This window comes from Streptomyces sp. NPDC006435, assembly GCF_040612315.1.
Lineage (GTDB): Bacteria > Actinomycetota > Actinomycetes > Streptomycetales > Streptomycetaceae > Streptomyces.
This window is the reverse complement of the sequence record NZ_JBEXPY010000017.1, coordinates 57,672-149,953: the sequence shown is the minus strand read 5'-3', so window position 1 is coordinate 149,953 and position 92,282 is coordinate 57,672. Positions and strand designations below refer to the sequence as shown.

At 71.6% G+C, this 92,282-nt stretch carries 89 protein-coding genes, 5 tRNA genes, 1 pseudogene and 1 riboswitch (1 of these 96 only partly in view); of the genes and pseudogenes, 70 read left to right on the top strand and 25 right to left on the bottom strand.

Annotation, left to right across the window (positions count from 1 at the left end; translation table 11 throughout):
• The 4 genes from ABZZ04_RS18855 to ABZZ04_RS18840 form a co-directional block, all read right to left on the bottom strand.
• Nucleotides 1-305 (bottom strand): ATP/GTP-binding protein (locus tag ABZZ04_RS18855; protein ID WP_350985934.1); only part of this gene is annotated, 305 nt, incomplete at its 3' end.
• Complete coding sequence (locus ABZZ04_RS18850; RefSeq protein ID WP_148839506.1) at nucleotides 286-693, bottom strand: DUF742 domain-containing protein; 408 nt, start codon at nucleotides 691-693, stop codon at nucleotides 286-288. The genes ABZZ04_RS18850 and ABZZ04_RS18855, both read right to left, overlap by 20 nt.
• Before the next feature lie 131 nt (nucleotides 694-824).
• Entirely contained in the window at nucleotides 825-1,238 is a 414-nt protein-coding gene (locus ABZZ04_RS18845; RefSeq protein WP_006127850.1) for a roadblock/LC7 domain-containing protein, read from the bottom strand.
• 9 nt (nucleotides 1,239-1,247) lie between these two features.
• On the bottom strand, nucleotides 1,248-5,228 hold the full coding sequence (locus ABZZ04_RS18840; protein WP_356933311.1) for a nitrate- and nitrite sensing domain-containing protein: 3,981 nt from the start codon (nucleotides 5,226-5,228) through the stop codon (nucleotides 1,248-1,250).
• 580 nt (nucleotides 5,229-5,808) lie between these two features.
• Here ABZZ04_RS18840 and ABZZ04_RS18835 point away from each other — a divergent pair.
• From ABZZ04_RS18835 to ABZZ04_RS18795, 9 genes are all read left to right on the top strand, one after another.
• On the top strand, nucleotides 5,809-5,997 hold the full coding sequence (locus ABZZ04_RS18835) for a hypothetical protein (protein ID WP_356933310.1): 189 nt from the start codon (nucleotides 5,809-5,811) through the stop codon (nucleotides 5,995-5,997).
• Nucleotides 5,998-6,256: 259 nt separating this feature from the next.
• A complete protein-coding gene (locus tag ABZZ04_RS18830; protein WP_356933309.1) occupies nucleotides 6,257-7,033 on the top strand; it encodes a fumarylacetoacetate hydrolase family protein in 777 nt (258 codons plus the stop codon).
• Nucleotides 7,026-8,498 (top strand): glutamate--tRNA ligase, encoded by a 1,473-nt coding sequence (gene gltX / locus ABZZ04_RS18825; protein WP_356933308.1) that lies wholly within the window; start codon nucleotides 7,026-7,028, stop codon nucleotides 8,496-8,498. Before ABZZ04_RS18830 ends, gltX begins: the two co-directional genes overlap by 8 nt.
• 117 nt (nucleotides 8,499-8,615) lie before the next feature.
• On the top strand, nucleotides 8,616-9,335 hold the full coding sequence (locus tag ABZZ04_RS18820) for an HAD family hydrolase (protein WP_356933307.1): 720 nt from the start codon (nucleotides 8,616-8,618) through the stop codon (nucleotides 9,333-9,335).
• A gap of 87 nt (nucleotides 9,336-9,422) precedes the next feature.
• Nucleotides 9,423-9,494 (top strand) — tRNA-Gln (locus ABZZ04_RS18815).
• Between the two features lie 25 nt (nucleotides 9,495-9,519).
• Nucleotides 9,520-9,592 (top strand) — tRNA-Glu (locus tag ABZZ04_RS18810).
• 60 nt (nucleotides 9,593-9,652) lie between these two features.
• Nucleotides 9,653-9,725 (top strand) — tRNA-Glu (locus ABZZ04_RS18805).
• Between the two features lie 12 nt (nucleotides 9,726-9,737).
• A tRNA-Gln gene (locus ABZZ04_RS18800) sits at nucleotides 9,738-9,809 on the top strand.
• 25 nt (nucleotides 9,810-9,834) lie between these two features.
• Nucleotides 9,835-9,907, top strand: a tRNA-Glu gene (locus ABZZ04_RS18795).
• A 56-nt stretch (nucleotides 9,908-9,963) separates the two neighbouring features.
• Here the strand turns inward: ABZZ04_RS18795 and ABZZ04_RS18790 are convergent.
• A complete protein-coding gene (locus ABZZ04_RS18790; protein WP_356933306.1) occupies nucleotides 9,964-10,605 on the bottom strand; it encodes a MerR family transcriptional regulator in 642 nt (213 codons plus the stop codon).
• A 92-nt stretch (nucleotides 10,606-10,697) separates the two neighbouring features.
• Between ABZZ04_RS18790 and ABZZ04_RS18785 the strand changes: the two genes are divergently transcribed.
• Nucleotides 10,698-11,195 (top strand): DUF4188 domain-containing protein, encoded by a 498-nt coding sequence (locus tag ABZZ04_RS18785; protein WP_356933320.1) that lies wholly within the window; start codon nucleotides 10,698-10,700, stop codon nucleotides 11,193-11,195.
• Nucleotides 11,196-11,249: 54 nt separating this feature from the next.
• Here ABZZ04_RS18785 and ndgR read toward each other — a convergent pair whose 3' ends face one another.
• Nucleotides 11,250-11,966, bottom strand: coding sequence for an IclR family transcriptional regulator NdgR (ndgR, locus tag ABZZ04_RS18780; RefSeq protein WP_030928691.1), 717 nt, complete (start codon nucleotides 11,964-11,966; stop codon nucleotides 11,250-11,252).
• A gap of 175 nt (nucleotides 11,967-12,141) precedes the next feature.
• Here ndgR and leuC point away from each other — a divergent pair, with 175 nt between their 5' ends.
• From leuC to ABZZ04_RS18760, 4 genes are all read left to right on the top strand, one after another.
• Nucleotides 12,142-13,569 (top strand): 3-isopropylmalate dehydratase large subunit, encoded by a 1,428-nt coding sequence (gene leuC, locus ABZZ04_RS18775; protein WP_356933305.1) that lies wholly within the window; start codon nucleotides 12,142-12,144, stop codon nucleotides 13,567-13,569.
• A 2-nt stretch (nucleotides 13,570-13,571) separates the two neighbouring features.
• Nucleotides 13,572-14,165, top strand: coding sequence for a 3-isopropylmalate dehydratase small subunit (leuD, locus tag ABZZ04_RS18770; RefSeq protein ID WP_356933304.1), 594 nt, complete (start codon nucleotides 13,572-13,574; stop codon nucleotides 14,163-14,165).
• Between the two features lie 104 nt (nucleotides 14,166-14,269).
• The gene (locus tag ABZZ04_RS18765) at nucleotides 14,270-14,497 is read left to right on the top strand and encodes a hypothetical protein (protein ID WP_356933303.1); all 228 of its coding nucleotides are present in this window, start codon (nucleotides 14,270-14,272) and stop codon (nucleotides 14,495-14,497) included.
• Nucleotides 14,498-14,640: 143 nt separating this feature from the next.
• Nucleotides 14,641-15,309 (top strand): HU family DNA-binding protein, encoded by a 669-nt coding sequence (locus ABZZ04_RS18760; protein WP_356933302.1) that lies wholly within the window; start codon nucleotides 14,641-14,643, stop codon nucleotides 15,307-15,309.
• Nucleotides 15,310-15,403: 94 nt separating this feature from the next.
• Here ABZZ04_RS18760 and ABZZ04_RS18755 read toward each other — a convergent pair whose 3' ends face one another.
• Entirely contained in the window at nucleotides 15,404-15,607 is a 204-nt protein-coding gene (locus tag ABZZ04_RS18755) for a hypothetical protein (RefSeq protein ID WP_283854264.1), read from the bottom strand.
• A 101-nt stretch (nucleotides 15,608-15,708) separates the two neighbouring features.
• The gene (gene cofC, locus ABZZ04_RS18750; protein WP_356933319.1) at nucleotides 15,709-16,392 is read right to left on the bottom strand and encodes a 2-phospho-L-lactate guanylyltransferase; all 684 of its coding nucleotides are present in this window, start codon (nucleotides 16,390-16,392) and stop codon (nucleotides 15,709-15,711) included.
• A 167-nt stretch (nucleotides 16,393-16,559) separates the two neighbouring features.
• On the opposite strand from cofC, the gene ABZZ04_RS18745 reads away from it, so the two are divergent.
• The 3 genes from ABZZ04_RS18745 (at nucleotide 16,560) to ABZZ04_RS18735 (ending at nucleotide 19,627) form a co-directional block, all read left to right on the top strand.
• Nucleotides 16,560-17,312, top strand: coding sequence for a lysophospholipid acyltransferase family protein (locus ABZZ04_RS18745; RefSeq protein ID WP_356933301.1), 753 nt, complete (start codon nucleotides 16,560-16,562; stop codon nucleotides 17,310-17,312).
• Nucleotides 17,309-18,319, top strand: coding sequence for an NAD(P)H-dependent glycerol-3-phosphate dehydrogenase (locus ABZZ04_RS18740; protein ID WP_356933300.1), 1,011 nt, complete (start codon nucleotides 17,309-17,311; stop codon nucleotides 18,317-18,319). Before ABZZ04_RS18745 ends, ABZZ04_RS18740 begins: the two co-directional genes overlap by 4 nt.
• Before the next feature lie 150 nt (nucleotides 18,320-18,469).
• Nucleotides 18,470-19,627: a D-alanine--D-alanine ligase family protein gene (locus ABZZ04_RS18735; protein ID WP_356933299.1), complete on the top strand. Its 1,158-nt coding sequence runs from the start codon at nucleotides 18,470-18,472 to the stop codon at nucleotides 19,625-19,627.
• A 142-nt stretch (nucleotides 19,628-19,769) separates the two neighbouring features.
• Here ABZZ04_RS18735 and ABZZ04_RS18730 read toward each other — a convergent pair whose 3' ends face one another.
• Both ABZZ04_RS18730 and ABZZ04_RS18725 read right to left on the bottom strand, forming a co-directional pair.
• Entirely contained in the window at nucleotides 19,770-20,222 is a 453-nt protein-coding gene (locus tag ABZZ04_RS18730) for a DUF3515 domain-containing protein (protein ID WP_356933318.1), read from the bottom strand.
• 50 nt (nucleotides 20,223-20,272) lie between these two features.
• A complete protein-coding gene (locus tag ABZZ04_RS18725) occupies nucleotides 20,273-20,506 on the bottom strand; it encodes an Lrp/AsnC ligand binding domain-containing protein (protein WP_148839534.1) in 234 nt (77 codons plus the stop codon).
• A gap of 323 nt (nucleotides 20,507-20,829) precedes the next feature.
• Between ABZZ04_RS18725 and ABZZ04_RS18720 the strand changes: the two genes are divergently transcribed.
• Both ABZZ04_RS18720 and thiD read left to right on the top strand, forming a co-directional pair.
• Nucleotides 20,830-21,801 carry a thiamine-phosphate kinase gene (locus ABZZ04_RS18720; protein WP_356933298.1) on the top strand — a complete coding sequence of 324 codons (972 nt, stop codon included), beginning with the start codon at nucleotides 20,830-20,832 and terminating at the stop codon, nucleotides 21,799-21,801.
• A 10-nt stretch (nucleotides 21,802-21,811) separates the two neighbouring features.
• A complete protein-coding gene (thiD, locus tag ABZZ04_RS18715) occupies nucleotides 21,812-22,618 on the top strand; it encodes a bifunctional hydroxymethylpyrimidine kinase/phosphomethylpyrimidine kinase (protein ID WP_356933297.1) in 807 nt (268 codons plus the stop codon).
• Between the two features lie 151 nt (nucleotides 22,619-22,769).
• On the opposite strand, the gene rpmB is transcribed toward thiD, so the two are convergent.
• Nucleotides 22,770-22,955: a 50S ribosomal protein L28 gene (gene rpmB, locus ABZZ04_RS18710; protein WP_030928661.1), complete on the bottom strand. Its 186-nt coding sequence runs from the start codon at nucleotides 22,953-22,955 to the stop codon at nucleotides 22,770-22,772.
• 257 nt (nucleotides 22,956-23,212) lie between these two features.
• Between rpmB and ABZZ04_RS18705 the strand changes: the two genes are divergently transcribed.
• From ABZZ04_RS18705 to mutM, 9 genes are all read left to right on the top strand, one after another.
• The gene (locus ABZZ04_RS18705; protein ID WP_356933296.1) at nucleotides 23,213-24,835 is read left to right on the top strand and encodes a DAK2 domain-containing protein; all 1,623 of its coding nucleotides are present in this window, start codon (nucleotides 23,213-23,215) and stop codon (nucleotides 24,833-24,835) included.
• A gap of 51 nt (nucleotides 24,836-24,886) precedes the next feature.
• Nucleotides 24,887-27,100: an ATP-dependent DNA helicase RecG gene (gene recG, locus ABZZ04_RS18700; RefSeq protein WP_356933295.1), complete on the top strand. Its 2,214-nt coding sequence runs from the start codon at nucleotides 24,887-24,889 to the stop codon at nucleotides 27,098-27,100.
• A gap of 140 nt (nucleotides 27,101-27,240) precedes the next feature.
• Entirely contained in the window at nucleotides 27,241-27,825 is a 585-nt protein-coding gene (gene rsmD, locus ABZZ04_RS18695) for a 16S rRNA (guanine(966)-N(2))-methyltransferase RsmD (protein WP_148839542.1), read from the top strand.
• A 26-nt stretch (nucleotides 27,826-27,851) separates the two neighbouring features.
• A complete protein-coding gene (coaD, locus tag ABZZ04_RS18690; protein ID WP_356933317.1) occupies nucleotides 27,852-28,334 on the top strand; it encodes a pantetheine-phosphate adenylyltransferase in 483 nt (160 codons plus the stop codon).
• Between the two features lie 95 nt (nucleotides 28,335-28,429).
• Nucleotides 28,430-29,518: a cell division initiation protein gene (locus ABZZ04_RS18685; protein WP_356933294.1), complete on the top strand. Its 1,089-nt coding sequence runs from the start codon at nucleotides 28,430-28,432 to the stop codon at nucleotides 29,516-29,518.
• A gap of 184 nt (nucleotides 29,519-29,702) precedes the next feature.
• Nucleotides 29,703-30,365 carry a DUF177 domain-containing protein gene (locus tag ABZZ04_RS18680; RefSeq protein WP_356933293.1) on the top strand — a complete coding sequence of 221 codons (663 nt, stop codon included), beginning with the start codon at nucleotides 29,703-29,705 and terminating at the stop codon, nucleotides 30,363-30,365.
• A 2-nt stretch (nucleotides 30,366-30,367) separates the two neighbouring features.
• Complete coding sequence (gene rpmF / locus ABZZ04_RS18675) at nucleotides 30,368-30,541, top strand: 50S ribosomal protein L32 (protein ID WP_003965982.1); 174 nt, start codon at nucleotides 30,368-30,370, stop codon at nucleotides 30,539-30,541.
• 19 nt (nucleotides 30,542-30,560) lie between these two features.
• Entirely contained in the window at nucleotides 30,561-31,385 is an 825-nt protein-coding gene (gene rnc, locus ABZZ04_RS18670) for a ribonuclease III (protein WP_356933292.1), read from the top strand.
• Between the two features lie 154 nt (nucleotides 31,386-31,539).
• Nucleotides 31,540-32,397, top strand: coding sequence for a bifunctional DNA-formamidopyrimidine glycosylase/DNA-(apurinic or apyrimidinic site) lyase (mutM, locus tag ABZZ04_RS18665; RefSeq protein ID WP_356933291.1), 858 nt, complete (start codon nucleotides 31,540-31,542; stop codon nucleotides 32,395-32,397).
• A 6-nt stretch (nucleotides 32,398-32,403) separates the two neighbouring features.
• Here the strand turns inward: mutM and ABZZ04_RS18660 are convergent, their stop codons facing one another.
• Together ABZZ04_RS18660 and ABZZ04_RS18655 are read right to left on the bottom strand one after the other, a co-directional pair.
• On the bottom strand, nucleotides 32,404-32,799 hold the full coding sequence (locus ABZZ04_RS18660; RefSeq protein ID WP_356933290.1) for a helix-turn-helix domain-containing protein: 396 nt from the start codon (nucleotides 32,797-32,799) through the stop codon (nucleotides 32,404-32,406).
• 112 nt (nucleotides 32,800-32,911) lie between these two features.
• A complete protein-coding gene (locus ABZZ04_RS18655; protein WP_356933289.1) occupies nucleotides 32,912-33,832 on the bottom strand; it encodes a CAP domain-containing protein in 921 nt (306 codons plus the stop codon).
• Nucleotides 33,833-33,977: 145 nt separating this feature from the next.
• Between ABZZ04_RS18655 and ABZZ04_RS18650 the strand changes: the two genes are divergently transcribed.
• From ABZZ04_RS18650 to ABZZ04_RS18635, 4 genes are all read left to right on the top strand, one after another.
• Entirely contained in the window at nucleotides 33,978-34,259 is a 282-nt protein-coding gene (locus ABZZ04_RS18650; protein WP_356933288.1) for an acylphosphatase, read from the top strand.
• A gap of 440 nt (nucleotides 34,260-34,699) precedes the next feature.
• Nucleotides 34,700-34,912 (top strand): hypothetical protein, encoded by a 213-nt coding sequence (locus ABZZ04_RS18645; RefSeq protein ID WP_148839554.1) that lies wholly within the window; start codon nucleotides 34,700-34,702, stop codon nucleotides 34,910-34,912.
• Between the two features lie 358 nt (nucleotides 34,913-35,270).
• On the top strand, nucleotides 35,271-38,939 hold the full coding sequence (locus ABZZ04_RS18640; protein WP_356933287.1) for an AAA family ATPase: 3,669 nt from the start codon (nucleotides 35,271-35,273) through the stop codon (nucleotides 38,937-38,939).
• A 206-nt stretch (nucleotides 38,940-39,145) separates the two neighbouring features.
• Nucleotides 39,146-40,564: a sugar porter family MFS transporter gene (locus tag ABZZ04_RS18635; RefSeq protein WP_356933286.1), complete on the top strand. Its 1,419-nt coding sequence runs from the start codon at nucleotides 39,146-39,148 to the stop codon at nucleotides 40,562-40,564.
• 94 nt (nucleotides 40,565-40,658) lie between these two features.
• Here ABZZ04_RS18635 and ABZZ04_RS18630 read toward each other — a convergent pair whose 3' ends face one another.
• Nucleotides 40,659-41,624, bottom strand: a complete 966-nt coding sequence (locus ABZZ04_RS18630) for an LLM class flavin-dependent oxidoreductase (protein ID WP_356933285.1) — start codon at nucleotides 41,622-41,624, stop codon at nucleotides 40,659-40,661.
• A 58-nt stretch (nucleotides 41,625-41,682) separates the two neighbouring features.
• Nucleotides 41,683-43,077 carry a cytosine permease gene (locus tag ABZZ04_RS18625; protein WP_356933284.1) on the bottom strand — a complete coding sequence of 465 codons (1,395 nt, stop codon included), beginning with the start codon at nucleotides 43,075-43,077 and terminating at the stop codon, nucleotides 41,683-41,685.
• A 109-nt stretch (nucleotides 43,078-43,186) separates the two neighbouring features.
• Between ABZZ04_RS18625 and ftsY the strand changes: the two genes are divergently transcribed.
• Nucleotides 43,187-44,407, top strand: a complete 1,221-nt coding sequence (gene ftsY / locus ABZZ04_RS18620) for a signal recognition particle-docking protein FtsY (protein WP_356933283.1) — start codon at nucleotides 43,187-43,189, stop codon at nucleotides 44,405-44,407.
• Nucleotides 44,408-44,503: 96 nt separating this feature from the next.
• On the opposite strand, the gene ABZZ04_RS18615 is transcribed toward ftsY, so the two are convergent.
• Nucleotides 44,504-45,163 carry a bifunctional DNA primase/polymerase gene (locus ABZZ04_RS18615; protein WP_356933282.1) on the bottom strand — a complete coding sequence of 220 codons (660 nt, stop codon included), beginning with the start codon at nucleotides 45,161-45,163 and terminating at the stop codon, nucleotides 44,504-44,506.
• Between the two features lie 421 nt (nucleotides 45,164-45,584).
• Here ABZZ04_RS18615 and ABZZ04_RS18610 point away from each other — a divergent pair, with 421 nt between their 5' ends.
• The 6 genes from ABZZ04_RS18610 to ftsH all read left to right on the top strand — a co-directional run bounded on the left by ABZZ04_RS18610 (nucleotide 45,585) and on the right by ftsH (nucleotide 55,539).
• A complete protein-coding gene (locus tag ABZZ04_RS18610) occupies nucleotides 45,585-47,060 on the top strand; it encodes a hypothetical protein (protein WP_356933281.1) in 1,476 nt (491 codons plus the stop codon).
• Between the two features lie 381 nt (nucleotides 47,061-47,441).
• A complete protein-coding gene (locus ABZZ04_RS18605) occupies nucleotides 47,442-48,800 on the top strand; it encodes an ammonium transporter (protein WP_356933280.1) in 1,359 nt (452 codons plus the stop codon).
• Entirely contained in the window at nucleotides 48,797-49,135 is a 339-nt protein-coding gene (locus ABZZ04_RS18600; RefSeq protein WP_356933279.1) for a P-II family nitrogen regulator, read from the top strand. Before ABZZ04_RS18605 ends, ABZZ04_RS18600 begins: the two co-directional genes overlap by 4 nt.
• 29 nt (nucleotides 49,136-49,164) lie before the next feature.
• On the top strand, nucleotides 49,165-51,621 hold the full coding sequence (locus tag ABZZ04_RS18595) for a [protein-PII] uridylyltransferase (protein ID WP_356933278.1): 2,457 nt from the start codon (nucleotides 49,165-49,167) through the stop codon (nucleotides 51,619-51,621).
• A 148-nt stretch (nucleotides 51,622-51,769) separates the two neighbouring features.
• On the top strand, nucleotides 51,770-53,317 hold the full coding sequence (ffh, locus tag ABZZ04_RS18590) for a signal recognition particle protein (protein WP_351831135.1): 1,548 nt from the start codon (nucleotides 51,770-51,772) through the stop codon (nucleotides 53,315-53,317).
• Between the two features lie 305 nt (nucleotides 53,318-53,622).
• Nucleotides 53,623-55,539: an ATP-dependent zinc metalloprotease FtsH gene (ftsH, locus tag ABZZ04_RS18585; protein ID WP_356933277.1), complete on the top strand. Its 1,917-nt coding sequence runs from the start codon at nucleotides 53,623-53,625 to the stop codon at nucleotides 55,537-55,539.
• Between the two features lie 37 nt (nucleotides 55,540-55,576).
• On the opposite strand, the gene ABZZ04_RS18580 is transcribed toward ftsH, so the two are convergent.
• A complete protein-coding gene (locus tag ABZZ04_RS18580) occupies nucleotides 55,577-56,437 on the bottom strand; it encodes a methyltransferase domain-containing protein (RefSeq protein WP_356933276.1) in 861 nt (286 codons plus the stop codon).
• A 580-nt stretch (nucleotides 56,438-57,017) separates the two neighbouring features.
• On the opposite strand from ABZZ04_RS18580, the gene ABZZ04_RS18575 reads away from it, so the two are divergent.
• The 17 genes from ABZZ04_RS18575 to ABZZ04_RS18495 all read left to right on the top strand — a co-directional run bounded on the left by ABZZ04_RS18575 (nucleotide 57,018) and on the right by ABZZ04_RS18495 (nucleotide 69,875).
• Nucleotides 57,018-57,611 carry a hypothetical protein gene (locus tag ABZZ04_RS18575; RefSeq protein WP_030928573.1) on the top strand — a complete coding sequence of 198 codons (594 nt, stop codon included), beginning with the start codon at nucleotides 57,018-57,020 and terminating at the stop codon, nucleotides 57,609-57,611.
• A gap of 157 nt (nucleotides 57,612-57,768) precedes the next feature.
• Nucleotides 57,769-58,209 carry a 30S ribosomal protein S16 gene (gene rpsP, locus ABZZ04_RS18570; RefSeq protein WP_148839576.1) on the top strand — a complete coding sequence of 147 codons (441 nt, stop codon included), beginning with the start codon at nucleotides 57,769-57,771 and terminating at the stop codon, nucleotides 58,207-58,209.
• 2 nt (nucleotides 58,210-58,211) lie between these two features.
• Complete coding sequence (locus tag ABZZ04_RS18565; protein WP_005311361.1) at nucleotides 58,212-58,451, top strand: RNA-binding protein; 240 nt, start codon at nucleotides 58,212-58,214, stop codon at nucleotides 58,449-58,451.
• Between the two features lie 79 nt (nucleotides 58,452-58,530).
• Nucleotides 58,531-59,115 (top strand): ribosome maturation factor RimM, encoded by a 585-nt coding sequence (rimM, locus tag ABZZ04_RS18560; RefSeq protein WP_356933275.1) that lies wholly within the window; start codon nucleotides 58,531-58,533, stop codon nucleotides 59,113-59,115.
• Nucleotides 59,115-59,936 carry a tRNA (guanosine(37)-N1)-methyltransferase TrmD gene (gene trmD / locus ABZZ04_RS18555; protein WP_356933274.1) on the top strand — a complete coding sequence of 274 codons (822 nt, stop codon included), beginning with the start codon at nucleotides 59,115-59,117 and terminating at the stop codon, nucleotides 59,934-59,936. The genes rimM and trmD overlap by 1 nt, the downstream gene beginning before the upstream one ends.
• A 160-nt stretch (nucleotides 59,937-60,096) precedes the next feature.
• Nucleotides 60,097-60,447, top strand: a complete 351-nt coding sequence (gene rplS, locus ABZZ04_RS18550; protein ID WP_352276324.1) for a 50S ribosomal protein L19 — start codon at nucleotides 60,097-60,099, stop codon at nucleotides 60,445-60,447.
• A gap of 45 nt (nucleotides 60,448-60,492) precedes the next feature.
• On the top strand, nucleotides 60,493-61,263 hold the full coding sequence (lepB, locus tag ABZZ04_RS18545) for a signal peptidase I (RefSeq protein ID WP_356933273.1): 771 nt from the start codon (nucleotides 60,493-60,495) through the stop codon (nucleotides 61,261-61,263).
• Nucleotides 61,256-62,338, top strand: a complete 1,083-nt coding sequence (gene lepB / locus ABZZ04_RS18540) for a signal peptidase I (RefSeq protein WP_356933272.1) — start codon at nucleotides 61,256-61,258, stop codon at nucleotides 62,336-62,338. The genes lepB (ABZZ04_RS18545) and lepB (ABZZ04_RS18540) overlap by 8 nt, the downstream gene beginning before the upstream one ends.
• Nucleotides 62,238-63,131, top strand: coding sequence for a signal peptidase I (gene lepB / locus ABZZ04_RS18535; protein ID WP_356933316.1), 894 nt, complete (start codon nucleotides 62,238-62,240; stop codon nucleotides 63,129-63,131). Before lepB (ABZZ04_RS18540) ends, lepB (ABZZ04_RS18535) begins: the two co-directional genes overlap by 101 nt.
• A 51-nt stretch (nucleotides 63,132-63,182) precedes the next feature.
• Complete coding sequence (gene lepB / locus ABZZ04_RS18530; RefSeq protein ID WP_356933271.1) at nucleotides 63,183-63,923, top strand: signal peptidase I; 741 nt, start codon at nucleotides 63,183-63,185, stop codon at nucleotides 63,921-63,923.
• Nucleotides 63,913-64,401, top strand: a complete 489-nt coding sequence (locus ABZZ04_RS18525; RefSeq protein ID WP_356933270.1) for an NUDIX hydrolase — start codon at nucleotides 63,913-63,915, stop codon at nucleotides 64,399-64,401. The genes lepB (ABZZ04_RS18530) and ABZZ04_RS18525 overlap by 11 nt, the downstream gene beginning before the upstream one ends.
• 63 nt (nucleotides 64,402-64,464) lie before the next feature.
• The gene (locus ABZZ04_RS18520) at nucleotides 64,465-64,773 is read left to right on the top strand and encodes a DUF2469 domain-containing protein (RefSeq protein ID WP_003965949.1); all 309 of its coding nucleotides are present in this window, start codon (nucleotides 64,465-64,467) and stop codon (nucleotides 64,771-64,773) included.
• 104 nt (nucleotides 64,774-64,877) lie between these two features.
• Nucleotides 64,878-65,237 carry a YraN family protein gene (locus ABZZ04_RS18515; protein ID WP_356933269.1) on the top strand — a complete coding sequence of 120 codons (360 nt, stop codon included), beginning with the start codon at nucleotides 64,878-64,880 and terminating at the stop codon, nucleotides 65,235-65,237.
• Complete coding sequence (locus tag ABZZ04_RS18510; protein ID WP_356933268.1) at nucleotides 65,237-66,862, top strand: YifB family Mg chelatase-like AAA ATPase; 1,626 nt, start codon at nucleotides 65,237-65,239, stop codon at nucleotides 66,860-66,862. Before ABZZ04_RS18515 ends, ABZZ04_RS18510 begins: the two co-directional genes overlap by 1 nt.
• A gap of 32 nt (nucleotides 66,863-66,894) precedes the next feature.
• Nucleotides 66,895-68,112, top strand: coding sequence for a DNA-processing protein DprA (gene dprA / locus ABZZ04_RS18505; protein ID WP_356933315.1), 1,218 nt, complete (start codon nucleotides 66,895-66,897; stop codon nucleotides 68,110-68,112).
• 242 nt (nucleotides 68,113-68,354) lie between these two features.
• A complete protein-coding gene (gene whiG, locus ABZZ04_RS18500) occupies nucleotides 68,355-69,191 on the top strand; it encodes an RNA polymerase sigma factor WhiG (RefSeq protein ID WP_356933267.1) in 837 nt (278 codons plus the stop codon).
• A 117-nt stretch (nucleotides 69,192-69,308) separates the two neighbouring features.
• On the top strand, nucleotides 69,309-69,875 hold the full coding sequence (locus ABZZ04_RS18495; RefSeq protein ID WP_356933314.1) for a helix-turn-helix domain-containing protein: 567 nt from the start codon (nucleotides 69,309-69,311) through the stop codon (nucleotides 69,873-69,875).
• 83 nt (nucleotides 69,876-69,958) lie between these two features.
• Here the strand turns inward: ABZZ04_RS18495 and ABZZ04_RS18490 are convergent.
• Nucleotides 69,959-70,525: pseudogene (locus ABZZ04_RS18490) on the bottom strand (M23 family metallopeptidase); the annotation flags it as partial.
• A 448-nt stretch (nucleotides 70,526-70,973) separates the two neighbouring features.
• Between ABZZ04_RS18490 and rpsB the strand changes: the two are divergent.
• The 10 genes from rpsB to ABZZ04_RS18440 all read left to right on the top strand — a co-directional run bounded on the left by rpsB (nucleotide 70,974) and on the right by ABZZ04_RS18440 (nucleotide 81,592).
• The gene (gene rpsB, locus ABZZ04_RS18485; RefSeq protein WP_148839595.1) at nucleotides 70,974-71,864 is read left to right on the top strand and encodes a 30S ribosomal protein S2; all 891 of its coding nucleotides are present in this window, start codon (nucleotides 70,974-70,976) and stop codon (nucleotides 71,862-71,864) included.
• A 99-nt stretch (nucleotides 71,865-71,963) separates the two neighbouring features.
• A complete protein-coding gene (gene tsf, locus ABZZ04_RS18480) occupies nucleotides 71,964-72,800 on the top strand; it encodes a translation elongation factor Ts (RefSeq protein ID WP_148839597.1) in 837 nt (278 codons plus the stop codon).
• Between the two features lie 159 nt (nucleotides 72,801-72,959).
• Nucleotides 72,960-73,736: a UMP kinase gene (gene pyrH / locus ABZZ04_RS18475; protein WP_356933266.1), complete on the top strand. Its 777-nt coding sequence runs from the start codon at nucleotides 72,960-72,962 to the stop codon at nucleotides 73,734-73,736.
• A 177-nt stretch (nucleotides 73,737-73,913) separates the two neighbouring features.
• Nucleotides 73,914-74,471 carry a ribosome recycling factor gene (gene frr / locus ABZZ04_RS18470; RefSeq protein WP_356933265.1) on the top strand — a complete coding sequence of 186 codons (558 nt, stop codon included), beginning with the start codon at nucleotides 73,914-73,916 and terminating at the stop codon, nucleotides 74,469-74,471.
• Nucleotides 74,471-75,556: a phosphatidate cytidylyltransferase gene (locus ABZZ04_RS18465; protein WP_356933264.1), complete on the top strand. Its 1,086-nt coding sequence runs from the start codon at nucleotides 74,471-74,473 to the stop codon at nucleotides 75,554-75,556. Before frr ends, ABZZ04_RS18465 begins: the two co-directional genes overlap by 1 nt.
• 93 nt (nucleotides 75,557-75,649) lie before the next feature.
• On the top strand, nucleotides 75,650-76,756 hold the full coding sequence (gene rlmN, locus ABZZ04_RS18460) for a 23S rRNA (adenine(2503)-C(2))-methyltransferase RlmN (protein ID WP_148839604.1): 1,107 nt from the start codon (nucleotides 75,650-75,652) through the stop codon (nucleotides 76,754-76,756).
• 53 nt (nucleotides 76,757-76,809) lie between these two features.
• Nucleotides 76,810-76,926, top strand: a riboswitch (TPP riboswitch).
• A 73-nt stretch (nucleotides 76,927-76,999) separates the two neighbouring features.
• Nucleotides 77,000-78,103 carry a thiamine ABC transporter substrate-binding protein gene (locus ABZZ04_RS18455; RefSeq protein WP_356933263.1) on the top strand — a complete coding sequence of 368 codons (1,104 nt, stop codon included), beginning with the start codon at nucleotides 77,000-77,002 and terminating at the stop codon, nucleotides 78,101-78,103.
• A 149-nt stretch (nucleotides 78,104-78,252) separates the two neighbouring features.
• Nucleotides 78,253-79,866 (top strand): iron ABC transporter permease, encoded by a 1,614-nt coding sequence (locus ABZZ04_RS18450; RefSeq protein ID WP_356933262.1) that lies wholly within the window; start codon nucleotides 78,253-78,255, stop codon nucleotides 79,864-79,866.
• A 42-nt stretch (nucleotides 79,867-79,908) separates the two neighbouring features.
• Nucleotides 79,909-80,934 carry an ABC transporter ATP-binding protein gene (locus ABZZ04_RS18445; RefSeq protein WP_356933261.1) on the top strand — a complete coding sequence of 342 codons (1,026 nt, stop codon included), beginning with the start codon at nucleotides 79,909-79,911 and terminating at the stop codon, nucleotides 80,932-80,934.
• A gap of 202 nt (nucleotides 80,935-81,136) precedes the next feature.
• The gene (locus ABZZ04_RS18440) at nucleotides 81,137-81,592 is read left to right on the top strand and encodes an SRPBCC domain-containing protein (protein WP_356933260.1); all 456 of its coding nucleotides are present in this window, start codon (nucleotides 81,137-81,139) and stop codon (nucleotides 81,590-81,592) included.
• A 91-nt stretch (nucleotides 81,593-81,683) separates the two neighbouring features.
• Here the strand turns inward: ABZZ04_RS18440 and ABZZ04_RS18435 are convergent, their stop codons facing one another.
• The 4 genes from ABZZ04_RS18435 to ABZZ04_RS18420 form a co-directional block, all read right to left on the bottom strand.
• On the bottom strand, nucleotides 81,684-82,868 hold the full coding sequence (locus ABZZ04_RS18435; RefSeq protein ID WP_356933259.1) for a hypothetical protein: 1,185 nt from the start codon (nucleotides 82,866-82,868) through the stop codon (nucleotides 81,684-81,686).
• Nucleotides 82,850-83,587: an ATP-binding cassette domain-containing protein gene (locus tag ABZZ04_RS18430; protein WP_356933258.1), complete on the bottom strand. Its 738-nt coding sequence runs from the start codon at nucleotides 83,585-83,587 to the stop codon at nucleotides 82,850-82,852. Before ABZZ04_RS18430 ends, ABZZ04_RS18435 begins: the two co-directional genes overlap by 19 nt.
• A gap of 314 nt (nucleotides 83,588-83,901) precedes the next feature.
• Nucleotides 83,902-85,281, bottom strand: a complete 1,380-nt coding sequence (locus ABZZ04_RS18425) for an aspartate aminotransferase family protein (protein WP_356933257.1) — start codon at nucleotides 85,279-85,281, stop codon at nucleotides 83,902-83,904.
• A complete protein-coding gene (locus ABZZ04_RS18420) occupies nucleotides 85,266-85,772 on the bottom strand; it encodes an Lrp/AsnC family transcriptional regulator (protein ID WP_356933256.1) in 507 nt (168 codons plus the stop codon). Before ABZZ04_RS18420 ends, ABZZ04_RS18425 begins: the two co-directional genes overlap by 16 nt.
• 162 nt (nucleotides 85,773-85,934) lie before the next feature.
• Here ABZZ04_RS18420 and ABZZ04_RS18415 point away from each other — a divergent pair, with 162 nt between their 5' ends.
• The 4 genes from ABZZ04_RS18415 (at nucleotide 85,935) to ABZZ04_RS18400 (ending at nucleotide 89,995) form a co-directional block, all read left to right on the top strand.
• Nucleotides 85,935-87,374, top strand: coding sequence for a gamma-aminobutyraldehyde dehydrogenase (locus ABZZ04_RS18415; RefSeq protein WP_356933255.1), 1,440 nt, complete (start codon nucleotides 85,935-85,937; stop codon nucleotides 87,372-87,374).
• A 171-nt stretch (nucleotides 87,375-87,545) separates the two neighbouring features.
• Nucleotides 87,546-88,709, top strand: a complete 1,164-nt coding sequence (locus tag ABZZ04_RS18410; RefSeq protein WP_356933313.1) for a spermidine/putrescine ABC transporter substrate-binding protein — start codon at nucleotides 87,546-87,548, stop codon at nucleotides 88,707-88,709.
• An 86-nt stretch (nucleotides 88,710-88,795) separates the two neighbouring features.
• Nucleotides 88,796-89,383, top strand: coding sequence for an NUDIX domain-containing protein (locus ABZZ04_RS18405; protein ID WP_356933254.1), 588 nt, complete (start codon nucleotides 88,796-88,798; stop codon nucleotides 89,381-89,383).
• A 66-nt stretch (nucleotides 89,384-89,449) separates the two neighbouring features.
• Complete coding sequence (locus ABZZ04_RS18400) at nucleotides 89,450-89,995, top strand: hypothetical protein (RefSeq protein WP_356933253.1); 546 nt, start codon at nucleotides 89,450-89,452, stop codon at nucleotides 89,993-89,995.
• A gap of 1 nt (nucleotide 89,996) precedes the next feature.
• Here ABZZ04_RS18400 and ABZZ04_RS18395 read toward each other — a convergent pair whose 3' ends face one another.
• The 3 genes from ABZZ04_RS18395 to ABZZ04_RS18385 all read right to left on the bottom strand — a co-directional run.
• Nucleotides 89,997-91,190, bottom strand: coding sequence for a serine hydrolase domain-containing protein (locus ABZZ04_RS18395; protein ID WP_356933252.1), 1,194 nt, complete (start codon nucleotides 91,188-91,190; stop codon nucleotides 89,997-89,999).
• A gap of 104 nt (nucleotides 91,191-91,294) precedes the next feature.
• A complete protein-coding gene (locus ABZZ04_RS18390; protein WP_356933251.1) occupies nucleotides 91,295-91,993 on the bottom strand; it encodes a response regulator transcription factor in 699 nt (232 codons plus the stop codon).
• Nucleotides 91,994-92,050: 57 nt separating this feature from the next.
• On the bottom strand, nucleotides 92,051-92,282 hold the 3' portion of the coding sequence (locus ABZZ04_RS18385; RefSeq protein WP_356933250.1) for a histidine kinase. Its footprint extends 1,049 nt past the window's final position; 232 of the gene's 1,281 nt are visible here — the last part of the coding sequence; the start codon falls outside the window, past its right edge; it ends in the stop codon at nucleotides 92,051-92,053.

Here is a 92,282-nt window from a genome sequence, read left to right as displayed (position 1 = left end):
AGGTCGTCCCACATGAACCAGAAGCGGTCCTGTCCGGGCGTACCGAAGAGGTACAGGATCAGGTCCTGGTCCAGGGTGATGCGACCGAAGTCCATCGCGACGGTCGTCGTCGTCTTGCCACCGGTGTGCGTCAGGTCGTCGATGCCCGCCGAGGCGGACGTCATCACGGCCTCGGTGCGCAACGGATTGATCTCCGAGACGGCACCGACGAACGTGGTCTTGCCCACGCCGAAGCCCCCGGCCACCACGATCTTCGCCGAGGTGGTGGCACGGGCAGCACCGCCGCTAGAGCTTGCGAAGTCCACTGAGCACCCTTTCGAGCAGTGTCACGTCCGGCGCGCCGCCGGCCTCTCCGTTGCCCGGCTGGTGAATGGCCACCATGCCGGCTTCCGCCAGGTCCGCGACGAGGATCCGGGCCACCCCGAGCGGCATCGACAGCAGGGCCGAGACCTCTGCCACCGACTTGACCTCACGGCAGAGGTGGCAGATCCGCTGGTGCTCGGGAAGCAGTGTCCCCAGGTGCGCGGGGTCGGCCGTGGTGGATACCAGCGCCTCTATGGCGAGCTGGTAGCGCGGCCGGGTCCGGCCACCGGTCATGGCGTACGGGCGGACCAGTGGCTGGTCGCCTTCACCGTCGTACGACGCGTGGTTCAGCGCGCCGTACGGGTCGGGTGAGGCGGGTGGCGGGGTCATGAATCCTCCGGGCGTGACAGCAGTTCTTCCTTGCCGTCTGAAGGGGCCGGTGGGGGGCTCTAAGCGGCCGGACGGGCGAGGGATGAGGGCATGGGCTGGGTCGATCGAATCTGTCATCGGTCCACGGCCGCCTAATGGAGCAGGCTGCCCTGGAGCTCGGCGCGGAGGTCGGGGGTGAGGACGGTGCCCGCGCGGTCGACCAGCAGGGCCATCTCGTACCCGACCAGGCCGATGTCGGCGTCCGGGTGGGCGAGGACGGCCAGTGAGGAGCCGTCCGAGATGGACATGAGGAAGAGGAAGCCGCGCTCCATCTCCACCACGGTCTGACTGACGGCGCCGCCCTCGAAGATGCGGGAGGCGCCCGCGGTCAGCGAGGTCAGGCCGGAGGCGACGGCCGCCAGCTGGTCGGCGCGGTCGCGGGGGAATCCTTCGGACATGGCCAGCAGGAGTCCGTCGGCGGAGACCACCACCGTGTGGGACACCCCGGGGGTGTTGTCCACGAAGTTGGTGATCAGCCAGTTCAGATTCTGCGCGGCCTGACTCATCGGGCTCAACTAACGCTCCTGCTGGTGAGTGGGGCCGAGTGGGAAACTGCCGGTCGACTGGTTGTTGTTGTTGGCCTGTCGACCCTGCTGGATGCCCCGGCGGAGATTGGTCAACCGCCCGCGCACGTCGTCGGGCGCGCGTGAGACCTGGGGGCCGGACTGGTGGTTCTGCTGCTGGGCGGTACCCGGCACCAGGTTGGCGCGGGGCACACGGCGCGGAAGTCCGGAGGTGGTCACTCCGCCTGCCGCGGGCTTCTTGACCCGCTCCGCCTGCCGCACGAGTTCGTCGTTCGGCGAGGGGCGCCAGGTGGGCGTGGACCCGGTGTCCTCCGCGGTGGGACGCGGCGCCTCGGGAGCGGACCGCTCCGGGGCCGGCCGCTGCGGGAGGGACGCGGACGCCTGCGGTTCGGGTTCGGGGGCCTGCTGCGGCTCGGGAGCCTGCTGCGGGCTGTGGAACCAGTTGGTCTCCAGGGTGTCGTACAGCGGCGTACGACCGTCCCCGGGACCGGCCACGGGAGGCAGCGCCTCGGCCTGCGGCTGCGGCGGCAGGACCGGACGGTACTGCGCGTCGTCCGCGGACGGGCGCGGGGCGCCGAAGTCCGACTCGCCCTCCGGCCCGCGCCGGAGCGGGGTGTCCAGGCCCTGTGGCTGGGTGGGCTGGGGCTGTCCGAAGTCGGGGCGGGCGAACTGGCCGGTGCCGGCCGGGTCCTGCGGGGCCTGGCCCGCGAAGTCGGGGCGGGCGAACTGGCCGGTACCCGTCGGGTCCTGGGCTGCGAAGTCGGGGCGGGCGAACTGGCCGGTGCCCGTCGGGTCCTGCGGGGCCTGGCCCGCGAAGTCGGGACGTGCGAACTGGCCGGTACCGGTCAGGTCCTGCGGAGCGTGTGCCTGCGGAGCCGGGGCCGAGAAGTCCGGGCGGGCGAACTGAGCGGTGCCGGCCGGGTCCTGCGGGGCCTGGCCCGCGAAGTCGGGGCGGGCGAACTGGCCGGTGCCCGTCGGGTCCTGCGCGGACAGGTCCTGCGGGGCCGGGGCGGAGAAGTCCGGGCGGGCGAACTCGGCGGTGGAGCCGGGGCCCTCCCGGTCGTCCATGACCGGCCGCGAGGGCAGCGGCGGGCTCATCGGCCGCTGGAACTGGCCGGTGGAATCGGGCTCCTCGTGACCGCGCGGGGCGTCGGGCCGGCCGAGCCGCGACGCGGACGACTCCTCGGCACCCCAACTGGTGGTCTGCGGGCGCTGCGGGGCGGGGTTGCCACCGGGCAGCTCGGCGCGCGGACCGCCGGCCGGGGGCAGCCGGAGACCGGACTCGTCCTGGCCACCGGGACGCTGGAAGCCACCCGGACCGGCCGGGGCCTGCTGGGGCCGGGGCTGCTGCGGCTGCTGCCACGGGGCGGGGGCGTTGCGGTCCTGGCGGCCCGGACCCTGACGGTCCTGGTCCTGGCGGTTCTGGCCGAACAGGTCGGGACGGCCCGACTCGGTGAGGCCCGAGCCGTCGCCCTGGCCACGGCCACCGGCCCTGGCACCGCCGAAGGCACCGGCGAGGCCGCCGCCGCCCTGACGCTGCGGCGGTTCCTGCCGGAAGACGTCCTGCGGACCCGTGCCGGGCTGCGGGGCGGGGTTCTGCCGGCCGTTGCCGACGTCGCGCGAGGGCAGCGCGGCACGCGGCGCGGAGCCCGGACCGACCTGACCGCGCGAGGCACCCGGCCCCGAGGCTGCCCGGCCCGAGGGGGCGCCGCCGATGCCGGGACGCGAACCGGCGTTCGCACCCGGGGCGCCGCCACCGCCGAGCAGACCGGCGGGAGCGCCGGACTGCTGCCCGGGGCCCTGCTTGGGAAGCGGCTGCTTGCCGCCGTGGGCGACGTCGACCGGCAGCATGACCAGCGCGGTCGTACCACCGGAGTCGGAGGGCCGCAGCTGGATCCGGATGCCGTGACGCAGGGACAGCCGGCCGACCACGAACAGACCCATGCGGCGGGAGACCGAGACGTCCACGGTGGGCGGCGAGGCGAGCCGCTCGTTGATCGCGGCGAGGTCCTCGGGGGAGAGGCCGATGCCGGTGTCGTGGATCTCGACGAGCACCCGCCCGTCGGGCAGCGCGTGACCGGTGACCCGGACCTTCGTCTGCGGCGAGGAGAACGACGTGGCGTTCTCCAGCAGCTCGGCGAGCAGGTGCACGAGGTCGTTGACGACGCGGCCGGCGACCTCGGTCGCGGGCACCGCGGCCAGTTCGATGCGCTCGTACTGCTCCACCTCGGAGGCGGCGGCACGGAGCACGTCGACCAGCGGGACGGGACGGGTCCACCGGCGGCCCGGCTCCTCGCCCGCGAGGACGAGGAGGTTCTCGCCGTTCCGGCGCATGCGGGTCGCGAGGTGGTCGAGCTTGAACAGCGAGGAGAGCTGGTCCGGGTCGGCCTCGCGCGACTCAAGCTCGGAGATGAGCGAGAGCTGGCGCTGGATGAGGCCCTGGCTGCGGCGCGAGAGGTTGGTGAACATCGCGTTGACGTTGCCCCGGAGCAGGGCCTGCTCGGCGGCGAGACGGACGGCCTCGCGGTGCACGTCGTCGAAGGCCGCGGCCACCTTGCCGATCTCGTCCCGGGAGTGCACACCGACCGACTCGACCGAGGTGTCCACGTCCTGCGGGTCGGCCTCGGAGAGCTGCTTGACGAGCTCGGGCAGCCGGTCCTGGGCGACGCGGGTGGCCGTGTCCTGGAGCCGACGCAGCGAGCGGATCATCGACCGGGCGACGACGAAGGCGCCGACCAGCGAGACGCCGAGCACCAGCAGGATGAGCGCACCGCTGATGATCGCCTCGCGCTTCGCCTCGTCGCGGAGCTCGCGGGCCTTGCCCTCCATGTCGCTGAGGAGGGTCTCCTCGATGGTCTTCATCGCCTGGATCTTGGTCGAGCTCTGGTCGTACCAGTCCAGGTAGGAACGCCGCGCCGTGCCGTCCATGCCCGTGGAGCTGGTCAGCACCTTCCTGGCGTAGGCGTTGGCGGCCTTGATCTCGGGGTTGCCCTCGTCCAGCGTGGCGGTCAGTTCCTCGGCGTTGCTGCCGGTCGCGCCGTACACCGCCTTGAAGGAGCGCAGCGCCGCGGCTTCCTTGCCCTGCGCGGACTCGCCGAACTGCCGGTCGTTCGGGTCGAGGTGCGGCTGCTTGTCGTTGCCGCCGGGCAGTGCCGCGGCGATGATCGCCCGCTGGACGGAGGCGTACTCCTTGGCGGAGGAGAAGGCCGCCAGTGCCCGGGTCCGCTTGATCATCTCCGAGTTGCTGGTCGCCTGCGCCATGTCCTGCGAGAGGCTCAGCAGCGAACCGATCAGCTGGCTGTACTTGTCGACGGTCGAGAGGCTCGGGGCGCCCTTGACGTAGGCCGTCTTGCGGATCTCCCGGATCTCGGCCAGCTGGCCCGCGATCTGGTTGACGCTGGCGTAGATGCCCTCCAGGGCGTCGTCACCGGAGGGGTCGCCGATCGAGGTCGTCGCGTCGAGGAAGGCGGTCTTGGCCCGGTCGGTCTTCTTGCGGGGGTCGGTGACCTTGAAGTCGTCGGCCTTCACGCCGTTGGCCAGCGGACCGGCCGAACGGTCGCGCTCCTCCTGGAGCGCCTGGGCGAGCGAGGTCGCCTGCTTGGTCATCCTGGTCAGCAGCTGCATGTGGTCCAGCTGCTGGATGTCGTTCATCGAGTCGTTGATCCGCAGACCGCCGAGCGTGGTCGCGGCGACCACGGGGAGGGCGAGCAGGGAGACCAGACGGGTGCTGATGCGCCAGTTGCGAAGGGCCATGCGCGAGCCGTTGCCGACGGAACCCTGGGACTTGGGAGAGGGGGCGGCGTCGGCACCGCCCTCGGCCGTGGCACCGGGGTTCTGGGCGCGGTCGCCGTTGTCACCGGCTGCGGCCGGTCCGGGGTTCTGGGCGTGCTGGGGCGAGGATCCGCGGTCGGTCCCGCCGTGCGGCTCCTGCTCCGCCGCAGCGCTGCCATCCCTCTTGAAACGTCCCTGCACTAGCGTCGCAACCTCTGGACCAGGCGTTCCGTCGCCGCGAGGCGGTGGAACGGTGTCGGCGTCGTGGGGCGTCGTACCCGCCCCATGGTGGTCATGAGTGGCCGGCGCCCTTCCCCTTTCCGCCGTCACTCGGCGCTGTGTTGCGCCCCCTGCGCGCCGGTTTGAAACCTGCGGCGGTGCGTGGAATTCCAGCACAGTGCCGGATCTCCAACAAGGGCCCCCTGCCCGCCCGGGACCTGGGTGACACATTGTGATGAATGAGTAACGAGCAGTGGAGCGTGATCATGGATGAATGCATTGATTACGGACAGAACCGCGAGTGGTGACAGGTGTCCCAGTCGGCATGATCAGGAGCGGAATAGATCATTCAGTGACGTAATGTCCGTTTCGGGCGTGGCGATTCGGTGACCGAAATGGGGCTTTTTTCGGAGCGGTCGTGAGCAAACTCACACGATGATCGCCGTCTCTTCCGGGCTCGCGGAGGGAATTGGATGTTTAGCCTGACGCTTTACAGGGATGGCAAATCCGACAACCGGCGCCCCTCCGGGCGGCGCCCGTACCGACAGGGTCCGAACGGCAGATGAAGAAGACGACGATGTTCCGCAACATTGCCAACCCCCGCCGCACCACGCTGGCGCACCTCAAGGACGCCGAGGGCCTGGGAGCGCCGGAACTGCGCGAGCACGCCGTCGACCTGCCGAACCAGACGGCCAACCCCCGCCGCACCATCCTCATGGAGGCCCCGGCCCCCGTCGCGGCCCCGGAGTAGGCCGACCGGCACGGGCGCGCGGGACCCCTCCCGGCCGGCACGCGCCCACGCCGCCCCTTCCCGCGCCGCCCGGTCCTCCCGGCCCCGGCCCCGTACCCGCGGCGCCGTCCCGGTACCGGTGCGTCCGGCCCGGGACCCCTCGTGGCCTGCGCCCGTACGCGCCGGGCGGCGCCCGCCACCGGGCGGACTCCGCCGGGCGAGGCGATAGCCTGAAGTGTCAGTCTTCAGCCAGCCAGCAAGTGAGGGGCGACAGCATCCCGTGCGCATCGCCAGGTTCTCCATCGACGGCAATGTCGCCTTCGGCGCCGTGGAGGGCGACGGGCCCGACGGTCTCGTCCTCGACATCATCAAGGGCATTCCGTACGCCGAATTCGAGCTCTCCGGCACCAAGGTCCCGCTGAGCAAGGTCCGTCTCCTCCCGCCCGTGCTCCCCAACAAGGTCGTGGCCATCGGCCGCAACTACGCGGAGCACGCCAAGGAGCTGGGCAACGAGGTACCGGACGTCCCCGTCGCCTTCTTCAAGCCCACCACCTCGGTGATCGGCTCCGGCGACGCCATCGAGTACCCCTCCTTCTCGAACGAGCTGCACCACGAGGCCGAACTGGCCGTGGTCATCGGCCGGATGTGCCGGGAAGTGCCGCGCGAGCGTGTGAAGGACGTCATCTTCGGCTACACCTGCGCCAACGACGTCACCGCCCGCGACGCCCAGAAGCGGGAGAAGCAGTGGGCGCGGGCCAAGGGCTTCGACACGTCCTGCCCGCTGGGCCCCTGGGTGGAGACCGACCTCGACCCCGGCGACCTGACCATTCAGGCGACGGTCAACGGCGAGCAACGCCAACTGGGCCGTACGAGCGAGATGATCCGCTCGATCGAGGACCTGGTCGTCCACATCACGGAAGCCATGACGCTGCTCCCGGGCGACGTGATCCTCACCGGCACTCCCGCAGGGGTCGGACCCCTCCATGTCGGCGACGAGGTCGCCGTCACCATCGAAGGCATCGGCACTCTCACCAACAAGGTGATCAAGCGTGGCTAACGCACCTGTACGCGTCCGTTTCTGTCCCTCGCCGACCGGCAACCCCCACGTGGGCCTGGTCCGCACCGCCCTGTTCAACTGGGCCTTCGCCCGGCACCACGGCGGCACCCTGGTCTTCCGCATCGAGGACACGGACGCCGCCCGTGACTCCGAGGAGTCCTACGAGCAGCTCCTGGACTCCATGCGCTGGCTCGGCTTCGACTGGGACGAGGGCCCCGAGATCGGCGGCCCGCACGCCCCGTACCGGCAGTCGCAGCGCATGGACGTCTACAAGGACGTCGCCGACAAGCTCCTGGCCGGCGGGTACGCGTACCACTGCTACTGCACCACCGAGGAGCTCGACACCCGCCGCGACGCCGCCCGCGCCGCCGGGAAGCCCTCCGGCTACGACGGCCACTGCCGCGAGCTGAGCGCCGAGCAGATCGCCGCGTACGAGGCCGAGGGCCGCACCTCCATCGTCCGCTTCCGGATGCCCGACGAGTCGATCACCTTCACCGACCTGGTCCGCGGCGAGCTGACCTTCCAGCCGGAGAACGTCCCGGACTACGGCATCGTCCGTGCCAACGGCGCCCCGCTCTACACCCTGGTCAACCCGGTCGACGACGCGCTGATGGAGATCACGCACGTCCTGCGCGGCGAGGACCTGCTCTCCTCCACCCCGCGCCAGATCGCCCTCTACAAGGCGCTCATCGAGCTGGGCATCGCCAAGGACACCCCCGCCTTCGGCCACCTGCCGTACGTCATGGGCGAGGGCAACAAGAAGCTCTCCAAGCGCGACCCGCAGGCCTCGCTCAACCTCTACCGCGAGCGCGGCTTCGTGCCCGAGGGGCTGCTCAACTACCTCTCCCTGCTGGGCTGGTCCATCGCCGAGGACCGGGACATCTTCTCCGTCGAGGAGATGGTGGCCGCGTTCGACATCGAGGACGTCAACGCCAACCCGGCGCGCTTCGACCTGAAGAAGTGCGAGCACATCAACGCCGAGCACATCCGCCGGATGGACGTGAAGGCGTTCACCGAGGCCTGCGGCCCCTGGCTGAAGGCCCCGTTCGCCCCGTGGGCTCCGGAGGACTTCGACGCGGCGCAGTTCGCGGAGATCGCCCCGCACGCGCAGACCCGCGTCACGGTCCTCTCGGACATCACGGCCAACGTCGACTTCCTCTTCCTCCACGAGCCGGCCACGGACGAGGCGTCCTGGAACAAGGCGATGAAGGAGGGCTCCGACGCCCTGCTCACCACGGCCCGCGCCAAGCTGGCCGACGCCGAGTGGAACGCCGAGGCACTGAAGAACGCCATCCTCACGGCGGGCGAGGAGCACGGCCTCAAGCTCGGCAAGGCCCAGGCGCCGGTCCGCGTCGCGGTCACCGGCCGCACGATCGGCCTGCCGCTCTTCGAGTCCCTGGAGATCCTGGGCCGCGAGAAGACCCTGGCCCGCGTCGACGCGGCCCTGGCGAAGCTCGCCGCGTAACCCGGAGCACCCGGAACGCGCCCGCGGGAGGGGGCGGACGGCCATCACGGCCGTCCGCCCCCTCCCGCCGTTTCCGCGCCCTCCTCGTCCGGGGGACGGGCCCATACGCTGGGCCGTATGACGATCCGCGCGGTCCTCTGGGACATCGACGACACGATCTTCGACCACACCGGCGCCGACCGCGTCGGAATGCGCGAGCACCTCGAACAGGAGGGCCTGCCCGAGGGACACGAATCCCTCGGGCGGGCCCTCGCCGCATGGCGGGAGCTCACCGAGGCGCACTGGGCGCGGTTCGCGGCCGGTGAGACCGACTTCCAGGGGCAGCGCCGGGACCGGGTGCGGGAGTTCCTCTCGCGGCCGCTGACGGACGAGGAGGCCGACAGCTGGTTCGGCCGGCACGCGATCCACTACGAGGCCGCCTGGCGGCTCTTCCCGGACGTGCTGCCCGTCCTGGACGAACTGGCCGGCGGGTTCCGGCACGCGATCCTGACGAACTCCAGCATCCACAACCAGGACCGGAAGCTGCGCGCGCTCGGGGTGCGGGACCGGTTCGAGGCCGTGGTGTGCGCCGTGGAGCTGGGCGTCTCCAAGCCCGAGGCCGGCGCCTTCCACGCCGCGTGCGAGGCGATGGCCCTGGAACCGGGGGAGGTCGCGTACGTGGGGGACGAGCCCGACATCGACGCCGCCGGGGCGGTCGCCGCCGGGCTGAAGGGGATCTGGCTGGACCGCAAGGAGCGGGGCGGCCGGCCCGAACTCCTCCGCATCGAGGCGCTCGACCAGCTGCCCGGGTTGCTGCTCGCCGATACCCGTTTTGGAGCGCCGGACACCTTCGGGTAATGTTCTTCCTGCGCCGCCCGAGAGGAACGGAAGAACCGAACGGGAAGCGCACGCCGAACAAAATCCCTTCCAGGGGTTGAGTTTTGGTGGGCTATGGTGTAATTGGCAACACTACGGTTTCTGGTACCGTCATTCTAGGTTCGAGTCCTGGTAGCCCAGCGCAGAAATGCAACAGCAGTAACAAGCCCCCGTTGTGTAGCGGCCTAGCACGCTGCCCTCTCACGGCAGTAGCGCCGGTTCGAATCCGGTCGGGGGTACAGATCCTTCCCGCGAGATCATCTGGGTCGCTCCCACGATCTCGATGCAGGATCGCTAGGGCCCCCGTTGTGTAGCGGCCTAGCACGCTGCCCTCTCACGGCAGTAGCGCCGGTTCGAATCCGGTCGGGGGTACTTGTAACACCATGGGCTATGGTGTAATTGGCAACACTACGGTTTCTGGTACCGTCATTCTAGGTTCGAGTCCTGGTAGCCCAGCGCAGAAATGCAACAGCAATATCAAGCCCCCGTTGTGTAGCGGCCTAGCACGCTGCCCTCTCACGGCAGTAGCGCCGGTTCGAATCCGGTCGGGGGTACAACAGCAGGAAACGGAAGGGCCCTTCACCCCGGTGAAGGGCCCTTCCGCTCGTTCTCAGAGCCCGTACCGCCGCGCCGACTCCTCCTCCTGCGCCATCCGGTGCAGGGACATCAGCAGCGGCTCGTAGAGCACCGCCGACGCGACGGCCGTCTCCACCTGCTCCTCCTCGGAGGGGTACGTCTCCATCATGTCCAGGTTCTGGGCGGCGACTTGATGCATCAGCCGGGCCTGCTCGGCCAGGTACCCGACGTCGCAGGGATAGCCGAGGCGGATCAGCGTGGCCACCGAGGACACCAGCGAGCGATGGCTGGGGGACAGGGAGCCGACCTGCTGCGCCGTCTCCCACCCGAGGCGCTCCAGGAGCTGCTCGACGACCTCCCCGGCGGCCGCCGTCTCCGGCGCCTCCTCGTCGGGGTCCGGGCCGTGCGGGAGTGCCCAGAGTGCGGCGCCCAGCCGGATCGTCCGCCCCAGGGACTCGTCCTCCACGTGGGAGAGGACCTCGCGGACCGTGGCCACGGGCAGGCGGCCGACCTGGATCAGGGCCCGCACCAGGCGCAGCCGGCGCAGATGGTTCTCGTCGTACTCGGCCTGCGTGGCGCTGACCCGGTGCCCGGGGCGCAGCAGCCCCTCGCGCAGGTAGTACTTGATCGTCGCGGGTTTGACGCCGCTCTTCTCGCTCAGCTCCGAGAGCCGCATGTTCCGTGCCTTCCCTTGCGCCACCTCTTGGGCAGTGCCACTATCCAATCATTGGATAGTGGCACTCTCCAACGAAGAGAGGGGTGGATGACGTGTTCGGCAGGACGATTCCGGGACGGACGACCGCGGCGGCCGAGGGGGAGGTGGTCGTACTGCTCATCGGGATGCGCATCAACCACTTCCGGGGCGTGCACCACTGGCTGCCGGTCTTCGTCGCGATGCTGCGCATGCTGCGGGAGTTGGGCAGGGACGAGGGGCGCGGCCTGCTCGGGCGCACGCTGCTGTCGGGCTCGCCGCGGTCGTACTGGGTCGTCCAGTACTGGGAGTCGAAGGAGAAGCTCTACGCGTACGCGAGCGCTCCCGACGCGTTCCACCGCAGGGCCTGGGCGATCATGAACCGCAAGGAGAAGAAGTCCCGGCAGCACGTGGGGCTGTGGCACGAGACGTACGTGGTGCCCGAGGGCGGGTACGAGGCGATCTACGCGGACATGCCGGTCCACGGACTGGCCGGGGCCACCGGGGTGCTGCCGATCGAGGGGCGCGGCCGCCGGGCGGCGGACCGCCTCGCGCACCGCTCGTCCGCGGGGTGAGGTTCCGACGGAGGCCGCCACGACGCTGGGGCGGCCGGGAAGTTGTCGAACGCGTCAGCCGTTGCGGCGCAGGGCCTCGCTGAGCCTGGCCGCCGAATCGATGACCGCCTGGGCGTGCATCCGGCCCGGGTGCCGGGTCAGCCGCTCGATCGGCCCCGAGACCGAGACGGCGGCGACCACCCGGTTCGACGGACCGCGCACCGGGGCCGAGACCGAGGCGACGCCCGGCTCGCGCTCACCGATCGACTGGGCCCAGCCCCTGCGCCGTACGCCCGAGAGCGCCGTCGCCGTGAACCGGGCGCCCTGGAGACCGCGGTGCAGACGCTCCGGCTCCTCCCAGGCCATCAGGATCTGGGCCGACGAACCGGCCTTCATGGTGAGCGTGGAGCCGACCGGCACGGTGTCCCGCAGGCCGGACAACCGCTCCGCCGCCGCCACACAGATCCGCATGTCGCCCTGCCGGCGGTAGAGCTGCGCGCTCTCGCCGGTGATGTCGCGCAGGTGGGTGAGCACCGGTCCGGCCGTGGCCAGCAGACGGTCCTCGCCGGCCGCGGCCGCGAGCTCCGCCAGCCGGGGGCCGAGAATGAAACGGCCCTGCATGTCCCTCGCCACCATGCGGTGGTGTTCCAGTGCCACGGCCAGCCGGTGGGCCGTGGGCCGTGCGAGCCCGGTCGCCGCGACCAGCCCGGCGAGGGTGGCCGGACCGGACTCCAGAGCGCTCAATACGAGAGCCGCCTTGTCGAGAACGCCGACGCCGCTAGAGTTGTCCATACGACGATACTCCCGTCTCACTCTGTGAAACGCAAGTTCAATTTCCGGCGGAAGTTGCGAACCTGTACGGGCGGCCACACAACGGCCCGTCTGCCACCGCCCCGCACGGGGGTCAGGACGGCGGCGCACCGAATCTCTAGTTGGGCCGGCGAAGACGCCGGCCGGAGGGAAAGCGATGGGTAGGACACTCGCGGAGAAGGTCTGGGACGACCATGTCGTCCGGCGCGCCGAAGGTGAGCCCGACCTCCTCTTCATCGATCTGCACCTGCTGCACGAGGTGACCAGCCCGCAGGCCTTCGACGGCCTCCGGCAGGCCGGACGCCCGGTGCGGCGCCTCGATCTCACCATCGCCACCGAGGACCACAACACCCCGACCCTCGACATCGACAAGCCGATCGCCGACCCGGTCTCCCGCGCCCAGTTGGAGACCCTGCGCAAGAACTGCGCGGAGTTCGGCGTGCGGCTGCACCCGCTGGGCGACGTGGAGCAGGGCGTCGTGCACGTGGTCGGTCCGCAGCTGGGGCTGACCCAGCCGGGCACCACGGTGGTCTGCGGCGACTCCCACACCTCCACGCACGGAGCCTTCGGCGCGCTGGCGTTCGGCATCGGCACCAGCCAGGTCGAGCACGTCCTGGCCACCCAGACCCTGCCGATGGCCCGCCCGAAGACCATGGCGATCACCGTCGACGGCGAACTGCCCGACGGCGTCACCGCCAAGGACCTGATCCTCGCGATCATCGCCCGCATCGGCACCGGAGGCGGCCAGGGCTACGTCCTCGAATACCGCGGCCCGGCCATCGAGAAGCTCTCGATGGAGGCCCGGATGACCATCTGCAACATGTCGATCGAGGCCGGCGCCCGGGCGGGCATGATCGCCCCGGACGAGACCACCTTCGACTATCTGAGGGGCCGCGACCACGCCCCGCAGGGCGAGGACTGGGACGCCGCCGTCGCGTACTGGAAGACGCTGCGCACCGACGACGACGCGGTCTTCGACGCCGAGGTCGTCATCGACGCCGCCGAGCTGGCGCCGTTCGTCACCTGGGGCACCAACCCCGGCCAGGGCGCGCCCCTGTCGGCGAACGTCCCCGATCCCGCTTCGTACGAGGACGCCTCGGAGCGGAACGCCGCCGAAAAGGCCCTGGAGTACATGGGGTTGACCGCGGGGCAGCCGCTGCGCGAGATCAATGTGGACACCGTCTTCGTAGGCTCCTGCACCAACGGCCGGATCGAGGACCTGCGCAACGCGGCCGCGGTCCTGGACGGCCGCAGGGTCGCCGACGGCGTGCGGATGCTGGTCGTCCCCGGCTCCGTCCGGGTCGCCCTGCAGGCCGTCGAGGAGGGCCTGGACAAGGTCTTCACCGACGCCGGCGCCGAATGGCGGCACGCGGGCTGCTCGATGTGCCTCGGCATGAACCCCGACCAGCTGGCCCCCGGCGAGCGCTCCGCCTCCACCTCGAACCGCAACTTCGAGGGCCGGCAGGGCAAGGGCGGCCGTACGCACCTGGTCTCCCCGCAGGTCGCCGCCGCCACCGCCGTGCTGGGCCACCTGGCCTCGCCCGCCGACCTGTCCGACGCCCGTACACCCGCCGGAGTCCGATAACCATGGAAGCTTTCACCACGCACACCGGCCGGGCCGTCCCGCTGCGCCGCAGCAACGTCGACACCGACCAGATCATCCCCGCCCACTGGCTGAAGAAGGTCACCCGCGACGGCTTCGAGGACGGCCTCTTCGAGGCCTGGCGCAAGGACGAGGAATTCGTCCTCAACCGTCCGGAGCGCAAGGGCGCCACGGTCCTGGTGGCCGGCCCCGACTTCGGCACCGGCTCGTCCCGCGAGCACGCCGTGTGGGCCCTTCAGAACTACGGCTTCAAGGCCGTGATTTCCTCCCGCTTCGCCGACATCTTCCGCGGCAACTCGCTGAAGAACGGTCTGTTGACCGTCGTGCTCGACCAGGGGACCGTCGACGCGCTCTGGGAGCTGACCGAGGCCGACCCGACGGCCGAGATCACCGTCGACCTGGAGGAGCGCCAAGTGCGCGCCGAGGGGATCACCGTCGACTTCGAGCTCGACGAGAACGCCCGCTGGCGGCTGCTGAACGGGCTGGATGACATCGGTCTCACCCTTCAGAACGAAGCGGACATCGCGACTTACGAGGCGGCCAGGCCGGCCTTCAAGCCACGTACAATTAACGCCTGAGCAGCGCGTTTCCAGGACTGCGCCCCCTGCCTTCTGGTAGGGGGCGCAGTCGCTTGTTGAGACCCCGTCGGGCGACAACTCGCCCCAGATGGCACAATCGGTGCATGGAACGCGACAGCCAACTCGAGCTTTACGGCCAAGTCGCCGACCGATTGAAGGAAGCGCACACAAGAGTGCGCTCACTGCAAGTCCCGGAGGGCGTAAGGATGGCGCTGTCCCGGAAGCTGTTGGTCATCACGGCCGCGGCTAAGCACGATCTCCCGGACGCGGCAAGGCGTCTGGACCGGTTGATGAAGGACCTCGAAGAGGGCCGATTCCCCGAAGGTGAGTGACTCTGCGGAACGACGCAGCGGTCGACTTCGTTGCGGCACTAGGGTGATTAGCCCGTTTCGTGTTTGATTTGCGGTATATATCTGCCTAACGTGCGAAAACGCTTGAACACTTTCGTTCTGGCAATGTCTCCGAAGGGGAAGACGTGAACAAGGCGCAGCTCGTAGAAGCGATTGCCGACAAGGTCGGCGGCCGTCAGCAGGCCGCCGACGCCGTCGACGCGGTGCTCGACGCGATTGTCCGTGCGGTTGTCGCGGGGGACCGTGTCTCGGTCACGGGCTTCGGCTCGTTCGAGAAGGTCGACCGCCCCGCCCGGTACGCCCGCAACCCGCAGACGGGTGAGCGCGTGCGGGTCAAGAAGACCTCGGTCCCCCGCTTCCGCGCGGGACAGGGCTTCAAGGACCTGGTGAGCGGCTCGAAGAAGCTCCCCAAGGGCGGCGAGGTGGCCGTGAAGAAGGCGCCCAAGGGCAGCCTCTCGGGCGGTGCTTCCACCCGTACGACGACCAAGGCCGCCGCCAAGAAGGCCGCTGCCAAGAAGGCCACGGCGAAGAAGGCCACCGCCAAGAAGACCGTGACCGCGGCGAAGAAGACCACGGCGGCGAAGAAGACCACCGCGAAGAAGACCACCGCGGCGGCCAAGAAGGCCACGGCCGCGAAGAAGACCACCGCCGCGGCGGCGAAGAAGACGGCGGCGAAGAAGGCCACCGCCAGCAAGACCGCCCCCGCCAAGAAGGCCACGGCGAAGAAGGCGCCCGCGAAGAAGACCACGGCGCGCAAGACCACGGCCAAGAAGACCACCGCACGGAAGAAGTGAGAGCGAGCAGCACAGACCGCTCACACGCACCGGGCCGGGCTCCCCTCGGGGGAGCCCGGCCCGCGGGCTGTCGTGGCGCGGGTGCGCGCGGCCGTCAGAACGTCTGCAGGGTCACCAGGGTGATCCGCAGGTCCGCGCCCTCGCCGCTGCCCTCGATCCGCACCCGCTGCCCCGGCCGCAGCAGCAGCAGCCCGCCGGCGTCGAAGGCCCGGGCGTCGAACTCCACCGGGGTGCCGTCGTCGAGCAGCACGCTGCCGGTGCGGGTCTCGGGGTCGTACGTGTACGAGGTCGCCTGCATGAACGGCAGCCTAGCGGCCCGGCCCGGGGCGACCGGGTCCGGCACGGGAGCGGCCCGGTTGCCCCGGGCGGGTCCCCGGGCGGGTCCCCGGGCGGGCGGCGCTACCGCCGCGGCACGGCCCGGCGGATTCCCGCGCCCGGGTGTTCCGCGGTGTGTTCCGCCGTGTACGGACCGACACCGAGGGCCAGTGCGGCCCGCAGATCCGCGCCGGTGTCCACGTCCTGGCGGACCGAATCGATACCGGTCAGATCGGCCTCCACCGCCCCGGAGTCCAGATGTCTGACCCGGGAGGGGCCGCCGAAAGCCGGGCACAATTCCACCCCGGGCGCGGCCGACAGAAATGTTGTGCCGATTCCCGCCGCATCCGTCACAAATGTGCGCGGGAATTCGGCGGAGTAATTGAGTACCCGGGCCAATTCCCCGGGACGCAGTGCCGGGAGATCGGCGTTGAGCGCGGCGAGGGCGGCCCCGGGCCGCCGGGCCCGTACGGTGCGCGCGCCGTGCGCCAGCGCGGCGTTGAGCCCGCGGTCGGGCTCGTCGGGCACGACACGCGCGCCGAGCGCGGTGAGCGCGGCCCCGGCCTCCGCGTCGTCCGTGACCACCACCACATCCAGCACCGCCGGGCAGGACAGGGCCGCGGCCACGGTGTCCCGGGCGAAGGCGAGGGCGAGCCGCGGACGCAGCGCGTCCCCCGTCGCGGGCGCCAGCCTGCTCTTGGCCCGGACCAAGGGCTTCAACGGGACGACCAGGGACCAGGGACCGGTCGGGTCGGTGTTCGTGGCGATCTCCCCCTCGGTGCGCTTCGCAGCCTATTCTCGCCTGCCTGCGCGAGAACCCGGAGGGACGGTCCCGAAAGCGGGGCGTACGGTGTTCTCGACAGAGCAGGGGCCTGGGGCGAGACTTGACCGTCGGTAGCCAGGCAGAGTTCAGGTCCTTAGAGGAAGGTGTCCGAGTGTCCCGCCGCAGAATCGGCTTCTGGTACCGCCTGGCGGCGGTCATCGCAAAACCGCCGCTGGTGGTTCTGTTCAAGCGTGACTGGCGGGGAATGGAGCACATTCCGGCCGACGGCGGATTCATCACGGCGGTCAACCACAACTCTTACCTGGACCCGCTCTCCTACGCACATTTCCAGTACAACACCGGGCGGGTGCCCCGGCTCCTGGCCAAGGCGGGCCTCTTCAAGACCCCCTTCGTCGGAATGATGCTGCGCGGCACCGGACAGATCCCCGTGTACCGCGAGACGACCAACGCGCTGGACGCCTTCCGGGCCGCCGTCGACGCCATCGAGCGCGGCGAGTGCGTCGCCTTCTACCCGGAGGGCACCCTCACCCGCGACCCCGACATGTGGCCGATGGCCGGCAAGACCGGCGCGGCCCGCGTCGCGCTGCTGACGAAGGTCCCGGTCATCCCGGTCGCCCAGTGGGGCGCCAACCTGGCGATGCCGCCGTACGCCAAGACGGACAAGTTCCGGTTCTTCCCCCGCAAGACCCTCCAGGTGCAGGCGGGACCGCCCGTCGACCTCTCCCGGTTCTACGACCTGCAGCCGACGCCCGAGGTGCTGCGCGAGGCGACCGAGGTCATCATGGCCGCGGTGACCGAGCAGCTGGAGATCGTGCGGGGCGAGAAGGCCCCGGCACAGCCGTACGACCACCGCAGGGCCCGCGCGGAGCAGCGGCGCAAGGCCGAAGGGAAGGGAACCAAGTGACGCACCCCGCGAAGGCGGCCGTCTTCGGAACGGGCTCATGGGGTACGGCCTTCGGCGTGGTCCTCGCCGACGCCGGCTGCGAGGTCACCCTCTGGGGCCGCCGCGCCGAGATCGCCGAGGCCGTCAACACCACCCGTACCAACCCGGACTACCTGCCGGGCATCGAACTCCCCGCGTCGCTCCGGGCCACCACCGACGCCGCCGAGGCGCTGGACGGCGCCGACTTCGCGGTGCTCGTGGTGCCTTCGCAGACGCTGCGCGCCAACCTCGCCGACTGGGCCCCGCACCTGGGCTCCGACACGGTCCTCGTCTCGATGATGAAGGGCGTCGAACTCGGCACGGCGAAGCGGATGAGCGAGGTCATCGAGGACGTCACCAAGGTCTCCGCGGACCGGATCGCCGTCATCACCGGACCCAACCTGGCCAAGGAGATCGCCGAACGCCGCCCCGCGGCGGCCGTCGTCGCCTGCCAGGACGAGTCCGTGGCACGACGTCTCCAGGCCGCCTGCCACACCCCGTACTTCCGCCCGTACACCAACACCGACGTCGTCGGCTGCGAACTCGGCGGCGCGGTCAAGAACGTCATCGGCCTCGCGGTCGGCATCGCCGACGGCATGGGCCTCGGCGACAACGCCAAGGGCTCGCTCATCACCCGGGGCCTCGCCGAGACGACCCGCCTCGGCCTCGCCATGGGCGCCGACCCGCTGACCTTCTCCGGGCTCGCCGGCCTGGGCGACCTGGTGGCGACCTGCTCCTCGCCGCTGTCGCGCAATCACACCTTCGGCACCAACCTCGGCCGCGGCATGACGCTCCAGGAGACCATCGCCGTCACCAGGCAGACCGCCGAGGGCGTCAAGTCCTGCGAGTCGGTGCTCGATCTGGCGCGCCGGCACGGCGTCGACATGCCCATCACCGAGACGGTCGTCGGCATCGTCCACGAGGGCAAGCCGCCGATGGTCGCGCTGGGCGAGCTGATGTCGCGCAGCGCGAAGCCCGAGCGACGCTGAGCATCCCGTGGGGCGGCCCTCCGGCCGGGCGGCCGCCCCACGGCTCCGAACGGGCCGCGGAGGGCCACAGCGGTGAACGTCCGTGGTCACCGTTCCGGCGGACCCGGCCGCGCTGACGCAAGGGGTACCAGCAGGTACGCTCAACGCGATATGAGCAGCGAGAACCTCCCCCAGAGCCCGGAGCAGCAGCTCCGCAAGCCGCGCGTGGCCGTCGTGTTCGGCGGCCGCAGCTCCGAACACGGCATCTCGGTCGTCACGGCCGGCGCCGTCCTGAACGCCATCGACCGGACCAAGTACGACGTCCTGCCGATCGGCATCACGACCGACGGCCGCTGGGCGCTCACCGCCGACGAACCCGAACGCATGGCCATCACGGACCGGAAGATGCCGGAAGTGGCCCAACTGGCCGAGTCCGCCGAGGGCGCCGTGGTGCTCTCCGTCGACCCCGGCAGCCGTGAAGTGGTGTACAGCGAGCCCGGCTCGGTCCCCAAGGCACTCGGCGAGGTGGACGTCGTCTTCCCCGTGCTGCACGGCCCGTACGGAGAGGACGGCACCCTCCAGGGGCTCCTGGAGCTGTCCGGGGTGCCCTACGTCGGCGCCGGGGTGCTCGCCTCGGCGGTCGGCCAGGACAAGGAGTACATGAAGCGGGTCTTCATCTCCTTCGGCCTGCCGGTCGGCCCGTACCTCGTGGTGCGCCCCCGGGAATGGGACAAGGACCCCGCCGGGGCCCGCGCGCGCATCGTGGACTTCGCCGGTGAGCACGGCTGGCCGCTCTTCATCAAGCCCGCCCGGGCCGGCTCCTCCATCGGGATCACCAAGGTCGACGACCCGTCCGGGCTCGACGGGGCGATCGAGGAGGCCCGCCGCCACGACCCCAAGTTCCTGGTCGAGTCGCTGCTGCGGGGCCGCGAGATCGAGTGCGGGGTGCTGGAGTTCGAGGACGGGCCGCGCGCCAGCGTGCCGGCCGAGATCCCGCCGGTGACCGCGCACGACTTCTACGACTTCGAGGCCAAGTACATCGACGCGGCCTCCGGGATCGTGCCCGCCCCGCTCACCGAGGAGCAGACCGCCGAGGTCCAGCGCCTCGCGGTCGAGGCCTTCGACGCCGTGTCCTGCGAGGGCCTGGTCCGTGCCGACTTCTTCCTCACCGAGGACGGCACCTTCGTGATCAACGAGGTCAACACCCTGCCCGGCTTCACGCCGATCTCCATGTACCCGCGGATGTGGCAGGAGAGCGGTGTGAGCTACCAGGAGCTGGTGGACCGGCTGATCCAGGCCGCGCTGAGGCGGTCGACCGGCCTGCGCTGAGCCGGACCGCGCCACAGGGCGTGCGCCCCGCGAAGGCGGCGCACGCCGAGGCGTGTTCCAGAAGCGGAGTCGTACGCCCGGAGGGCGGGCGCGCCGGGCGTTCCCGGCCGGGCGGGACCTTCCGAACGGGCCCTGCAGGCCCTTACAGGCCGGGAACCGTCTTCTCGACGGCCGGACCGAACGCGGCCAGCGGACTCGCGTCATGCGCGTACTCGGCGGACAGGCTCACCTCGACGTACGCCTTGCGATAGGTCGTCGTGAAACGCGGACCGGCGTCCTCCGCCTGCTCCAGCAGCCAGTTGACGCCGTTCGCCTCGGTCCCCTTGGCCATGGGATCGTCCATCTTCGCGGGCCGGGGGACACCGCAGCGCAGTACGATCGCTCCGTCCCCCCACTCGGCGGTCAGTTCGGATTTCGGCCCGGTGTCCCCGCGGTCGTGCCCGGCGACGGTCTCCGGCAGTTCCTCGTGCAGCGCGCGGCAGTAGGCTGCGGCTTCCGGGGGCGGGGAGGGCACCGTGACCGACACCGCCTCGCCCGAGGAGGAACAGCCCGCCGCGACCAGCAGCAGCGCGGCGACGGACGGACCGAGGAACACGGGGTGGCGGAGCCGGCGCGATGATGTCACCGGCCCAGCGTAGACGGGGACTACAGATGAACGACCGGGCAGGTCAGGGTTCGGGTGATGCCTTCCACCTGCTGGACCTTGGCGACCACCATGCGGCCCAGTTCGTCGACCGTGTCGGCCTGCGCGCGGACGATCACGTCGTAGGGGCCTGTCACGTCCTCGGCCTGGATCACTCCCGGAATCGCGGAGATGGTCTCGGCGACTGTCGACGCCTTGCCCACCTCGGTCTGAATGAGGATGTACGCCTGTACCACGGAACCTCCAGGGCGGCGACGAGGATCATGTGGGGGAAAGGGACGCCACGTTATCGCGTTGCCGCGTGCCGCGGGGAGACCTACGGGCGGTTGACGCCCACCGCGTGGCGTGCGCAGGACACAGATTGACGTATCTCTTGACAGTACCGACAGCAGTGACGGCCCGCGACCGAGAACACGGCGGGCCGGAAGGGGGAACAGGCATGCCGGTGACGAGCGGTGCAGACTGCTCCCCGCCATGCCGGCCGGTCCGTGATCGGGACCGCCGGCCGCCGAAGCAGCCCGGACGACGGTCCGGCGCGATAGATGAGAGGTGAGACTCGGTGAAGGGAACCGTGGGCGAGTTGGGGGAGTTCGGGCTCATCAGGGAGCTCACCGCCCGGCTCACCACCACTCCGGCGGTACGGCTCGGCCCCGGCGACGACGCCGCGGTCGTGACCGCCCCCGACCGCAGGGTCGTGGCCAGTACGGACATCCTGCTGGAGGGGCAGCACTTCCGTCGCGACTGGTCGACCGCGTACGACGTCGGCCGCAAGGCGGCCGCCCAGAACCTCGCCGACATCGCCGCCATGGGTGCGGTGCCCACCGCGCTGCTGCTCGGCCTGGTCGTCCCCGCCGAACTCCCGGTCACCTGGGCCGGCGAGCTGATGGACGGCCTGCGTGACGAATGCCAGGTCGCGGGCGCCGCGGTGGTCGGTGGCGACGTGGTGCGCGGCGAGACGATCACCGTCTCGATCACCGCACTCGGCGACCTGCGCAACCATGAACCGGTCACCCGGGCCGGCGCCCAGCCCGGCGACGTCGTCGCCGTCACCGGCTGGCTCGGCTGGTCCGCCGCCGGATACGCCGTGCTCTCCCGGGGCTTCCGCTCTCCCCGCGCCTTCGTCGAGGCCCACCGCCGCCCGGAACCCCCCTACCACGCGGGCCCCGCGGCCGCCGGGCTCGGCGCCACCGCGATGACGGACGTGAGCGACGGGCTCGTCGCCGACCTCGGGCACATCGCCGAGGCCAGCAAGGTCCGCATCGACCTGCGCTCCGGCCTCATCGACATCCCCTCGCAGATGTCCGACATCGGGCAGGCCGTCGGCGTCGACCCGCTCCAGTGGGTGCTGACCGGGGGAGAGGACCACGCGATCGTCGCCACCTTCCCGCCGGACGTGAAGCTGCCCGCCCGCTGGAAGGTCATCGGCGAGGTGCTCAACCCCTCCGTGCTGCCCCAGGTGACGGTCGACGGGGCGCCCTGGACCAGCAAGAGCGGCTGGGACCATTTCGGGGGCATAGAGGACGCCCAGTAGATTTCGGCGCATGCCCATACCTGCTGCCGTACCCGCCCGAGTGCTCACCGTCGCCGGATCCGACTCCGGCGGCGGTGCGGGCATCCAGGCCGACCTGAAGACGATGCTGGCGCTCGGGACGCACGGGATGAGCGTGCTCACCGCCGTCACCGCCCAGAATTCGCTGGGGGTGCGGGGCGCCTGGGAACTGCCCGCCGAGGCCGTGCGCGCCCAGTACCGCAGCGTGGTGGACGACATCGGCGTACAGGCGGTCAAGACCGGCATGCTGTCCTCGGCCGTCCTCGTGGAGACCGTGGCCGAACTCCTCGCCGGAACCGACGCCCCGGTCGTCGTCGACCCGGTCGGCGTCTCCAAGCACGGCGACCCGCTGCTGGCGGCCGAGGCGCTCGACTCCGTACGCACGAAACTGCTGCCGACCGCCACGGTCGCCACCCCGAACCTGGACGAGGTCGCGCAACTCACCGGCATCGACGTCCGGGACGAGGCGGGAATGCGCGGGGCCGCCGCCGCACTGCTGGACTTCGGGCCGCGCTGGGTCGTCGTCAAGGGCGGTCACCTGCCCGGAGACCCCGTCGACCTGCTCACGGACGGCACCGAGGAACACTGGCTGCGCGCCCCGAGACACGACAACCGGCACACCCACGGCACCGGCTGCACCCTCGCCTCCGCGATCGCCTGCGGACTGGCCCTGGGCCAGGACGTGCCCACGGCGGTACGGGGCGCGAAGGCGTACGTCACCGGCGCGATCGAGGCGGGCTTCCCGCTGGGCGCGGGGATCGGCCCCGTCGACCACGGCTGGCGGACCCGCACCGGCTGAGCCGCGCCGGAGGCGCCGCACGGGGGAGCGCCCCGAGGCGCCGGGGAAGTCCTGCTGTGCGTCCGGGGAGCCCCGGCGCACAGCAAGAAGCCGGCCCACCTGGGTGGACCGGCTTCTCGGGCAACCGGAAGGCTGCGCTACGACGGGAACGTCAGCGCGCGACCTTGCCGGCCTTGATGCACGAGGTGCAGACGTTGAGCCGCTTCGGCGTCCGACCGACCACGGCACGCACGCGCTGGATGTTGGGGTTCCAGCGACGGGACGTACGGCGGTGCGAGTGCGAAATGTTGTTGCCGAAGCCCGGCCCCTTGCCGCAGACGTCGCAGTTGGCAGCCACGGGTCACTCCAAAGACTTCAGATGCACTTACAGTGAATTCCGGCACGCCGGAATCAGTTGACTGAAGTGGCGGTGCCGGGGGAATGTCCCGACTTTCGTCGGGCAACCGAAGCAGCATACAACGACCGCGTCGGTAGAACGAAACTACCATGGGTTCCACCGCCCCCGTCCCGCCCCTGTCCCCGACGGACCCCGCGCACGGGACTACTCTGCGGTGCAGCCGGCCGCCCACGGCCGATTCCGAGGAGGACCGACAGGTGCCGCAGACCGCCGACGACATGGGCGCCGTCGCGGTGCGCGCCTGGTGCTCACTGGCCCTGGAGGCACTGGGCCGGGAGCGCGCGGCGATCGACGCGATCAACGTCTACCCCGTCGCCGACGGGGACACCGGCACCAACCTCTACCTGACCGTGGAGTCCGCGAACCAGGCCGTCGAAGCGGTCTTCGCCGCCCACGAGACCGGCACGACCACCCCCCTCACCGCCGACGCGGTACGAGCCATGGCGCACGGCGCCCTGATCGGCGCCCGCGGGAACTCCGGCACGATCCTGGCCCAGTTGCTGCGCGGGACGGCGCAGGTGCTGGCCGTCGGGCACGACGCGGACCACCTGCGCCGGGCCCTCGCCACCGCGGCCGACGCCGCCCGGCAGGCCGTCGTCCACCCCGTCGAGGGCACCGTGCTGACGGTGGCCGCCGCGGCCGCCGCGGCCGCCGCGCGCACCGCTGCCGACGCCACCACCGCCGAGGTCGCGCAGGCGGCGTACGAAGGGGCGCGGACGGCCCTGGCCGCCACCCCCGGACAGCTCGCCGTGCTCGGCCGGGCGGGCGTCGTGGACGCCGGCGGGCGGGGACTGGTGACGGTGCTCGGGGCGCTCGTCGAGGCGGTCTGCGGACGGGCGCCCGCCGCCGGACCCGCGCTTCCCGCCCCCGCCCTCCCGGTGCCGGACGACTGCGCGGCGGCCGGCCCCGCGGACGGGCCCGCCTTCGAGGTCATCTACCTGCTGGAGGCCACCGACGAGGCGGTGGACCGGCTGCGGGCCCGGCTCGACCCGCTCGGCGACTCGCTCGTGGTGGTCGGCGGCGACGGACTGTGGAACGTCCATGTGCACGTCGACGACGCGGGCGCCGCCGTGGAGGCCGGCGTCGAGGCGGGACGCCCGTACCGGATCCGGATCACCCACTTCGGCACGGACCGGGCCCAGCCCCACGTCGAGCCCGTGCAGCGCGCCGTCGTCGTGGTGGTCCCCGGCGACGGACTGCGCGGCCTGTGCAAGGAGGCCGGGGCCACGACGGTCCTGGCCCGCCCCGGCGAACCGCCCGCCAGCGGCGAACTGGTCGACGCGGTCCGCCGGGCGCACGCCCGCGAGGTGGTCCTGCTGCCCAACGACGCGGAGCTGCGCCACACCGCCGCCGCGGCCGCCGAACAGGCCCGCGCGGAAGGTATCCGGGTCGCCCTGATCCCGACCCGGGCCGCCGTCCAGGGCCTCGCCGCCCTCGCCGTCCACGAACCGGGCCGCAGCTTCGACGAGGACGTGGTGGCGATGACCGCCGCCGCGGGCGCCACCCGCTACGCCGAACTGGCCGTCGCCGAACGGCAGTCCTGGACCATGGCGGGCATCTGCCAGGCCGGGGACGTCCTGGGACTGATCGACGGCGACGTCGCGGTCATCGGCGGGGACCTCCCGCACACCGCCCGGACCGTGCTGGACCGGATGCTCGCGGCGGGCGGCGAACTGGTCACCCTGGTCCTGGGCGAGGACGTCCCCGACAGCCTCGCCGACGAGCTGGAGGAGCACGTGCGCGAGGGCCACCTCGCGGTGGACACGGTGGTCTACCGGGGCGGTCCCCGGAGTGCCCCGCTGCTCATCGGGGTGGAGTAGACCCGGCCCCGGGCCGTGCCCGGCGGCCGACTGTCAGTGGCGTGGTGTGCAATGGATCGCGTGTCCGCGTTCGACGAACCCCTCAAGAAGCTGCTCGGCGGAGCCACCGCGAAGGTGATGGCCGACCACCTCGACCTGCACACGGTCGGCGATCTGCTCCACCACTACCCCCGGCGCTACGAGGAGCGCGGTCGGCTCACGGCGCTGACCGACCTCCCGCTGGACGAGCACGTGACGGTGGTCGCCCAGGTCGCCGAGGCCCGCGTCCTGACGTTCAACAACGGCCGCGGCAGACGCCTGGAGGTGACCCTCACCGACGGCAGCGGCCGCCTCCAGCTGGTCTTCTTCGGCCACGGCGTCCACAAGCCGCACAAGGAGCTGCTGCCCGGCCGCCGGGCGATGTTCGCCGGCAAGGTCTCCGTCTTCAACCGGAAGATGCAGCTGGCCCACCCCACGTACCAGCTGCTGGACACCGGACCCGGCGAGGGGACCGGGGACGGGGACCGGGAGGCGGTGGACGCCTTCGCCGGGCGGCTGCTGCCGATCTACCCGGCCTGCAAGCAGCTGGACTCGTGGCGGATCGCCAAGGCCGTCGACACGGTCCTGCCCAGCGCGCAGGAGGCCGTCGACCCGCTGCCGGCCGCGCTGCGCGAGGGCCGCGGCTTCGCCCCGCTCCCGGAGGCACTGCTGAAGGTCCACCGCCCGCAGACCAAGGCGGACATCGCCCTGGCCAGGGACCGGCTCAAGTGGGACGAGGCATTCGTCCTCCAGGTCGCGCTGGCCCGCCGCAGGTACGCCGACACCCAGCTCCCGGCCGTGGCCCGCAGGCCCGCCCCCGGCGGACTGCTCGACGCCTTCGACGCCGAGCTGCCCTTCACCCTCACCGACGGGCAGCAGAAGGTCTCCGAGGAGATCTTCGACGACCTCGCGACCGAACACCCCATGCACCGGCTGCTCCAGGGGGAGGTCGGATCGGGGAAGACCATGGTCGCGCTGCGGGCGATGCTCGGCGTCGTCGACGCGGGCGGACAGGCCGCCATGCTCGCACCCACCGAGGTGCTCGCCCAGCAGCACCACAGATCCATCACCGAGATGATGGGCGAGCTGGCCGAGGGCGGGATGTTGGGCGGCTCCGAGCAGGGGACGAAGGTGGTGCTGCTCACCGGTTCCATGGGTGCCGCGGCCCGCCGCAGGGCGCTGCTCGACCTCGTCACGGGCGAGGCGGGGATCGTGATCGGCACCCACGCCCTGATCGAGGACAAGGTGAAGTTCCACGACCTGGGCCTGGTCGTCGTCGACGAACAGCACCGCTTCGGCGTGGAACAGCGCGACGCCCTGCGCTCCAAGGGGAAGCAGCCGCCGCACCTGCTGGTGATGACCGCCACCCCCATTCCCCGCACGGTCGCCATGACCGTCTTCGGGGACCTGGAGACCTCCGTGCTGGACCAGCTCCCGGCCGGCCGCTCGCCGATCGCCAGCCATGTCGTGCCGGCCAAGGACAAGCCGCACTTCCTCGCCCGTGCCTGGGAACGGGTGCGGGAGGAGGTGGAGAACGGGCACCAGGCGTACGTGGTCTGCCCCCGCATCGGCGACGACGAGGACGAGCCGGACGGCAAGAGGAAGAAGGCGCCCGAGGACGACGGCGAGAAGCGCCCGCCGCTCGCCGTCCTGGAGATCGCCGAACAGCTCTCCAAGGGGCCCCTCGCCGGTCTGCGCATCGAGGTGCTGCACGGCAGGATGGCGCCCGAGGACAAGGACGACGTGATGCGCCGCTTCGCCGCGGGCGAGGTCGACGTCCTCGTCGCCACCACCGTCATCGAGGTCGGGGTCAACGTCCCCAACGCCACCGCCATGGTGATCATGGACGCCGACCGGTTCGGCGTCTCCCAGCTGCACCAGCTGCGCGGCAGGGTCGGCCGCGGCTCCGCCCCCGGCCTCTGCCTCCTGGTCAGCGAGGCGCACGAGGCCAGTCCGGCCCGTGCCCGGCTGTCCGCCGTCGCCGCCACCCTCGACGGCTTCGAGCTCTCCCGGATCGACCTCGAACAGCGCCGCGAGGGCGACGTCCTGGGCCAGGCCCAGTCCGGGGTCCGCTCCTCGCTGCGGATGCTCACCGTCATCGACGACGAGGAGGTCATCGCCGCCGCCCGGGAGGAGGCCGTCGCGATCGTCGCCGCCGACCCGGGGCTGGAGCACCTGCCCGAGCTGCGGACCGCGCTGGACGCCCTGCTCGACAAGGAGCGGGAGGAGTACCTCGACAAGGGCTGAGAGCCCGCGGGCGGGACGGTGGGCGAGCGGCCGGGCGGGCCCGACGGGTGCGCGGGCCCGATCCGGCCCGACGCCATATCGTGGGTGGCACCACACCGCGGCATCCTGCGGGCCACCCACGAACCGAGGACCAGACACCCATGACCCGCGTGATCGCCGGCTCGGCCGGCGGCCGCCGCCTGGCCGTTCCGCCCGGCACCGGCACCCGCCCCACCTCCGACCGTGCGCGCGAGGGCCTCTTCTCCACCTGGGAGGCGCTCCTCGGCAGCCTGGCGGGAGTCCGGATCGCCGATCTGTACGCGGGCTCCGGCGCCGTCGGCCTGGAGGCGCTCTCCCGGGGCGCGGCGCACGCCCTGCTCGTCGAGGCGGACCCCAAAGCCGTCCGCACCGTCCGGGACAACGTCCGCACCCTCGGCCTGCCCGGCGCCGAGGTCCGTACCGGCCGGGCCGAGCAGGTCGCCGCGGGTCCGGCGCCCGCCGAGCCGTACGACGTGGTGTTCCTCGACCCGCCGTACGCCGTCACGGACGACGATCTTGGCGAGATACTGCTCACACTCCGTGCTCAGGGGTGGCTCACGGACGACGCGCTCGTCACCGTGGAACGCAGCACCAGGGGCGGAGAATTCGGCTGGCCCGAGGGATTCGAAGCGTTGCGGGCCCGTCGCTACGGCGAGGGAACGCTTTGGTACGGTCGCGCCGCCTCTACGTGCGAAGACGCACGATGACCGGACCGGAGAGCGAGGGAATCAAGTTGCGCCGCGCCGTCTGTCCGGGGTCATTCGACCCCATCACCAATGGACACCTCGACATCATTGGCCGTGCCTCGAAGCTGTACGACGTCGTACACGTCGCGGTGATGATCAACCAGTCGAAGAAGGGCCTGTTCACGGTCGACGAGCGGATCGACCTGATCCGCAGCGTCACCTCGGAGTTCGGCAACGTCCAGGTCGAGTCCTTCCACGGCCTCCTGGTCGACTTCTGCAAGCAGCGCGACATCCCGGCGATCGTCAAGGGGCTGCGGGCCGTCAGCGACTTCGACTACGAGCTCCAGATGGCCCAGATGAACAACGGCCTCTCGGGCGTCGAGACCCTCTTCGTGCCCACCAACCCCACCTACAGTTTCCTGTCGTCCTCCCTGGTCAAGGAGGTCGCCACCTGGGGCGGTGACGTCTCCCACCTGCTCCCCCCGGTGGTCCACGAGGCACTTGCCGAGCGCCTCGCCCAGGGGCGTTGATCTGACGGTTCGTCAGCAGGTGTCGGGCGGGCGCCGACTGGCCGTACAGTCGTCCCGTCCGTCTCCAATCGGCTGTAGAGAGTGGCGAGCACACGGTGGACGTGCAGAAGAAGCTCGACGAGATCGTCGAGGCGGTCGGGAGTGCCCGGTCGATGCCCATGTCGGCTTCGTGCGTGGTCAACCGCGCCGAACTGCTCGCGATGCTGGAGGAGGTGCGCCAGGCCCTGCCGGGCTCGCTCGCCCAGGCCCGGGAGCTCATCGGCGGCCAGGAACAGCTGGCCGAGCAGGCCCGCCGCGAGGCGGAGCGGATCATCGAGGCCGCACACGCCGAACGCACCTCGCTGATCGCCGGGACCGAGATCGCCAGGCAGGCACAGGGGGAGGCCGACCGCATCCTCGACGAGGCCCGCCGGGAGGCCGCCGAGGTCCGCTCCGAGGCGGACGAGTACGTCGACAGCAAGCTCGCCAACTTCGAGGTCGTCCTCACCAAGACCATCGGCTCCGTCGACCGGGGCCGCGAGAAGCTCCTCGGCCGCGGCCACCCCTTCGACGAGCAGGGCCGCGAGGACCCGGACTTCGCCGAGGCCCCCGAGCGCAGCACCGACCCGGACATACTGCGCAGCAGGGCGGACGAGTACGTGGACACCAAGCTCGGCGCCTTCGAGGCCGTGCTCGCCAAGACCCTGGAGGCGGTCGGCCGCGGACGGCAGAAGCTGCACGGCCGGATCCCCACCGACGACCTCGGCGCGCACGTGGCGGCCCAGGACGCTGCGGGCAGCCAGGCGCGCGTGAGCGACGAGGACCACTGGGCCGGACTCGCCGAACTCGCCACCCCCGAGCCGCAGCCGGTGCACCAGCAGGCCCAGCCGCACTACCCGGCACCGGCGCAGGCACCGCAGATGCCGGCGCAGCAGCCCGGCTACGCGGAGACGTACGCGTACCGGGACCAGCCGCAGCAGGACGTCTACGGCTACCAGCAGCAGCCGGACCCGTACGCCGCCTATCAGCAGCAGGACTACGGCCAGGCCCAGGTGCCGGTGCAGGGGTACGGGGACTGGCAGCAGCAGCCCGCGCAGCCCCAGCAGGCGCTCCAGCAGGGCGAGAGCGCCCTCGACGAGACCAGTCTGTTCGACACCAGCATGATCGACCTGGACCAGCTCCGCAGGTACGAGCAGGAACGCTGACCGGCCGGTACCGGCCCGAGGACCGGGCACCCGCCGCAGGTCCGGCCCGGTCGGGTCCGACAGCCCGATTGGGAGCTGGGCGACACGTCCAGTATCCTGGCTCCTCGGTCGCGCGTATGTCCGCGATCCCGGCTGCCCGTTTCGACTCCGAATCCGGTCGGCCTTCCCACGACGCGTGTTGCACATGATCTCGAAAGCAGGAAAAGCCCTGAACGGCCACCTCGACCACCGAAACCCCCTCGTGTTCGACACGCACGAGCTGGGTCGGCGTCCCGGTGCCCTCCAGCGGCTGACCCGCTCGGTGGACGCTCCCGCGGACCTCGGCATCGACGGGGTCATCGGCGTGCCGGAAGGCGCACCGGTGGAGCTGGACCTCCGACTCGAATCGGTCATGGAAGGTGTGCTCGTCACAGGCACCGCCCGTGCGACCGCCGAGGGGGAGTGCGTAAGGTGTCTGGAGCCGCTGCGCCAAGAGGTCGCTGCGGACTTCCAGGAGATGTTCTCGTACCCTGACGCCGATGACCGGGGCCGCGCCAAGGCGGAACCGGCCGACGACGCCGAGGACGACGAGGACAGGCTCTTCGTCGAGGACGGCCTGTTCGACCTCGAACCAGTGCTGCGTGATGCGGTGGTGCTCGCACTGCCGATGCAGCCGGTGTGCCGGGAGTCCTGTGCCGGTCTGTGTTCCGAATGCGGAATCAGGCTGGACGAGAACCCCGGTCACCACCACGACGCCGTCGACATTCGTTGGGCGGCATTGCAAGGACTCGCCGACACCGTTCAGGACGGCGAGAAGGACAACATGGGCGGCGCCGATGCGGGCGTCGACGAGAAGCAGGAGAAGTAGCCGTGGCTGTTCCGAAGCGGAAGATGTCGCGCAGCAACACGCGCCACCGCCGGTCGCAGTGGAAGGCTGCGGTCCCCACCCTGGTTTCGTGCGAGCGTTGCCAGGAGCCGAAGCTGCAGCACATCGCGTGCCCCAGCTGCGGCACGTACAACAAGCGCCAGGTCCTCGAGGTCTGAGCGGCTGGTGAGAGGCCCGATGTCTGAGTTGTCCAACGCCAAGAAGAAGGCAGACAACGTCAACACAGCCTCGTCCCACACGCTTCTGGAAGGGCGGCTCGGGTATCGACTCGAGACCGCCCTTCTGGTGCGTGCGCTGACCCACCGCTCGTACGCGTACGAGAACGGCGGTCTGCCCACCAACGAGCGGCTGGAGTTCCTCGGGGACTCGGTGCTCGGCCTGGTGGTCACGGACACGCTGTACCGCACCCACCCCGACCTGCCCGAAGGCCAGCTGGCCAAGTTGCGGGCCGCGGTGGTCAACTCGCGTGCGCTTGCGGAAGTGGGCCGCGGCCTCGAACTCGGCTCCTTCATCCGGCTCGGCCGCGGTGAAGAGGGCACGGGCGGCAGGGACAAGGCATCCATCCTCGCCGACACCCTCGAAGCGGTGATCGGCGCGGTCTATCTCGATCAGGGCCTCAGCGCGGCCTCGGAGCTGGTCCACCGGCTCTTCGACCCGCTGATCGACAGGTCCTCGAACCTCGGCGCCGGCCTGGACTGGAAGACCAGCCTCCAGGAGCTCACCGCGAGCGAGAGCCTCGGAGTCCCCGAGTACCTCGTCACGGAGACCGGACCGGACCACGAGAAGACCTTTACTGCTGCTGCCCGCGTCGGTGGTGTCTCGTACGGCACCGGCACCGGCCGTAGCAAGAAGGAAGCGGAGCAGCAGGCGGCGGAGTCCGCCTGGCGCGAGATCAGCGCCGCCGCACAGGCACGGGAGGACGCGGCGAAGGCCGCTGCCGACGGAGGGGCCGCCGACACCTCTGCCGACCCGTCGCCGTCCACGGACGCCACTCCGGCCTGACCCGGAAGCCCCTCGGTGCCCTGTGCACCGGGGGGCTCTTCCTGCCCGGAAACGTACGCTTTCCCCAGAAGCCCCTTCCTTTCCGGGCACCCCTTCCTCTCTTCTTCCCCTTCCTCACGCCATCCCGTCAGGTTGTCCCTCCAGGAGCGCCACCGTGCCCGAGCTGCCCGAGGTCGAAGTCGTACGGCGCGGTCTGGAGCGCTGGGTGACCGGCCGCACCGTCGCCGACGTCGAGGTGCTGCACCCGCGCGCGGTCCGGCGTCATCTCGCGGGCGGCGCGGATTTCGCGGCCCGGCTCGGCGGCGCCCGCCTCGGGACGGCCATGCGCCGCGGCAAGTACCTCTGGGTGCCGCTGGACGAGGGGGCCGGTTCGCTCCTCGGCCACCTCGGCATGAGCGGCCAGCTCCTCGTGCAGCCCCAGGACGCATCCGACGAGAAGCACCTGCGTGTCCGGATCCGCTTCGACGACTCCCTCGGCACCGAGCTCCGTTTCGTCGACCAGCGGACCTTCGGCGGGCTCTCGCTCCACGAGAACACTCCCGACGGGCTGCCCGACACCATCGCGCACATCGCCCGCGACCCGCTGGACCCGGCCTTCGACGACGCGGCCTTCCACACGGCCCTGCGCGCGCGCCGCACGACAGTCAAGCGAGCGCTGCTCGACCAGACGCTGATCAGCGGCGTCGGCAACATCTACGCGGACGAGGCGCTCTGGCGCACCGCGCTGCACTACGACCGGCCGACCGCCACCCTCACCCGGCCCAAGGCGGCCGAACTGCTGGGCCACGCCCGCGACGTGATGAACGCGGCGCTCGACCAGGGCGGCACCAGCTTCGACAGCCTCTACGTCAACGTGAACGGCGAGTCCGGCTACTTCGACCGCTCGCTGGACGCCTACGGGCGGGAGGACGAGCCCTGCCGCCGCTGCGGCACACCGATCCGCCGCCGCCCTTGGATGAACCGCTCCAGCTACTTCTGCCCGCGCTGTCAGCGCCCGCCGCGCCGGGCCTGACGCGGCTCAGCCCTTGTCGGGGTGCGCCCCGTCGTAGTGGTCGCGGGCCCGGAGCACCTCGGGCATCCGGTCCTCGACGAACCGGATCAGCCCGAGCAGCCGCTCGGCCACCTGCCGGCCCAGGGGCGTCAGCTCGTAGTCGACGCGCGGCGGATTGGTCGGCCGGGCCTCGCGGTGCACCAGACCGTCCCGCTCCAGGGCCTGCAAGGTCTGGGAGAGCATCTTCTCGCTCACCCCGTCGACGCGGCGCCGCAGCTCGTTGAAACGGGAGCCGCTCTCGTACAGCGCTCCCAGGGTCAGACCGCCCCAGCGTCCGGTGATGTGCTCCAGCGTGCCGCGCGAGGGGCACTGCCGGGAGAACACGTCGAAAGCGGACTCGGCCGACGGGGCGTTCTGATCCATGCCGGTCAGCGTACGCCCGTGCGACGCTCACCACCGGAGTGCGCTTTCCCCCGGTGAGCGCCGGGCCGGGGCAGCGGGCGGGACGTGCGCGGGACCGGGGGAGGGGGGACGGTCAGAAGCCGAATTCCTGGGTCCACCAGGGGCCGCCGGAGCCCTGGTGGATGCCGACCCCGAGAGTTTTGTAGTCGCAGTTGAGGATGTTCGCCCGGTGACCGGGGCTGTCCATCCAGGCGTCCATCACGGCCTGTGCGTCGGCCTGGCCGCGGGCTATGTTCTCGGCGGCGAGGCCCTTCACGCCGGCCTTCGAGGCGCGGTCCCAGGGGGAGCGGCCGTCGGGGTCGGTGTGGTCGAAGAAGCCACGGGAGGCCATGTCCTCGCTGAAGTCCTGGGCGAGGGAGGCGAGCGAGGAGCTGGCGGTCAGCGGGCTGCAGCCGACCTTCGCGCGCTCCTGGTTGACCCGCGCGAGCACGGCGGCCTGCGCGGAGGAGGAGGCCGGGGCCGAGGCCATGGACCTGCGGGCGGCCGGGGTGGAGGCGGAGCTCTTCGGTGCGGCCGACGACTTCCCGGCGGCGGGCGCGGAGCTCCGCGAGGCCTTGGACTCGGCGGCCTTCGCCGACCGGGACGGCTTGGCCCCGTCGGACCGCTCGGACGCCTCGGACTTCTCGGAGGGGAAGGCGGACGGGGTGGAGGACCCCGCCTTCTTCAGGTCGTCGGCGCGGTCGGCGCCGCGGCCGGACCGGGCGGACGAGGTGCCGCGGCCGGCCGGGGCGGAGGAGGTGCCGCCCTGGGTCAGCAGGTCCGAGTCCCCGTCCGCGCGCACCTGGTCGGAGGGTCCGCCGCCGATCGTGTAGGTGTCGCCCCCGCCGGCCAGCAGACCCGAACTCATCGCCACGGCTCCCACGGCGAGCGCCGCGGAGACGCCGACCATTCCGGTGCGGATGGGGCTCGCGGAACGCTTTCTGCGGTGGCCGCGGGGCCGGGCCTCGCCGCTCTCGGTGGCAGGAGCTGCGGCGGAGCGGCTGTGGCGTCCCATCTGCTGGGCCCTTCCGAGGGTCTGGACGCCGGTTCCGACGTCGACGTGCTTCACCCGAACGGGTGAGGTCGTTGCGACGGGACTGTACGCCATGGCCTGTGACCGGGATGTGCTCCGGGGGTAATTGGACCGTTAGCGTTCGGGCATGAACGAAGACGTACGACTCACCGTGTGGGTGCGCGGCCGGGTGCAGCGAGTGGGGTTCCGCTGGTTCACCCGGGCGAACGCACTGGAGATCGGTGGCCTCACCGGCTTCGCCCTGAACCTCGACGACGGCAGGGTGCAGGTCGTCGCGGAGGGGCGGCGGGAGGACTGCCACCGCCTGCTGGAGTGGCTGCGTTCGGACGACACACCCGGCCGCGTGGACGGCGTCACTGAGATATGGGACACCCCGCGCGGTGGTTACGAGGGCTTCGCGATCCGCTGACACGGGCCCGTCCCGGGGCTGCGGGCGCCGCCGTGTTCGGGCCGTGTTCGACCTGTGGCGGGCGGTTGTGTGACGGGGCTCGCATCCCCGCGCACATGAAATGACCTGCGGATTGACCGGGTGGTTGCCAAGTTTCGTCCGGCGTGCCAGGCTGCGGCGGTAAGGATGATCTCCACGCCCTCCAGGGCCCCGCAGGAGAGACGCGCCGCATGATCGTCGAGCCGCGCGCCCCCGGGATGCCCGTCTCCACGGGGCGTGATCGTGTTGACCGTCAAACTTTTTGGTGAGATTCTGAAATCCCCGCGCACCTCAGCTGTTCGGCAGGGCTGTTTGGCAGCAGAACAGCAGTGATGACAGATGCACTGCCGAGCACCGCGGGTGCGATTCCCTCACGACCCACACCGCATCGGTCGGTCACTCAGTGTGGAGGACCATCCATCATGGCAAAGGCGCTTCTCGGTTACGTCGGCGGTTCCGACCCGCGACTCCTCGCCGAGATGCGACGGCTCCAGCAGCGCGTCCAGGACCTCGAATCCGAGCTCGTACGGATCCAGGGCGAGAACGACGCGCTGAACGCCGCCGCCCAGCACCAAGAGTCGCTGCTCGACAGCATCGACATCGACGTACCTCAGGCGGAGCCGGCGCTGACCTGACCGATGGCCCCCAGGGGCCGGTCGGGCCGTACGCGTCAGCCGTCCGAGACCATCACCCGGATCGTCGCCGGATCATCGGAGATCGCTGCTCTTGATCTGTCACACCCGTGACATGTCCTTGATCCGTCATGCGCAGCCGCAGCAAGGAAACCGCGCACCGGCAACACCGCGCACGCTGCAACACGAACAAGATTTGCAAGGGGCGCTTCGGCGTCCCTTCTTTCTTTTCCGCCCGGAATTTTCTTTTCCGTCCGGACCCGCGCGGGGCCCGGCCCCGGCGTACACCCCTTCCCTTAACGTCTGATGTGCCCTGCACCTTCATCAGCGAAACCGAGAGCGAAAGGTAGAGTCCGGCGGCGTGCACCTCAAGGCCCTGACCCTGCGTGGTTTCAAGTCGTTCGCCTCCGCCACGACGCTGCGGTTCGAACCCGGCATCACGTGCGTCGTCGGCCCCAACGGGTCGGGCAAGTCCAATGTGGTGGACGCGCTCTCCTGGGTCATGGGGGAGCAGGGGGCCAAGTCCCTGCGCGGCGGCAAGATGGAGGACGTGATCTTCGCCGGCACCACCGGGCGGCCGCCGCTCGGACGGGCCGAGGTATCGCTGACCATCGACAACTCCGACGGCGCACTGCCCATCGAGTACGCCGAGGTGACGATCACCCGGATCATGTTCCGCAACGGCGGCAGCGAATACCAGATCAACGGCGACACCTGCCGGCTGCTGGACATCCAGGAACTCCTCTCCGACTCGGGCATCGGCCGCGAGATGCACGTCATCGTCGGCCAGGGCCAGCTGGACTCCGTGCTCCACGCCGATCCGATGGGCCGTCGCGCGTTCATCGAGGAAGCCGCGGGCGTGCTCAAGCACCGCAAGCGGAAGGAGAAGGCGCTGCGGAAACTGGACGCGATGGGTGCCAACCTGGCCCGCGTCCAGGACCTGACCGACGAACTGCGGCGACAGCTGAAGCCGCTCGGCCGCCAGGCGGCCGTGGCGCGCCGGGCCGCCGTCATCCAGGCCGATCTGCGCGACGCCAGGCTGCGGCTGCTCGCCGACGACCTGGTACGGCTGCGCACCGCGCTGCGCAGCGAGATCGCCGACGAGGCCGCGCTCAAGCAGCGCCGGGAGGCGGCGGAGCGGGAACTCAAGGCAGCCCTGGCGCGCGAGGCGGAGCTGGAGGACGAGGTGCGGCGGCTGGCACCGCGGCTCCAGCGGGCCCAGCAGACCTGGTACGAGCTGTCGCAGCTGGCGGAGCGGGTGCGTGGCACGATCTCGCTGGCCGACGCCCGGGTGAAGAGCGCCACCGCCCCCGCCGTGGAGGAGCGGCGCGGTCGCGACCCGGAGGACATGGAACGGGAGGCCGCCCGGATCCGCGAGCAGGAGGCGGAGCTGGAGGCCGCGCTGACGGCGGCGGAACACGCGCTGGAGGACACCGCGGCCCACCGCGCCGAGCTGGAGCGGGACTTGGCGGCCGAGGAGCGCAGGCTCAAGGACGCGGCCCGCGCCATCGCGGACCGCCGCGAAGGGCTCGCCCGGCTGAACGGCCAGGTCAACGCGGCCCGCAGCCGCGCCGGTTCGGCCCAGGCCGAGATCGACCGGCTGGCCGCCTCCAGGGACGAGGCGCGGGACCGGGCCGTCGCCGCCCAGGAGGAGTACGAACAGCTCAAGGCCGAGGTCGAGGGCCTGGACGCCGGTGACGCGGAGCTCGCCGAACGGCACGCCGCCGCCAAGCGGGAACTCGCGGAGGCCGAGGCGGAGCTCTCCGCGAGCCGGGAGGCGGCCTCCGCCGCCGAGCGGGAACGGGCGGCGGTCGCGGCCCGCCACGAGGCGCTGGCGCTCGGCCTGCGGCGCAAGGACGGCACGGGTGCGTTGCTCGGCGCGCAGGACCGGCTGTCGGGACTGCTCGGGCCGGCCGCGGAACTCCTGACGGTGGAACCGGGGCACGAGGTCGCCGTGGCGGCGGCCCTGGGCGCGGCGGCGGACGCGGTCGCGGTGACCGACCCGGCCGCGGCGGCGGAGGCGATCCGGCTGCTGCGCAAGGAGGACGCGGGGCGGGCGGCGCTGCTGCTGGGCGGGGTGCGCGCCGGGGTCCCCGATCAGGGCGGCGCCCCCGACACCGGTGCCTTCGACAGCGGTGCCGCCGGGCGGGTGCCCGGGCAGGCCCAGGGGGCGGACGGCACGGCCGGGTCCCGTACGGCCGGGCAGGCGGTCGCCGTCGCCGTGGGCGGAGCGCCCGCCGCGGCCGGTCTCGTCCGCGGGCCCGCCGGGCTGATGGACGCCGTCCGCGCGCTGGTGCGGGACATGGTGGTCGTCGACACGCTGGAGGACGCCGAGAAGCTCGTCTCCGTGCACCCGGAGCTGACGGCCGTGACCGCAGAGGGGGACGTCCTCTCGGCCCGTTTCGCGCACGGGGGTTCCGCCGGGGCGCCGAGCCTGCTCGAAGTACAGGCATCGGTCGACGAGGCCGCCGCCCGGCTGGAGGAACTGGCCGTCCGGTGCGCGGAGTCGGCCGAGGCACAGCGGATCGCGGGGGAGCGGCGCCGGGCGAGCGCCGGACTGGTCGAGGAGATCGGGGAGCGGCGCCGGGCCGCCGAGCGGGAGAAGTCCGGTGTGGCCCAGCAACTGGGGCGGCTGGCCGGGCAGGCGCGCGGCGCGGCGGGCGAGGCCGAGCGGATGACCGCGGCGGCCGCCCGCGCCCAGGAGGCGCTGGAACGGGCGACGGCGGAGGCCGAGGAGCTGGCCGAGCGGCTGCTCGTCGCCGAGGAGACGCCGGTGGAGGAGGAGCCGGACACCTCCGTGCGCGACCGGCTCGCCGCGGACGGCGCCAACGCCCGCCAGACCGAGATGGAGGCCCGCCTCCAGGTCCGTACCCACGAGGAGCGGGTCAAGGGCCTCGCGGGCCGTGCGGACTCCCTCGACCGGGGCGCCCGCGCCGAGCGGGAGGCCCGTGCCCGCGCCGAGCGGCGCCGCGCCCGGCTGCGTCACGAGGCCGAGGTGGCCTCCGCCGTCGCGTCCGGTGCCCGTCAACTGCTTGCCCACGTCGAGGTCTCCGTCGTACGGGCCGAGCGGGAGCGGACCGCGGCCGAGGCGGCGAAGGCGGAACGGGAACGGGACCTGGCGGCCGGGCGCGAGCGGGGCCGCGACCTCAAGGCCGAGCTGGACAAGCTCACCGACTCCGTCCACCGCGGCGAGGTGCTCGGCGCGGAGAAGCGGCTGCGGATAGAGCAACTGGAGACGAAGGCGCTGGAGGAGCTGGGCGTCGAACCGGCCGGGCTGGCCGCCGAGTACGGCCCCGACCAGCTCGTACCGCCCTCGCCGGCCGCCGAGGGCGAGGAACTGCCGCAGGACCCGGAGCATCCGCGCAACCAGCCGAAGCCGTTCGTCAGGGCCGAGCAGGAGAAGCGGCTGAAGTCGGCCGAACGGGCGTATCAGCAACTCGGGAAGGTGAATCCGCTCGCCCTGGAGGAGTTCGCCGCCCTGGAGGAGCGGCACAAGTTCCTCTCCGAGCAGCTGGAGGACCTGAAGAAGACCAGGGCCGACCTGATGCAGGTCGTCAAGGAGGTCGACGAGCGGGTCGAGCAGGTGTTCACGGAGGCGTACCGGGACACGGCCCGGGAGTTCGAGGGCGTGTTCTCGCGGCTCTTCCCGGGCGGCGAGGGGCGGCTGATCCTGACCGACCCGGAGAACATGCTCGCCACCGGCGTGGACGTCGAGGCCAGGCCGCCCGGCAAGAAGGTCAAGCGGCTCTCGCTGCTCTCCGGCGGCGAACGCTCGCTCACGGCCGTGGCGTTGCTGGTCTCGATCTTCAAGGCCCGGCCGAGCCCGTTCTACGTGATGGACGAGGTCGAGGCGGCGCTGGACGACACCAACCTGCAGCGGCTGATCCGGATCATGGAAGAGCTCCAGGAGAGCTCGCAGCTCATCGTGATCACGCACCAGAAGCGGACGATGGAGGTCGCCGACGCGCTGTACGGCGTCTCGATGCAGGGCGACGGCGTCTCGAAGGTGATCAGCCAGCGGCTGCGCTGAGCCCTTGCCCCGTCTTCAGGACATTGATAAGTCCTTCGGGTGCTTCCGGCGTTTTCCGGGCGTGATCCCCGATTCAGGGTTCAAATCCTGATGGTTTGATGCCTGCTGTGCGGTGTCCGCCTTCAAGTGGTGGCGGCCGGGAAGTTGTGCGCCACTTGGAGGAGTTCGCCCCCACCTGACGACGCGGCCAGGCATCAGGAGTTCATGTGACCAACACATCGCAGGGACCGGCCTCCGGAGCCCGAGCGGCCCACCCGGACCACCTCGGCCATGTCATCTTCATCACCGCGGCCGCCGCGATGGGCGGTTTCCTGTTCGGTTACGACAGTTCCGTCATCAACGGCGCGGTCGAGGCGATCCGCAGCCGCTACGACATCGGCTCCGGGACGCTCGCCCAGGTCATCGCCATCGCCCTGATCGGCTGCGCGATCGGCGCGGCCACCGCGGGGCGCATCGCCGACCGCATCGGCCGCATCCGCTGCATGCAGATCGCCTCCCTGCTCTTCACCATCAGCGCCGTCGGCTCCGCGCTCCCGTTCGCGCTCTGGGACCTGGCGATGTGGCGCATCATCGGCGGTTTCGCCATCGGCATGGCCTCGGTGATCGGACCGGCGTACATCGCCGAGGTCTCGCCGCCCGCCTACCGCGGCCGGCTCGGCTCCTTCCAGCAGGCGGCGATCGTCATCGGCATCGCCATCTCCCAGCTGGTCAACTACGGCATCCTGCAACTCGCCGACGGCGACCAGCGCGGCCGGATCGGCGGCCTGGAGGCCTGGCAGTGGATGCTCGGCGTGATGGTCGTCCCGGCCCTCCTGTACGGGTTGCTGTCGTTCGCGATCCCCGAGTCGCCGCGGTTCCTGATCTCGGTCGGCAGGAAGGACCGGGCCCGGCGGATCCTGGAGGAGGTCGAGGGGCACAACGTCGACCTCGACGCCCGGGTGGCCGAGATCGAGACCGCCATGCACCGTGAGCACAAGTCCAAGTTCAAGGACCTGCTCGGCGGCGGCTTCGGCTTCCTGCCGATCGTCTGGGTCGGCATCGGGCTCTCGGTCTTCCAGCAACTCGTCGGCATCAACGTGGCGTTCTACTACTCGGCGACGCTCTGGCAGTCCGTCGGCGTCGACCCGACCGACTCCTTCTTCTACTCGTTCACCACCTCCATCATCAACATCGTCGGTACCGTCATCGCGATGGTCCTGGTGGACCGGGTGGGCCGCAAACCGCTCGCCCTGGTGGGCTCCGCGGGCATGGCCATCGCCCTCGCCTGCGAGGCCTGGGCCTTCTCCGCCGACCTGGTCGACGGAAAACTGCCCAGCCCCCAGGGCGCCGTGGCGCTCGTCGCGGCCCATGTGTTCGTGCTCTTCTTCGCCCTGTCGTGGGGCGTCGTCGTCTGGGTCTTCCTCGGCGAGATGTTCCCCAACCGGATCCGCGCCGCCGCCCTCGGGGTCGCCGCGTCCGCGCAGTGGCTCGCCAACTGGGCGATCACCGCGAGTTTCCCGAGCCTGTCCGACTGGAACCTCTCGGGCACGTACATCATCTACGCGTGCTTCGCCACGCTCTCGATCCCCTTCGTGCTCAGGTTCGTGAAGGAGACCAAGGGCAAGGCGCTGGAGGAGATGGGCTGACCCCCGCTGCCCCCGCTAACCCCGCCGGCCCCGGTGCTCCTCCGGTCCTGCCGGGCCGGGGCCGCGGGGCCGTGCAGTCGTCCGGCCCCGCCGGTCAGCGCGCCACCGCCTCGCAGAACAGCCGCAGGCTCCGCCACCCCTCCTCCACCGGCATCCCGCCGCACAGCGGATGCAGCACCAGCCCCTCCGCCTCCCCGGCCCACCGGGCGCACCGGTCCGGGGTGACGACCCGGTAGACCCCCTCCTCACGCAGCTCCGCCACCGTCGTGGCCGCGGAACGCACGGCCGAGCGGACGCTCCCGGACTGCCAGGAGGCGTACGCGCGCGCCTCGTGCAGGAAGTGCTCGCCGTACCGGGCCCACGTCCGGTCCGGGTCCTCGGACACGTGCAGCAGGGGCGTCTCGGCGGCGGGCATCATGCAGAAGCCCTCCGTCCCGAACGCGGCGCGCCGCTCCTCGTAGTACGCCGCCAGCTCCGGCAGGTGCGCGCTCGGGAAGAACGGCAGCCCGAACCTGGCCGCCCGCCGCGCCGCCGCCCGCGAACTGCCGCCCACCAGCAGCGGCGGATGCGGCCGGGTGTACGGGCGGGGCGTGACCCGGACCGTGCGGCCCCGGTACGGGAACGGCTCGCCGGTCCACGCCCGCACCAGGGTCTCCAGCAGCTCGTCCTGGAGCCTGCCGCGCCCGGCCCAGTCGACGCCCGCCCGCTCGTACTCCTCGGGCCGGTAGCCGATCCCCGCCACCGTCACCAGCCGGCCGGCGCTCAGCAGGTCCAGGACCGCGATGTCCTCGGCCAGCCGCAGCGGGTCGTGCAGCGGTCCGATGGCCGCCGACACGGTGACCGCGATACGGCGGGTGGCGCCGAGGACCGAGCCTGCGAAGACGAAGGGGGAGGGCAGCCAGGAGTCGGCGGCGCCGTGGTGCTCCTCGGTCTGCACGGTGTCGATGCCGTGCCCGTCGGCGTACGCGGCCATCTCCAGCGCGGCGCGGTACCGGGCCGAGAGCGACTCGGGGGTGGCGCCGGGCGCGACGAGATTGAACCGGACCACTGCGTAGGTCATGACACTTGCCCCCGTCGTCGGGTGGACTCGGCGAGGGCGGACATTAGCTGACGTGGCGTCAGAAGTGTAGGGTGCGGTCGCCCCTGGGCCGGTCGGCGGGGCGCGGCAGGACCGCGTACAGGGTCGCGGAGACGGTGATCGTGACCGCCCAGCCCAGCCCCAGGTGTCCGACCCAGGTGGTGGAGAGCGGACCCGCGAACCACTCCACGCCCGTGAAGAGCAGCCCCGCCACCAGGCCCGCGCCCCACGCGGCCACGGCCGGTACGCAGAAGCCGCCGGTGTACCAGTAGGCGCCGGCCGGTGTGGTGTCCAGCAGTGCCGCCGGGTCGTACGCGCGCCCGCGCAGCAGGTCCACGGCGAAGACCCCCACCCAGGCCGAGAACGTCACCGACAGGAGCGCGAGGAAGGAGACGAAGGAGTCCAGGAAGCCCGTGGCCGACACCATCAGCAGCGAGCCCAGGAACAGGCTGATGGCGGCGTTCAGTCCGACCGCCCAGGTGCGGGGCACGGTGAACCCCAGCGTCTGCGCGGTGAACCCCGCCGAGTACAGCGACATCGCGTTGATCAGCACCATCCCGGTCACCGCGGTCAGCAGGTACGGGACGGAGAGCCAGCCGGGCAGCAGTGGGCCGATGAACGCGACCGGGTCGGGGGCGGTCGCCAGCCCCGGCGAGGCGATCGCCATCACGGTTCCGGTCAGGACCATCGGCACGTACACGATCCCGGCGCCGCCCACGGTCGCGCCGACCATCGCCGGGCCGGAGGCGGTGCGCGGCAGGTAGCGGGCGAAGTCCGGCCCGGACGGGGCCCAGCTGATGCCGCCGGCGACCAGCGTGCCCACCCCGGCGACCATCATCGAGGCCGGACCGGCCGGCCGGTCCAGCAGGTCCCGCCAGTCGGTCGCCCCGGCCAGATGGACCAGCACGAGCAGACTGACGCCGCCGAAGAGGTACGAGGACCAGAGGCAGCACAGCCGTAACGCCCCCAGGCCGAGCCCCGACACCAGATAGCTGCACCCCACGAAGGCGAGCAGGGTCAGCACGGTCAGGCTGTGGGTGCTCGTGACCCCGAGGAGCAGATGCAGCACGGCGAGCACGGCGTAGGTCCCGGTGACCGCGTTCACGGTCTCCCAGCCCCAGCGGGCCACCCAGGTCAGGGCGCCGGGCAGCAGATTGCCGCGCTGGCCGAAGACCGCCCGGGAGAGCGCCATGCCCGGCGCCCCGCCCTCCCTGCCCGCGATCGAGACCAGGCCGACCAGCCCGAAGCCGACGACCGAGGCCGTGACCGCGACGGCCAGCACCTGCCAGAGGTTCAGCCCGTTGAGGACGGCGAGCCCCGCGCCGACGGTGACGAGCAGCATGGTCAGGTTCGCGCCCACCCAGGTGGGGACGAGGGTCCGGACACGGCCGGTGCGTTCGCTGTCGGGGACGGGTTCCAGGCCACGGGTCTCCACGGGCAGGATCGTACATTTACCGCCAAAGGGTGCATAACTGTCCGAGGGGTGTGGGAGTGATCCTTCGGGGCGGCCCCGGCGGGCCGACGTGGCTGATACTGGGTGGGTTATGGAATTCGTCATCCTTGCTGTAGTCATCGCCCTGGTCGCGGTCGGCGTGATCAGCGGGCTCGTGGTCAGCGGCCGCAAGAAGAAGCAGCTGCCCCCGGCGCCGTCGAGCACGCCGACCATCACTCCTCCCGCCGAGCCCCATGTCGGCGAGGAAGCCGAGACGCCGCGCGAGGAACCGCGCCGCACCGTCGAGGAGGTCGGCCCGCCCCCCGCCGAGGCTCCCGCGGAGGAGGCCCCCGAGGTCGTCGAGGCCGTCGAGCCGGAGGCGCCCGCCGCCCCCGAGCTCGAGGTTCCCGAGCCCACGGCCGGCCGTCTGGTGCGGCTGCGCGCCCGGCTCGCCCGCTCGCAGAACTCCCTGGGCAAGGGGCTGCTCACGCTCCTGTCCCGGGACAACCTCGACGAGGACACCTGGGAGGAGATCGAGGAGACCCTCCTCACCGCCGACGTCGGCGTCACCCCCACCCAGGAGCTGGTGGAGCGGCTGCGCGAACGCGTCCGCGTCCTCGGCACCCGTACCCCCGAAGGGCTGCGCGCGCTGCTGCGCGAGGAGCTCGTCACCCTGGTCGGCACCGACTTCGACCGCGCGGTCAAGACGGAGAGCGGCCTCGACACGCCCGGCGTCGTGATGGTCGTCGGCGTCAACGGAACCGGCAAGACCACCACCACCGGCAAGCTGGCCCGGGTGCTGGTCGCCGACGGCCGCAGCGTCGTGCTCGGCGCGGCCGACACCTTCCGGGCGGCCGCCGCCGACCAGCTCCAGACCTGGGGCGAGCGCGTCGGCGCCCGCACCGTGCGCGGACCCGAGGGCGGCGACCCGGCCTCGATCGCCTTCGACGCGGTGAAGGAGGGCATCGCCGAGGGCGCCGACGTCGTGCTCATCGACACCGCCGGACGGCTGCACACCAAGACCGGGCTCATGGACGAGCTCGGCAAGGTCAAGCGGGTCGTCGAGAAGCACGGACCGCTCGACGAGGTCCTGCTCGTGCTCGACGCCACGACCGGGCAGAACGGCCTGGTGCAGGCCCGGGTGTTCGCCGAGGTCGTCGACATCACCGGCATCGTGCTGACCAAGCTGGACGGCACCGCCAAGGGCGGCATCGTCGTCGCCGTCCAGCGCGAACTGGGCGTCCCGGTCAAGCTGATCGGTCTCGGCGAGGGACCGGACGACCTGGCGCCGTTCGAGCCGGAGGCGTTCGTCGACGCCCTGATCGGGGACTGACCCCGCCCACGCGAAGGGGCCCGGGAGCATGGACATCCATGCTCCCGGGCCCCTTCGCGTCATGGGGGCCTGTGGTCGGCCGGCGGCCGGGGCGGCTCAGCCGCGCAGCGGCGCGCGATGGCAGCTGTACGCCAGCGTGCCCAGCAGCAGCCGCGCCTGCGGCGGCGCGGACGCCGTGTCCAGCACCGGCGGGCGCAGCCACCGGACCGGGCCCAGCCCGCCCTCGTCGGACGGCGGGGCGGTGATGTGGCAGCCGGAGCCCAGGGCCCGCAGGTCGAGCCCGGCGTCGTCCCAGCCCATCCGGTAGAGCAGCTGCGGAAGTTCGACGGCGGCCCCGGGGGCCACGAAGAACTGCGCCCGCCCGGCGGGGGTCACCGCCACCGGCCCCAGCGGCAGCCCCATCCGCTCCAGCCGCACCAGGGCCCGGCGCCCGGCCGCCTCGGCGACGTCGAGGACGTCGAAGGCGCGGCCCACCGGCAGCAGCATCGAGGCGCCCGGCACCCGGGCCCACGCCTGCGCCGCCGCGTCGAGCGTGGCGCCCGCGGGGACCTCGGGGGCGAAGTCCAGCGGATGGGCGCCGGGGGAGGGGCAGGCCGCGTCGCCGCAGGAGCAGCGGCCGCCCGCCGCCCGCGCGCCCGGCACGACGGCCCAGCCCCACAGCCCTGTGTACTCGGCCACCGCCGTGTACTCGGCCGCACGGCCGCGACGCCGTGAGCCGGTGCGCATCTCGCGGATGCCGCCGATCGTGAAGCCCATGCCCCCTCCAACGGGTCCGGCTCGCCGGTGGTTACGACACGGGGCGCAGTCGGTGCGCTCCGCCGTCGCCGTCGATCCGGAGCGCGCCGGTGGCGTTGGGGGCGCGCGATATCGTTCACGCGCCTTGCCGTGCTTCGCTGCACCCACTGCTGATCGTCGTGTGTCAAGTGAATCGCGCCCGCCGGGGACGGTGTTCATCCGAAGGGGTGGCGAATGGTGGCGTTTCCGCCGACGCCCTCGCCCGGGGGTGATCGTAGGATTACCGTCGGTACACGAACCATGGAAGTATGTGCACCCATGGGTATGCCGGAGGCAACCCGACTCCCTGTTCGACGGTGCGCGACTTCCGCATGGGCGGCATCGGCTCAGGGCATCTGGTAAAGGTTCGCGCGACAGTTTCCAGCGGGATGGGGGCGTTCCAGTGAGTGGCAGCGGCGCAGGCGGTACGCATACCGGTAAGCGCCCCAACGCGCAGTTGACCTCGTGGTTCGTGCGCAGCGGCTGGTCCAAGGGCGAGTTGGCGCGGCAGGTGAACCGCCGGGCCCGCCAGATGGGCGCCCACCACATCAGCACCGACACCTCCCGGGTGCGCCGCTGGCTGGACGGGGAGCAGCCGCGCGAACCGATCCCGCGCATCCTCTCCGAGCTCTTCTCCGAGCGCTTCGGCTCCGTCGTCGCCGTCGAGGACCTCGGGCTGCGCTCCGCGCACCAGTCACCGTCCGTGTCCGGCGTCGACCTGCCCTGGGCCGGCCCGCAGACGGTCGCCCTGCTCAGCGAGTTCTCCCGCAGCGACCTCATGCTCGCCCGGCGGGGCTTCCTCGGCTCCTCGCTCGCCCTGGCCGCCGGACCCGCCCTGATCGAGCCCATGCAGCGCTGGCTGGTGCCCGTAGCCGGCGCTCCCGCCACGGAACCCGAGCCGGCCGCCGTGGCCCGCCGCCCCTCCCGGCTCTCCGGGCCCGAGCTCGACCTGCTGGAGTCCACCACCGCGATGTTCCGCCAGTGGGACGCGCAGTGCGGCGGCGGATTACGCCGCAAGGCCGTCGTCGGCCAGCTCCACGAGGTCACCGACCTGCTCCAGGAACCCCAGCCCGCAGCCACCGCCAAACGCCTCTTCCGGTGCGCCGCCGAACTGGCCGAGCTGGCGGGCTGGATGAGCTACGACGTCGGCCTCCAGCCCACCGCCCAGAAGTACTTCGTCCTCGCGCTCCACGCCGCCAAGGAGGCCGGTGACAAACCGCTGGGCTCGTACATCCTGTCCAGCATGAGCCGCCAGATGATCCACCTCGGCCGGCCCGACGACGCCCTCGAACTGATCCACCTCGCCCAGTACGGCAGCCGGGACTGCGCCACCCCGCGCACCCAGGCCATGCTGTATGCGATGGAGGCCCGCGCGTACGCCAACATGGGCCAGCCCAGCAAGTGCAAACGAGCCGTCCGGATGGCCGAGGACACCTTCCTCGACGTGGGCATCGACGGCGAGCCCGAGCCCGACTGGATCCGCTTCTTCTCGGAGGCCGAGCTCAACGGCGAGAACTCCCACTCCTACCGGGACCTCGCCTACGTGGCGGGCCGCAGCCCCACGTACGCCACCCTCGCCGAACCCCTGATGGAGAAGGCCGTACAGCTCTTCGGCGAGGACGACGAGCACCAGCGGTCGTACGCGCTCAACCTGATCGGCCTCGCCACCGTCCACCTCCTCAAGCGCGAGCCCGAGCAGGCCACGCTGCTGGCCGAACAGGCCCTGCTCGTCGCGAAGAAGGTCCGCTCCGAACGGGTCAACACCCGGCTGCGCAAGACCGTCGACACCGCCGCCAGGGACTTCGGGGACATCTCCGAGGTCGCCAGGATCACCGAACTCCTCACCGAACAGCTGCCGGAGACCGCGGAAGCGGTCTGACCGGCACCCCGGACCCCGGCCACGACGACCACCCCGCACAAGACCGACTTCGGCTCCCCCCATGGCCAGGTCAGCGGGTGGTCGGCGTGGCCGGTTCGCGTCACCGCCCCGCACCGGAGGGCCGCGGGCGCACCGTATGCGGCCCGGGACACCGCACGGCCCCGGCCCGGGGACAAGCCACCACCGGTTCATGGGGACGTAACACCCCGGACCTCTTCGTCACCCCCGCGAAACACCGTGCGGCATCGGTGGAAACCGTGCCGGGCGAATCTCGGGACCACAACCGGCCCGCACCCTTCCCCAGGGGTCTTCCCAGTGGTCCCGCACGTGGCGCCGCTCCGAACGCCCGTACGCGGCCGCCCCGACGACGAGGAGACGCCGATGCCCCCAGGCATCACGACGCTTGCGGCGGACACGCCGACGCTGTCCGCAGCCAACACCGGCTTCATGCTCATCTGCTCCGCCCTGGTGATGCTCATGACCCCGGCCCTCGCCTTCTTCTACGGAGGCATGGTCCGCGTCAAGAGCACCCTCAACATGCTGATGATGAGCTTCATCAGCCTCGGCATCGTCACGGTCCTGTGGGTGCTCTACGGATTCGCCGTCGCCTTCGGCACCGACGTCGGCTCCGTCGTCGGCTGGAACCCGGACTACCTGGGCCTCAGCGGGATCGGCGTCACCCAGCTCTGGGACGGCTACACGATCCCGGTCTACGTCTTCGCCGTCTTCCAGCTCATGTTCGCCGTCCTCACCCCGGCACTGATCAGCGGCGCCCTCGCCGACCGGGTCAAGTTCACCTCCTGGGCCCTGTTCATCGCGCTCTGGGTCACCGTCGTCTACTTCCCCGTCGCCCACTGGGTCTGGGGCGCGGGCGGCTGGCTCTTCGAGATGGGCGTCATCGACTTCGCCGGCGGCACCGCCGTCCACATCAACGCGGGTGCCGCGGCGCTCGGCGTGATCCTCGTCATCGGCAAGCGGGTCGGCTTCAAGAAGGACCCGATGCGGCCGCACAGCCTGCCGCTCGTCATGCTCGGCGCCGGACTGCTCTGGTTCGGCTGGTTCGGCTTCAACGCCGGCTCCTGGCTCGGCAACGACGACGGCGTCGGCGCGGTGATGTTCGTGAACACCCAGGTCGCCACCGGTGCCGCGATGCTCGCCTGGCTCGGCTACGAGAAGCTCCGGCACGGCTCCTTCACCACCCTCGGCGCCGCCTCCGGCGCGGTCGCCGGACTCGTCGCCATCACCCCGTCCGGCGGCGCGGTCAGCCCGCTGGGCGCCATCGCGGTCGGCGCGATCGCCGGGGTGCTCTGCGCCATGGCCGTCGGGCTGAAGTACAGGTTCGGCTACGACGACTCCCTGGACGTGGTCGGCGTCCACCTCGTCGGCGGCATCGCCGGCTCCCTGCTCGTCGGGCTCTTCGCCACCGGCGGCGTCCAGTCCGAGGCCAAGGGCCTCTTCTACGGCGGCGGCCTCGAACAGCTCGGCAAGCAGACCGTCGGCGTCCTGGCCGTCCTCGCCTACTCCCTGGTCGTCTCCGCGCTCCTCGCCCTCCTCCTGGACCGGACGATCGGCATGCGGGTCACCGAGGACGACGAGGTCTCCGGCATCGACCGGGTCGAGCACGCCGAGACCGCGTACGACTTCAGCGGAGCGGGCGGCGGCACCGCCCCCCGCACCACGGGCACCGCCCAGGGCGGCACGGCAGCGGCGAGGACGAAGAACCAGAAGGTGGACGCATGAAACTCATCACCGCAGTCGTGAAGCCCCACCGGCTGGACGAGATCAAGGAAGCCCTCCAGGCCTTCGGGATCCACGGCCTCACGGTCACCGAGGCCAGCGGATACGGACGCCAGCGCGGCCACACCGAGGTCTACCGGGGCGCCGAGTACACCGTCGACCTCGTGCCCAAGATCCGGATCGAGGTACTCGTCGAGGACGAGGACGCCGAACAGCTCATCGACGTGGTCGTGAAGGCCGCCCGCACCGGAAAGATCGGCGACGGCAAGGTCTGGAGCGTGCCCGTCGAGACCGCGGTCCGCGTCCGCACCGGCGAACGCGGCCCGGACGCACTCTGACCGACGGTCCCGAGACGAAAGGCAGCCGGGTGACGAGCACCGGAACCACCCCCGAACCCACCACCTCGGAACCCGGCGGCTACGCGGCGGCCCGGCTGCGCCTCCTCCAGGGGAAGGCGCGGTCCGGGCCGTCGCGCCGCGCGGCCCTCGCGACGCTCACCGACCACTGGCTCACCGCGCTGTTCGACACCGCCGCCGGACAGACCGGCGTCCGCGGCGCCGCCCTCGTCGCCGTCGGCGGCCACGGGCGCGGCGAACTCTCCCCGCGCAGCGACCTCGACCTGCTGCTCCTGCACGACGGCAGGGCCGACCCCGCGGCCGTCGCCGCCCTCGCCGACCGCCTCTGGTACCCCGTCTGGGACCTCGGCCTCGCCCTCGACCACTCCGTCCGCACCCCCGCCGAGGTCCGCAGGGCGGCGGGCGAGGACCTCAAGGTCCAGCTCGGACTGCTCGACGCCCGGCCCGTCGCCGGGGACCGCGGCCTGGTCGCCGCCGTGCGCACCGCGACCCTCGCCGACTGGCGCAACCGGGCCCCCGCCCGCCTCCCCGCCCTCGCCGAACTCTGCCGCGAACGGGCCGAGCGCCGGGGCGAGCTCCGCTTCCTCCTCGAACCCGACCTCAAGGAGGCCCGCGGCGGACTGCGCGACCTCACGGCCCTGCGCGCGATCGCCGCCTCCTGGGTCGCCGACGCCCCCCACGAGGGCCTCGCCGAGGCCCGCCGCGTCCTCCTCGACACCCGCGACGCCCTCCACCTCACCACCGGCCGCGCCACCGACCGCCTCGCCCTCCAGGAACAGGACCAGGTCGCCGAGGCCCTCGGCCTCCTCGACGCGGACACCCTGCTCCGCCAGGTCTACGAGGCCGCCCGGACCGTCTCGTACGCCACCGACGTCACCTGGCGCGAGGTCTCCCGCGTCCTGCGCGCCCGCTCCGCGCGCCCCCGGCTGCGCGCCGTGCTGGGCGGCGGCCGGGCGGCCGACCCGGAACGCGTCCCGCTCGCCGACGGCGTCGTCGAGGCCGACGGAGAGGCCGTTCTCGCCCGCACCGCCCGCCCCGAGCGCGACCCCGTGCTGGTCCTGCGCGCGGCCGCCGCGGCCGCCCAGTCCGAACTCCCGCTCTCCCGCCACGTCGTACGCCGGCTGGCCACCGCCTCCGGCCCGCTGCCGGTGCCCTGGCCCGCCGAGGCCCGCGAGGAACTCGTCACCCTCCTCGGCGCGGGCGAGGCCACCGTGCCGGTCTGGGAGGCGCTGGAGGCCGAAGGGCTGATCACCCGGCTGCTCCCCGACTGGGAACGCGTCCACTGCCGCCCCCAGCGCAACCCCGTCCACACCTGGACCGTCGACCGCCACCTCGTCGAGACGGCCGTCCGCGCCTCCGCGCTCGCCCGCCGCGTCGGCCGCCCCGACCTGCTCCTGGTCGCCGCGCTGCTGCACGACATCGGCAAGGGCTGGCCCGGCGACCACGCCGAGGCCGGTGAGGTCATCGCCCGGGACACGGCCGCCCGGATCGGCTTCGACCGGCACGAAACGGACATCGTCGCCACCCTCGTGCGCCACCACCTGCTGCTCGTCGAGACCGCGACCCGCCGCGACCTCGACGACCCGGCGACCGTCCGTGCCGTCGCCACCGCCGTCGGCACGACCGGCACCCTGGAACTGCTGCACGCGCTCACCGAGGCCGACGCGCTCGCCACCGGCCCCGCCGCCTGGTCCACCTGGCGCGCCTCCCTCGTCGCCGACCTCGTCGCACGCGTCGCCGCGGTGCTCGCCGGACGGGCCCCGGAGGAACCGGAACCCGCCGGGACCGGTGCCGAACAGGAACGCCTCGCCGTCGAGGCCCTCCGCACCGGCGGCCCCGTCCTCGCCCTGCACGCCCGGGCCGGGACCCGCGACGAGAACGGCGAACCGGAACCCGTCGGCGTCGAACTCCACATCGCCCTGCCCGACCGCCCCGGCGTGCTGCCCGCCGCGGCGGGCGTCCTCGCCCTGCACCGCCTCACCGTGCGCTCCGCCGACCTGCGCGCCGTGGAACTCCCCACCGGACTGGGCGACGGACCGGCGGACCTGCTGCTGCTCAGCTGGCGGGTCGCGGCCGAGTACGGCTCCCTGCCGCAGGCCGACCGGCTCCGCGCCGACCTCGTACGGGCCCTGGACGGCTCCCTGGACATCCGGGCCCGCCTCGCCGAGCGCGAGGCGGCCCACCCGCGCCGCCGCGGGACGAAGGCCCCGCCGCCGAGGGTGACCGTCGCGGCGGCCGGATCGAAGCTGGCGACGGTGATCGAGGTGCGGGCCCAGGACGCCCCGGGGCTGCTGCACCGGATCGGCCGGGCGCTGGAGCGCGGCGGGGTGCGGGTGCGCAGCGCGCACGTGTCGACGCTGGGCGCCAACGCGGTGGACACGGTCTACGTCACGCGCCGGGACGGCACGCCGCTGCCGGACGCCGAGGCGGCCGCGCTGGCGAGGGACATCGAGGACGCGCTGCGGTGAGGAGCGGCGCCCGGGGCCGGGCGCTCCCGCTCCCGGGGAGCATCGTCCGGTCCGGCCGGCGGGTACCGGCGAGGACGGCTCCCCGCCCGGGCCGGATACCCTAGGGAGCGATCCATACCGCCCCCGACCCTGAGGACCGACGAGCGCCGTGTTCGATACTCTCTCCGACCGCCTTAGCGCGACTTTCAAGAACCTCCGGGGCAAGGGCCGCTTGTCCGAGGCGGACATCGACGCCACGGCTCGCGAGATCCGTATCGCCCTGCTCGAAGCGGATGTCGCGCTGCCCGTCGTGCGCGCCTTCATCGCCAACGTCAAGGAGCGGGCGCGCGGCGTCGAGGTCTCCCAGGCGCTCAACCCGGCCCAGCAGGTCGTCAAGATCGTCAACGAGGAGCTCGTGGGCATCCTCGGCGGCGAGACCCGGCGGCTGCGGTTCGCCAAGAACCCGCCGACCGTGATCATGCTCGCCGGCCTCCAGGGTGCCGGTAAGACCACCCTCGCCGGAAAGCTCGGCCGCTGGCTCAAGGGCCAGGGCCACTCCCCGCTGCTCGTCGCCTGCGACCTCCAGCGCCCCAACGCCGTCAACCAGCTCAGCGTCGTCGCCGACCGCGCCGGTGTGGCGGTGTACGCCCCCGAGCCGGGCAACGGCGTCGGCGACCCGGTCCAGGTCGCCAAGGACTCGATCGAGCACGCCAGGTCCAAGCAGTTCGACGTCGTGATCGTCGACACCGCGGGCCGCCTCGGCATCGACCAGGAGCTGATGCAGCAGGCCGCGGACATCCGCGACGCCGTCAGCCCCGACGAGATCCTCTTCGTCGTCGACGCGATGATCGGCCAGGACGCGGTCAACACCGCCGAGGCGTTCCGCGACGGCGTCGGCTTCGACGGCGTGGTGCTCTCCAAGCTCGACGGCGACGCCCGCGGTGGTGCGGCCCTGTCGATCGCCCACGTCACGGGCAAGCAGATCATGTTCGCGTCGAACGGTGAGAAGCTCGACGACTTCGACGCCTTCCACCCCGACCGCATGGCGTCCCGCATCCTCGACATGGGTGACCTGCTCACCCTGATCGAGCAGGCGGAGAAGACCTTCAGCCAGGAAGAGGCCGCCAAGATGGCCTCCAAGCTGGCGTCCAGCAAGGGCAAGGACTTCACGCTCGACGACTTCCTGGCCCAGATGGAGCAGGTCAGGAAGATGGGCTCCATCTCCAAGCTGCTCGGGATGCTGCCCGGCATGGGGCAGATCAAGGACCAGATCAACAACATCGACGAGCGCGACGTGGACCGCACCGCCGCGATCATCAAGTCGATGACCCCGAAGGAGCGCGCCGAGCCGACGATCATCAACGGCTCGCGCCGGGCCCGTATCGCCAAGGGTTCCGGGGTCGAGGTCTCCGCGGTGAAGAACCTCGTCGAGCGGTTCTTCGAGGCCCGCAAGATGATGTCGAAGATGGCCCAGGGCGGCGGCATGCCGGGAATGCCCGGGATGCCGGGCATGGGCGGTGGCCCCGGCCGGCAGAAGAAGCAGGTCAAGCAGGCCAAGGGCAAGCGCAAGAGCGGCAACCCGATGAAGCGCAAGGCCGAGGAGCAGGCCGCGGCTGCCCGCCGGGCGCAGGCGGCACAGGGCGGTGCGCTCGGGCTGCCGGCGCAGGACGACAAGAACTTCGAGCTGCCCGACGAGTTCAAGAAGTTCATGGGCTGATCCGGTCCCACCGGCCGCACGGACTCCATGGGTCCCACGAATTCCATGGGCCGTACCGGCCTCACGGGCCGTACCGGCCGCACCGGTTTCGCCGGTCCCATCGGTGCCACCGGCCCGATGACGACGTTCCCGAGAGGGCGCCCGCTTTCCGGCGGGCGCCCCCTCGGGCGTCTCCGGGCCCGGGAACCGGGCCACGGCTGCCGTACGCCCGTCCCTCCAAGGGCCCAGCGCGCGGCTCCTGGAAGGGCTTCGTCCGCACTCCTCCCTTAACGTCGCTTCCAACGGCTGTCGGCAGAGGAGCGCGCGTGACCAATCCCGTACCTCCCCGCGACCGAACCGACCAGCCCTGGCGCTCCGAGGGCGCACCGCCGCCCCCGCAGCCGGGCCGGAAGATGCCGGGAGGCTGGGGCGGACTGCTGCTGACCGCACTCGCCGTCTACCTGATCGCCAATCTGGTGCTGTCCTTCTTCAACGGGGAGGAGCAGCGGACGATCGCGTACACGGAGTTCAGCAAGCAGGTAACCGCGGGCAACGTCTCCAAGATCTACTCCAAGGGCGACGCCATCCAGGGGCAGCTCAAGAAGGAGGCGAAGGCCCCGGGGACCGACGAGAAGTACACCAAGTTCGTCACCCAGCGCCCGGCCTTCGCCGACGACGACCTCTGGGCCGAACTGGTCAAGGACGACGTCACCGTCACCGCCGAACCGGTCGTCCAGCAGCGCAGCTTCCTCGCCAACCTGCTGATCTCGCTCGCGCCCATGCTGCTCCTCGTCCTGCTCTGGGTGTTCATCGCCCGGCGGATGGCCCGGGGCATGGGCGGCGGCGGGATGGGCGGCCTCGGACGCAAGACCCCGCCCAAGCCCGTCGAGCTGGAGGGCGCCAGGCGCACCACCTTCAAGGACGTGGCCGGGATCGACGAGGTCGAGGGCGAGCTCAACGACGTCGTGGACTTCCTGAAGAACCCGCAGGCGTACCGGAGGATGGGCGCCCGGATGCCCGGCGGCGTGCTGCTCGCGGGGCCGCCCGGCACCGGCAAGACGCTGCTGGCACGGGCCGTCGCAGGGGAGGCCGGGGTGCCGTTCTTCTCCGCGTCGGCCTCCGAGTTCATCGAGATGATCGTCGGCGTCGGCGCGAGCCGGGTGCGGGAACTCTTCGCGGAGGCGCGCAAGGTCGCCCCCGCCATCGTCTTCATCGACGAGATCGACACCATCGGCCGGGCCCGCGGCGGCGGCTCCGGCATGGGCGGCCACGACGAGCGCGAGCAGACGCTCAACCAGATCCTCACCGAGATGGACGGCTTCTCCGGTTCGGAGGGCGTCGTGGTGCTCGCCGCCACCAACCGCGCCGACGTCCTCGACCCCGCCCTCACCCGGCCCGGCCGCTTCGACCGGATCGTCCACGTCAGCCCGCCGGACCGCAACGGCCGGGAGGCGATCCTGGAGATCCACACCCGGCAGATCCCGCTGGCCGCCGATGTGGACCTCGCCCAGGTCGCCGCCACGACCCCAGGCATGACCGGCGCCGACCTCGCCAACCTGGCCAACGAGGCCGCGCTGCTCGCGGTCAAGCGCCGCCGGACCGAGGTCGACGGGGCCGACTTCTCCGACGCCCTGGAGAAGGTCCAGCTGGGGGCGGAGCGCTCACTGGTCATGTCCGACGAGGAACGCCGCAGGACCGCGTACCACGAGAGCGGCCACGCGCTGCTCGGTATGCTCCAGCCGGGCGCCGACCCGGTCCGCAAGGTCACCATCGTGCCGCGCGGCCGGGCCCTGGGGGTCACCCTCTCGACGCCGGACGCCGACAAGTACGCGTACACCGAGGAGTACCTGCGCGGCCGCATCATCGGGGCGCTCGGCGGCATGGCGGCCGAACAGGTGGTCTTCGAAATGATCACCACCGGCGCGGAGAGCGACCTGGAACAGGTCACCAGCCTGGCCCGGGGCATGGTCGGCCGCTGGGGCATGAGCCACAAGGTGGGCAGGCTGACGGCGATCCCCGGCGACGCCCAGCAGGCGTACGGGCTGTCGGCGGCCCCCGCCACGCTCGACGCGGTGGACGGCGAGATGCGGCGCATCGTCGACGAGTGCTACGAGGTGGCCCGCCGGCTCCTGCGCGAGAACCGGGAACGGCTGGACGCGCTGGCCGCGGCGCTGCTGGAGAAGGAGACGCTGGAGGAGGCCGAGGCGTACCGGGCGGCGGGCATCCCCCGCCTCGCCAAGTAGCGGCCCCCGCCCCGGCGGCGCGCACGGGGCGGCGCGCTCAGATGGTGCACACGAGGTAGCGGAAGACGTTCGGCAGCCAGACCGACCCGTCGCGGCGCCGGTGCGGACGGAGGGCCTTCGCGACCTCCCGCTCCACCCGGGGCCGGTCCGTCACCCGTGCCGCCGCGTCGAAGAGCCGGGTGGAGAGCAGCCCCCGCACCGCGCTGTCCAGGTCCGCGTACCCGAACGGGCACGCCACCCGGCCCGAGCCGTCGGGATGCAGACCGGCCCGGAACGCCACGTCCTCCAGATCGTCCCGTCCCGCCGTCCGCCAGTCGCCCGCCCGGGACGCCCGGCCCCCGTCCGCCAGCCGCGCGGCCACCCGCAGCACGGGCGCCGCCGTGCACCGCTCCGGCGGCCCCCACCCGGTCAGCACCACGACACCGCCCCGCGCGGCCAGCGGCACCGCGGACCGCAGCGCGGCCACCAGCCCCTCGCCGTCGTCGAACGAGCAGCCGATCGGGGTGAAGGCGGTGAGCAGGTTGTACGGCGTCCCGTCGGGCGGCGGAGCAGCGGACGGACCGCCCTCCAGGAACCGCGGCCCCCCGGCCGGGGAACCGCAGCCGCCACCGGGCCCGTCGGGCAGCCGGGTCCGGGCGAGCGCCAGCCGTTCGGAGTCGGTGTCCACCCCGGTGACCCGCGCACCCCGGCCGGCGGCCATCAGCGGCGCGAGACCGGAGCCGCAGCCCAGGGAGAGCAGCCGGGTGCCGGACCCCACCTCCAGCCGCTCGTACACCGCTTCGTACAGCGGTGCCAGCATCCGCTCCTGGATCTCGGCCCAGTCCCGGGCCCGGCTGTCGGGGGCCGTCCGGGTGAGGGTCCGCGGACGGTCGTGGTGCCGGACGAGCGTTGGTGTCATGGAAGCGCCCCAATCCGCCGAGAGGTCGGTCGTGCCCGATCGGTCGTGCCCGAGTGGATGCCGCCGTGCGCGGGTGTGCCGCTTCCCCGTGTGCCGGAGTGCCGCGCGGCGGCTGCCGTGCCCGGGGAGCCGCGGGCGGGAACCGCCTGCCGCGGTGGTGCGCCCCGGGGGACCGGAGGGGGAGCCCGTGCCGGACGGGCGGGCGCCGGACGCCCGTCTCCCGCTCCTCGCCCCAGTCTCACCCGACACGTCCGGGCGGGCACGTCGAGCACCGCGGGCCGGGGAGCGGGGGGTGGTGCCCGATTCGGACCATGCGCCCGGTAGGGTCGCTCCGGCGGCCCGTGTCCACCGACGCCCCACCCGTCCCGGGGAGCGTGCGGTGCCCCGGTGCGCGGCGGTCGCCCACGCGTCCGGACGTACGCGTCGCTACGTACCACCTTGGTGCGAGCTGCGCGGCTTCTCCGCAGATCGGCGCACCCGCCCTCGTCGGGGCACATGAACAGCAACTGACTGGTACGTGCAAATTATTTGGGATGGCCCGGAATCGGAACACCGGGGCACTCGCGCTCGTTGTCACGACGTGAGCACGACACCACCTGTACTTGCCGCAGAGCTGGCGCAGGCGTGGGCCGACATTCAGCGGTACCACCCCGAGCTGCCGGATCTGGCCGCGCCCGAGTCCCTGATCGGAGAGTCCTCGTCCGCCTGCGGCGCCGAGCTCTCCTTCGAGCGACTGCTCCACGAAGCAGTCCACGGCATCGCCGCCGCCCGAGGTGTACGCGACACCTCCCGCGCCGGCCGCTACCACAACCGCAGATTCCTCGCGATCGCCGAGGAGCTGGGCCTGGACCACGCCGAGGAGCCGCATCCCAGCAGCGGTTTCTCACTGGTCACGCTCAATCCCGAGGCCAAGCGCCGCTACCGGCCGACGATCGAGCGGCTTCAGCGCGCCCTCAAGGCGCACACGGTCGCCACCGCCGCCGACACCAAGCGCTCCTTCCGGGGGCCGGCCGCCCGGCACGGCTCCTCCGGCGGCGGCGTCCGGGTCAAGGCCGTCTGCGACTGCGGTCGCAACGTGCGCGTGGTCCCGTCGGTCCTGGCGCAGGCGCCGATCGTCTGCGGAGGGTGCGGAAAGCCGTTCCGCATTCCGGAAGCGGCGGTCGCGGTGGGGTGACCCGATGTGGTGTGGCACAATGGCTAGCTGTACTCGACAGTCGCACAGGACCCCTCTCTCCTCCGGCTGACGCGTCCATCGGGCACCCGAGTACCGCAACCCCACGTGGCATCTTCGTTGTGCCCAACCACGTCATAGACCAGGAGACACCACTCCCGTGGCAGTCAAGATCAAGCTGAAGCGTCTGGGCAAGATCCGTTCGCCTCACTACCGCATCGTCGTCGCCGACTCCCGTACCCGCCGTGACGGCCGGGCCATCGAGGAGATCGGCCTGTACCACCCGGTGCAGAACCCCTCGCGCATCGAGGTCAACTCGGAGCGTGCGCAGTACTGGCTGTCCGTCGGCGCCCAGCCGACCGAGCCGGTTCTCGCGATCCTGAAGCTCACCGGTGACTGGCAGGCCCACAAGGGTCTCCCGGCCCCCGCGCCGCTGCTGCAGCCGGAGCCCAAGGCGGACAAGCGCGCCCTGTTCGAGGCCCTGACCCAGGACGGCGAAGAGTCCAAGGGCGAGGCCATCACGCAGAAGGCGAAGAAGTCCGACAAGAAGGCGGACGAGGCTGCTGACGCGGCTGCTTCCGCCGAGTCGACCGAGGCCTGAGCATGCTCGAGGAGGCTCTCGAGCACCTCGTGAAGGGCATCGTCGACAACCCCGACGATGTGCAGGTCGCCTCGCGCAACCTGCGCCGCGGCCGCGTGCTGGAGGTCCGGGTCCACCCCGACGACCTCGGTAAGGTGATCGGTCGCAATGGCCGCACCGCGCGTGCGCTGCGTACCGTCGTGGGCGCCATCGGCGGCCGCGGCATCCGCGTCGACCTCGTCGATGTGGACCAGGTTCGCTGACAGAGTTGAACACCGGCACGGGCCGGGGAGGGCCATGAGCCCGCCCCGGCCCGTCGTCGTATGACAGGAGAGACACAAGGTGCAGTTGGTAGTCGCACGGATCGGCCGTGCCCACGGCATCAAGGGCGAGGTCACCGTCGAGGTCCGTACGGACGAGCCGGAACTGCGGCTCGCGCCCGGAGCCGTGCTCGCCACCGAACCGGCCGGGACCGGACCGCTGACGATCGAGACCGGGCGGGTGCACAGCGGACGGCTGCTGCTGCGCTTCGAGGGCGTGCGCGACCGTACGGCTGCCGAGGCCCTGCGCAACACGCTGCTGATCGCCGAGGTCGACCCGGACGAACTCCCCGAGGACCCCGAGGAGTTCTACGACCACCAGCTCATGGACCTCGACGTGGTCCTGGCCGACGGCACCGTCGTCGGCCGGATCTCCGAGATCACGCACCTGCCTTCCCAGGACCTCTTCATCGTCGAACGGCCGGACGGCAGCGAGGTGATGATCCCGTTCGTCGAGGAGATCGTCACCGAGATCGACCTGGAGGAGCAGCGCGCGGTGATCGTCCCGCCGCCGGGGCTGATCGACGAGAGCCAGGCCGTGATCGCCTCCTCGCGCGGCGAGGACGGAGAGGGCGACGGGGAGCCCGGCCCGGGGAAGGACGCCTGATGCGCCTCGACGTCGTCACGATCTTCCCGGAGTACCTGGAACCGCTGAACGTCTCGCTCGTCGGCAAGGCCCGCGCGCGCGGCCGGCTCGACGTCCACGTGCACGACCTGCGCGACTGGACGTACGACCGGCACAACACGGTCGACGACACCCCGTACGGCGGCGGTCCGGGCATGGTCATGAAGACCGAGCCGTGGGGCGAGGCGCTGGACGACGCCCTGGCGGGCGGGTACGAGGCCGGGGCGCACTCCCCGGTGCTGGTGGTGCCCACGCCCAGCGGCCGCCCGTTCACCCAGGAACTCGCCGTCGAACTCTCCGAACGGCCGTGGCTGATCTTCACGCCGGCCCGCTACGAGGGCATCGACCGGCGGGTGATGGACGAGTACGCGACCCGGATGCCGGTCGTCGAGGTCTCCATCGGCGACTACGTGCTGGCCGGCGGGGAAGCCGCGGTGCTGGTGATCACGGAGGCGGTGGCCCGGCTGCTGCCCGGCGTGCTCGGCAACGCGGAATCGCACCGGGACGACTCCTTCGCCCCCGGCGCGATGGCCAACCTGCTGGAGGGCCCCGTCTACACCAAGCCGCCCGTGTGGCGCGGCAGGGAGATCCCCGAGGTGCTGCTCAGCGGCCACCACGGGAAGATCGCCCGCTGGCGGCGGGACGAGGCGTTCCGCCGCACCGCCCTCAACCGGCCCGACCTGATCGAGCGCTGCGACGCCGCGGGGTTCGACAAGAAGGACCGCGAGATGCTCTCCATCCTCGGCTGGTCGCCGGGGCCCGACGGCCGATTTTGGCGCAGGCCCCGAGCCGTGGAAGAATAGGCCGCTGCTGTACGTCCGGCGTGCGCCCCTGCCACAGGGGGAACCCCGGCCGTCCCCGCGCGTGCGGGGATGGTCCCGACGCCCGCCCGACGCGATCAGCACCTCCGTTCCTTCCTAGTCCCGTCGATGACCTGTGGCATCGGCGAAGAAAGCAGACAACATGGCTTCCCTGCTCGACGACGTCAATGCCGCGTCGCTGCGTACCGACGTCCCGTCGTTCCGCCCCGGTGACACCGTCAACGTCCACGTCCGAGTGATCGAGGGCAACCGCTCCCGTATCCAGCAGTTCAAGGGCGTCGTCATCCGCCGCCAGGGCGCGGGCGTCAGCGAGACCTTCACGGTCCGCAAGGTCTCCTTCAGCGTCGGCGTCGAGCGCACCTTCCCGGTGCACAGCCCGATCTTCGAGAAGATCGAGCTCGTCACCCGCGGTGACGTCCGTCGCGCCAAGCTGTACTACCTCCGTGAGCTGCGCGGCAAGGCCGCGAAGATCAAGGAGAAGCGCGACAACTGAGCTGACTCCCTGGTCCACAGGTCCGCCGGATAGGCTCTGGCCTCGATGGACACGGAAGCAAAGCCCTCGGAGCGCGACCCCGCCTGCGAACCCGACCCGGGTACGGAGGAGCGGTCGCGCTCCTTGCGTGTTCCGGCGGGGTCGGGTGGCTGGATGACCTGGCGGCGCACCGCCGTGCTCGGAGCCGTCTGCACGGTGTTCGTGCTGCTCCTCAGCCACTTCGTGGTGCAGCCCTTCCTGATCCCGAGCGGCTCGATGGAGCCCACGCTGCGGGTCGGGGACCGGGTGCTGGTGAACAAGCTGGCGTACCGTTTCGGCGCGGTGCCGCACCGCGGCGACGTGGTGGTCTTCGACGGTACGGGGTCCTTCGTGCAGGAGGCCCCGCAGGAGAATCCCGTCGCCGGGATGGCGCACTCGGTGGCCTCGTCCCTGGGCCTGGCGCAGCCCGCCGAGACCGACTACGTGAAACGGGTGGTGGGCGTGGGCGGAGACCGGGTGGTGTGCTGCGACAGCCGGGGCAGGGTCGAGGTGAACGGCCGGGCGGTGGTCGAGGACTACCTGTACCCGGGGGACGCTCCCTCCCGGGCCCGTTTCGACATCGTCGTCCCCGACGGCACGCTGTGGATGATGGGCGACCACCGGAGCAATTCCCGCGACTCGCGCGACCACCTGGGCGAGCCGGGCGGTGGCATGGTTCCCGTGGACATGGTGATCGGTCGGGTGGACTGGATCGGCTGGCCGCCGAGCCGGCTGGGCTCGCTGCCGGACAGCGCCGCCTTCGGCGCGGTACGCGCGCCGGGCAGGGGTCATGGGTAACCGCGGCCGCGGCCGGGGCGGCCCCGAGCCCGAAGCCGGAACACCACCGGCGGACGGCGACGGACCGAGGACCGCGCGCTCCCTGCCCACCAGGGCGGAGCGGCGCAAGCTGGCCCGCAGGGTCAAGCGGCGGCGGCGCAGGTCGGCCCTGCGCGAGATCCCGCTGCTCATCACCGTGGCGCTGCTGATAGCGCTGGTGCTCAAGACCTTCCTGGTGCAGGCGTTCGTGATCCCCTCGGGATCGATGGAGCAGACGATCCGGATCGGTGACCGGGTGCTGGTGGACAAGCTGACCCCCTGGTTCGGCTCCCGGCCCCAGCGCGGCGACGTCGTCGTCTTCAAGGACCCGGGCGGCTGGCTGCAGCAGGAGAACGCCGACAAGGAGGACCCGCCCGTCGTCGTCAAACAGGTGAAACAGGCGCTGACCTTCGTCGGCCTGCTGCCCTCCGACGACGAGCAGGACCTGATCAAACGGGTGATCGCGGTGGGCGGCGACACGGTGAAGTGCTGCGGCAAGGACGGCCGGGTCAGCGTCAACGGCGTACCGCTGGACGAGCCCTATCTGCACCCCGGGAACCCGCCCTCCCTCATCAAATTCGAAGTAAAGGTTCCGCCCGGCCGGATCTTCGTGATGGGCGACCACCGGTCCAATTCGGCCGATTCGCGCTATCACCTGGACGGGCCCGAACACGGCACGGTCTCCGAGGACGAGGTCGTGGGGCAAGCCGTGGTGATCGCCTGGCCCTTCTCCCACTGGCGGAAACTGGAGGAACCGGCCACATTCGGTTCGATCCCGGACGCGCGCGCCGGGACGGCCGCCGCATCGGGCCCGTCGCATAGTGTGTCGTCCCGGAATCTCAATGGAATGATCCCTCTCCCGACCCCTGCGGAACTCCCGCTCGTTATGGGAGTGGTGGGCCTGCACCGGCTGGGTCGCGGGCGGTGGCACGGAGTAAGGAGTGGATGTGGGGGATTTGGCGGTCGGCGCACGATCCGGACACGACGAACCCGAGGACCGGCCGGGCAATCCGGACAATGTCGAGTCCGCCGGAGCGGCGGACCGCGCGCAGAGTGACGCGGACGCTCCGGACGGCGGCAGGGCTCAGAAGAAGCCGCGCTCCTTCTGGAAGGAGCTGCCCCTGCTCATCGGCATCGCGCTGGTTCTCGCGCTGCTGATCAAGACGTTCCTGGTGCAGGCGTTCTCGATTCCCTCGGACTCGATGCAGAACACGCTCCAGCGGGGCGACCGGGTGCTGGTCGACAAACTGACCCCGTGGTTCGGCGCGGAGCCCGAGCGCGGCGAGGTCGTGGTCTTCCACGACCCGGGCGGCTGGCTGGAGAACACCGAGACTCCCGAGCCGAACGCCGTGCAGAAGTTCCTGAGCTTCATCGGACTGATGCCGTCCGCCGAGGAGAAGGACCTGATCAAGCGGGTCATCGGGGTCGGCGGCGACGTCGTGGAGTGCAAGAAGAACGGCCCGGTCACGGTCAACGGCAAGGCCCTGGACGACCAGTCGTACATCTTCGAGGGGAACAGCTCCTGCAACGACGAGCCGTTCGGCCCGATCAAGGTGCCCGAGGGCCGGATCTGGGTGATGGGCGACCACCGGCAGAACTCCCTCGACTCCCGCTACCACCAGGAGCTGCCGGGCAACGGCACGGTCTCCAACGACGAGGTGGTCGGCCGGGCCGTCGTCGTGGCGTGGCCGATCAACCGCTGGGCGACCCTGCCGATCCCGAAGACCTTCGAGCAGCCGGGGATCAACGCGGCGATGGGACTGGCCCCGGGAGCACTGGGCGTGGCCGGGGCGTTGCCGCTCGTGCTGTGGCGTCGCAGGAGGCTGACCGGCGGGCGTACCGCCGGGTAGGGTGCCGACTCGGATCAGCGATTGTCGATCTCCGATGCGGGGGGCGCTGGGATGAGTGGAACAGGACGTACGGGAGACGGCCGCGGTCGGCTCGGCAGCATGCTGTCAGGGCTGGCCGTGGCCGTCGGCTGTGTGCTCTTTCTCGGCGGGTTCGCATGGGCGGCGGTGGTGTACAAGCCGTACACGGTGCCGACCGACTCGATGACCCCCACGGTGCAGGCCGGCGACCGGGTGCTCGCGCAGCGGATCGACGGCGACGAGGTGCGCCGCGGCGACGTGGTGATCTTCACCGACCCGGCCTGGGGCGACATGCCCATGGTGAAGCGGGTGGTGGGGGTCGGCGGCGACAGGATCGCCTGCTGCGGCAAGGACGGTCGGCTCACGGTCAACGGCAAGCCCGTCGAGGAATCGTATCTGCGGGCGAAGGACCCGGCCTCGGGCGAGAACTTCACGGCGGAGGTGCCCCAGGGGCAGCTCTTCCTGCTGGGGGACGAGCGCAGGTCCTCGCTGGACTCCAGGGTCCACCTGACCGACCCCGGCCACGGCTCCGTCCCGCGCGGTTCGGTGCAGGCCAGGGTGGACGCCATCGCCTGGCCGATGGACGGCATGATCGAGCGCCCGCAGGCGTTCGCCGCCTTCCCCGGCGGGGTGTCGTCGCCGGGCCCGCTGAAGCTCCAGCTCACCGCCGTCGGGGTGGGCGTGGTGCTCATCCTGGGAGGTGCGGCGTACGGCCCGGTCGCGGCGCGTGCGGCGCGCAGGGGGCGTGAGAGGACGGCCACCGGTGCGCGTTGAGAAACGGAAGGTCGCCCGGGTGGTGCTCCTGGACCCCGACGACCGGATCCTCCTGATGCACGGCTTCGAACCGGACGATCCGCAGAGCACCTGGTGGTTCACCCCCGGCGGCGGTCTGGAGGGCGACGAGACGCGGGAAGAAGCCGCGCTGCGCGAGCTCGTGGAGGAGACCGGGATCGCCGATGCGGAACTGGGCCCGCTGCTCTGGCGGCGGATGTGCTCGTTCCCGTTCGACGGCCGGCGCTGGGAGCAGGACGAGTGGTACTTCCTGGCCCGCACGAAGCAGACCGCCACGGACACCAGCGGTCAGACCGGACTGGAACGGCGCAGCGTCGCGGGTCTGAGGTGGTGGACCTCCGACGAACTGTCGGCGGCGCGTGAGACGGTGTACCCGACCAGGCTCGCCGAGTTGCTGCGCACGCTGCTCGACGAGGGTCCCCCGAGTGCGCCGCTGGTTCTGGACCCCGAAATCGCCTGAGCACCCGGGGGGCCGGTGCCTGGCGCACAATGGGGGCACGCACGGCTGAAGGGGAACATGCCAATGAGCGCCGAGGACCTCGAAAAGTACGAGACCGAGATGGAGCTGAAGCTCTACCGGGAGTACCGAGACGTCGTCGGTCTGTTCAAATACGTGATCGAGACCGAACGGCGCTTCTACCTCACCAATGACTACGAGATGCAGGTGCACTCGGTCCAGGGCGAGGTGTTCTTCGAGGTGTCGATGGCGGACGCCTGGGTCTGGGACATGTACCGGCCCGCGCGCTTCGTCAAGCAGGTACGGGTGCTGACGTTCAAGGACGTCAACATCGAGGAGCTGAACAAGAGCGACCTCGAACTTCCGGGGGGCTGATTCCGCCTCCCGGGTGGCCGGGATATCCACAACTCCGGAGTTGTCCACCAAGATCCACAAGCCGGGACCGAACGCGTCAGAGTCGGTCCCGGAGGTGGTGCCGAATGAACGCACGGGGGGCACTCGGGCGGTACGGCGAGGATCTGGCGGTACGGCTGCTGGCCGGAGCCGGCATGTCCGTACTGGAACGGAACTGGCGCTGTCGCGCCGGTGAGATCGACATCGTCGCGATGGACGGCGACGTCCTCGTGGTCTGCGAGGTGAAGACCCGCAGGGCCGGGGCCTTCGAGCATCCGATGGCGGCCGTCACCCCGGTCAAGGCGGGGCGGCTGCGGAGGCTGGCCGGGATCTGGCTCGACCGGCACGGCGGCCCGCCGCCCGGCGGGGTCCGGATCGACCTGGTCGGGGTGGTGCTGCCCAGGCGCGGGGCACCCGTCGCCGAGCACGCCCGGGGGGTGGCCTGATGGGGTTCGCACGGGCCTGCTCGGTGGCACTGGTCGGCGTCGAGGGCGTGGTGGTGGAGGTCCAGGCGGACCTGGAGGCGGGGGTGGCGGCGTTCACCCTGGTGGGGCTGCCGGACAAGAGCCTGGTGGAGAGCCGGGACCGGGTCAGGGCCGCGGTCGTGAACTCCGGGGCCGAGTGGCCGCAGAAGAAACTCACGGTGGGCCTGTCGCCGGCCTCCGTGCCGAAGGGCGGTTCGGGGTTCGACATCGCCGTCGCCTGTGCGGTGCTGGGGGCGGCGGAGCGGATCGATCCGGCGTCCATCGCCGATGTGGTGATGATCGGGGAACTGGGTCTGGACGGTCGGGTGCGGCCGGTGCGGGGCGTGCTGCCCTCCGTGCTGGCCGCGGCGGAGGCCGGATACCGCCAGGTGGTCGTGCCCGAGCAGACCGCGGGGGAGGCGGCGCTGGTCCCCGGGATCGCCGTCCTCGGGGTGCGGAGCCTGCGGCAGCTGATCGCCGTGCTCTGCGACGAGCCGGTGCCCGACGAGCGGGAGGAACACGAGGAGGGGCGCCCCGACACGATGCTGGCCGGGCTGATGGTGCCGGGCGCGGGCATCGGCACCGGGCTCGCCCGGGGGACCGGGACGGGCGAGGGCCACGCGCCGGACCTGGCGGACGTGGCAGGACAGGAGCGGCCCCGCAAGGCCCTGGAGGTGGCCGCGGCGGGCGGACACCACCTGCTGCTCTCCGGGCCGCCCGGCGCGGGCAAGACCATGCTGGCCGAGCGGCTTCCGGCGATCCTGCCCACACTGACCAGGAAGGAGTCCCTGGAAGTGACCGCGGTGCACTCGGTGGCGGGCATCCTGCCGCCGGGGGAGCCGCTGGTGTCCCGCCCGCCGTACTGCGCGCCGCACCACTCGGCGACGATGCAGTCCCTCGTCGGCGGCGGCAACGGGCTGCCGAGGCCCGGCGCGGTCTCGTTGGCCCACCGGGGGATTCTTTTTCTGGACGAGGCGCCGGAGTTTTCCGTGCGGGCACTGGACGCGTTGCGCCAGCCGCTGGAGTCGGGGCACGTGGTGGTGGCGCGCAGCGCCGGGGTGGTCCGGCTGCCCGCGAAGTTCCTGATGGTGCTGGCCGCCAACCCCTGCCCGTGCGGCCGGCACGGTGTCGGCGGTGCCGGCTGCGAGTGCCCGCCGTCGTCGGTCAGGCGGTACCAGGCGAGACTCTCCGGGCCCCTGCTGGACCGGGTGGACCTGAAGGTGGTCGTCGATCCGGTCAAGCGCGAGGACCTGCTGGCGCGGGGCGGCAGGGGCGAGTCGTCGGCCTCCGTCGCCGCCCGGGTCCAGGAGGCCAGGGCGCGCGCGGCGGAGCGGCTGGCGGGCACGGGGTGGTCCACCAACAGCGAGGTGCCCGGCCACGAGCTGCGGACCAGGCTGATGGCGGCACCCGGCGCGCTCCTGGAGGCCGAGCGGGACATGGAGCGGGGCATGCTCACCGCCCGGGGGCTGGACCGGGTGCTCAGGGTGGCGTGGACGGTCGCCGACCTGCGGGGCGCCGACCGGCCGGACGCGTCCGACGTCGCGGTGGCCCTGGAGTTGCGCACCGGGGTGCCGCGGGGTTCCCTGGCCCGGGCCGGGACGTCATGACCCCGCGGACGGCCGACGGGCCGGGGCACGGCATGGAGGCGGGACCCGTCACGGGGACAGCGGCGGCGGGGTCGGGAGCGGAAACGGGTGTGGGGGCGGGTGATTCGGAGCGGCTGGCGCGGGCCGCCCTGACCCGTGTTCTGGAGCCGGGGGACGAGCTGGGCGGCCGGTGGCTGCGCGAGTGCGGCGCCGTCGAACTGCTCCGGCGGATCACCACCGGGGACGGCACCGCGGAGCGATTGCGCGGAATGACCCCGAAGCGGCTGGCCGGGTACCGGCTGCGGGCCGAGGGGGTGGAGCCGGAGCGGGACCTCGCGGCGGTGGCCGGCGCAGGGGGACGGTTCATCTGCCCCGGCGACCGGGAATGGCCCACCCAGCTCGACGACCTCGGGGACGCGCGGCCGACCGGCCTGTGGGTGCGGGGCCCGCGCGACCTGCGGCTCTGGGCGCTGCGCTCGGTCGCAGTGGTCGGTGCCAGGGCCTGCACGCCGTACGGATCGCACATGGCGGCGAGCCTCGGCGCGGGGCTCGCGGAGCTGGGGTGGGTGGTCGTGTCGGGCGCGGCCTTCGGGGTGGACGGCGCGGCGCACCGCGGGGCGCTGGCCGTCGGCGGGGCGACGATGGCGGTCCTCGCCTGCGGGGTGGACGTCGCCTACCCCCGGGGACACGCCGAACTGATCGGACGGATGGCGCAACAGGGGCTCGTCATCGGCGAATTGCCGCCGTCCGATCATCCCACCCGCAGCAGGTTCATCCTCCGTAACCGGGTCATCGCCGCGTTGACGCGCGGGACGGTCGTGGTCGAGGCCGAATACCGCAGCGGCTCACTGGTCACCGCGCGCAACGCGCAGCGTCTCGGCCGTTTCACGATGGGTGTGCCCGGCCCGGCCACCAGTGCGTTGTCCGCGGGGGTCCATGAACTCCTGCGCGGGGAGGGCGTCCTGGTGACCGACGCCTCGGAGGTCGCCGAGCTGGTGGGTGACATCGGTGAACTCGCCCCGGCCCGGCACGGTCCCGTGCATCCCAGGGACCGGCTGGACGAGGCCTCCGCCAGGGTCCTGGACGCACTGCCGTTCCGGGGCGTCACCAGCGGGCGCGACGTGGCCCGGGTGGCCGGAACCAGCACCGACGAAGCACTCGGCAGACTGTACGAACTGCACTCACTGGGGTTCGTCGAACGACATGGCGATGGATGGCAGTTGACGCCACGGCGGGCTCGTGACGGCGACGCACGGCGAGGCGGTACTTGACCTGGAGCATTCGGGTGAAAAGGTGATGCCGATGACCCCGGCGGATCCTTCAGGGACGCCTCCGGGGCCGACGCACGCGGCGACGGCCCCGGACCGCAGTCCTGCCGGATCGGCCGGATTCGCGGGCCTCCGATCCCATATCCTGCGCGGACCGCGACATCCCAGTCACGCTACGCTCACAAGGAATCCGACTCAGACATACGTCCCCCAGCGCTTCACAGCAGAACGGCTCAAGGCACCACATGCCCCAGCACACCTCCGGGTCTGACCGCGCGGCAGTACCACCGGCTGCGCGTGGCACTGTGCGCCCTCCCGCCCCCTCCTCGCTCGACGAGTTGTGGCGTTCGTACAAGTCCACGGGTGACGGGCGCCTGCGGGAGCAGCTGATCCTGCACTACTCGCCGCTGGTGAAGTACGTCGCGGGCCGGGTGAGCGTGGGCCTGCCTTCCAACGTCGAGCAGGCGGACTTCGTCTCCTCGGGGGTCTTCGGGCTGATCGACGCGATCGAGAAGTTCGACATCGAGCGCGCGATCAAGTTCGAGACGTACGCGATCACCCGCATCCGCGGCGCGATGATCGACGAACTCCGGGCGCTGGACTGGATCCCGCGCTCGGTGCGCCAGAAGGCGAGGGCCGTGGAACGTGCCTACGCCACGCTGGAGGCGCAGTTGAGACGCACTCCGTCCGAGGCGGAGGTCGCCTCGGAGATGGGTATCGCGCTCGATGAACTGCACGCGGTTTTCAGCCAGTTGTCATTGGCCAACGTGGTCGCGCTGGAGGAACTGCTGCACGTCGGCGGCGAGGGCGGCGACCGGCTGAGCCTGATGGACACGCTGGAGGACACCGCCGCCGACGACCCGGTGGAGGTCGCCGAGGACCGCGAGCTCAGACGGCTGCTGGCCCGGGCCATCAACACGCTCCCGGAGCGGGAGAAGACAGTCGTCACGCTCTACTACTACGAGGGCCTCACCCTCGCCGAGATCGGCAACGTGCTCGGGGTCACCGAGAGCCGGGTCAGCCAGATCCACACCAAATCCGTGCTGCAACTGCGCGCGAAGCTGGCCGACGCCGGGCGCTGAGCCCCTCGCGGCCGGGCGCCGGTCATGGCTGCTTCGGCCACCGATCGGGGCCGTACGCACCCTCTCGAACACAGGTCGCCGTAGAGTGGACGCGTGCCCAGGATTCGAGCGGCCTCGGTGGCCGAGCACCGGACCATGCAGCGCGGCGCCCTCCTGGACGCCGCCCGCTCCCTGCTGTCCGAGGGAGGTACGGAGGCATTGACCTTCCCTGCCCTCGCCGAACGCACGGGCCTCGCCCGGTCCTCCGTCTACGAGTACTTCCGCTCCCGCGCGGCCGTCGTCGAGGAACTCTGCGCCGTCGACTTCCCCGTCTGGGCGGCCGAGGTCGAGAGCGCGATGGAGCAGGCCACCACGCCCGAGGGCAGGATCGAGGCCTACGTACGCCGACAGCTCGACCTCGTCGGGGACCGCCGCCACCGCGCGGTCGTCGCCATCTCGGCGAGCGAGCTGGACGCCGGGGCACGCGAGAAGATCAGGGCCGCGCACGGCGGGCTGATCGCCATGATCGTCGAGGCGCTCGGCGATCTGGGCCACGAACAGCCGAGGCTGGCGGCGATGCTGCTCCAGGGTTCGGTGGACGCCGCGGTGCGACGCATCGAACTGGGCGTGGCCGAGGAGCCGGAGGTGATCGCGGACACCGCCGTGGCCATGATCCTCCGAGGAGTGCAGGGCGTACGGGGCTGAGCCCGACGCCGTCGCCGCATCGCGGCGGCGAGCAGAACGCCGGGGGCGGCGAGCCCGTCCCCGGTCCCTCCGGCCGGGGCCGGGGGCTCCGGCACACCGAAGACCGGCAGCAGCCTGGACGGCCCCCGCCGCAGCAGTGACGGCGGCAGCAACGACAGCGGATCCAGATACGCGTCCCCGCGCCGCAGCCCCCAGTGCAGACACCCCGACGCGCAGTGGAAGGGCCCCGCCTCCAGAGCGGCGACCACCTGCCCCGCCGTCACCTCCTCGCCCTCCGCGACCACGGCGCGCACCGGCTCGTACGTGGTGCGCAGCGGAGGATCACCGCTCCCCGCCACCTCGATCGCGACCACCCCGCGCCCCGCCACCCGCCCCGCGAACGACACCCTGCCCGAGGCCGCGGCGAGCACCGCCGCCCCCGGTTCCGCCGCGAGGTCGACCCCGCGGTGCCCCCGCCCGTAGGGACCGGCCGGCGGCTCCCACCCCCGTACGACCGAGGGCCGCCCCGTGAGCGGCCACCCCCGCTCACCGCCCGCACCGGGAGCAGGAGCCGGCGGGGGAACGGGTGGCGGCCGGGTCGGCGCCGTCGGCGGTGCGGGGACTTCGGCCGCCCCGGCCGGCAGGCCGCACAGCACCATGAGCAGCGCCATCACCCCCGCCGTGAACACGTCCCGGGCACGGGCGGCGAACGCCACGCGCGGCGGGCGGCCCGCATCGGGAACGACGGACGTGCGGCCCGTATCGGGAAAGGCCGACCGGGGCGCGGTCCCGCGGTGTGCGCGCGGGGAACGGGAAGCGGTCGGACCAGGTGTGCATCGCATGATGGAACCGTCCCGCAACGTCCCGGTCCGCGGGGATCATGAACCGGATCTGTGGACTACCGATCGGTTGTGGACAGCGCCGTCACCCGGCACCCGGGCCGTCCCGTACACTTCCTATGGCGATCCGGGTCACCGGGTCGACTTCGCACGCCCCGCCACCTCCCTCTCAGCGGACGGTGGCCGCGCTCCTCGGTCCCTCGTGGCACGGCGCGTCGGGGCGTCAGGCGCGACAGCAATCCTGCGGTCGCGACAACCGAGCACCTCAAGGAGTACGGCCATGGCCGTCGTCACGATGCGGGAGCTGCTGGAAAGCGGCGTCCACTTCGGTCACCAGACCCGTCGCTGGAACCCGAAGATGAAGCGCTTCATCTTCACCGAGCGCAACGGCATCTACATCATCGACCTGCTCCAGTCGCTGTCGTACATCGACCGCGCCTACGAGTTCGTCAAGGAGACCGTCGCCCACGGCGGCTCCATCATGTTCGTGGGTACGAAGAAGCAGGCCCAGGAGGCCATCGCCGAGCAGGCGACGCGCGTCGGCATGCCGTACGTCAACCAGCGTTGGCTCGGTGGCATGCTCACCAACTTCTCCACCGTCTACAAGCGCCTTCAGCGTCTGAAGGAGCTCGAGCTCATCGACTTCGAGGACGTGGCCGCCTCCGGCCTCACCAAGAAGGAGCTCCTGGTCCTCTCCCGCGAGAAGGCCAAGCTGGAGAAGACCCTCGGTGGTATCCGCGAGATGCAGAAGGTGCCCAGCGCCGTCTGGATCGTCGACACCAAGAAGGAGCACATCGCCGTCGGTGAGGCGCGCAAGCTCCACATCCCGGTCGTCGCGATCCTCGACACCAACTGCGACCCCGACGAGGTCGACTACAAGATTCCGGGCAACGACGACGCGATCCGCTCCGTCACCCTGCTCACCCGCGTGATCGCCGACGCCGTCGCCGAGGGCCTCATCGCCCGTTCCGGTGCCGCCACCGGTGACTCGAAGCCGGGCGAGAAGGCCGCCGGCGAGCCGCTCGCCGAGTGGGAGCGCGACCTGCTCGAGGGCGACAAGAAGGCCGACGCCGAGGTGCAGTCCTCCGCCGAGACCGAGAAGGTCGCCGACGCCGAGAAGCCGGCCGAGGCCGCTGCCGAGGCCCCGGCCGCGGACGCCGAGCAGGCCTGACATCCGTCACGGCTGACGACGGCGGGGGCCGGTGCCACAAGCACCGCCCCCGCCGTCCACCCGTAGATCTTTCAGACTTCGAGAGAGAAACACAGACTCATGGCGAACTACACCGCCGCTGACGTCAAGAAGCTCCGCGAGCTGACCGGCGCCGGCATGATGGACTGCAAGAAGGCGCTCGACGAGGCCGAGGGCAACGTCGACAAGGCCGTCGAGGCGCTCCGCATCAAGGGCCAGAAGGGCGTCGCCAAGCGCGAGGGCCGTTCTGCCGAGAACGGCGCCGTCGTCTCCCTCATCTCCGAGGACCAGACGTCCGGCGTTCTGCTGGAGCTGAAGTGCGAGACGGACTTCGTCGCCAAGGGCGAGAAGTTCCAGGGCGTCGCGAACACCCTCGCCGCGCACGTCGCCGCCACCTCCCCGGCCGACCTGGAGGCGCTGCTCGCCTCCGAGATCGAGGCCGGCAAGACCGTCCAGGCGTACGTCGACGAGGCCAACGCCAACCTCGGCGAGAAGATCGTCCTGGACCGCTTCGCGCAGTTCACCGGCGCTTACGTCTCCGCGTACATGCACCGCACCATGCCCGACCTGCCGCCGCAGATCGGTGTCCTGGTCGAGCTGGACAAGGCCGACGCCGAGCTGGCCAAGGGCATTGCGCAGCACATCGCCGCGTTCGCCCCGAAGTACCTGTCCCGCGAGGACGTCCCGGCCGAGGTCGTCGAGGCCGAGCGCCGCGTCGCCGAGGAGACCACCCGCGCCGAGGGCAAGCCCGAGGCCGCGCTCCCGAAGATCGTCGAGGGTCGCGTCAACGGCTTCTTCAAGGAGGCCACCCTCCTCGGCCAGCCGTACGCGCTGGACAACAAGAAGTCCGTTCAGAAGGTCCTGGACGAGGCCGGTGTCACCCTGAAGCGCTTCACGCGCATCAAGGTCGGCATCTGAGTCCGTCCGCGAACAACGGTGGACCCCTATAGGGTCTAGTGCAGTCGTCGGCCGCACTCACGCCGTACGACCGCAGATCTGACGAGGAGGCCATTGCCGCTGAGGGACACCAGACCCACCGGCAGTGGCCTTCTTCGTATGTGCACGAGGAGAATCTCCATGAACAAGGGCGCGGACGCCGCACAAGGTGACCACAAGCGCGACGACGGCAAGGTGGCCGGACGCTTCATGCTGAAGCTGTCCGGAGAGGCGTTCGCCGGCGGCGGGGGTCTCGGTGTCGACCCCGACGTCGTACACGCCATCGCCCGGGAAATCGCGGCCGTGGTCCGTGACGGTGCGGAAATCGCCGTCGTCATCGGTGGCGGCAACTTCTTCCGCGGTGCCGAGCTCCAGCAACGCGGCATGGACCGGGCCCGGTCCGACTACATGGGCATGCTCGGCACGGTCATGAACTGCCTGGCGCTCCAGGACTTCCTGGAGAAGGAGGGCATCGACTCGCGCGTCCAGACCGCCATCACCATGGGGCAGGTCGCGGAGCCGTACATCCCGCTGCGCGCCGTGCGCCACCTGGAGAAGGGGCGCGTCGTCATCTTCGGCGCCGGTATGGGGATGCCGTACTTCTCCACCGACACCACTGCCGCCCAGCGCGCCCTGGAGATCGACGCGGAGGCCCTCCTGATGGGCAAGAACGGGGTGGACGGGGTCTACGACTCCGACCCGAAGACCAACCCCGACGCGGTGAAGTTCGACGCGCTCGAGTACGGCGAGGTGCTCGCCCGCGACCTCAAGGTCGCCGACGCCACCGCCATCACGCTCTGCCGTGACAACGACCTCCCGATCCTCGTCTTCGAACTGACCGCCATGGGCAATATCGCCCGCGCGGTCAAGGGTGAGAAGATCGGCACGCTCGTGAGTGACCGGAGCACCCGGGCCTGAGAACCGGGGGCCCTCCCGGGCACGACGGGAAGGGCCGGGGCCCCGGGCGACGTCCCGGGACAGGCCCCGAAGGATGGACAACGGCCTGCCGGTCGGACACCGTGCAGGTGAGGACGCGACGCAGGACCCGCAGGGCCCGAGCACGCCGGGCCCGCTCAAGACACGCAGGAGCACGTGGTGATCGAAGAAACCCTCCTCGAGGCCGAGGAGAAGATGGAGAAGGCCGTCGTCGTCGCGAAAGAGGACTTCGCCGCGATCCGTACCGGCCGTGCGCACCCGGCGATGTTCAACAAGATCGTCGCCGACTACTACGGCGCGCTGACCCCGATCAACCAGCTCGCCTCATTCTCGGTGCCCGAGCCGCGCATGGCCGTCGTGACGCCGTTCGACAAGAGCGCGCTGCGCAACATCGAGCAGGCCATCCGCGACTCGGACCTCGGTGTCAACCCGAGCAACGACGGCAACATCATCCGGGTCACCTTCCCAGAGCTGACCGAGGAGCGGCGCCGCGACTACATCAAGGTCGCCAAGGCGAAGGCCGAGGACGCCAAGATCTCCATCCGCGCCGTGCGACGCAAGGCCAAGGAAATCCTCGACAAGCTGGTCAAGGACAAGGAGTCGGGCGAGGACGAGGTGCGCCGCGCCGAGAAGGAGCTCGACGACACCACCGCGAAGTACGTCGCGCAGGTCGACGAGCTGCTCAAGCACAAGGAAGCCGAGCTGCTCGAGGTCTGATGAACGACTCTTCCCGGGGCGCCCCGCCGGGAGCCGGCAACTGGGGCGTGCCCGAGTTGCAGGCCGTTCCGGCGGGTCCTGCATACGATGTGCACGGCGCCCAGCAGACTCGGCCCATGCCCATCGTGCCGGACGTTCCCGACGCAGGTAGAGACGCTGACGACCGTGATGACCGGGACCAGGGGGCCGGACGCCTGAGCGGCGGCCCCCTGTTCCGTGACGAGAAGCCGCAGGAGCCCATGCCCACCGCCGCGCCGCCCCCGCAGAAGAAACGTGCGGGCCGTGACCTGCGAGCCGCCATAGGGGTCGGTGTGGGGCTCGGCGCCGTCATCGTCGCCTCGCTGTTCATCGTGAAGGAAGTCTTCGTCGGCGTGGTCGTCGTCGCCGTCGTCGTCGGCCTGTGGGAGCTCACCTCCCGGCTGGAGGAGCGCAAGGGCCTCAAGGTCCCGCTCGTCCCGCTGGCCGTCGGTGGCGCGGCGATGGTGGTGGCCGGTTACGTACGGGGTGCGGAGGGCGCCTGGGTGGCGACGGCGCTGACCGCGCTGGCCGTCCTCGTCTGGCGGATGACCGCGCCGCCGGAGGGCTACCTCAAGGACGTCACGGCCGGGGTGTTCGCCACGTTCTACGTGCCGTTCCTCGCCACCTTCGTCGCCATGCTCCTGACCGCCGACGACGGACCGCAGCGGGTGCTCACCTTCCTGCTGCTGACCGTGGTCAGCGACACGGGTGCGTACGCCGTCGGCTGGCGCTTCGGGAAGCACAAGCTCGCGCCGCGCATCAGCCCCGGGAAGACCCGCGAGGGACTGTTCGGGGCCGTCTCCTTCGCGATGGTCGCCGGTGCGCTGTGCATGCAGTTCCTGATCGACGGCGGTTCCTGGTGGCAGGGGCTGCTGCTCGGACTCGCGGTCGCGGTCAGCGCCACCCTCGGCGACCTCGGGGAGTCGATGATCAAGCGGGACCTCGGCATCAAGGACATGGGCACGCTGCTGCCGGGGCACGGCGGGATCATGGACCGGCTGGACTCGCTGCTACCGACCGCTCCCGTGGTCTGGCTGCTGCTGGTGCTGTTCGTCGGCTCCGGCTGAGACCGGCCTCCGGCCGGGGGTTTCCACGGGTCAGGGCCCGTCGTCCACAGGACGGCGGGCCCTTGCCGTCGCGTCTGCGACACTGGATGAACCATGCCTAAGCCCGGAGAACTCACTTTCGTCGCGCCCCGCGGAGCCAAGAAGCCGCCGCGGCACCTCGCCGACCTCACGCCCGCCGAGCGCAGGGAGGCCGTCGCCGCGATCGGCGAGAAGCCGTTCCGCGCCCAGCAGCTCTCGCAGCACTACTTCGCGCGGTACGCGCACGACCCGGCCGAGTGGACCAACATCCCGGCCGGATCGCGGGACAAGCTCGCCGAGGCGATGTTCCCCGACCTGATGTCCGTGGTCCGGCACATCAGCTGCGACGACGACACCACCCGCAAGACGCTGTGGAAGCTCCACGACGGGACGCTCGTCGAGTCCGTCCTGATGCGCTACCCGGAGCGGGTGACCATGTGCATCTCGTCCCAGGCGGGATGCGGGATGAACTGCCCGTTCTGCGCGACGGGACAGGCCGGACTCGACCGCAACCTGTCCACCGCCGAGATCGTCCACCAGATCGTGGACGGCATGCGGGCGCTGCGCGACGGGGAGGTCCCCGGCGGGCCGGCCCGGCTCTCCAACATCGTCTTCATGGGCATGGGCGAGCCGCTCGCCAACTACAACCGGGTGGTCGGCGCGATCCGCCGGCTCACCGACCCGGAGCCGGACGGGCTGGGGCTCTCGCAGCGCGGGATCACCGTCTCCACCGTGGGCCTGGTGCCCGCGATGCTCCGCTTCGCCGACGAGGGCTTCAAGTGCCGCCTCGCCGTCTCGCTGCACGCACCGGACGACGAACTGCGCGACACCCTCGTCCCCGTGAACACGCGCTGGAAGGTGCGCGAGGTGCTGGACGCGGCGTGGGAGTACGCGGAGAAGTCCGGCCGCCGCATCTCCATCGAGTACGCCCTGATCCGTGACATCAACGACCAGGCGTGGCGCGGCGACCTGCTCGGCAGGCTCCTCAAGGGCAAGCGGGTGCACGTCAACCTGATCCCGCTGAACCCCACGCCCGGTTCCAAGTGGACCGCCTCCCGCCCCGAGGACGAGAAGGCGTTCGTCGAGGCGATCGCCGCCCACGGCGTTCCGGTGACCGTGCGGGACACCCGCGGCCAGGAGATCGACGGGGCCTGCGGACAGCTGGCGGCGGCCGAGCGCTGAGCGCCTGCGGACGGCCAAAGGGGCCCGTGTAACCTGGGCCCGAAATCAACTTCATATTCCGACAGGGGAGCGCCACAGCGCTGAGAGTGCGGCACCGAGGACAGGTCGTCCGCAGACCCTCTGAACCTCGCCCGGGTCATTCCGGGTAGGAAGTTCGGTCATCAACTCATGCTGTTGCGCCCTGCCCGCTTTCCGCGGGCAGGGCCGCGTCTCTTCCTGGCCAAAACCCAGGAGGAATCCACAATGAGCACCACCCACAGGACCGGTCGGCTCGCGGCGACGGCTGCCGCCGCCGCGCTGGGCGTCACCGCGCTCGCCGGATGCGGGAGCTCCGACGACCAGGCGTCCGACGGCCCCAAGGGCTCCGGTTCCAAGACCGTGACCCTCGTCAGCCACGACTCCTTCAACGCCTCCAAGGAGGTCTTGAAGGAGTTCACGAAGGAGACCGGCTACACGGTCAAGGTGCTGAAGAGCGGCGACGCGGGCGTCGCGCTCAACCAGGAGATCCTGACCAAGGGCTCCCCGCGCGGCGACGTGTTCTTCGGCGTCGACAACACGCTGCTCTCCCGCGCCCTCGACAGCGGGCTCTTCACGCCGTACGAGGCCAAGGGCCTGGACCGGGTCGCCGAGGCCACCCGGCTCGACGCCGAGCACCGGGTCACCCCGGTCGACACCGGCGACATCTGCGTCAACTACGACAAGAAGTACTTCGCCGACAAGAAGCTCGCGCCGCCGAGCACCTTCGCCGATCTGGCGAAGCCCGCGTACAAGGACCTCCTCGTCACCGAGAACGCCGCGACCTCCTCGCCCGGTCTCGGCTTCCTCCTCGGCACCGTCGCCGCCTACGGCGAGAAGGGCTACCAGGACTACTGGAAGAAGCTGGAGAAGAACGGCGTCAAGGTCGTCGACGGCTGGGAGGAGGCGTACAACGAGGAGTTCTCCGGCTCCGCGGGCGGCAAGAAGGCCAAGGCCGACCGGCCGCTCGTCGTCTCGTACGCCTCCAGCCCGCCCGTCGAGGTGCTGTACGCGAAGCAGCCGCCGGCCGAGGCCCCGACCGGGGTCGCCACCGGGACCTGCTTCCGCCAGATCGAGTTCGCCGGTCTGCTGGACGGCGCGAAGAACGAGGCGGGCGGCAAGGCCCTGCTGGACTTCCTGATCAGCAAGAAGTTCCAGGAGGACATGCCGCTCAACATGTTCGTGAACCCGGTCGTCGAGGATGCCGAGCTGCCGGAGGTCTTCACGAAGTTCGGCGCCACCGTGGAGAAGCCGGCGACCGTCGCCCCGGACAGCATCGCCAAGAACCGTGAGCAGTGGGTCCAGTCGTGGTCCTCGCTCGTAGTGAAGTAACGAAGTCCCCCGAACGCGCGACGGACGCGGCCGGGACGGGCGGTCACGGGGAGGGCCCGCGCGGGGACGACGCGCGCGGGCCCGGTCCCGGGCGTTCGCGCGCTGCCCGTGCCGCGGCCCGGCGGGGGACCGCGGTGCGGCTCGGCCTGATGGCCGTGCCCGTGGCGTTCTTCGCGCTGTTCTTCGCCTACCCGGTCGTCGCGATCGTCGGCCGCGGGCTGAAGGCGGACGGCGTCTGGCAGTTCGGCCGGGTCGGCGAGGTGCTGGCCCGGCCGGACATCCGCGAAGTCCTCTGGTTCACCGGCTGGCAGGCGCTCGCCTCGACCGCGCTGACCCTGCTGATCGCACTGCCCGGCGCCTATGTCTTCGCCCGCCTCGACTTCCCCGGCAAACAACTGCTGCGGGCCGTCGTCACGGTGCCGTTCGTCCTGCCGACCGTCGTCGTCGGGACGGCCTTCCTGGCGTTGCTGGGGCGCGGCGGATTCCTCGACGAACTCTGGGGCGTACGGCTCGACACCACCGTCTGGGCCATCCTGCTCGCCCATGTCTTCTTCAACTACGCGGTGGTCGTACGGACCGTCGGCGGACTGTGGTCCCAGCTCGACCCCCGGCAGGAGGAGGCCGCCCGGGTACTGGGCGCCGGGCGGTTCGCCGCCTGGCGACGGGTCACGCTGCCGGCCCTCGCCCCCGCCGTGGCCGCCGCCGCGCTGATGGTCTTCCTCTTCACCTTCACCTCCTTCGGGGTCGTGCAGATCCTCGGCGGCCCCGGCTACTCCACGCTCGAGGTGGAGATCTACCGGCAGACCGCCCAGCTGCTCGCCCTGCCGACGGCCGCCGTGCTGACCCTGGTGCAGTTCGCCGCGGTCGGCGCGATCCTCGCCGTGCACGCGTGGACGGTACGGCGCAGGGAGACCGCGCTGAAGCTGGTCGACCCGGAACGAACCGCCCGCAGACCGCGCGGAGCCGGGCAGTGGGCGCTGCTCGCCGGTGTGCTGCTGACCGTGCTGCTGCTGATCCTGCTGCCGCTCGGCGTGCTGGTCGAGCGTTCGCTGGACACCCCCGGCGGCCACGGCCCCGACTTCTACCGGGCCCTGGGCTCCGCGGACGCCGGTGGCGGGACGTTCCTGGTCGCGCCGCTCGAAGCGATCTGGAACTCCGTGCAGTACGCGCTGGTCGCCACGGTCATCGCACTGGTCGTCGGCGGGCTCGCGGCCGCCGCGCTGACCCGGCGCGCGGGGCGGCTCGTCCGAGGTTTCGACGCGCTGCTGATGCTGCCGCTCGGGGTGTCCGCGGTCACCGTCGGCTTCGGCTTCCTGATCACCCTGGACGAACCGCCGCTGGACCTGCGGACGTCCTGGATCCTGGTGCCGCTCGCCCAGGCACTGGTCGGCGTGCCCTTCGTCGTACGGACCATGCTGCCCGTCCTGCGGGCGGTGGACGGGCGGCTGCGGGAGGCGGCGGCGGTGCTCGGGGCCTCGCCGCTGCGGGCCTGGCGGGAGGTCGATCTGCCGCTGGTGCGGCGGGCGCTGCTGGTCGCGGCCGGTTTCGCGTTCGCCGTGTCGCTCGGAGAGTTCGGCGCGACGGTGTTCATCGCACGGCCCGACCGGCCGACGCTGCCGGTCGCCGTGGCCCGGCTGCTGGGGCGGGCCGGGGAGCTCAACTACGGCCAGGCGATGGCACTGAGCACCATCCTGATGGTGGTGTGCGCCGTCTCGCTGCTGCTGCTCGAACGTATCCGCACGGACCGGGCCGGGGAGTTCTAGCGATGGTCCGGGAGTTCTAGAGATGTCCGGGGAGTTCTGGAGATGCTGACACTGGAATCGGCCACGGTGCGCTTCGGCGGGCGGGCGGCGCTCGACGCGGTGGACCTGGAGGTCGCCGAGCACGAGATCGTGTGCGTGCTCGGACCGAGCGGCAGCGGCAAGTCCACCCTGCTGCGGGTGGTCGCGGGACTCCGGCCGCCGGACGGCGGCCGGGTGCTGCTGGACGGCGCGGACCAGGCCGGGGTGCCGGTGCACCGGCGCGGGCTCGGGCTGATGTTCCAGGACCACCAGCTCTTCCCGACCCGGGACGTCGGCGCCAACGTCGCCTTCGGACTGCGGATGCGCGGGATGCCGCGCCGCGACCGGGAACGCAGGGTCGGCGAGCTCCTCGACCTGGTGGGTCTGCCCGGTGCCGAGCGGCGCGCCGTCGCCGCGCTGTCCGGCGGGGAGCAGCAGCGGGTCGCCCTCGCGCGGGCCCTCGCCCCGAGCCCCAAGCTGCTGATGCTGGACGAGCCGCTCGGCCAGCTCGACCGCGGTCTGCGGGAACGGCTCGTCGTCGAACTGCGCACGCTCTTCGGGCGGCTGGGCACGACGGTGCTGGCCGTCACCCACGACCAGGGCGAGGCGTTCGCCCTGGCCGACCGGGTGGTGGTGATGCGCGACGGACGGATCGCCCAGGCCGGTACGCCGCTGGAGGTCTGGCAGCGGCCCGCCTCCGCCTTCGTCGCCCGGTTCCTCGGCTTCGACAACGTGGTGCCGGCGACGGTGGACGAAGCCGTCGCCGCCACGGCGTGGGGCGAGGTGCCGGTGGCCGAGGGGACGCCGCAGGGGGCGTGCGACCTGCTGGTGCGTCCCGCCGGGGTCCGGATCGGGGCCCCGGGCGAGGGGCTGCGCTGCGTGGTCGGGACGCGTACGTTCCGGGGCAACCACGTCGCCGTACGGCTGCTGCCGGAGACCGGTCCGGCCCTGGAGGCGGAGTGCTCGCTGCGGGACGCCCCCGAGGAGGGGGCGGCGGTCGGGGTCGGCTTCGACGCGGCGGAGACCGTCGTCCTGCCCGCCGCCTCCTGACGACGCGCGTCCTGCCGGCCGTCCGCCGACGGGGTACGCGTCCTGCCCCGTCCGCCGTCGGCACGCGTCCTGCCCGCCGCCCGTGCGGCTCCGGCGGGCCCGGGTGGCGGACTTCGCCCGGGGGCCGGACGATGGCCGGATGCTCCCGTGGCGCGGAACCGGCCGCCCCGGAGCACACCCGGAAGCGGGAAGGACAGCGACCATGACCGAGTCAACACGCGAGGGCATCGACATCACCCGCGTCCTCGACGCCCCGCGAGGACGCGTCTTCGAGGCGTGGACGACGCCCGAGCACTTCGCGGCCTGGTACGGCGGCGAGGCCGAGGTGCCGCTCGACCGGGTGGCGATGGACGTCCGGCCGGGCGGTTCCTGGAGCCTGGTCATCGTGGTGCCGGGCACGGAGATGCCCTTCCACGGGGTCTACCGAGAGGTGGTCGCGCCCGAGCGCCTGGTGTTCACGCTCAAGGACGCCACCGCACCCGACGGCATCGAGGGCGAGACGGTCACCGCCACCTTCGCCGACCGGGGCGACGGGAGCACCGAGATGGTCTTCCGGCAGCGCGGGGGCAACCTCACGGCCGAGCAGTACGCGGCGGCCGAGGACGGCTGGGAGGCGTTCTTCGACGCGCTCGCGGCCCGGCTCGCGTCCTCCTCCTGAACCGGTGCCGCGACCCGGTAAGAGCCGGTGCCGCGCCCCGGTACCGGATCGCCCGGTCCTTCCCGGTGGGGCGGGCCGGGCGGCCGGGGTCTCAGACCGTCAGCGGCAGCGCGGCCAGTTCTGCGATCAGCCAGGTCAGCGGGGCGAAGACGAGCAGCAGGACGGCGGCGCGCAGCGCGGCCGAGCCCCGCAGGGCCGAGGCCGGGGCACCGAGCCGCGACAAGGTCCCCGACACCTCGGAGCGGGCCTGCCGCGTCTCCAGCGCCGAGGTCAGCAGCGTCGCCGTGGTGCAACCGAGGACGAGCACCGCACCCAGCGCGGTGAGCGGACCGAAGGAGTGCTCACCCGCCCCGTACAGGGCGTGGGCGGCGACGGCGGCGGAGAGCACCGCGCAGATCACGCCCAGCGGCCGGCCGATCCGGCGCGCCTCGTCCATCAGCACCCGGCCCGCCAGCAGCCGTACGGCCCCCGGGCGCGCCGACTGCAGCAGCCGTCCGCAGAAGTACGTCAGGCCGGGACCCGCCAGGGCCAGGCCGATCGCCGCCAGCGTCCATCCCGTCAGCACCCCGGCCGGGGTGGCGTCGGTCCGGCCGGGGAGCGGGAGCAGGCTGTGCCCGTCGCCCCGGCTCAGGTACGCCTCGACGGCCAGACCGGCCGCGATCAGCGCCACGCCCCAGGGCAGACCCGTCGGGGGATCGGCGGGGCCGGGCGGTTCCGGTTCCGTCCGGACCTCCGACGAGGTGGCGTCCGGGGCCGCCGTCGGGACCGGCCCGGTGCGCAGCGACAGTCCGCTCGCGGTGGCCGCCGCCACCGGGACCAGGGCCAGCAGCACGAGTGCGGCGCCGAGCGGCAGCGGGGTGTCCGCGCCGAGCAGCCCGGCCGCCGCGCCGTCAAACGGCAGGCCGGACAGATCACCGCGCAGGTGCAGGAAGAACAGCAGGGCCACCGCCGACCCGAGGGTGCAGGACACGGCGGTGGAGACCGCCGCGAGGGCGGCCAGCCGGACCGGTCCCAGGCCCACGGCCGACAGCGCGGAGCGCGGCCGGGCGCTCGGGTCCGTACGTGCCACCGCGACCGCGAACTGCACGGTGGCGGCGAGCGGGACGAAGCACCACAGCAGCCGCAGCAGGGCCCCGGTGGAGTGCGTCGGGTTCCCCGAGGCGTAGCCCAGGGTGCACAGCAGGAGGAAGCCGACCCCGGCGGAGGCGGCGGCGACCAGCAGCCTCCGCAGCAGGACCAGCGGATGGGAACCCCGGGCTAGACGGAGAGCGAGCACGCCGCCCTGCCCTCCGCGTCGGTCACGGCGGGCAGGGCGACGGTGGCGACGCGGCGGCCGTCCAGCAGCGGGACCGTGCGGTCGGCGAGGGCGGCGACCTCCGCGTCGTGGGTGGCGAGCACGATCGTGATGCCGTGCGAGCGGGCCGCGCTGGTGAGGGTGCGCAGCACGTGCGTGCGGTCGCTCCGGTGCAGGGTCGCGGTCGGCTCGTCCGCGAAGATCACCGCGGGGGTGGCGGCCAGGGCGCGGGCCACGGCGATGCGCTGGCGCTGCCCCTGGAGCAGGGTGTGCGGCCGCTGCTTGGCGCAGGGGCCGATGTCGAGCCGCTCCAGCCACTCCATGGCGGTCTTCCGCGCCGTCCGGTGCGAGGTGCCGCGCAGCAGCAGGGGGAGCGCGGTGTTCTCCCAGGCGTTCAGCTCGGGCACCAGCTGGGGTTCGGGGGCGATCCAGCCGAACCTGTCGCGGCGCAGCCGTTCGCGCAGCCGGGGCCCCATGGTGTGGACGGGGACGCTGTTGAACCACACCTCGCCCTGTTCGGGCACCAGCTGACCGGACAAGCAGTGCAGCAGGGTCGTCTTGCCGCAGCCCCGGGGGCCGGTCACGGCGAGGATCTCGCCGTCGCGGACTCCCAGGGAGACACCGCCGAGCGCGGGCGAGCCGTTGTGGGAGTGGTGCAGGGAACGCGCCCAGATCACGTCGTTGTCCGGCGGGGCCACCATGGCGTACACCTCGGTTCAGATCGTAATTCCCGTTCCCCCGTACGGGGGAACGAAGAAAGGGCCGATCGGTCACTCGGCACCGTAGGGATCCGAACCGCGGTGAGGGCACAGCACACGGCCCGGACGCGTCCCTTCCCACTCGAATGGGCGCATCCGGGCCGTGCGGACCGTATGGGGATGCCCGTCCGGAGCGGGCCGGACGGGCGGTCGGGCGATGGCCCGTTCGGCGGGCGGGGGCCGCGGTGGCTCCCGGTCCGCCGGGGCGGCCGGCGGGAGGGTCGGTCCGTGGCCGGTCCTCCCACCGGTGCCGCAGGTCAGAGCTTGGTCCACGCCTCCGTGAGGACGGTGCGCAGGATGCCCTCGATCTCGTCGAACGTCGACTGGTCGGAGACCAGCGGCGGCGCGAGCTGGACGACCGGGTCGCCGCGGTCGTCGGCCCGGCAGTACAGGCCGTTGTCGTACAGCGCCTTGGAGAGGAAGCCGTACAGGACGCGCTCGGTCTCCTCGTCGGTGAAGGTCTCCTTGGTGGCCTTGTCCTTCACCAGCTCGATGCCGTAGAAGAAGCCGTTGCCGCGGACGTCGCCGACGATCGGCAGGTCGAGCAGCTTCTGCAGCGTCGTGAAGAAGGCGTTCTCGTTGTCCAGGACGTGCTGGTTGAGGCCCTCGCGCTCGAAGATGTCGAGGTTGGCGAGGCCGACCGCCGCGGAGACCGGGTGGCCGCCGAAGGTGTAGCCGTGCAGGAAGGTGTTGCCGCCCTCGTAGAACGGCGCGGCGATGCGGTCCGAGACGATGCAGGCACCGATCGGGGAGTAGCCCGAGGTCATGCCCTTGGCGCAGGTGATCATGTCCGGCACGTAGCCGAACTTGTCACAGGCGAACATCGTGCCGAGGCGGCCGAAGGCGCAGATGACCTCGTCGGACACGAGCAGCACGTCGTACCGGTCGCAGATCTCGCGCACCCGCTGGAAGTATCCGGGCGGCGGCGGGAAGCAGCCGCCGGCGTTCTGCACCGGCTCCAGGAAGACCGCGGCGACGGTGTCCGGGCCCTCGAAGAGGATCTGCTGCTCGATCTGGTCGGCGGCCCAGCGGCCGAAGGCCTCGGGGTCGTCGCCGTGGATCGGGGCGCGGTAGATGTTGGTGTTCGGGACCTTGTGCGCGCCGGGGACCAGCGGCTCGAAGGGGGCCTTCAGAGCCGGCAGGCCGGTGATCGACAGGGCGCCCTGCGGGGTGCCGTGGTAGGCGACCGCACGCGAGATGACCTTGTACTTGGTCGGCTTGCCCTTGAGCTTGAAGTACTGCTTGGCCAGCTTCCAGGCGGTCTCCACGGCCTCGCCGCCACCGGTGGTGAAGAAGACCTTGTTGAGGTCGCCCGGGGCGTAGTCGGCCAGGCGCTCGGCCAGCTCGACGGCCTTCGGGTGGGCGTAGGACCACACCGGGAAGAAGCCCAGTTCCTGGCCCTGCTTGTAGGCCGCCTCGGCGAGCTCGTGACGACCGTGACCGGCGTTGACCACGAACAGGCCGGACAGGCCGTCCAGGTAGCGCTTGCCCTGGTCGTCGTAGATGTAGGTGCCCTCACCCCGCACGATGGTGGGAACGGGCGCGGTCTCGTAGTCCGACATGCGGGTGAAGTGCATCCACAGGTGGTCGTACGCGGTTCGGCTGAGGTCCTTGCTCACGGCTATCGGGTTCCCCACATATAGGTCTGCTTCTTGAGCTTCAGGTAGACGAAGCTCTCGGTGGAGCGCACACCGGGGAGGGCCCGGATGCGTTTGTTGATCGTGTCCAGCAGGTGGTCGTCGTCCTCGCAGACGATCTCCACCATCAGGTCGAACGAGCCCGCGGTCATCACCACGTACTCGCACTCGGCCATGGCCGACAGTGCCTCGGCCACGGGGTCGAGGTCGCCCTCGACATTGATGCCGACCATCGCCTGCCGCCGGAACCCCACGGTGAGGGGGTCGGTGACGGCGACGATCTGCATCACGCCCTGATCGAGCAGCTTCTGGACGCGCTGTCGCACGGCCGCCTCGGAAAGACCGACGGCCTTGCCTATCGCGGCGTACGGACGGCGCCCGTCCTCCTGGAGCTGCTCGATGATTGCGAGGGAGACGGCATCGACCGCTGGTGACGATCCGTTCCCGGTCCTGGAGTCTGCGCTGCGACTGGCCACGCCTCCACTGTGCACGGGACTCGTCGGTCTGGCAACCCCAGATCGATGAAATTCGTTGTCTTGGGGCCTCGATATCACTGAATCCGAAGTTGGCGGCGGTTGGGCATGTCGAAAGCGACACCCGAGCGACTACGCTGGGCATCTCACCCATTGGACGTGTCGACAGGAGGGGTGGTTGTGACCACCGAGGTGCGCCGTCTGCGCAACTACATCAACGGAGAGTTCCGGGACGCCGCTGACGGGCGGACCATCGACGTGGTCAACCCGGTGACGGAGGAGGTCTACGCGACCTCGCCGCTCTCCGGGCAGGCCGATGTCGACGCCGCCATGGAGGCCGCCGCGGCCGCGTTCCCCGCCTGGCGCGACATCACGCCCGCCGAGCGCCAGAAGGCCCTGCTGAAGATCGCGGACGCCTTCGAGGAGCGCGCCGAGGACCTCGTCGCCGCCGAGTCGGAGAACACGGGCAAGCCGATCGGGCTCACCCGTGTCGAAGAGGTCCCGCCGATGGTGGACCAGATCCGCTTCTTCGCCGGTGCGGCGCGGATGCTCGAAGGCCGCTCGGCCGGTGAGTACATGGAGGGCCTCACCTCCATCGTCCGGCGCGAGCCGGTCGGCGTCTGCGCGCAGGTCGCGCCGTGGAACTACCCGATGATGATGGCCGTCTGGAAGTTCGCCCCGGCGCTGGCCGCGGGCAACACCGTCGTCATCAAGCCGTCCGACACCACCCCGGCGTCGACCGTGCTGATCGCCGAGATCATCGGCCAGATCCTGCCCAAGGGCGTCTTCAACGTCATCTGCGGCGACCGCGACACCGGCCGCGCGATGGTCGAGCACCCGACCCCGGCGATGGCCTCCATCACCGGTTCGGTACGGGCCGGCATGCAGGTCGCCGAGTCCGCCGCCAAGGATGTCAAGCGGGTCCACCTGGAGCTCGGCGGCAAGGCCCCGGTCGTCGTGTTCGAGGACACCGACATCGCCAAGGCCGTCGAGGGCATCGCCGGTGCGGGCTACTTCAACGCCGGTCAGGACTGCACGGCCGCGACCCGTGTCCTGGTCCACGAGTCCATCCACGACGAGTTCGTCACCGAGCTCGCCAAGGCCGCCGCCGACACGAAGACCGGCCTGCCGGACGACGAGGACGTGGCGTACGGCCCGCTCAACAACGCCAACCAGCTGAAGCAGGTCAGCGGCTTCATCGAGCGGCTCCCCGCCCACGCCAGGGTCGAGGCGGGCGGTCACCGGGTCGGCGAAAAGGGCTACTTCTACGCGGCGACCGTCGTCTCCGGCCTCAAGCAGGACGACGAGATCATCCAGAACGAGGTCTTCGGCCCGGTCATCACCGTCCAGAAGTTCACCGACGAGGCCCAGGCCGTGGAGTACGCCAACGGCGTCGAGTACGCCCTGGCCTCCTCGGTGTGGACCAAGGACCACGCCCGCGCCATGCGGATGTCCAAGAACCTCGACTTCGGCTGCGTGTGGATCAACACCCACATCCCGCTCGTCGCCGAGATGCCGCACGGCGGGTTCAAGAAGTCCGGCTACGGCAAGGACCTCTCCGCTTACGGCTTCGAGGACTACACCCGCATCAAGCACGTCATGACCTCGCTCGACGACTGATTCCCGGTCGGAGGTACGGCGGCGGCCCCGGGCACGAGCCCGGGGCCGCCGCCGTACCCGGGCATCGACAGGGTGTGCGGGCCGGGTGCGCGAAGCTGGACGGTTGGTCCATTGCCCCTCCGTCCGGCCGACCGGCATCCTTCGCGGGTGCGAGCAACCCCGAAGAACCCCATGACCCGCCGGTCCCTGCTGCGCGCCCTCGGGGCCACGGCGGCCGGTGCCGCGCTGGCCGGCTGCGGCGTGCCCGCCGCCTACGTGGAGCCCGGTGACCGAGCCGGGCGCGACGCCTCGGCGAGCGACCGCTCCCTGCACTTCGCGAACTGGCCCCTCTACATCGACACCGACGACGAGGACGAGTCGAAGCGGCCCACCCTCGACGCGTTCGGCAGGCGCACCGGCATCTCCGTCACGTACACCGAGGAGATCAACGACAACGACGAGTTCTTCGGGAAGATCAGCCCGGCGCTGATGAACCACCAGGAGACCGGCCGGGACCTGGTCGTCGTCAGCGACTGGATGTCCGCCAGGTTCGTCCGGCTGGGCTGGGTGCAGGAGATGGACCGGGCGAAGCAGCCCAACGTCGCCGAGCATCTCGACCCGCAGCTGCTCTCGCCCGCCTTCGACAGGGGCCGTACGCACAGCGTCCCCTGGCAGTCGGGGATCACAGGCATCGCGTACAACCGCAAGAAGCTCGGCCGCGAGATCAGGAACGTGAGCGATCTGTGGGCGGACGACCTGCGCGGCAGGATGACGCTGCTGTCGGGGCTCGACGAGGCCTTCGCCCTCCTGATGCTGGGCAACGGCGTCGACATCACCCGCTGGGTGTCGGACGACTTCCACGAGGTGTGCGAGCAGATCGAGAAGCTGGTGCGCAGGAAGCACATCCGCCGCTTCACCGGCAACGACTACATCAAGGACCTGTCGACCGGCGACGTGCTCGCCTGCCAGGCGTACTCCGGTGACGTCATCCAGCTCCAGGCCGACAACCCGGAGATCGAGTTCGTGGTCCCCGAGGAGGGCGCCGAGCTCTGGTCGGAGTCGCTGATGATCCCCAACCTCGCCCGCCACAAGCGCAACGCCGAGAAGCTCGTCGACTACTACTACGAGCCGGAGGTGGCCGCCGAGCTGGCCGCCTGGGTCAACTACGTCTGCCCCGTCCCGGCCGCCCGCGAGGTGCTGGCCGCGGCCAAGGACAAGGAGACCGCCGAACTCGCCGAGGACCCGCTGATCTTCCCCGACGACGAGATGCGCGAGCGGCTGACGATCGCCCGCGACATCACGTCCGAGGAGCGCGCCGGTTTCGCGAAGAAGTGGAACGCCATCGCCGGTCTGTGAGCGGCGGCGGTCCGGGGCCGGTGCGGCACGGGCAGGCGCGGGCCGGGGCCGGTGCGGGGGAGCCCTCCCGGATAGCATCGGCGCCCATGACGGCCGAGGACGGACGGAAGAACGGGCAGGGGAACGGACGGAAGAACGGGCACAGGACGGAGCGTTGGACGTCCCGGGTGCTCCTGGTCGACGGGCACGACCGGCTCCTGCTGCTCTGCGGACGCGATCCGCGCGGGCCGGGGGCGCGATGGTGGTTCACCGTCGGCGGGGGCGTCGAGGACGGTGAGGACCACATCGGGGCGGCGGTCCGCGAGATCCGGGAGGAGACGGGACTGTCCCTGCCCGCCCACCGGCTGGGCCCGCTCCTGTGGACCCGGCGGGCCGCCTTCACCGTCGACGACCGGAGCTTCGACCAGCACGAGGAGTACCGCCTCGTCCGCGTCACGGACGACGAGGCGCACCGCGTGAGGATCGACCCGGTCGAGGCCCGCCACGGACACCGCTGGTGGTCGGTGCGGGAACTGGCCACCACGGAGGAGACCGTCCGGCCGAAGGACCTGGCCCGGCTCCTGACCGGTGCGCTCACGGAGCCCCGGCCGGCCGACGGCCCCGTCCACCTGGGGGACTTCGACGAGGAGACCGACCCCGACAGCCCCGCCGGCCGCCCCCGCGCAGGGGCGTGAGGGCGCGGCGCGAGAACCCCGGCAGGCGGTGCGAGGAGCCGGTGGACACGGGCGTACGCTGCGGACATGAGCGAGCGAAGAGCCCTGCTGGGGCGCATACGCATGTGGTTGATCCTCTTCATCGTCTGTCTGGTGCTGAGTGGACTGACCGCCTTTCCGCTCGTCCATGAACTCCGTTGGGCCGAGGACCTGTTGAGGTCCTCGGCCTCTCCCGTTCCGGAGCAGTTCCCGGCGCTGATGGAGTGGATCACCAAGGTCCGCACCGGCCTGGACCGGACCGACGCGAAGTACCCCTTCGTGCTGTACGGCACCGACTGGCTGGCCTTCGCGCACCTCGTCATCGCGGTCGCCTTCTACGGCCCCTACCGCGACCCGGTCCGCAACATCTGGGTCATCGAATTCGGCATGATCGCCTGCGCCGGGATCATCCCGCTCGCGCTGATCTGCGGGCCCATCCGGGGCATCCCCTTCTGGTGGTCCGTCATCGACATGTCGTTCGGGGTCTTCGGGGTGATCCCGCTGCTCGTGGTGCGCCGCATGATCAAGCGGCTGGAGGCGCTGGAACGGGTACCGCGGCCGGAGCCCGCGCCACTGGCCGCCCCGGCGGGCTGAGTCAGCCCGCCGACGGGGCGCCGAAGGCCGCCGCCACTATGTCCGACGCCGTGGGGTTCATGCCGTTCCCCTTCGCGTCCGTCGAGTTGACGCTGTAGACGAGGGTCCGGGAGAGATCGCGGGTGGCCGCCACAACCGTGTTGTAGCCCCAACGGCCACCCGTCTTGCCCCAGACCTCGCGGCCTCCCAGCCTCATCATCGAGAGACCGGCGCTGTACGCGGCGGGCCCGCCCGTGCCGTACTCGCGGACCGAGGCATCGGGCAGCGTGAACATCTCCCGGAGCAGCGGTCCGCGCACCACCTGCCCGCCGAACAGGGCCCGGGTGAAACGCTCCAGGTCGGCGGTGGTCGAGATCAGGTCGCCCGCCGCCCAGGCGTCCGTCGCCCCCCACACCGTCACATCGCGCAGCTCGCCCGTGCCGAAGAGCTGGTAGCCGTGGTTGTGAGGACCGCGGATCGTCGGGTCGGCGCCGGGGAAGCCGGTGTCCTTCAGGCTCAGCGGCTCCAGGATGCGGCGGGAGACCTGCGAGGCGTACGTGTCACCCGTGAGCCGCTCGATCAGCAGGCCCGCCACGGTGTAGCCGATGTTGGCGTAGTGCTGCTGGGTGCCGGGCGCGAAGTACGGCTCCCGGGAGGTTGCTTCGCGCACGGTGCGGACCGGGTCGTGCAGATCGAAGCGGTGCGCGTACGCGTCGTCCAGGTCGCCGCCCGTCCCGACGGACGGGATGCCGCTCGTGTGGTTCAGCAACTGGCGCACCGTGACGCCCCCGTACCCCGCCGGGATCAGATCGGGCAGATAGCGCCGGACCGGGCGGTCCAGGTCGACCCTGCCCTCCCCGGCGAGCTGGAGCACGACGGCCGCCGTGAAGACCTTGGTCACCGAACCGGCCCGGAAGCGGCCGTCCGGATCCGCCGGCCGTCCGGAGGCCAGGTCGTGGACGCCGGCGCTGCCCCGCCAGACTCCTTCGGAGCCCGAGACCCGCACCAGGGCGGCCGTGGCGTCGTCCTTCGGGAGCCCCTGGATCGCGGCGCGCAGGGCCTCGGCGTCCGGGGCTTCCCGAGCGGGGGCCTTCCGCGCCGGACGGCCTGCGGCCGCCGGGGTACCGGAAGCCGCCAGGGCCGGTGGGACGGAGCCCGCGACGATGCCGAGGACCAGTGCGGCTGCGACGAGGGTGCGGGACGTGCGGGCGCTCATGCCGGGTGCCTCCGAGGAATGGAATCCGTGACTGCCTACGGACTCCATCCTGTTGACCCGCCCGTCCGGACGGATCCCCCGCCCGGGGGTTTGCCGGAGGGAGATCAGCTCCCCCGCGCGGGGGAGCGGACCGGACCGTCTCCCCCGGGCGAGGGAGCGACGAGACCGGTCTCGTACGCGCAGATCACCGCCTGGACGCGGTCGCGCAGCCCCAGCTTGGACAGCACGTTGCCGACATGGGTCTTCACCGTGTGCTCGCTGACGACCAGGGCCGCCGCGATCTCCGCGTTCGACAGACCGCGGGCCAGGTGCAGCAGCGTCTCGCGCTCGCGGGCGGTCAACGCGTCGAGCCGCCCGGAGGGCGCCGTGTCCGGGGCGGCGGGCCGGGAGGTGTAGTCGGCGATCAGCCGGCGGGCCACCGACGGCGCGAGCAGCGAATCGCCGGCCGTCACCACCCGCACCGCGTGCACCAGGTCGTCCCGGCGGACGTCCTTGAGCAGAAAGCCGCTCGCGCCCGCGTGCAGCGCCTCGTAGACGTACTCGTCGGAGTCGAACGTGGTGAGCATGACCGTCCGGCAGCCGCTCTCCGCGCAGATCGTGCGACAGGCCTCGATCCCGTCCATGACCGGCATCCGGATGTCCAGCAGGGCGACGTCGGGCGCCAGCCGCCGCACCGCGTCCACCGCCCGCGCCCCGTCACCCACCTCCGCGACGACCTCGATGTCCGGCTGCGCGTCCAGAATCATCGCGAAGCCGCTGCGCACCAGCTCCTGGTCGTCGGCCACCACCACACGGATCGTCAACTCCCCACCTCCGACCGGGACGTTACCGCCTCACCCGCGACAGACGGCGCGAAGGCGTCACCGGAACCGGACCGGCTCCAACGGAAGGTCGACCTCCACCCGGAACCCCCTGCCCCGCGGGCCGGGACCGGTACGGGCCGTCCCGCCGTGCGAGGCCGCGCGTTCGGCGATGCCCACCAGGCCGAGCCCGCCGCCGCTGCCGCCGTCGCCCGCACTTCCGGTACCCGGTCCGGGCCCGTCGCCGCTCCCACCGCGGCCCTTGGCGCCCGGCCCGATCCCGTCGCCGTTC

What these genes read in the sequence shown, in the direction of transcription:
- ftsY (WP_356933283.1), top strand. Translation starts at nt 43,187, where the DNA reads ATGGAATTCGTCATCCTTGCTGTAGTCATCGCCCTGGTCGCGGTCGGC.
- lepB (WP_356933271.1), top strand. Translation starts at nt 63,183, where the DNA reads ATGAGTGGAACAGGACGTACGGGAGACGGCCGCGGTCGGCTCGGCAGC.
- ABZZ04_RS18430 (WP_356933258.1), bottom strand. Translation starts at nt 83,587, where the DNA reads ATGGTGGCCCCGCCGGACAACGACGTGATCTGGGCGCGTTCCCTGCAC.
- ABZZ04_RS18395 (WP_356933252.1), bottom strand. Translation starts at nt 91,190, where the DNA reads ATGAGCGCCCGCACGTCCCGCACCCTCGTCGCAGCCGCACTGGTCCTC.
- ABZZ04_RS18565 (WP_005311361.1), top strand. Translation starts at nt 58,212, where the DNA reads ATGCTCGAGGAGGCTCTCGAGCACCTCGTGAAGGGCATCGTCGACAAC.
- trmD (WP_356933274.1), top strand. Translation starts at nt 59,115, where the DNA reads ATGCGCCTCGACGTCGTCACGATCTTCCCGGAGTACCTGGAACCGCTG.
- ABZZ04_RS18680 (WP_356933293.1), top strand. Translation starts at nt 29,703, where the DNA reads ATGATCTCGAAAGCAGGAAAAGCCCTGAACGGCCACCTCGACCACCGA.
- ABZZ04_RS18450 (WP_356933262.1), top strand. Translation starts at nt 78,253, where the DNA reads ATGGCCGTGCCCGTGGCGTTCTTCGCGCTGTTCTTCGCCTACCCGGTC.
- ABZZ04_RS18510 (WP_356933268.1), top strand. Translation starts at nt 65,237, where the DNA reads ATGGGGTTCGCACGGGCCTGCTCGGTGGCACTGGTCGGCGTCGAGGGC.
- ABZZ04_RS18400 (WP_356933253.1), top strand. Translation starts at nt 89,450, where the DNA reads ATGAGCGAGCGAAGAGCCCTGCTGGGGCGCATACGCATGTGGTTGATC.
- ABZZ04_RS18520 (WP_003965949.1), top strand. Translation starts at nt 64,465, where the DNA reads ATGAGCGCCGAGGACCTCGAAAAGTACGAGACCGAGATGGAGCTGAAG.
- ABZZ04_RS18765 (WP_356933303.1), top strand. Translation starts at nt 14,270, where the DNA reads ATGGAACGCGACAGCCAACTCGAGCTTTACGGCCAAGTCGCCGACCGA.
- leuC (WP_356933305.1), top strand. Translation starts at nt 12,142, where the DNA reads ATGGGTAGGACACTCGCGGAGAAGGTCTGGGACGACCATGTCGTCCGG.
- ABZZ04_RS18440 (WP_356933260.1), top strand. Translation starts at nt 81,137, where the DNA reads ATGACCGAGTCAACACGCGAGGGCATCGACATCACCCGCGTCCTCGAC.
- rnc (WP_356933292.1), top strand. Translation starts at nt 30,561, where the DNA reads ATGTCTGAGTTGTCCAACGCCAAGAAGAAGGCAGACAACGTCAACACA.
- whiG (WP_356933267.1), top strand. Translation starts at nt 68,355, where the DNA reads ATGCCCCAGCACACCTCCGGGTCTGACCGCGCGGCAGTACCACCGGCT.
- ABZZ04_RS18655 (WP_356933289.1), bottom strand. Translation starts at nt 33,832, where the DNA reads ATGGGACGCCACAGCCGCTCCGCCGCAGCTCCTGCCACCGAGAGCGGC.
- lepB (WP_356933272.1), top strand. Translation starts at nt 61,256, where the DNA reads ATGGGTAACCGCGGCCGCGGCCGGGGCGGCCCCGAGCCCGAAGCCGGA.
- ABZZ04_RS18790 (WP_356933306.1), bottom strand. Translation starts at nt 10,605, where the DNA reads ATGCGGCTCTCGGAGCTGAGCGAGAAGAGCGGCGTCAAACCCGCGACG.
- ABZZ04_RS18455 (WP_356933263.1), top strand. Translation starts at nt 77,000, where the DNA reads ATGAGCACCACCCACAGGACCGGTCGGCTCGCGGCGACGGCTGCCGCC.
- rplS (WP_352276324.1), top strand. Translation starts at nt 60,097, where the DNA reads ATGGCTTCCCTGCTCGACGACGTCAATGCCGCGTCGCTGCGTACCGAC.
- ABZZ04_RS18615 (WP_356933282.1), bottom strand. Translation starts at nt 45,163, where the DNA reads ATGGGCTTCACGATCGGCGGCATCCGCGAGATGCGCACCGGCTCACGG.
- ABZZ04_RS18660 (WP_356933290.1), bottom strand. Translation starts at nt 32,799, where the DNA reads ATGGATCAGAACGCCCCGTCGGCCGAGTCCGCTTTCGACGTGTTCTCC.
- dprA (WP_356933315.1), top strand. Translation starts at nt 66,895, where the DNA reads ATGGAGGCGGGACCCGTCACGGGGACAGCGGCGGCGGGGTCGGGAGCG.
- ABZZ04_RS18445 (WP_356933261.1), top strand. Translation starts at nt 79,909, where the DNA reads ATGCTGACACTGGAATCGGCCACGGTGCGCTTCGGCGGGCGGGCGGCG.
- leuD (WP_356933304.1), top strand. Translation starts at nt 13,572, where the DNA reads ATGGAAGCTTTCACCACGCACACCGGCCGGGCCGTCCCGCTGCGCCGC.
- ABZZ04_RS18835 (WP_356933310.1), top strand. Translation starts at nt 5,809, where the DNA reads ATGAAGAAGACGACGATGTTCCGCAACATTGCCAACCCCCGCCGCACC.
- ABZZ04_RS18600 (WP_356933279.1), top strand. Translation starts at nt 48,797, where the DNA reads ATGAAACTCATCACCGCAGTCGTGAAGCCCCACCGGCTGGACGAGATC.
- lepB (WP_356933273.1), top strand. Translation starts at nt 60,493, where the DNA reads ATGGACACGGAAGCAAAGCCCTCGGAGCGCGACCCCGCCTGCGAACCC.
- ABZZ04_RS18405 (WP_356933254.1), top strand. Translation starts at nt 88,796, where the DNA reads ATGACGGCCGAGGACGGACGGAAGAACGGGCAGGGGAACGGACGGAAG.
- ABZZ04_RS18605 (WP_356933280.1), top strand. Translation starts at nt 47,442, where the DNA reads ATGCCCCCAGGCATCACGACGCTTGCGGCGGACACGCCGACGCTGTCC.
- thiD (WP_356933297.1), top strand. Translation starts at nt 21,812, where the DNA reads ATGCCCATACCTGCTGCCGTACCCGCCCGAGTGCTCACCGTCGCCGGA.
- tsf (WP_148839597.1), top strand. Translation starts at nt 71,964, where the DNA reads ATGGCGAACTACACCGCCGCTGACGTCAAGAAGCTCCGCGAGCTGACC.
- rpsB (WP_148839595.1), top strand. Translation starts at nt 70,974, where the DNA reads ATGGCCGTCGTCACGATGCGGGAGCTGCTGGAAAGCGGCGTCCACTTC.
- ABZZ04_RS18580 (WP_356933276.1), bottom strand. Translation starts at nt 56,437, where the DNA reads ATGACACCAACGCTCGTCCGGCACCACGACCGTCCGCGGACCCTCACC.
- ndgR (WP_030928691.1), bottom strand. Translation starts at nt 11,966, where the DNA reads ATGGACAACTCTAGCGGCGTCGGCGTTCTCGACAAGGCGGCTCTCGTA.
- ABZZ04_RS18735 (WP_356933299.1), top strand. Translation starts at nt 18,470, where the DNA reads ATGAGCAGCGAGAACCTCCCCCAGAGCCCGGAGCAGCAGCTCCGCAAG.
- recG (WP_356933295.1), top strand. Translation starts at nt 24,887, where the DNA reads ATGGATCGCGTGTCCGCGTTCGACGAACCCCTCAAGAAGCTGCTCGGC.
- rlmN (WP_148839604.1), top strand. Translation starts at nt 75,650, where the DNA reads ATGCCTAAGCCCGGAGAACTCACTTTCGTCGCGCCCCGCGGAGCCAAG.
- ABZZ04_RS18645 (WP_148839554.1), top strand. Translation starts at nt 34,700, where the DNA reads ATGGCAAAGGCGCTTCTCGGTTACGTCGGCGGTTCCGACCCGCGACTC.
- pyrH (WP_356933266.1), top strand. Translation starts at nt 72,960, where the DNA reads ATGAACAAGGGCGCGGACGCCGCACAAGGTGACCACAAGCGCGACGAC.
- ABZZ04_RS18650 (WP_356933288.1), top strand. Translation starts at nt 33,978, where the DNA reads ATGAACGAAGACGTACGACTCACCGTGTGGGTGCGCGGCCGGGTGCAG.
- ABZZ04_RS18850 (WP_148839506.1), bottom strand. Translation starts at nt 693, where the DNA reads ATGACCCCGCCACCCGCCTCACCCGACCCGTACGGCGCGCTGAACCAC.
- ABZZ04_RS18755 (WP_283854264.1), bottom strand. Translation starts at nt 15,607, where the DNA reads ATGCAGGCGACCTCGTACACGTACGACCCCGAGACCCGCACCGGCAGC.
- ABZZ04_RS18845 (WP_006127850.1), bottom strand. Translation starts at nt 1,238, where the DNA reads ATGAGTCAGGCCGCGCAGAATCTGAACTGGCTGATCACCAACTTCGTG.
- ABZZ04_RS18630 (WP_356933285.1), bottom strand. Translation starts at nt 41,624, where the DNA reads ATGACCTACGCAGTGGTCCGGTTCAATCTCGTCGCGCCCGGCGCCACC.
- rsmD (WP_148839542.1), top strand. Translation starts at nt 27,241, where the DNA reads ATGACCCGCGTGATCGCCGGCTCGGCCGGCGGCCGCCGCCTGGCCGTT.
- ABZZ04_RS18820 (WP_356933307.1), top strand. Translation starts at nt 8,616, where the DNA reads ATGACGATCCGCGCGGTCCTCTGGGACATCGACGACACGATCTTCGAC.
- ABZZ04_RS18515 (WP_356933269.1), top strand. Translation starts at nt 64,878, where the DNA reads ATGAACGCACGGGGGGCACTCGGGCGGTACGGCGAGGATCTGGCGGTA.
- ABZZ04_RS18410 (WP_356933313.1), top strand. Translation starts at nt 87,546, where the DNA reads ATGACCCGCCGGTCCCTGCTGCGCGCCCTCGGGGCCACGGCGGCCGGT.
- ABZZ04_RS18465 (WP_356933264.1), top strand. Translation starts at nt 74,471, where the DNA reads ATGAACGACTCTTCCCGGGGCGCCCCGCCGGGAGCCGGCAACTGGGGC.